General features: G+C 60.1%; 111 protein-coding genes, 2 tRNA genes and 3 pseudogenes (2 of these 116 cut by a window edge). 59 read left to right on the top strand and 57 right to left on the bottom strand.

The features are described 5' to 3' along the window. Positions 1–241: the 5' portion of an exodeoxyribonuclease VII small subunit gene (locus tag FHT78_RS15050; RefSeq protein WP_003545921.1), read on the bottom strand. It extends 11 nt beyond the left edge of the window; 241 of the gene's 252 nt are visible here — the first part of the coding sequence; the start codon lies at positions 239–241; its stop codon lies off the left edge, out of view. Positions 242–243: 2 nt separating this feature from the next. Further along, on the bottom strand, positions 244–1,179 hold the full coding sequence (locus FHT78_RS15045; protein WP_183745230.1) for a histone deacetylase family protein: 936 nt from the start codon (positions 1,177–1,179) through the stop codon (positions 244–246). Between the two features lie 187 nt (positions 1,180–1,366). Here FHT78_RS15045 and FHT78_RS15040 point away from each other — a divergent pair, with 187 nt between their 5' ends. Next, on the top strand, positions 1,367–1,768 hold the full coding sequence (locus FHT78_RS15040) for an acyl-CoA thioesterase (protein ID WP_183745227.1): 402 nt from the start codon (positions 1,367–1,369) through the stop codon (positions 1,766–1,768). Here the strand turns inward: FHT78_RS15040 and FHT78_RS15035 are convergent. From FHT78_RS15035 to FHT78_RS15025, 3 genes are read right to left on the bottom strand one after another with little or no spacing between them, the layout of a single operon-like run. Beyond that, positions 1,765–2,328, bottom strand: coding sequence for a biotin transporter BioY (locus FHT78_RS15035; RefSeq protein ID WP_183745225.1), 564 nt, complete (start codon positions 2,326–2,328; stop codon positions 1,765–1,767). The two genes, FHT78_RS15040 and FHT78_RS15035, sit on opposite strands and share 4 nt — an antisense overlap. Positions 2,329–2,351: 23 nt before the next feature. Then, entirely contained in the window at positions 2,352–2,960 is a 609-nt protein-coding gene (locus FHT78_RS15030) for an energy-coupling factor transporter transmembrane protein EcfT (protein WP_183745222.1), read from the bottom strand. Further along, positions 2,960–3,634 carry an ABC transporter ATP-binding protein gene (locus FHT78_RS15025; protein ID WP_183745219.1) on the bottom strand — a complete coding sequence of 225 codons (675 nt, stop codon included), beginning with the start codon at positions 3,632–3,634 and terminating at the stop codon, positions 2,960–2,962. Before FHT78_RS15025 ends, FHT78_RS15030 begins: the two co-directional genes overlap by 1 nt. Positions 3,635–3,760: 126 nt before the next feature. On the opposite strand from FHT78_RS15025, the gene FHT78_RS15020 reads away from it, so the two are divergent. Further along, positions 3,761–4,951, top strand: a complete 1,191-nt coding sequence (locus tag FHT78_RS15020; protein WP_183745216.1) for a winged helix-turn-helix domain-containing protein — start codon at positions 3,761–3,763, stop codon at positions 4,949–4,951. Between the two features lie 29 nt (positions 4,952–4,980). Here the strand turns inward: FHT78_RS15020 and ribB are convergent, their stop codons facing one another. The 3 genes from ribB to FHT78_RS15005 all read right to left on the bottom strand — a co-directional run bounded on the left by ribB (position 4,981) and on the right by FHT78_RS15005 (position 10,532). Further along, the gene (ribB, locus tag FHT78_RS15015) at positions 4,981–6,081 is read right to left on the bottom strand and encodes a 3,4-dihydroxy-2-butanone-4-phosphate synthase (RefSeq protein ID WP_183745213.1); all 1,101 of its coding nucleotides are present in this window, start codon (positions 6,079–6,081) and stop codon (positions 4,981–4,983) included. A 10-nt stretch (positions 6,082–6,091) separates the two neighbouring features. Then, positions 6,092–7,189 carry a chorismate synthase gene (gene aroC / locus FHT78_RS15010; RefSeq protein WP_183745210.1) on the bottom strand — a complete coding sequence of 366 codons (1,098 nt, stop codon included), beginning with the start codon at positions 7,187–7,189 and terminating at the stop codon, positions 6,092–6,094. A gap of 169 nt (positions 7,190–7,358) precedes the next feature. Further along, the gene (locus FHT78_RS15005) at positions 7,359–10,532 is read right to left on the bottom strand and encodes an EAL domain-containing protein (RefSeq protein WP_183745207.1); all 3,174 of its coding nucleotides are present in this window, start codon (positions 10,530–10,532) and stop codon (positions 7,359–7,361) included. 246 nt (positions 10,533–10,778) lie between these two features. On the opposite strand from FHT78_RS15005, the gene FHT78_RS15000 reads away from it, so the two are divergent. Then, positions 10,779–11,039 carry a DUF1344 domain-containing protein gene (locus tag FHT78_RS15000; protein WP_112542941.1) on the top strand — a complete coding sequence of 87 codons (261 nt, stop codon included), beginning with the start codon at positions 10,779–10,781 and terminating at the stop codon, positions 11,037–11,039. A 23-nt stretch (positions 11,040–11,062) separates the two neighbouring features. Here FHT78_RS15000 and FHT78_RS14995 read toward each other — a convergent pair whose 3' ends face one another. The 4 genes from FHT78_RS14995 to FHT78_RS14980 all read right to left on the bottom strand — a co-directional run bounded on the left by FHT78_RS14995 (position 11,063) and on the right by FHT78_RS14980 (position 14,581). Further along, the gene (locus FHT78_RS14995) at positions 11,063–11,653 is read right to left on the bottom strand and encodes a histidine phosphatase family protein (RefSeq protein ID WP_183745204.1); all 591 of its coding nucleotides are present in this window, start codon (positions 11,651–11,653) and stop codon (positions 11,063–11,065) included. Positions 11,654–11,683: 30 nt separating this feature from the next. Then, on the bottom strand, positions 11,684–12,502 hold the full coding sequence (fabI, locus tag FHT78_RS14990; protein WP_112573377.1) for an enoyl-ACP reductase FabI: 819 nt from the start codon (positions 12,500–12,502) through the stop codon (positions 11,684–11,686). 122 nt (positions 12,503–12,624) lie between these two features. Further along, complete coding sequence (locus tag FHT78_RS14985) at positions 12,625–13,833, bottom strand: DnaJ C-terminal domain-containing protein (RefSeq protein WP_183745201.1); 1,209 nt, start codon at positions 13,831–13,833, stop codon at positions 12,625–12,627. Between the two features lie 289 nt (positions 13,834–14,122). Beyond that, on the bottom strand, positions 14,123–14,581 hold the full coding sequence (locus FHT78_RS14980) for an RT0821/Lpp0805 family surface protein (RefSeq protein WP_183745198.1): 459 nt from the start codon (positions 14,579–14,581) through the stop codon (positions 14,123–14,125). Between the two features lie 64 nt (positions 14,582–14,645). Here FHT78_RS14980 and pdxH point away from each other — a divergent pair, with 64 nt between their 5' ends. Further along, complete coding sequence (gene pdxH, locus FHT78_RS14975; RefSeq protein ID WP_183745195.1) at positions 14,646–15,266, top strand: pyridoxamine 5'-phosphate oxidase; 621 nt, start codon at positions 14,646–14,648, stop codon at positions 15,264–15,266. A gap of 5 nt (positions 15,267–15,271) precedes the next feature. On the opposite strand, the gene FHT78_RS14970 is transcribed toward pdxH, so the two are convergent. Beyond that, positions 15,272–16,306, bottom strand: a complete 1,035-nt coding sequence (locus tag FHT78_RS14970; protein WP_183745191.1) for a polysaccharide deacetylase family protein — start codon at positions 16,304–16,306, stop codon at positions 15,272–15,274. 234 nt (positions 16,307–16,540) lie between these two features. Here FHT78_RS14970 and FHT78_RS14965 point away from each other — a divergent pair, with 234 nt between their 5' ends. Together FHT78_RS14965 and FHT78_RS14960 are read left to right on the top strand one after the other, a co-directional pair. Next, complete coding sequence (locus FHT78_RS14965) at positions 16,541–17,842, top strand: D-alanyl-D-alanine carboxypeptidase family protein (protein ID WP_183745188.1); 1,302 nt, start codon at positions 16,541–16,543, stop codon at positions 17,840–17,842. Positions 17,843–17,904: 62 nt separating this feature from the next. Further along, the gene (locus FHT78_RS14960) at positions 17,905–18,249 is read left to right on the top strand and encodes a MazG nucleotide pyrophosphohydrolase domain-containing protein (RefSeq protein WP_183745185.1); all 345 of its coding nucleotides are present in this window, start codon (positions 17,905–17,907) and stop codon (positions 18,247–18,249) included. Here FHT78_RS14960 and FHT78_RS14955 read toward each other — a convergent pair. The 3 genes from FHT78_RS14955 to FHT78_RS14945 form a co-directional block, all read right to left on the bottom strand. Next, positions 18,222–18,719: a GNAT family N-acetyltransferase gene (locus FHT78_RS14955; protein ID WP_183745183.1), complete on the bottom strand. Its 498-nt coding sequence runs from the start codon at positions 18,717–18,719 to the stop codon at positions 18,222–18,224. The two genes, FHT78_RS14960 and FHT78_RS14955, sit on opposite strands and share 28 nt — an antisense overlap. Before the next feature lie 12 nt (positions 18,720–18,731). Further along, positions 18,732–20,147 (bottom strand): metalloprotease TldD, encoded by a 1,416-nt coding sequence (gene tldD / locus FHT78_RS14950; RefSeq protein ID WP_183745180.1) that lies wholly within the window; start codon positions 20,145–20,147, stop codon positions 18,732–18,734. 81 nt (positions 20,148–20,228) lie between these two features. Then, a complete protein-coding gene (locus tag FHT78_RS14945) occupies positions 20,229–20,891 on the bottom strand; it encodes an invasion associated locus B family protein (protein WP_183745178.1) in 663 nt (220 codons plus the stop codon). A gap of 314 nt (positions 20,892–21,205) precedes the next feature. Here FHT78_RS14945 and coxB point away from each other — a divergent pair, with 314 nt between their 5' ends. The 6 genes from coxB to FHT78_RS14915 all read left to right on the top strand — a co-directional run bounded on the left by coxB (position 21,206) and on the right by FHT78_RS14915 (position 26,525). After that, a complete protein-coding gene (gene coxB, locus FHT78_RS14940) occupies positions 21,206–22,099 on the top strand; it encodes a cytochrome c oxidase subunit II (protein ID WP_183745175.1) in 894 nt (297 codons plus the stop codon). A 17-nt stretch (positions 22,100–22,116) separates the two neighbouring features. After that, complete coding sequence (ctaD, locus tag FHT78_RS14935; RefSeq protein ID WP_183745172.1) at positions 22,117–23,820, top strand: cytochrome c oxidase subunit I; 1,704 nt, start codon at positions 22,117–22,119, stop codon at positions 23,818–23,820. A gap of 65 nt (positions 23,821–23,885) precedes the next feature. Beyond that, complete coding sequence (locus tag FHT78_RS14930; protein WP_183745388.1) at positions 23,886–24,842, top strand: heme o synthase; 957 nt, start codon at positions 23,886–23,888, stop codon at positions 24,840–24,842. Beyond that, the gene (locus tag FHT78_RS14925; RefSeq protein ID WP_183745169.1) at positions 24,842–24,979 is read left to right on the top strand and encodes a hypothetical protein; all 138 of its coding nucleotides are present in this window, start codon (positions 24,842–24,844) and stop codon (positions 24,977–24,979) included. The genes FHT78_RS14930 and FHT78_RS14925 overlap by 1 nt, the downstream gene beginning before the upstream one ends. 4 nt (positions 24,980–24,983) lie before the next feature. Next, entirely contained in the window at positions 24,984–25,589 is a 606-nt protein-coding gene (locus FHT78_RS14920) for a cytochrome c oxidase assembly protein (protein WP_183745166.1), read from the top strand. A gap of 57 nt (positions 25,590–25,646) precedes the next feature. Continuing rightward, positions 25,647–26,525 (top strand): cytochrome c oxidase subunit 3, encoded by an 879-nt coding sequence (locus FHT78_RS14915; RefSeq protein WP_183745163.1) that lies wholly within the window; start codon positions 25,647–25,649, stop codon positions 26,523–26,525. 74 nt (positions 26,526–26,599) lie between these two features. Here the strand turns inward: FHT78_RS14915 and FHT78_RS14910 are convergent, their stop codons facing one another. Next, on the bottom strand, positions 26,600–27,241 hold the full coding sequence (locus FHT78_RS14910; protein ID WP_183745160.1) for a chloramphenicol phosphotransferase: 642 nt from the start codon (positions 27,239–27,241) through the stop codon (positions 26,600–26,602). Between the two features lie 222 nt (positions 27,242–27,463). Between FHT78_RS14910 and FHT78_RS14905 the strand changes: the two genes are divergently transcribed. The 5 genes from FHT78_RS14905 (at position 27,464) to rnhA (ending at position 31,135) form a co-directional block, all read left to right on the top strand. After that, complete coding sequence (locus tag FHT78_RS14905; RefSeq protein ID WP_183745157.1) at positions 27,464–27,844, top strand: DUF983 domain-containing protein; 381 nt, start codon at positions 27,464–27,466, stop codon at positions 27,842–27,844. After that, on the top strand, positions 27,837–28,589 hold the full coding sequence (locus tag FHT78_RS14900; RefSeq protein WP_183745154.1) for an SURF1 family protein: 753 nt from the start codon (positions 27,837–27,839) through the stop codon (positions 28,587–28,589). The genes FHT78_RS14905 and FHT78_RS14900 overlap by 8 nt, the downstream gene beginning before the upstream one ends. Before the next feature lie 61 nt (positions 28,590–28,650). After that, positions 28,651–29,655: a 4-hydroxy-3-methylbut-2-enyl diphosphate reductase gene (gene ispH, locus FHT78_RS14895; protein ID WP_183745151.1), complete on the top strand. Its 1,005-nt coding sequence runs from the start codon at positions 28,651–28,653 to the stop codon at positions 29,653–29,655. Positions 29,656–29,720: 65 nt separating this feature from the next. After that, entirely contained in the window at positions 29,721–30,686 is a 966-nt protein-coding gene (locus tag FHT78_RS14890; protein WP_183745148.1) for a homoserine kinase, read from the top strand. Further along, on the top strand, positions 30,683–31,135 hold the full coding sequence (gene rnhA, locus FHT78_RS14885; protein WP_183745146.1) for a ribonuclease HI: 453 nt from the start codon (positions 30,683–30,685) through the stop codon (positions 31,133–31,135). Before FHT78_RS14890 ends, rnhA begins: the two co-directional genes overlap by 4 nt. Here the strand turns inward: rnhA and FHT78_RS14880 are convergent, their stop codons facing one another. The 3 genes from FHT78_RS14880 to FHT78_RS14870 form a co-directional block, all read right to left on the bottom strand. Continuing rightward, positions 31,136–32,212, bottom strand: coding sequence for a putative zinc-binding metallopeptidase (locus FHT78_RS14880; RefSeq protein ID WP_183745144.1), 1,077 nt, complete (start codon positions 32,210–32,212; stop codon positions 31,136–31,138). An 87-nt stretch (positions 32,213–32,299) separates the two neighbouring features. Beyond that, the gene (locus FHT78_RS14875) at positions 32,300–32,491 is read right to left on the bottom strand and encodes a CsbD family protein (protein ID WP_183745143.1); all 192 of its coding nucleotides are present in this window, start codon (positions 32,489–32,491) and stop codon (positions 32,300–32,302) included. Positions 32,492–32,584: 93 nt separating this feature from the next. Further along, positions 32,585–33,190 (bottom strand): YqgE/AlgH family protein, encoded by a 606-nt coding sequence (locus tag FHT78_RS14870; RefSeq protein WP_183745141.1) that lies wholly within the window; start codon positions 33,188–33,190, stop codon positions 32,585–32,587. A 141-nt stretch (positions 33,191–33,331) separates the two neighbouring features. On the opposite strand from FHT78_RS14870, the gene FHT78_RS14865 reads away from it, so the two are divergent. The 6 genes from FHT78_RS14865 (at position 33,332) to FHT78_RS14845 (ending at position 37,534) form a co-directional block, all read left to right on the top strand. Further along, positions 33,332–34,171: a protein-disulfide reductase DsbD domain-containing protein gene (locus tag FHT78_RS14865; protein WP_183745139.1), complete on the top strand. Its 840-nt coding sequence runs from the start codon at positions 33,332–33,334 to the stop codon at positions 34,169–34,171. Between the two features lie 70 nt (positions 34,172–34,241). Next, entirely contained in the window at positions 34,242–34,727 is a 486-nt protein-coding gene (locus FHT78_RS14860) for a peroxiredoxin (RefSeq protein ID WP_183745137.1), read from the top strand. A 157-nt stretch (positions 34,728–34,884) separates the two neighbouring features. Next, positions 34,885–35,013 carry a hypothetical protein gene (locus FHT78_RS29665; RefSeq protein ID WP_281412852.1) on the top strand — a complete coding sequence of 43 codons (129 nt, stop codon included), beginning with the start codon at positions 34,885–34,887 and terminating at the stop codon, positions 35,011–35,013. Then, positions 35,010–35,750, top strand: a complete 741-nt coding sequence (locus FHT78_RS14855; protein WP_183745135.1) for an ABC transporter ATP-binding protein — start codon at positions 35,010–35,012, stop codon at positions 35,748–35,750. The genes FHT78_RS29665 and FHT78_RS14855 overlap by 4 nt, the downstream gene beginning before the upstream one ends. Further along, a complete protein-coding gene (locus FHT78_RS14850; RefSeq protein WP_183745132.1) occupies positions 35,747–36,619 on the top strand; it encodes a metal ABC transporter permease in 873 nt (290 codons plus the stop codon). Before FHT78_RS14855 ends, FHT78_RS14850 begins: the two co-directional genes overlap by 4 nt. Before the next feature lie 15 nt (positions 36,620–36,634). Then, complete coding sequence (locus FHT78_RS14845; protein WP_183745129.1) at positions 36,635–37,534, top strand: zinc ABC transporter substrate-binding protein; 900 nt, start codon at positions 36,635–36,637, stop codon at positions 37,532–37,534. Between the two features lie 12 nt (positions 37,535–37,546). Here the strand turns inward: FHT78_RS14845 and FHT78_RS14840 are convergent, their stop codons facing one another. The 5 genes from FHT78_RS14840 to thrC all read right to left on the bottom strand — a co-directional run bounded on the left by FHT78_RS14840 (position 37,547) and on the right by thrC (position 44,210). Beyond that, positions 37,547–37,855: a Dabb family protein gene (locus tag FHT78_RS14840; RefSeq protein WP_183745126.1), complete on the bottom strand. Its 309-nt coding sequence runs from the start codon at positions 37,853–37,855 to the stop codon at positions 37,547–37,549. Positions 37,856–37,933: 78 nt separating this feature from the next. Beyond that, positions 37,934–40,846, bottom strand: a complete 2,913-nt coding sequence (locus FHT78_RS14835; protein WP_183745123.1) for a sensor domain-containing phosphodiesterase — start codon at positions 40,844–40,846, stop codon at positions 37,934–37,936. Beyond that, a complete protein-coding gene (locus tag FHT78_RS14830; RefSeq protein ID WP_183745120.1) occupies positions 40,843–41,457 on the bottom strand; it encodes a GNAT family protein in 615 nt (204 codons plus the stop codon). Before FHT78_RS14830 ends, FHT78_RS14835 begins: the two co-directional genes overlap by 4 nt. Before the next feature lie 30 nt (positions 41,458–41,487). Next, the gene (locus FHT78_RS14825) at positions 41,488–42,786 is read right to left on the bottom strand and encodes a pitrilysin family protein (protein ID WP_183745117.1); all 1,299 of its coding nucleotides are present in this window, start codon (positions 42,784–42,786) and stop codon (positions 41,488–41,490) included. Between the two features lie 23 nt (positions 42,787–42,809). Continuing rightward, the gene (thrC, locus tag FHT78_RS14820; RefSeq protein WP_183745114.1) at positions 42,810–44,210 is read right to left on the bottom strand and encodes a threonine synthase; all 1,401 of its coding nucleotides are present in this window, start codon (positions 44,208–44,210) and stop codon (positions 42,810–42,812) included. Positions 44,211–44,484: 274 nt separating this feature from the next. Here thrC and FHT78_RS14815 point away from each other — a divergent pair, with 274 nt between their 5' ends. Next, positions 44,485–45,171 (top strand): hypothetical protein, encoded by a 687-nt coding sequence (locus tag FHT78_RS14815; protein WP_183745385.1) that lies wholly within the window; start codon positions 44,485–44,487, stop codon positions 45,169–45,171. Positions 45,172–45,321: 150 nt separating this feature from the next. Here the strand turns inward: FHT78_RS14815 and FHT78_RS14810 are convergent, their stop codons facing one another. Beyond that, positions 45,322–46,011 (bottom strand): HAD family hydrolase, encoded by a 690-nt coding sequence (locus tag FHT78_RS14810; RefSeq protein ID WP_183745111.1) that lies wholly within the window; start codon positions 46,009–46,011, stop codon positions 45,322–45,324. A 154-nt stretch (positions 46,012–46,165) separates the two neighbouring features. On the opposite strand from FHT78_RS14810, the gene FHT78_RS14805 reads away from it, so the two are divergent. From FHT78_RS14805 to FHT78_RS14795, 3 genes are all read left to right on the top strand, one after another. Further along, positions 46,166–46,843: a GntR family transcriptional regulator gene (locus FHT78_RS14805; RefSeq protein ID WP_183745108.1), complete on the top strand. Its 678-nt coding sequence runs from the start codon at positions 46,166–46,168 to the stop codon at positions 46,841–46,843. A gap of 188 nt (positions 46,844–47,031) precedes the next feature. Then, positions 47,032–47,622, top strand: a complete 591-nt coding sequence (locus FHT78_RS14800; protein WP_183745105.1) for a biotin transporter BioY — start codon at positions 47,032–47,034, stop codon at positions 47,620–47,622. Continuing rightward, positions 47,619–48,044 carry a DUF1284 domain-containing protein gene (locus tag FHT78_RS14795; RefSeq protein ID WP_183745102.1) on the top strand — a complete coding sequence of 142 codons (426 nt, stop codon included), beginning with the start codon at positions 47,619–47,621 and terminating at the stop codon, positions 48,042–48,044. Before FHT78_RS14800 ends, FHT78_RS14795 begins: the two co-directional genes overlap by 4 nt. On the opposite strand, the gene FHT78_RS14790 is transcribed toward FHT78_RS14795, so the two are convergent. Further along, complete coding sequence (locus FHT78_RS14790; RefSeq protein WP_183745099.1) at positions 48,041–48,727, bottom strand: metalloregulator ArsR/SmtB family transcription factor; 687 nt, start codon at positions 48,725–48,727, stop codon at positions 48,041–48,043. The two genes, FHT78_RS14795 and FHT78_RS14790, sit on opposite strands and share 4 nt — an antisense overlap. A gap of 71 nt (positions 48,728–48,798) precedes the next feature. Here FHT78_RS14790 and FHT78_RS14785 point away from each other — a divergent pair, with 71 nt between their 5' ends. The 3 genes from FHT78_RS14785 (at position 48,799) to FHT78_RS14775 (ending at position 50,766) form a co-directional block, all read left to right on the top strand. After that, positions 48,799–49,128 (top strand): NIPSNAP family protein, encoded by a 330-nt coding sequence (locus FHT78_RS14785; RefSeq protein ID WP_183745096.1) that lies wholly within the window; start codon positions 48,799–48,801, stop codon positions 49,126–49,128. Beyond that, positions 49,125–49,484: an antibiotic biosynthesis monooxygenase gene (locus tag FHT78_RS14780; protein WP_183745093.1), complete on the top strand. Its 360-nt coding sequence runs from the start codon at positions 49,125–49,127 to the stop codon at positions 49,482–49,484. Before FHT78_RS14785 ends, FHT78_RS14780 begins: the two co-directional genes overlap by 4 nt. A 151-nt stretch (positions 49,485–49,635) precedes the next feature. Continuing rightward, positions 49,636–50,766: a site-specific DNA-methyltransferase gene (locus FHT78_RS14775; RefSeq protein ID WP_183745090.1), complete on the top strand. Its 1,131-nt coding sequence runs from the start codon at positions 49,636–49,638 to the stop codon at positions 50,764–50,766. 122 nt (positions 50,767–50,888) lie between these two features. Here the strand turns inward: FHT78_RS14775 and FHT78_RS14770 are convergent, their stop codons facing one another. Genes FHT78_RS14770 through mutY form a run of 3 tightly spaced genes read right to left on the bottom strand, consistent with a single transcriptional unit; the run spans position 50,889 to position 52,966 of the window. Beyond that, entirely contained in the window at positions 50,889–51,254 is a 366-nt protein-coding gene (locus tag FHT78_RS14770; protein WP_183745087.1) for a nuclear transport factor 2 family protein, read from the bottom strand. A gap of 3 nt (positions 51,255–51,257) precedes the next feature. After that, positions 51,258–51,872, bottom strand: a complete 615-nt coding sequence (locus FHT78_RS14765; RefSeq protein WP_183745085.1) for an HAD family phosphatase — start codon at positions 51,870–51,872, stop codon at positions 51,258–51,260. A 2-nt stretch (positions 51,873–51,874) separates the two neighbouring features. Then, positions 51,875–52,966 (bottom strand): A/G-specific adenine glycosylase, encoded by a 1,092-nt coding sequence (mutY, locus tag FHT78_RS14760; protein ID WP_183745082.1) that lies wholly within the window; start codon positions 52,964–52,966, stop codon positions 51,875–51,877. Between the two features lie 97 nt (positions 52,967–53,063). On the opposite strand from mutY, the gene FHT78_RS14755 reads away from it, so the two are divergent. From FHT78_RS14755 to ppdK, 4 genes are all read left to right on the top strand, one after another. Next, positions 53,064–53,549, top strand: coding sequence for a DUF721 domain-containing protein (locus FHT78_RS14755; protein WP_183745079.1), 486 nt, complete (start codon positions 53,064–53,066; stop codon positions 53,547–53,549). Positions 53,550–53,761: 212 nt separating this feature from the next. Continuing rightward, entirely contained in the window at positions 53,762–54,454 is a 693-nt protein-coding gene (locus FHT78_RS14750; protein ID WP_183745076.1) for a DsbA family protein, read from the top strand. 72 nt (positions 54,455–54,526) lie between these two features. Continuing rightward, positions 54,527–57,985, top strand: a complete 3,459-nt coding sequence (locus tag FHT78_RS14745) for a chromosome segregation SMC family protein (protein ID WP_183745073.1) — start codon at positions 54,527–54,529, stop codon at positions 57,983–57,985. 438 nt (positions 57,986–58,423) lie between these two features. Continuing rightward, complete coding sequence (ppdK, locus tag FHT78_RS14740) at positions 58,424–61,090, top strand: pyruvate, phosphate dikinase (RefSeq protein WP_183745070.1); 2,667 nt, start codon at positions 58,424–58,426, stop codon at positions 61,088–61,090. Here ppdK and FHT78_RS14735 read toward each other — a convergent pair. Then, the gene (locus FHT78_RS14735) at positions 61,084–61,359 is read right to left on the bottom strand and encodes a hypothetical protein (protein WP_037105558.1); all 276 of its coding nucleotides are present in this window, start codon (positions 61,357–61,359) and stop codon (positions 61,084–61,086) included. The two genes, ppdK and FHT78_RS14735, sit on opposite strands and share 7 nt — an antisense overlap. Positions 61,360–61,429: 70 nt before the next feature. Further along, positions 61,430–61,627, bottom strand: coding sequence for a hypothetical protein (locus FHT78_RS14730; RefSeq protein ID WP_183745067.1), 198 nt, complete (start codon positions 61,625–61,627; stop codon positions 61,430–61,432). 108 nt (positions 61,628–61,735) lie between these two features. Between FHT78_RS14730 and FHT78_RS14725 the strand changes: the two genes are divergently transcribed. After that, on the top strand, positions 61,736–61,981 hold the full coding sequence (locus FHT78_RS14725; RefSeq protein ID WP_183745064.1) for a hypothetical protein: 246 nt from the start codon (positions 61,736–61,738) through the stop codon (positions 61,979–61,981). 210 nt (positions 61,982–62,191) lie between these two features. Here the strand turns inward: FHT78_RS14725 and FHT78_RS14720 are convergent, their stop codons facing one another. After that, positions 62,192–62,581 carry a hypothetical protein gene (locus FHT78_RS14720; protein WP_183745061.1) on the bottom strand — a complete coding sequence of 130 codons (390 nt, stop codon included), beginning with the start codon at positions 62,579–62,581 and terminating at the stop codon, positions 62,192–62,194. Between the two features lie 331 nt (positions 62,582–62,912). On the opposite strand from FHT78_RS14720, the gene FHT78_RS14715 reads away from it, so the two are divergent. Then, on the top strand, positions 62,913–63,818 hold the full coding sequence (locus FHT78_RS14715; protein WP_183745058.1) for a DUF1499 domain-containing protein: 906 nt from the start codon (positions 62,913–62,915) through the stop codon (positions 63,816–63,818). A 164-nt stretch (positions 63,819–63,982) separates the two neighbouring features. Here FHT78_RS14715 and FHT78_RS14710 read toward each other — a convergent pair whose 3' ends face one another. The 3 genes from FHT78_RS14710 to FHT78_RS14700 are packed head-to-tail and all read right to left on the bottom strand — an operon-like array spanning position 63,983 to position 65,654. Continuing rightward, positions 63,983–64,438 carry a DCC1-like thiol-disulfide oxidoreductase family protein gene (locus FHT78_RS14710; protein ID WP_183745056.1) on the bottom strand — a complete coding sequence of 152 codons (456 nt, stop codon included), beginning with the start codon at positions 64,436–64,438 and terminating at the stop codon, positions 63,983–63,985. Between the two features lie 2 nt (positions 64,439–64,440). After that, positions 64,441–65,355 carry an MBL fold metallo-hydrolase gene (locus FHT78_RS14705; protein WP_183745053.1) on the bottom strand — a complete coding sequence of 305 codons (915 nt, stop codon included), beginning with the start codon at positions 65,353–65,355 and terminating at the stop codon, positions 64,441–64,443. A gap of 2 nt (positions 65,356–65,357) precedes the next feature. Further along, positions 65,358–65,654 carry a cupin domain-containing protein gene (locus FHT78_RS14700; protein WP_183745051.1) on the bottom strand — a complete coding sequence of 99 codons (297 nt, stop codon included), beginning with the start codon at positions 65,652–65,654 and terminating at the stop codon, positions 65,358–65,360. 158 nt (positions 65,655–65,812) lie between these two features. Between FHT78_RS14700 and FHT78_RS14695 the strand changes: the two genes are divergently transcribed. Together FHT78_RS14695 and FHT78_RS14690 are read left to right on the top strand one after the other, a co-directional pair. Then, positions 65,813–65,887 (top strand) — tRNA-Gln (locus FHT78_RS14695). A 239-nt stretch (positions 65,888–66,126) separates the two neighbouring features. Then, positions 66,127–66,702 (top strand): hypothetical protein, encoded by a 576-nt coding sequence (locus tag FHT78_RS14690; RefSeq protein ID WP_183745048.1) that lies wholly within the window; start codon positions 66,127–66,129, stop codon positions 66,700–66,702. A gap of 1,488 nt (positions 66,703–68,190) precedes the next feature. On the opposite strand, the gene FHT78_RS14685 is transcribed toward FHT78_RS14690, so the two are convergent. The 4 genes from FHT78_RS14685 to FHT78_RS14670 all read right to left on the bottom strand — a co-directional run bounded on the left by FHT78_RS14685 (position 68,191) and on the right by FHT78_RS14670 (position 70,641). Further along, positions 68,191–68,475: a DUF2293 domain-containing protein gene (locus FHT78_RS14685; RefSeq protein WP_246715289.1), complete on the bottom strand. Its 285-nt coding sequence runs from the start codon at positions 68,473–68,475 to the stop codon at positions 68,191–68,193. A gap of 41 nt (positions 68,476–68,516) precedes the next feature. Then, complete coding sequence (locus FHT78_RS14680; RefSeq protein ID WP_183745042.1) at positions 68,517–68,726, bottom strand: hypothetical protein; 210 nt, start codon at positions 68,724–68,726, stop codon at positions 68,517–68,519. Positions 68,727–68,773: 47 nt separating this feature from the next. Next, complete coding sequence (locus tag FHT78_RS14675; protein ID WP_183745039.1) at positions 68,774–68,956, bottom strand: hypothetical protein; 183 nt, start codon at positions 68,954–68,956, stop codon at positions 68,774–68,776. A gap of 1,274 nt (positions 68,957–70,230) precedes the next feature. Next, positions 70,231–70,641: a hypothetical protein gene (locus tag FHT78_RS14670; protein ID WP_183745036.1), complete on the bottom strand. Its 411-nt coding sequence runs from the start codon at positions 70,639–70,641 to the stop codon at positions 70,231–70,233. A gap of 261 nt (positions 70,642–70,902) precedes the next feature. On the opposite strand from FHT78_RS14670, the gene FHT78_RS14665 reads away from it, so the two are divergent. Continuing rightward, a tRNA-Pro gene (locus FHT78_RS14665) sits at positions 70,903–70,979 on the top strand. Between the two features lie 210 nt (positions 70,980–71,189). Further along, on the top strand, positions 71,190–71,375 hold the full coding sequence (locus FHT78_RS14660) for a hypothetical protein (RefSeq protein ID WP_183745033.1): 186 nt from the start codon (positions 71,190–71,192) through the stop codon (positions 71,373–71,375). A 334-nt stretch (positions 71,376–71,709) separates the two neighbouring features. Here the strand turns inward: FHT78_RS14660 and yghU are convergent, their stop codons facing one another. Both yghU and FHT78_RS14650 read right to left on the bottom strand, forming a co-directional pair. Next, complete coding sequence (gene yghU / locus FHT78_RS14655) at positions 71,710–72,588, bottom strand: glutathione-dependent disulfide-bond oxidoreductase (RefSeq protein WP_183745030.1); 879 nt, start codon at positions 72,586–72,588, stop codon at positions 71,710–71,712. A 163-nt stretch (positions 72,589–72,751) separates the two neighbouring features. Then, on the bottom strand, positions 72,752–73,417 hold the full coding sequence (locus tag FHT78_RS14650; RefSeq protein WP_183745028.1) for a GNAT family protein: 666 nt from the start codon (positions 73,415–73,417) through the stop codon (positions 72,752–72,754). A 106-nt stretch (positions 73,418–73,523) separates the two neighbouring features. Here FHT78_RS14650 and FHT78_RS14645 point away from each other — a divergent pair, with 106 nt between their 5' ends. Next, complete coding sequence (locus tag FHT78_RS14645; protein WP_183745026.1) at positions 73,524–74,942, top strand: PLP-dependent aminotransferase family protein; 1,419 nt, start codon at positions 73,524–73,526, stop codon at positions 74,940–74,942. A 51-nt stretch (positions 74,943–74,993) separates the two neighbouring features. On the opposite strand, the gene FHT78_RS14640 is transcribed toward FHT78_RS14645, so the two are convergent. The 4 genes from FHT78_RS14640 to FHT78_RS14625 form a co-directional block, all read right to left on the bottom strand. Further along, on the bottom strand, positions 74,994–76,496 hold the full coding sequence (locus FHT78_RS14640; protein WP_183745023.1) for a DegQ family serine endoprotease: 1,503 nt from the start codon (positions 76,494–76,496) through the stop codon (positions 74,994–74,996). Between the two features lie 463 nt (positions 76,497–76,959). Then, the gene (gene cysN, locus FHT78_RS14635) at positions 76,960–78,444 is read right to left on the bottom strand and encodes a sulfate adenylyltransferase subunit CysN (RefSeq protein WP_183745020.1); all 1,485 of its coding nucleotides are present in this window, start codon (positions 78,442–78,444) and stop codon (positions 76,960–76,962) included. Position 78,445: 1 nt separating this feature from the next. Further along, on the bottom strand, positions 78,446–79,399 hold the full coding sequence (cysD, locus tag FHT78_RS14630; protein ID WP_183745017.1) for a sulfate adenylyltransferase subunit CysD: 954 nt from the start codon (positions 79,397–79,399) through the stop codon (positions 78,446–78,448). Positions 79,400–79,416: 17 nt separating this feature from the next. Continuing rightward, positions 79,417–80,160, bottom strand: a complete 744-nt coding sequence (locus tag FHT78_RS14625) for a phosphoadenylyl-sulfate reductase (RefSeq protein WP_183745015.1) — start codon at positions 80,158–80,160, stop codon at positions 79,417–79,419. 418 nt (positions 80,161–80,578) lie between these two features. Between FHT78_RS14625 and FHT78_RS14620 the strand changes: the two genes are divergently transcribed. The 4 genes from FHT78_RS14620 (at position 80,579) to FHT78_RS14605 (ending at position 84,506) form a co-directional block, all read left to right on the top strand. Continuing rightward, positions 80,579–81,025: an Rrf2 family transcriptional regulator gene (locus tag FHT78_RS14620; RefSeq protein ID WP_183745013.1), complete on the top strand. Its 447-nt coding sequence runs from the start codon at positions 80,579–80,581 to the stop codon at positions 81,023–81,025. Between the two features lie 102 nt (positions 81,026–81,127). Next, a complete protein-coding gene (locus FHT78_RS14615) occupies positions 81,128–81,514 on the top strand; it encodes a DUF6152 family protein (protein WP_183745010.1) in 387 nt (128 codons plus the stop codon). Between the two features lie 9 nt (positions 81,515–81,523). After that, the gene (locus tag FHT78_RS14610; RefSeq protein ID WP_183745007.1) at positions 81,524–81,994 is read left to right on the top strand and encodes a DUF6644 family protein; all 471 of its coding nucleotides are present in this window, start codon (positions 81,524–81,526) and stop codon (positions 81,992–81,994) included. A gap of 355 nt (positions 81,995–82,349) precedes the next feature. Beyond that, positions 82,350–84,506, top strand: coding sequence for a methyl-accepting chemotaxis protein (locus FHT78_RS14605; RefSeq protein WP_246715287.1), 2,157 nt, complete (start codon positions 82,350–82,352; stop codon positions 84,504–84,506). A 198-nt stretch (positions 84,507–84,704) separates the two neighbouring features. On the opposite strand, the gene betA is transcribed toward FHT78_RS14605, so the two are convergent. From betA to betI, 3 genes are read right to left on the bottom strand one after another with little or no spacing between them, the layout of a single operon-like run. Next, positions 84,705–86,357, bottom strand: coding sequence for a choline dehydrogenase (gene betA, locus FHT78_RS14600; RefSeq protein WP_183745002.1), 1,653 nt, complete (start codon positions 86,355–86,357; stop codon positions 84,705–84,707). A 52-nt stretch (positions 86,358–86,409) separates the two neighbouring features. Beyond that, entirely contained in the window at positions 86,410–87,873 is a 1,464-nt protein-coding gene (betB, locus tag FHT78_RS14595; RefSeq protein ID WP_183744999.1) for a betaine-aldehyde dehydrogenase, read from the bottom strand. 34 nt (positions 87,874–87,907) lie between these two features. Further along, positions 87,908–88,495, bottom strand: a complete 588-nt coding sequence (betI, locus tag FHT78_RS14590) for a transcriptional regulator BetI (RefSeq protein ID WP_183744996.1) — start codon at positions 88,493–88,495, stop codon at positions 87,908–87,910. A gap of 141 nt (positions 88,496–88,636) precedes the next feature. On the opposite strand from betI, the pseudogene FHT78_RS14585 reads away from it, so the two are divergent. The 4 genes and pseudogenes from FHT78_RS14585 to FHT78_RS14570 all read left to right on the top strand — a co-directional run bounded on the left by FHT78_RS14585 (position 88,637) and on the right by FHT78_RS14570 (position 92,675). Then, positions 88,637–89,184: pseudogene (locus FHT78_RS14585) on the top strand (HdeD family acid-resistance protein). 212 nt (positions 89,185–89,396) lie between these two features. Next, positions 89,397–89,639 (top strand): type II toxin-antitoxin system ParD family antitoxin, encoded by a 243-nt coding sequence (locus FHT78_RS14580; RefSeq protein ID WP_183744993.1) that lies wholly within the window; start codon positions 89,397–89,399, stop codon positions 89,637–89,639. A 153-nt stretch (positions 89,640–89,792) separates the two neighbouring features. Next, on the top strand, positions 89,793–91,598 hold the full coding sequence (locus FHT78_RS14575) for an EAL domain-containing protein (protein ID WP_210278342.1): 1,806 nt from the start codon (positions 89,793–89,795) through the stop codon (positions 91,596–91,598). 78 nt (positions 91,599–91,676) lie between these two features. Continuing rightward, positions 91,677–92,675 (top strand): NAD(P)H-quinone oxidoreductase, encoded by a 999-nt coding sequence (locus tag FHT78_RS14570; protein ID WP_183744990.1) that lies wholly within the window; start codon positions 91,677–91,679, stop codon positions 92,673–92,675. Here FHT78_RS14570 and FHT78_RS14565 read toward each other — a convergent pair. Further along, entirely contained in the window at positions 92,656–94,080 is a 1,425-nt protein-coding gene (locus FHT78_RS14565) for an MFS transporter (protein WP_183745379.1), read from the bottom strand. The two genes, FHT78_RS14570 and FHT78_RS14565, sit on opposite strands and share 20 nt — an antisense overlap. A gap of 102 nt (positions 94,081–94,182) precedes the next feature. Between FHT78_RS14565 and FHT78_RS14560 the strand changes: the two genes are divergently transcribed. Continuing rightward, the gene (locus FHT78_RS14560; RefSeq protein WP_183744987.1) at positions 94,183–94,806 is read left to right on the top strand and encodes a metalloregulator ArsR/SmtB family transcription factor; all 624 of its coding nucleotides are present in this window, start codon (positions 94,183–94,185) and stop codon (positions 94,804–94,806) included. A 1-nt stretch (position 94,807) separates the two neighbouring features. Here FHT78_RS14560 and FHT78_RS14555 read toward each other — a convergent pair. Further along, positions 94,808–96,019, bottom strand: a pseudogene (locus tag FHT78_RS14555) (MFS transporter). Positions 96,020–96,216: 197 nt separating this feature from the next. On the opposite strand from FHT78_RS14555, the gene FHT78_RS14550 reads away from it, so the two are divergent. Then, the gene (locus FHT78_RS14550; protein ID WP_183744984.1) at positions 96,217–97,221 is read left to right on the top strand and encodes an asparaginase; all 1,005 of its coding nucleotides are present in this window, start codon (positions 96,217–96,219) and stop codon (positions 97,219–97,221) included. 60 nt (positions 97,222–97,281) lie between these two features. Here the strand turns inward: FHT78_RS14550 and FHT78_RS14545 are convergent, their stop codons facing one another. Continuing rightward, a complete protein-coding gene (locus FHT78_RS14545; RefSeq protein ID WP_183744981.1) occupies positions 97,282–98,037 on the bottom strand; it encodes a DeoR/GlpR family DNA-binding transcription regulator in 756 nt (251 codons plus the stop codon). 123 nt (positions 98,038–98,160) lie between these two features. Here FHT78_RS14545 and FHT78_RS14540 point away from each other — a divergent pair, with 123 nt between their 5' ends. Together FHT78_RS14540 and FHT78_RS14535 are read left to right on the top strand one after the other, a co-directional pair. Then, on the top strand, positions 98,161–98,517 hold the full coding sequence (locus tag FHT78_RS14540; protein WP_183744979.1) for a DUF4406 domain-containing protein: 357 nt from the start codon (positions 98,161–98,163) through the stop codon (positions 98,515–98,517). Between the two features lie 104 nt (positions 98,518–98,621). Next, positions 98,622–99,242 carry a glutathione S-transferase family protein gene (locus tag FHT78_RS14535; protein ID WP_183744976.1) on the top strand — a complete coding sequence of 207 codons (621 nt, stop codon included), beginning with the start codon at positions 98,622–98,624 and terminating at the stop codon, positions 99,240–99,242. Here the strand turns inward: FHT78_RS14535 and FHT78_RS14530 are convergent. Then, positions 99,239–99,592 (bottom strand): MmcQ/YjbR family DNA-binding protein, encoded by a 354-nt coding sequence (locus FHT78_RS14530; protein ID WP_183744974.1) that lies wholly within the window; start codon positions 99,590–99,592, stop codon positions 99,239–99,241. The two genes, FHT78_RS14535 and FHT78_RS14530, sit on opposite strands and share 4 nt — an antisense overlap. 208 nt (positions 99,593–99,800) lie before the next feature. On the opposite strand from FHT78_RS14530, the gene FHT78_RS14525 reads away from it, so the two are divergent. The 3 genes from FHT78_RS14525 to FHT78_RS14515 all read left to right on the top strand — a co-directional run bounded on the left by FHT78_RS14525 (position 99,801) and on the right by FHT78_RS14515 (position 103,086). Then, positions 99,801–101,189, top strand: a complete 1,389-nt coding sequence (locus FHT78_RS14525; RefSeq protein WP_183745377.1) for a cytochrome B6 — start codon at positions 99,801–99,803, stop codon at positions 101,187–101,189. Between the two features lie 9 nt (positions 101,190–101,198). Further along, positions 101,199–101,819: a DUF4142 domain-containing protein gene (locus tag FHT78_RS14520; RefSeq protein WP_183744972.1), complete on the top strand. Its 621-nt coding sequence runs from the start codon at positions 101,199–101,201 to the stop codon at positions 101,817–101,819. Positions 101,820–102,189: 370 nt separating this feature from the next. Further along, positions 102,190–103,086, top strand: a complete 897-nt coding sequence (locus tag FHT78_RS14515; RefSeq protein WP_183744969.1) for a LysR substrate-binding domain-containing protein — start codon at positions 102,190–102,192, stop codon at positions 103,084–103,086. Between the two features lie 3 nt (positions 103,087–103,089). Here the strand turns inward: FHT78_RS14515 and FHT78_RS14510 are convergent, their stop codons facing one another. Together FHT78_RS14510 and FHT78_RS14505 are read right to left on the bottom strand one after the other, a co-directional pair. Then, a complete protein-coding gene (locus tag FHT78_RS14510) occupies positions 103,090–103,755 on the bottom strand; it encodes a glutathione S-transferase family protein (RefSeq protein WP_183744966.1) in 666 nt (221 codons plus the stop codon). Between the two features lie 95 nt (positions 103,756–103,850). Then, positions 103,851–105,233 carry a TIGR03808 family TAT-translocated repetitive protein gene (locus FHT78_RS14505; RefSeq protein WP_183744963.1) on the bottom strand — a complete coding sequence of 461 codons (1,383 nt, stop codon included), beginning with the start codon at positions 105,231–105,233 and terminating at the stop codon, positions 103,851–103,853. A 221-nt stretch (positions 105,234–105,454) separates the two neighbouring features. Here FHT78_RS14505 and FHT78_RS14500 point away from each other — a divergent pair, with 221 nt between their 5' ends. Further along, a complete protein-coding gene (locus tag FHT78_RS14500) occupies positions 105,455–107,752 on the top strand; it encodes an EAL domain-containing protein (protein WP_183744960.1) in 2,298 nt (765 codons plus the stop codon). A 17-nt stretch (positions 107,753–107,769) separates the two neighbouring features. Here the strand turns inward: FHT78_RS14500 and FHT78_RS14495 are convergent. After that, a pseudogene (locus FHT78_RS14495) lies at positions 107,770–108,723 on the bottom strand (glycerophosphodiester phosphodiesterase family protein); the annotation flags it as partial. Between the two features lie 109 nt (positions 108,724–108,832). Here FHT78_RS14495 and FHT78_RS14490 point away from each other — a divergent pair. Continuing rightward, positions 108,833–109,429, top strand: coding sequence for a dienelactone hydrolase family protein (locus FHT78_RS14490; RefSeq protein WP_183744957.1), 597 nt, complete (start codon positions 108,833–108,835; stop codon positions 109,427–109,429). 5 nt (positions 109,430–109,434) lie between these two features. On the opposite strand, the gene FHT78_RS14485 is transcribed toward FHT78_RS14490, so the two are convergent. Beyond that, positions 109,435–110,031: a DUF922 domain-containing protein gene (locus FHT78_RS14485; protein ID WP_183744954.1), complete on the bottom strand. Its 597-nt coding sequence runs from the start codon at positions 110,029–110,031 to the stop codon at positions 109,435–109,437. 128 nt (positions 110,032–110,159) lie between these two features. Between FHT78_RS14485 and FHT78_RS14480 the strand changes: the two genes are divergently transcribed. Next, positions 110,160–111,150, top strand: partial view of a ligase-associated DNA damage response exonuclease gene (locus FHT78_RS14480; protein WP_183744951.1) — the 5' portion only. 20 nt of this gene lie beyond the right edge of the window; the window shows 991 of its 1,011 coding nt (coding positions 1–991); its start codon is at positions 110,160–110,162; its stop codon lies beyond the right edge, outside the window.

The following is a 111,150-nucleotide window of genomic DNA, read 5'->3' as shown; positions in this document are numbered from 1 at the left end:
CGAGCGGTTCCACGCCCTGCGGTTTGCCGGCGCGGTCGAGGCGGATCTTCTCGATGCGGTTTTCGGCGGCCGAAAGCAGTGTCTCGCAATGCTTCTTTAGCGCTTCGCCGCGCTCATAGATCTCGATGGATTCATCCAGCGCCACGTCGCCGCGTTCGAGGCGTGCAACGATGCTTTCGAGTTCGGCAACCGCCTTTTCGAAGGAAAGGCCGGAAACCTCCGGCTTGGCGCTGTCAGTCATTCTCAACCCTTCATCATTCTGAGGATATGCATGCCCGCCGACTCGGCGAGTCCTTCCAAATCATACCCGCCTTCGAGCAGGCTGACGACCCGGTTATTGGCACTGCGGTCGGCAACTTCGAGAAGCCGGCCCGTCGCCCAGTCGAAATCCTCGCCCGTCAGGTTGATCTGTGCCAGCGGATCGCGGTGATGGGCGTCGAAGCCGGCGGAGATAATGATGAGATCCGGCCGGAAATCGTTAAGCGCAGGCAGCACGCGGGATTTGAAGGCTTCACGGAAATGGTCGCTGCCGACATTGGGCGAAAGCGGCGCGTTGACGATCGTCCCATGCGCCCCGCTCTCGTCCTTGGCCCCGCTCCCGGGATAAAGCGGCATCTGATGGGTGGAACAGAAGAGCACGGAAGGATCGTCCCAGAAAATATCCTGCGTGCCGTTGCCGTGATGCACGTCCCAGTCGACGATCGCGACACGTTCGGCGCCATGGACCTTCTGCGCGTGGCGGGCGGCGATCGCCGCATTGTTGAAGAAGCAGAAGCCCATCGCCGTCATTTTCTCGGCATGGTGACCCGGCGGACGCGCGGCGACGAAGACATTGTCAGCCTTACCTCTGAAGACGTCGTCAACGGCGGCCATCGCCCCGCCGATGCCGGTCAGCGCCGCCTGCAAGCTCTTCTGGCTGGCATAGGTGTCGGCCTCGAGCTGGTTGATCTGCTCTTCCTCTTCCGGGATCTGCCGCATGACGGCGATCAGATGTTCTTCCGGATGGGCGAGCAGCACGGCGTCTTCATTCGCCTGTGGCGCCTGCTTGCGGTCCAGGCGCTCGAAATTCGGATGTTCCAGCGCCACATTGAGCGCGCGGATACGGTCGGAACGTTCGGGATGCCCTGACGGCGTCACGTGTTCGAGGAAAACAGGATGTTCGTAAAGACGGGTGCTCATGCAGGCACTCTATCGATCGTAAATGTCATGATCCACAGCAGATGGGGCACTGCCAGTCGATTTCAACAAGCCGCATCATCGCGGTTAACGCTCTGCTTGCCGTCGTTTACGCTATTTTAATTGTTTCATTTACTTCGTCGGACCCCGTGTTAGGGTCTAAGTGATAACCTGCAAGGCAGACCTGTAAATGAGTAAGACGAACCGCCCGGACATGGTGGAATTGCGTGTGCCGTTTCGCGATGTAGATATGAACGGCCAGATGTTTCTGGCCTCCTATATTTCTTATGCGGAATCCGTACTTGCAGGTTTCTGGTCATTGAGACCCGGCGTGGAGGACGAGCCTGTTTACACTCCCGCCAAGGTATCCTGCATTCTTCACCGGCCACTGCACTATCACGAGACGGTAACCTTCACAGCCGGCGTCGATAAGATCGGCGTCCGTTCCATAGGCTTCCTTATCGCTGCCGAGATCGAAGAAGAGCGTGCAGCCGAGGTTGAGATCACCTGGCAGGCACGCAGCCGTGAGGACGGCTCGCCGGCCGCGCTTCCCGAAGAGACGCGCGACTGGCTCTACGGCTTTCTGGATTAAGCGCGAACCGGCAGCAACGGATAGCCGACCATAACAGCCCGGCCAACAAGGGCCGCTACGAAGGCCTTGATGACGTCTCCAGGGATGTAGAAAAGGCTGCCGAGGAAGGCCTTCTGTAAGGTGACATCGGCCACGATAGCCGCAAAGACAATGCCAAATGGATAGAGCACGAAGATGCCGCCGATGACGGCAGCAAGGAAAAAGCTCACCGTCTGCACGAGGCCTGACTGTCCAGCGTTGACCAGCCGCTCGCTGAGGAAGCCTGTAACAAAAGCAGCGACCACCCACCCATACAGGAAGCCTGACGTAGGAGCGACAAGGGCCGTCATTCCACCGCGGCCGCCCGAAAGCACTGGCAGGTTCATCGCGACAAGTGCAATCACGATGAGCACCGCGATCGAGCCGCGTTTCGCGCCAAGGACGACACCTGCCATCATCACGCCGAGCGATTGCGCCGTGATCGGAACTGCAACAATGCCGACATAGATTGGCGGCAGCAAGCCAAGGGCCACGATGATCGCGGCGAAAAGAGCGGTAAGAACGAGGTCTCGGGTGCTCATTGTGATCTCCAGTTCACAAGACGTTAACTGACATGCCGCCGAATGCCGCGCGCGTCAATCGCCGCAGCAACGTTATCCGCATCCCTGAGCGTCAGAATGATGAGCGGGGTAAGGATCGTGGTCGGTCGTAGTTTCAACCCCCGCGCTGCATGCGCCTCGCTGATTGCATGGTAGCGGGCAATGATCTCGGGCACGAAACGCAGCACGAGGCCGACCGCCAGGCCAACATCGTCAGCGCTCACCCAGCCGGTGCGTTCCAGTGGCCGCACAAGCGTCGTGATCTCGTCCATGAACTGGGCGATCGTCGTTGTGGCCGTCACGGCAGCGGCAAACAGCATTAGCGCGGTCAGCCGTAGCAACGTTGCCAAAGCTTGATGCCACGGATTAACAATAAGGGTGATAAGCGCTACGAACGCGATTGTCAGGAAGATCGGTTTCAGCCGAGCAGCTGATTCCTTCATCGGCATGCCGACGGTGCGATAGGCGAGCACGGTCAGCAGCATGACGACTGCAAGCAACGGAATATTGTTGCTGATGAACAGCACCAAGCCGAGTAGGAAGAGCGAAAAGATTTTTGCCCGCGGCGAAAGCCGGTGCAGGACACTATCGCCTTCGACATAGAGCGACTGCATCAGGCGGCGAGCTCCCTGTAGCGGGCGATCGCCTGCGCCGCCGGTGCATCGGCGGCCAGCCGGCCTTCATGGAAGAGCAGCACCCGCTCGAAACCTGAAATCAATTCGAGATCATGGGTGATGACGACGACATTTTCTTCGAGCCCGTGGATGATCTTCTGCACCAGCGCGCGGTTGCGCAGGTCAAGCTGATTGGTCGGCTCGTCGAGGATAAGGATATCGGGACCGGTCGCCAGCACGGAGCAGAGCGCCGCGATCTGGAGCTCGCCACCCGAAAGCTCATGCGCACGGCGATTGGCGAGTTCCCCGGCATTGAAGCGGGCGAGCACCATCTCGACCTTTCGATCGATTTCCGCCTTGGTAAAGCCACGGCCCTTCAGCCCGAAAGCGATGTCGTCCTTGACGATCGGCAGGATGATCTGGTTCTGCGGCGACTGGAAGATGAAGCCGACATCGGCAAGCGCCGTCTTTTCGTCGCGTGTGTCCCGCCCGTTGACGGTGACCTTGCCGGTGGTGGGTTTGGTCAGCCCATTGATCATCCGTGCGAAGGTCGTCTTGCCCGAACCGTTGAGGCCGATGACGCCGAGGCGGTTTTCGGTGAGAGACAATGTGAGCGGCTCGACCGCGACCCTTGCTCCGAAACTGGCGCCTGCGCTGTCGAAACGAATATCCAAGTACGGGTCCCCTTGTTTGAGTTCCTGCTTCTATAAGGCTGCGGCTGTGCGATAAAGGATCAAAATCAGATCGGTTGGAATATGGTATCGGGTGGCTAGGAAGATTTTCCGCGCTATGATGGCGACATGACGAATCTGCTCTCCAATTCCGATGCCCGCCGTATCTTTCTCGCCAAGCAGGGCCTGAGCGCCCCGCCGAACCGCGCGCTGACCAAAGCCGGCCTGCTGGACCTCATCCACGATCTCGGCTTCGTACAGGTAGACAGCATCCAGACGGTGGAGCGCGCCCATCATCAGATCCTCTTTTCCCGCAACCAAACATACCGGCGCGAACACCTGACCGCACTTTTGGAAAAGGAAGGTACGCTCTTCGAACATTGGACGCATGATGCCTCCATCCTGCCGAGCGCCTTCTTCAAATACTGGAAGCACAAGTTCCTCGACGAGGAGAAGGCAATCGTCGAGCGCTGGCGCAAATGGCGCGGCGAGGGTTTCGAAGCCTCCTTCGAGGAGACCTATGATCGCGTGGTCAAGGACGGCGCGATCCTGGCGCGCGACATGAAGGCGGATGGCCACGTTTCCGGCGGCTGGTGGAACTGGCACCCGAACAAAACGGCGCTCGAATATTTCTGGCGCACCGGCAAGTTCGCCATCGCAGGCCGCTCCAACTTCCAGAAGATCTACGATCTCGTCGAGCGCGTCATTCCGACCGAATTCCGCGAGCCGGAGGTGAGCCGCGAGGAATTCGTCGACTGGGCCTGCCGCAGCGCGCTCACTCGTCTGGGTTTTGCGACACATGGCGAAATTGCCGCCTTCTGGGATCTGCTGTCGCCGGACGAAGCCAAGACCTGGGTTGCCGAAAACAGAGATGAACTAATCGAAGTGATGATCGAATCCGCGCTTGGCGGCAAGCCGCGTGCCTCATGGGCTTTCGCCGATTTTTTTGGCGTGATGGATAATTTTCCCCAAGCGCCGCCGCGAATCCGGGTGCTCAGCCCGTTTGATCCGATGATTCGCGACAGAAACAGGACAGAACGTCTTTTCGGTTTCTTCTATCGCATCGAAGTCTTCGTGCCGGAGCCGAAGCGCGAATATGGTTATTATGTCTTCCCGCTCCTGGAAGGCGACAGGCTCATAGGCCGCATCGACATGAAGGCCGACCGCAAAAAGGGTACGCTGGATGTCAAAAGGCTATGGCTGGAGCCGCGCGTCAAGGCATCTGCTGGGCGGCTCGAAAAGCTCGAAGCCGAGCTCGAACGCTTGGCGCGTTTCGTCGGTGTGGAAAAAGTCGTCTATTTGGACGGTTGGAAAGGATAATCCTTTTCCGGCGGGAGACGGCTAGCTGGTCAGCAGATCTCGGTTCTGGAAATCTTGATCCCGAAGCCTTCCAGGCCGACATAATGCCGCTCGCGACTGGTCAGGAGCTTGATCGAGCCGACGCCGAGATCCCTAAGGATCTGCGCACCGAGGCCGATCTCCAGCCACTCACTGTCGCGCGTTTGTGCTTCGGCATGGGCCTCACGGCCCTGCCCGCGCGCCTTGCGGCCATTGTCGTAATGGCCGACTCCGACAGAGCCTTCGCGCAGATAGACGATGATGCCGCGGCCCTCTTCGGCGATCTTCTTCATATAAAAGTCGACCGGCTTGCGCTTGCCGAAGAGGTCGTCGGCTACGTTTTCCGGATGCAGGCGCACCGGAATATCGACACCGTCCCTGATATCGCCAAAGACGACGGCGAGATGCTGCATCGGATCCCAGGGCAGGGAGTAGGTATGGGCCTTGGCCTTGCCGAACGGTGTCTCGATATCGAAGCTCGAGCCGAGCTCGATCAGCGTTTCCTTGCGCTGGCGATAGGCGATGAGGTCGGCGACCGAAAGAAGCTTCAGCCCGTGCTGTTCGGCAAAGTCCACGACCTGCGGGCCGCGCGTCACCGTGCCGTCGTCATTGACGAGTTCGGAGATGACGCCGATCGGCGGGAGGCCGGCAAGCTTGAGATCGACCGCCGCTTCCGTATGGCCGGAACGCATCAGCACGCCGCCTTCGCGGGAGACCAGCGGGAAGATATGGCCGGGGCGAACGAAATCCGACGCGCCGACATTCGGATTGGCAAGATTGCGCACCGTCAACGTGCGGTCGTCGGCGGAAATGCCCGTGGTCGTGCCGTGCTTGAAGTCGACGGAAACGGTGAAGGCGGTCGTATGGGCGGAATCGTTTTCCGCCACCATGGCGTTGAGGTTCAGGCGCTTCGCCTCTTCCCTCGGCATCGGCGCGCAGACGATGCCTGAGGTGTGGCGCACGATGAAGGCCATCTTTTCGGGGGTCGCATGCACGGCGGCGACGATCAGGTCGCCCTCGTTTTCACGATCGTTGTCATCCATGACGACAACGATCTCGCCGGCTTCGAAAGCCCTGATAGCATCGACAACGCGCTTTTGATCATACGACATGAGACAATTCCTATTTCAGCCGGCCGGTCTGGCCGCGGTCGCGAAGATAGTGGTCGGCAATGGCGCAGGCGATCATCGCCTCGCCGATCGGCACGGCGCGGATGCCGACGCAAGGGTCATGACGGCCTTTGGTGCGGATATCGACATTCTTGCCGTCGGCATCGATCGACTGCCGTTCGGTGAGAATGGAAGAGGTCGGCTTGACGGCGAAGCGGGCGACCACCGGCTGGCCGGTAGAAATGCCACCAAGGATGCCGCCGGCATTGTTGGACAGGAAGATGGGCTCGCCGTCATTGCCCATGCGCATCTCGTCGGCATTGTCTTCGCCGCTCGTCTCGGCGGCCGCAAAGCCGTTGCCGATCTCGACGCCCTTGACTGCGTTGATCGACATCAGCAGCGAAGCGATATCCTGGTCGAGCTTGCTGTAGATCGGCGCGCCGAGGCCCGCCGGGACACCATCGGCAATCACCTCGATGACGGCGCCGATGGACGAGCCGGCCTTGCGGATGCCGTCGAGATATTCTTCCCAGACCGGCACGATCTCGGCATCGGGAGAGAAGAACGGGTTTTGCCCGACCTGATCCCAATCCCAGTTGGCGCGATTGATCTTGTACTTTCCGATCTGCACCAGCGCGCCGCGGATGGTGACACCGGGCACGACGAGCCGGGCGATGCCCCCGGCCGCAACCCGCGCCGCCGTCTCGCGCGCCGAGGAACGGCCGCCGCCGCGATAGTCGCGGATGCCGTATTTCACGTCATAGCTATAGTCGGCATGGCCGGGGCGATATTGCCGGGCGATCTCGCCATAATCCTTGGAGCGCTGGTCGGTATTTTCGATCAGCATAGAGATCGGCGTTCCCGTCGTGACCATCGTCTCGCCGTCGGCGTCCATCATTACGCCGGAGAGAATTTTCACTAGGTCGTCTTCGCGCCGCTGGGTGACGAAACGGCTCTGGCCGGGTTTGCGCTTGTCGAGCCAGACCTGCAGGTCCTCAAGCTTGAAGCGCAGCCCGGGAGGACAGCCGTCGACGACGGCGCCGAGTGCTGGCCCGTGGCTTTCGCCCCAGGTGGTTACACGGAAGAGATGACCGAATGTATTATGCGACATGTGTTCCCGCCGGATGCGCGCACCGGTGTCGTCGGCCGCGCCATTACTCAAAAGGCGCGACACTCATAGGCCAAAAAACAGTTCAGGCAAAAGCCTTTCTTTGCGCCGGATGGTGCGATCGGGGAAATGGTATTTCCGTATTCACGAACGACGATAGGCTCGCCTTTAGCTACGATGCCAGCAGCCATGCGGTTCCGCGCGCCTCGATGGCGAAATCGTCGAAGGAGAGGGGGCGTGCAAAGGCATAGCCTTGCAGGAGATCGCAGCCGAGATCGCGCAGCAGTTCGGCATGATCAAGCGTCTCGACGCCCTCGGCCACCGTCTCCACGCCGAGCGAACGGGCGATTTCGATGATCGAGCTGACGAGCGCGCGCTCCTGTGAGGAGGTGACGATCGGCTGGACAAGCTGCCGGTCGATCTTGAGCCTTTTCGGCTTGAGCTTCAGCAACGACACGATCGAGGTGTGGCCGGTGCCGAAATCGTCGATTTCGATATCGATACCAAGCGCCTTGATCCGTTCGAGGTTCTGCGAGACCCCGTCCTCGCTTTCGTCGAGAAAGATCGATTCCACCAGTTCGAAGGAAATTTCGCCGGGGCGGATATGCAGGTCGGTCAACGATTCCACGAGGCTGCCATCATGCAGGCGCCGCGCCGAAACGTTGACGGAGACTTTCGGTACGAAGACACCCTGTGCCGCCCAGCGCATCTTGTCGCGCAGCGCGGTCTCCAGGACGATACGGTCGAGCGTCTGCACGACATTGATTTCATCGGCAATGCGCAGGAATTTGTCCGGCGTGAGCAAACCCCTGGAGGGGTGGCGCCAGCGCACCAGAGCCTCGACCCCCGTCAGCTTCATCGAGCGTGCACAAAACTGCGGCTGGTACCAGGCCGTGAACTCGCCATTGTCAATGCCGGCAAGGATCTCATCGGCCGTGCGTTTGTTGTTGATGATGTCGGCCTGGAGATTATGGTTGAAGAATTCGAAGCGGTTGCGGCCGAGGCTCTTGGCGCGATAGAGCGCGATGTCGGCATTGATCAGCACTTTGCGCGCATCGACGTGAATGCCGCTCGCCAGCGCAATCCCGATCGATACGCCGCAGCGGCAGGAGAAGCCCTGGAAATCGATCGGTTGGCGCATTTCCTCGACGACGCGGCCGGCGAGCTCCGCCATTTCCTTGTCGCCTACGTCGAAGGAGAGGATGACGAACTCGTCGCCGCCGATACGCGCAACGACATCGCTGTCGCGTAGGTTTCTGGAAAGCACGCGTGAAGCATGCACCAGCATCGCATCGCCGGCGGCATGTCCCAGCGTATCGTTGATTTCCTTGAACCGGTCGAGATCGATATGCAGGATCGCGAACGTCTGCGGCTCACCGCGGCCGGCATCGGTAAGGTTTTCCAGCGCGATATCGAGCTTGCGGCGGTTGGCGAGCGAGGTGAGCGGGTCGTGCAGGGAGTTGTGCTCGATCCTGCTCTTGGCGAGCTCGAGCTCGATATTCTTGGTAATCGCCTCATCCTTCGCGGCCTTGAGGCGCAGCGTCATCAACGCATCCTCGGTCGAATCGAAGGCGATGCCAATGATCTTCATCTCGCCGGTCGGCGTGCGGTGCACCTTGCCGACGGAGCGCACGTAGCGCAGACCGCCATTTTCGTTCGGCACGCGGCAGACCAGCGTATGCGTGTCTCCGAGCTGCTTGAAATGCCGGGCGCTTTCGAGCGCCAGTTTGCGATCATCGGGATGAATGCGCGAGAGCCAGGCCTCTTCGGTCACGAAGGCATTGCTCTGCTTCAATCCGTAGAGCTCGTGCATGCGCTCGTCCCAGATCGAACCGCGCTTGCCGAGAATTGCCTCCCAGATGCCGCATTGATAGGAATCGAGCGCCAGGTCGAGCTTGCCAGAGAGTTCGGCAAGCTCCGCCTCGCGGCTCGAAAGTTCTGCCAGCGCGAGTTCCAGCTCGGCATTCTTGAGCTCGCTCGTTTCCTTGGCGAGACGAAGCGTATTGGTGAGTTCCACGTCGGCCGTGACATCCCAGACGATGCCGATCGTCTTTCCCGTGCCGCCGGCATCCGTATAGAAGGCGCCGATGGAGCGCAGATGGCGGATGCGACCATCTTCCCGCATGACCCTGTATTGCGTGGTGCAGGCTTCTCCGGCGATGCTGCAACCGAAGAAGTGAACCTCGGCGATTTCTCGGTCTTCGGGCACGATCGTCGAAAGCAACACATCCAGTGGCTGGCTGCCTTCGATCGCTTTGAGGCCGTGAAGGGTGGATGCGCGTGAATCCCAGACAAGGCTGGTGGCGTTTTCCTGGAGCTCCCATATCCCGATCCGGGAGGATTCGAGTGCCAGGTTGAGGCGCTGCGACAGTTCCAGGAGCTTGCCCCCGCGGGTCTCGAGCTGCGCGATGTTGCGGTTGCGTTCACCGAGCAGCCATGTGGCGAAGAAAATCGGTATGATGATCACGCAACCCGCAGCAACGATGATCAGCCGCAGTTCCGGCTGATTGTCAGGAATGGCGTTCCAGCCGCTGTTCGGCACGGCCGCCAGTTCCCACCGGCCGCCCGCGAAACTGATTTTGCGGCGGAGCGGATCCTTCTCGTAGATATTGGAAGGGCCGAAAAAGGGCGCCGCGGTTTCGTCCGGAATGCCGATGTCGCGCACCGCGATCGAGAGATGGTCGAGATGCGGATAGCGCTCCTGGTTTTCGCTGTTGCGTGCGGGCTTCAGGCCCGTCGCCTCGTAGAACATGTTCTGGTCGATGACCACCTCGACCGCGCCCCAGATGCGGCGCTGGCCGTTCTGTTTGACGAAAACCGGAAAGAAGATCGCGAAGGCGTTTTCTGCATCCGTCGTCTTGAAGGGGCCGTAGAAGCGTGCCGACTGGTCGCCGGCATTGCGGCTGATCGACATGCGCTCCATCAGCCGCTCGCGCACATCCTTGCCGATTCGGTCCTTGTCGGATTGTGCCGGATAGACCGATTTGACGATGAAATCAGGCGCGAGCGCAATATTGATGAAATGCGGGTTCTGAATCAGCAGCCAGTTGATCTGCCGCTCCATCTCCGCCTCGTTCGTCTGCGTGCTGAGCGAGATCAGGTTGGAAAGGTCGCGGACAGCGGTAATATCCATATTGATCTGCGCCATCACGCGGGCACGGATCAGGTTGGTCTCGTTTTCAGTACGGATGTGCAGCTCGCGCAGATAGGCAGCAGTATTCGCACTGTCGAGTGCAAAGCCGACGGCAATAACGACGATGGCCACGAGGGCGGAAACCAGCAGCGAGACACGCGTATTCTTCAAAACTCGCCGCAGCTGTTTGCTGTTGCTCAGCCGGAATTGCAAATCACACACCCCTACCTTCACGCTGACTTTAGGGGGCAGGGGTTAATTTACGATTGCGCGCATTCGCGCCTGCTAAATCGCGTAAACAGAGAAAAAAATACGGTTAATCGAGCCTCTTGATTATCCGTAAAATCCTATTCATCAATTGGGCGCCGAAAGCCATTCTTCCGGGCAATTTTCGCCATATTCAGGAGTTTATCTGTGGCCACTCGATATCAACGGCAGCGTTTCAAAGGAATTGCCGATATGCGTTTCGTTATTGCTACGCTTCTGGCCACGGCAAATTTTCTTTCGCCGATGAGCAGTTTTGCCGAGAGCGCCGATGTCGAAGCGACGATCAAGAAGGTCGACACGACCAATCTCGTCCTGACGCTCGATGACGGCAAGACCTATCAGGCGCCCGAGGAATTCGATTTCGAAGGCCTCAAAGCCGGGGTCAAGGTTGTGATCTTCTACACGGAAGTCGACGGCAAGCGCGTCATCAACGATCTGGATATCGTTAAGTAGGATCGTCAAGCAAGCCGATTTGCCTAGATCCAGCCGATCAGGTTCTGCGACGTCTCGATCTTCAAAATCCGATCCTGCGGGATTTCGCCTTCGGAGGCGACGTCCTTCGGCAGGTTGGAGATGATCTTGAACAAGCTTCTGATGACGCCGCCGTGCGTGACGCAGACGGTCGGCCGGTCGACCGAATTCAGCCATGCGCCGGTTCGCCACGACATGATCTCGTAGCTTTCCGCATCCTCGCCCGGCGGAATGAAATCCCACTTGTTGATGTTGCGTTCCGTTACCCGGTCGGCCTGCGATGCCCTGAGCTGTTTCAGCGTATGGCCTTCCCAGTCGCCGAAGGAGACTTCGACCAGACGTTCGTCGGTTCGGTAATCGTTGGGCGCAAGCCCCATGGCTGACCGCATGATCTCCATGGTCTCCCGCGTGCGCCCGAGCGGGCTTGCGACGAAATCGAATTCCATGACTTGAGATTCCAGGATCGCCGCAAGGGCGATCCCGTTCTGTCTTGCCTGTTCGCGTCCGATCGCGTTGATCGGAATATCCTTCTGCCCCTGCAGGCGGCGCTCCGCATTCCAGTCGGTCTGGCCGTGTCTGATCACATAGATGAGCACGGGTATCGGCTCCGCTTCGGGGAGGACGGATCAGTCCTTGATGACGGAAATATCAGGCGCGTCCACAGCCTTCATGCCGATGACATGATAGCCGCTGTCGGCGTGATGCACTTCGCCGGTCACCGAACGAGACAGGTCCGAAAGAAGGTAGAGGCCGACATCGCCCACTTCCTCGATGGTGACGGTGCGGCGCAGCGGTGCATTGTACTCGTTCCACTTGAGGATGTAGCGGAAGTCGCCGATGCCGGAGGCGGCAAGCGTCTTGATCGGGCCCGCCGAAACGGCGTTGACGCGAATGTTCTTCGGCCCGAGGTCGACGGCGAGATACTTGACGCTGGCTTCGAGCGCAGCCTTGGCGACGCCCATGACGTTGTAGTTCGGCATCACTTTTTCTGCACCGTAATAGGTGAGGGTGAGCATCGAGCCGCCTTCCGTCATCAGCTTCTCGGCGCGGCGAGCGACCGAGGTGAAGGAGTAGACGGAGATCTGCATGGTCTTCGCGAAATTGTCAGGCGTCGTATCGACGTAACGGCCGGTCAACTCGTCCTTGTCGGAAAAGCCGATGGCGTGCACGATGAAATCGATCTTGCCCCACAGCTTCTCGACATTCTCGAAAACGGCGTCGATCGTGGATTCGTCGCTCACGTCACAATGGCCGACCATGACGGCGCCGATTTCGGCGGCCAGCGGCTCCACGCGCTTCTTCAGGGCATCGCCCTGGTAGGTGAATGCAACTTCTCCGCCCTGCGCATGAATGGCCTTGGCAATACCCCACGCAATCGAACGATTGTTGGCCACACCCATGATGACGCCGCGTTTGCCTGCCATGAGGCCGGATGCTTGAGCCATATTTCGCTTCCCTAGGAATTCTGATGATCCTGCCTATGGCATAGGCCGTTAATCGGTTCAAGCAGGCCCAAGATCATCAACTGTTAGGGATCGTAACAAAGGGTGCGATTGTCACTAAAATTTCATAAAAACAGCCCTTCACGCATGCTGCGCATGAGATCAGTGACTTTGGCGTCGGGTTTTTCCCACAACATAATACGCAACTCAACGACGAGATCGCCTTTTCCGCCGCTGTCGTTGGGCAGACCCTGGTCGGGAATGCGGATCGTCTTGTCGGAGCCTGACCAGGCCGGAACCGTTACATTGAGTGGTCCCTGCGGACCGTCAACACGCGCCTCGGTGCCGAGCACCGCGTTTTCGATGTTGAGCGGCAGCACAGTATGCACGTCGAAACCATCGACGGCGAAGCGCGGATCGGGTGCGATGTGGATATTGATGACGGCATCGCCGCGCTGCATGCCCGGCAGCTTGAATCCCTGGCCCTTGAGCCGGATCTGATGGCCTTCAGTCGTGCCGGCCGGAAGGGCAAAGCCGACTTCGCGGCCCTCCGGCAGGGAAACCGTCGTCCAGCTTCCCTTCATGATATCTTCGATCGTCACGGTCGCGGTTGCCACTTCATCCGGGGCCTTCTCAAGACCAGGCTGGCCTGCGCCGGTGAAGCGGCGCACGAGCGAGGTCAGTAGGCTGAGCGGCAGCGACATGTTGGCGCCAGCGCCGGCAGTGGCCTCCGTCTGCTCGTCCTCCGCCTTGGCGGCCTCTGATTCAGCTGTTTCCTGTTCCGGTTGCCTGGCCGCTTCGGCTGCATGTGGCTTGGCTTGCGCCTGCTGGGAATGTGCTTGTTGAGAATGCGCCTGCGGGGCGTGTGGTTGCTGTGGGCCGGCGGCGCGGGTTGCCTGCGCGCCAAAAATGCGCTCGACCATCTCTTCTGCAGCTTCGGTTGCGCCTGGCTGCTGCTGTTTGGCACCTGCTGCCGCAGCGGCCTTCTGCGCATTGGCATTGGCGCGTGCAAGCTCTTCCATCACGCGCTCGGCATTGGCCTGTGCGGCCTTGGCCCGAGCGGCGGCCTCACGGGCAGCCTGGCGCTGCTGCATGATCGTCTGTTCCCGCTTCTTGGCTTCCGCCATGCGCGCGGCGCTGTCGAAGAGATTACGCTTCTTCGGATCTTTCAGCGTTTCATAGGCGCGGCCGATCTCGGCAAAACGTGCGGTCGCCGTCGGGTCACCCTGATTGTGATCGGGATGCACGGCCTTGGCCATGTTGCGCCAGGCCGCTTTGATTTCGTCCGCATCCGCGTCGCGCTTGACGCCCAGGATCTTGTATGGATCACGCATTAGTTCGCACCGCCGCTGCCGCAATCCGGGAGGCATGTTCCTCGTGGCCGTTCCCGAAAACCGAATCTCAATTCACGGCGCGCCGTCCGGTCCGCTCTCGCGACAGGAAAGCCCGCTCGTTGGGCGATCGTGCGGGAGAGTTGCTAATCACTTCTTATTTCCGAAGCTGGATATGGGATGTTTTACCGTGAATGGTTAGCCTTTCGCTAAACATTGAGGCGAATCGGCAAGGCGCATTAACCCTGACGTGTCAGGGACGCATCGTGCCGAAACAGGTGGACGGCTGGGATCAGCTTTCCGGCTGGAAGCTCAGAAGCTGCCAGTTGCCGCCGCCGACAAGGCAGGTCTTACCGTAGAATTTGGCGATGCCGACATAGGAATGCCGCGTGGTGCGGAACTGGCGGCAAACCTGGCCGGCATCATTATTTTCGACGATCGTATCGATGATGCCGGCGCTGCCGGTAGACGCATTGGCCCAGGGAAGCGGCTGTCCCTCGAGCTTCTGGATATCGGCAGAGGTCACGGCGTTGCGCACCGTCATTTCGTCGGACAGCGTATCGGTGCTGGGTGCTGGCTGCGGAACGGTTCCTGTCGCCACCGAACGATCCACTTTTGCTGAGCTCAGGAAATCGAACCCTCCCGACACGCAGCCGGAGAGTGACAGGATCGCCATACCGACGATGGAGAGTCTGCAACTGCGGCGCAGCGAACCCTTTGTATGGAGATGTGTCTTTGCTATGACTTCCACCCTGTGTCCTTCCCCAGTCCTGGAGGCCGGGTCAGTTTTCATAAACCGCGGGATTTGAATTAATATGTCGGCAAACGGGTTAACAGGTCGTGACTTTACCGAAAGTGAAGAGCCCTTCAAGCTCTTCGGGGAATGGCTGAAGGAGGCGGAGGCTTCCGAAGTCAACGACCCCAATGCTGTCGCACTCGCGACGGTCGATGAAGATGGGCTGCCCAATGTCCGCATGGTTCTCCTGAAAGGTTTCGATACCGACGGATTCGTCTTCTACACGAATTTCGAGAGCCGGAAAGGTCGCGAAATCTTGGGACAGAAGAAAGCCGCCATGTGTTTCCACTGGAAAACGCTGCGCCGTCAAGTGCGCGTTCGCGGTCCTGTCGAAATTGTAACCGATGCCGAGGCCGACGCGTATTTTGCGACCCGTCCCCGCGGCAGCCGTATCGGTGCCTGGGCTTCCAAGCAGTCGCGGCCGCTCGAAAGCCGCTTCGCACTGGAAAAAGCCGTTGCCGAATATACGGCGCGCTATGCTGTCGGCGAGATTCCACGCCCATCTTACTGGTCCGGTTTCCGGATCCGCCCGACCTCGATCGAGTTCTGGAAAGACCAGAAATTCAGGCTGCACGACCGGATCGAGTTTCACCGGCCGACGCCAGAGGGGGCCTGGGGCAAGGTGCGGATGTACCCGTAAAGGGCTTATTTCCCGAGTAGTTTCAAGGGAATGCCGGAAGCCAGCGCCGAGACATAGCGCGGCTTCTGGTAAAAGCCATTGAGCGAAATGCGCGGCATATAAGTGGGCTGTCCTGCCGCCGGCAAACCCGGCTGCGTCGTCACGGCGACGGCAAAGCCGAGATTGGCTGCAATGCCCGCTTCGCGGGCGGTCGCGGTCGCCGGCAAGCCATAGGGATAGGCGATTGTCCGGGGACGAGTTCCTGTAATCGATTCGATATAATCAGCCGAAATTTCCATCTCGATCCTGGCCTCGGCCCAGGGCAGGCGGGCAAGCGCCCGGTGGCTGATCGTGTGGGCGCCGAGGGTGGCAAGCGGACTTGCCGCAAGCGCCCGCAAGTCCTTCGGCCCCATCACCAGATCGCGGGTAATATCCGTCGGTTCGATGCCATAATGTCGCGCCATCGCGTCCACGTTGGAAACGGCGCGGGCTTCATCGTGGCTGTGGACGAATGCGGCGAACCGGTCGAAGGCTTCCCATTGGCGGACGGGCGTATCAAGCGGCAGTCTCTCTCTGCCGCGGCCGAAGTTGAACTCGATGCTGTTTTCTCTGCGCAGCAGCAGTGCCAGCGTTTCCCACCAGATGCTGTGCGAGCCCTCGGCAAAGCCCTGCGTTATGAAAACGGTAAAGGGTGCGCCATGCCGTTCGAAAACGGGCAGGGCGTGGACCAGATTGTTGCGGTATCCGTCATCCAGCGTGAAAGCGGCGAACAGGCGATCGTCCCGCGGGTCTGACAAGAGGAAAGGCACCGCATCGAGCGGTACGAAACGATAGCCGATCCGCTTCAGCCGCCGGAGCGCGGCGTCCAGAAATTCAGGAGTGATTTCGAGATGGCGGTTGGGCTCGAACGTCTGGGCGATATGCGGGCGCACATGGTGGAGGGTGAAGATGACACCGCGTCCGCGGGCTTCTTTCATGAGCCCGGCGGCGTTCGCCAGCCACGCCCCTTCCAGACCGCCGCCGATCGCGATGCGCTTCAGACGCCGCTTCCACTGCCCCATTTTTTCCGTGACCCCGCTCGGTATTCGTGTCACAGAGGTTATCAATACCGCCGTTAAACCTTGCTGAATCCTGCTCGGAAAAAGGATGCTTTTACCGCCCGTTAACCGAGCGGCACAAAAGCTTGGAAAACTCTTGGCCGTTGCCTCAAAGTCGCGCCAGATTATGGGCATGTGTCACAATACGGGACAAAATGCCGGTCGTGTTGAACTGCCGGAACATTCGAGGGGACGTGCATGAAGACGCTTTTGGTTGCCATTCTGACTGCGACGCTGGCTCTTTCCACACCCGTTGCGGCCTTCGCCGGCAGTGCGTCCCTCGTGCTCGATGCCCGCACCGGTAAGGTCCTGGCGTCCGAAAACGGCGATACGCTGAACCATCCGGCTTCGCTCACGAAGATGATGACCCTTTATCTCACCTTCGAGGCATTGAACCGTGGAAAGCTCACCTGGGATACGCCGATCACGATGTCGAAATATGCGGCCTCCCGTCCGCCGACGAAGCTCGGCGTAAAGGCGGGCGGTACCATCACCGTGCGTGAGGCGGTCTATGGCATGATCGTCAAATCGGCCAATGATGCTGCTGCCGCCATCGGTGAAAAGCTCGGCGGCTCGGAAAGTAATTTCGCAAGGCTCATGACTCAGAAGGCTCGCCAGCTCGGCATGAGCCGCACGGTATTCGTCAATGCTTCCGGCCTGCCGGACAATCGCCAGGTTACCACGGCGCGTGACATGTCCACACTCGCCGTGGCGCTGATGAAGAACTATCCTAGCGAATATCGGCTCTTCTCCACTGCGAGCTTCAATTTCCGCGGCCGGACCATCCGCGGCCACAACAATCTCATGTATCGCTACCAGGGCATGGATGGCATTAAGACCGGTTACACCAATGCCTCCGGCTTCAACATCGTCAGCGCCGTGAAAGACGGCAACCGCCGCGTGGTCGGCGTAGTGCTCGGCGGCCGCACCGCCCGCAGCCGTGATGCCAAGATGGCCGGATTGTTCGACCGCTATATGGAACGTGCCGCCTCCGGCGCCGCCAAGCTGACCGCCAGCATCAATGCGAAGCAGCAGGTCGAGGTCGCATCGGCCGCGGATGACGCCGATGTTCCCGTGCCGGCAGGCGCGCCGCGCGTTGTGGATGAGGCAGCAGCACCGGCACCGAAGACGCTCGGTTATGCCGACGATGGCGTTATCCCGCTGGAGCGCCCGGCGGCAATGGACGAGATCATGAATGCCGGCAAGGCGCCGAAAGCGCCAGTCGGCAAGGCACCAGCCGACAAGGCAGGTGGCTGGCAGATCCAGATCTCGGCCGCCCCGAGCGCCGATGCTGCCCGCGCACTTCTTGCGCAGGCCCAGTCCGAGGCCGGCGCGCCGCTCGTTTCCGCCTCGCCTTACACGGAAGCTGTCGGCAAGGGCGCCAATGCGGTTTATCGCGCCCGTTTCGTCGGCTTCAGGAGCAAGGAAGATGCGACGTCTGCCTGCGATGCCCTGAAGAAGCGCTCCTATGACTGCATGCTCCTGCCGAACCAGGGTTGATTTCCACACTCTGGACAATTTCCGGGAATCGGCGCTCTCCTCATAAACAAAAGGAGAACGTCATGCTGCAACGGCTCGCCGATCAGTTCGAGACCTCATCGTCCACCTACGCCGCCGCCAACGACATCGAGCGTGATGCCGACTGGTTCCTGCTGAAATTGCAGGAGGAGATGGGTGAGCTAACCCAGGCCTGGAACCGTCTGACCGGCCGCGGCCGGGCCAAGGGACGGTCACCCGAGGAGATGGAGCGCGACCTCGCAGACGAGGCTGCCGATATCCTCGGTCACGTGCTGCTCTTCGCTCGGCGTCATGACATTGATTTGGTGGCCGCTATTGAACGGAAATGGAAGTTCAGGCCGGCGCCTGAGCCATTTGATGGTCAGAGGGCAGAGACTTTGCGCCGGTAGAATTTGCTATCGACGGCCATGCGCGGGAAGGTTCGTGGTAGGTCCTCAGTGGGGATCTCGGAAAAGCCGTTCTTTTCATAGAACCGGTGTGCGGCAAAAAACTTCTCGGTCGTGCCGAGGAAGATATCGGTCACGCCGACTTCGCCGGCATGGGCAAGGAGCGCCTCGAGCAGCCGGGTGGCTACACCATGTTCGCGGCCCCGCACCTCAGCGGCGACGAACATCTTCCGAAGGGCTGCCTGATTGTTGCGGATATCTTTGAGGCCGACCGTGCCGACAATCACGCCATCTTTCACTGCGACCCAGAACTGGCCCTTGCCCGACTGATAGAAGTCGGGAATGACGCGCAGGTCGGGCTGGGTATCGGCGGTGATGTCGATGCCGAATTCTTCGCGCTGGATCGGCAGGATGACCGAGATCACGCCATCGGCATCGTCAGGGGCGAAGGTTCTGATCTCGATCTCGGCCATGGTCGCACCGCCTCAGGTCTGTGTGCCGCCGACGGTCACCTGATCCATGCGCAGATGCGGCTGGCCGACCCCGACTGGCACCCACTGGCCTGCCTTGCCGCAATTGCCGATGCCGGTGTCGAGCTTCATATCGTTGCCGATCATCGATACGCGCTTCATCGCATCCGGGCCGTTGCCGATCAGCATGGCGCCTTTGATCGGCGCGCCGATCTTGCCGTTTTCGATGAGATAGGCCTCGGTGCAGCCGAACACGAACTTGCCTGAGGTGATATCCACCTGACCGCCGCCGAAGGAGACAGCGTAGACGCCCTTCTTGACCGAAGCGATGATCTCTTCCGGCGACTTGTCGCCGCCGAGCATATAGGTGTTGGTCATGCGCGGCATCGGCACATGCGCATAGCCTTGGCGGCGGCCGTTGCCAGTCGCCGCCATGCCCATCAGCCGGGCGTTCTGCCGGTCCTGCATGTAACCGACGAGCTTGCCGTTTTCGATCAACACGTTGTAGGCGGAGGGTGTGCCTTCGTCGTCTATGGTGATCGAGCCGCGGCGGCTGTCGATCGTGCCGTCGTCAACGACGGTCACGCCCGGTGCCGCTACCATCTGGCCCAGGAGGCCCGCAAATGCGGACGTCTTCTTGCGGTTGAAGTCACCTTCGAGGCCATGGCCCACGGCTTCGTGCAGCATGACGCCCGGCCAGCCGGAGCCGAGCACCACATCCATCGTGCCCGCCGGCGCATCGATCGCTTCGAGATTGACAAGTGCCTGCCGCAGCGCCTCATCGGCCCCGTGCTGCCAGTTTCCGGTTGCGATGAAATCGCCGAAACCGATGCGTCCGCCCTGACCATAGGAGCCGCTCTCCTGCCGGTCGCCTTCGCCCACCATGACGGAGATGTTGATACGTGTCATCGGCCGGATGTCCTGCACGCGGTGGCCATCGGCGCGCAGGATATCGACCACCTGCCAGCTTGCCGCGACCGATGCCGTGACCTGCCGCACCTTGTCATTCTTGCCGCGCAGATAGGCGTCGATATCCGTCAGCACCTTCACCTTCTCCTCGAAGGTCGGCGAGCCGATCGGGTTCTCGTCGGTGTAGAGCTTGCGGTTAGTGCGCTGCGGCGCTGCCGCGTAAGAGCCGGAATAACCACGTGTCACGGCGCTGACCGCGTCGGCTGCCCGCTTCAGCGCCGAGATGGAAAGATCGCCCGCATGCGCGTAGCCGACAGCCTCGCCCGCGACTGCTCGCAGGCCAAAACCCTGTTCGGTGTTGAAGCTGCCGCCCTTGAGGCGACCGTTGTCAAAGGTCAGCGATTCCGCCTGCGCGTGCTCGATGAAGAGTTCGCCGTCATCGGCGCCGGAAAGCGCTTCAGCGACATGCTTGCGCATCGTCGCTTCATCGGCATCGAAAAGCGTCAGGAGATCGTTGGTCATGGTCTTTTGCTCCGCAAGGAGAGCGGGAATGCTCAATAGCCGATGTAGGTCTGTTGTGCTGCGCGAGCAAGCCCCGCCAAATCAGGGCAGGGCGTCATAGCCTTCCGCGAACCCCTTTAGGTCTACGGGGATGCCGATGCCTTCTTCCGGCGTCTGGAAAACGATGAAGGTTGCCTGGGCGCCGCTGCGGAAGGTCTTGAGCAGTTCGTCTTCGAGAACGACTTCGGCGTAGCAGCCATCGGCGAAGCAGCGCACGAAATAGGCGCGGCCGATATCCTTGCCGTCGACATTGAGGCCGAGGCCGTTCGGCAGCAGCACGCCAAGCGGCGCCAGCACACGCAGGATCTTGGACTTGCGGTCGGCCGTCTTCAGGACGACGACGGACAGGCCCACTTCCGGACGGTCTTCGGCGATGACATTCTGCATCAGCGCACACTGCTCGGTCGAAGCGCCTGCCGGCTTGTCGCAGACGACCGACCATGCGCCATGGTTGGAACGGACCGTGCCGGGAGCCGCCGGCTGGGTCTGGCCGGGCGTCACCTGCTCGACGTTCGGCGTCGTAGACGGTGCGGGCTGCTGTGCCGGGGCGGGCTTCGGAGCAGGCGCGGCAGGACGCGACTGCGCGGGCGTCGGCGTCTGTTGAGCGAAAACGGGGCTCGTCGCGGCGGCCGCGATGCCTGCGGTCAGAACAAAAGACCGCGCGAGGGAACGGAAACCCATGAAAACCTCTGGATATCGAATCATTGCCGCTATTGTTGAAGCTGCCCACGGAAAATGAAAAGCCCCAACCCGTGAAAACCGGGGGACTGCGGCAGAAATAGGACCTCGCCAAAAGAATGTGCGGCAGGCGGATTGGCCCTGAAGCGCGTTTTTCGTATGCTGATGAAAAGCTTGCAATGTTTTGCCGCCGCCGAGCAGGCAGTCTTTAAGCAAAAATGCCGCATAGACAATTGCTTCTGCCTGTTGCGGCGGATGCCAAACTGTGGTTTGAAGCGCAGAAGATGGCAAGGATTCTGCGTCCGATTTGATGTAGATCAGCGCTCGAGGGAGATTACAAGGTGATTAAGAAGGCTTTTGCAGCTCTGACCGCGCTGGTCTGTCTGCTTTTTGCTTCCGGCACATATGCCGATCAGCCGACGCCGTGGCAGGCCACCCTGCAGCCGGCAGCGACGCCGATCATGCGGGAGATCCACTGGTTCGAACAATACACGCTGTGGTTCATCGTTCCGATCACGCTGTTCGTTCTCGTTCTCATCCTGGTCGTCTGTTTCAAGTTCCGGGCTTCTGCAAACCCGGTTCCCTCCAGGACGAGCCATAACACGCTGATCGAAGTCATCTGGACTGTGGGACCGGTCCTCGTGCTTCTCTTTCTCGCCGTTCCCTCTTTCAACCTGCTCACTGCGCAGCTGACGCTGCCGGAAAACCCTGACGTGACCATCAAGGCGACCGCGACCCAGTGGCAGTGGAACTATGAATATGAAGGCTCGGGCGAAACGCCTGTCGCCTTCGACTCCTATCTTCTGAAGGAACCGGATCGCGCTGCTGCGGGCAAGGCCGATCTTGCTGTCTATCCGCGTCTTCTGGCCGTCGACAATGAGCTGGTGTTGCCGGTCAACAAGACCGTTCGTGTTCTCGTCACTGCCGCGCCGACCGACGTTATCCACGCTTTTGCCATGCCGTCCTTCGGCATCAAGATCGACGCGGTTCCGGGCCGTCTCAACGAAACCTGGTTCCGCGCCGAGCGCGAAGGCCTCTTCTACGGCCAGTGTTCCGAGCTTTGCGGCAAGGACCATGCGTTCATGCCGATCGCTATCCGCGTCGTCTCCGAGGACAAGTACAAGCAGTGGCTGACCACGGCCGCCAGCGACTTGCCCGGCGCCTACAAGACACTGATCGCCGCTGCCGATGGTCCTGCAAAGACCGTCGATGTCGCTGAAAACGTCGCAAAGTAAGATAGGGGATCGGGACAATGGCTGGACCTTCCGCTCACGACGATCATTCTCATGATCACCACGCTCATGACGCTCACGCGCATGACGACCATCACGATCACTCTCATGCGCCGAGCTTTGCCGACCGCTGGTTCTTCTCCACGAACCACAAGGATATCGGCACGCTCTACCTGATCTTCGCGATCTTCGCCGGTATCGTCGGCGGCCTTCTCTCCGTCGCCATGCGCATGGAGCTGCAGGAGCCGGGCATCCAGATCTTCCACGGCCTGGCCTCCATGGTCTATGGCTTCGAAGGTGATGCCGCCATCGATGGCGCCAAGCACATGTTCAACGTCTTCACCACCGCTCACGCACTGATCATGATCTTCTTCATGGTCATGCCGGCGATGATCGGCGGTTTCGCCAACTGGATGGTGCCGATCATGATCGGCGCACCGGATATGGCCTTTCCGCGCCTGAACAACATCTCTTTCTGGCTGATCGTTCCGGCCTTCCTGCTCCTGGTCATCTCGATGTTCGTCGAAGGCCCAGCCGGCGCATATGGCGCAGGCGGCGGCTGGACCATGTATCCGCCGCTCGCAGTCGGCGGTCACCCTGGCCCGGCGGTCGACCTTGCGATCTTCGCGCTGCACATTGCCGGCGCATCGTCGATCCTCGGTGCGATCAACTTCATCACCACGATCCTCAACATGCGCGCTCCGGGCATGACGCTGCACAAGATGCCGCTCTTTGCCTGGGCCGTGCTGATCACCGCCTTCCTGCTGCTGCTGTCGCTGCCGGTTCTGGCCGGCGCCATCACCATGCTCCTCACGGACCGTAACTTCGGCACGGCCTTCTTCGCGCCGGAAGGCGGCGGTGACCCGATCCTCTACCAGCACCTGTTCTGGTTCTTCGGCCACCCGGAAGTCTACATCCTGATCCTGCCGGGCTTCGGCATCATCAGCCACATCGTGTCGACCTTCTCGAAGAAGCCGGTCTTCGGTTACCTCGGCATGGCCTACGCCATGGTCGCCATCGGTGCCGTCGGCTTCGTGGTCTGGGCTCACCACATGTACACGGTTGGACTGTCGCTCGACGCCCAGCGCTACTTCGTCTTCGCGACGATGGTCATCGCTGTCCCGACGGGTGTGAAGATCTTCTCCTGGATCGCAACGATGTGGGGTGGCTCTATCACCTTCCGCACGCCGATGATCTGGGCGATCGGCTTCATCTTCCTCTTCACCGTCGGTGGTGTGACGGGTGTCCAACTCGCCAACGCCGGCCTTGACCGCTCGCTGCATGACACCTATTACGTCGTGGCTCACTTCCACTACGTTCTGTCGCTCGGCGCCGTCTTCGCCATCTTCGCTGCCTGGTACTACTGGTTCCCGAAGATGACCGGCTATATGTACAACGAGTTCCTTGGCAAGCTGCACTTCTGGGTCATGTTCATCGGTGTGAACCTCGTGTTCTTCCCGCAGCACTTCCTCGGCCTCGCCGGCATGCCGCGCCGCTACATCGACTATCCGGATGCATTCGCCGGCTGGAACTACGTTTCCTCGATCGGCTCCTACATATCATTCGTCGGCGTAATCATTTTCCTCATCGGCGTCTGGGAAGCCTTCGCCAGGAAGCGCATTGCCGGCGATAATCCGTGGGGTGAGGGCGCAACGACGCTGGAATGGCAGCTGCCTTCGCCGCCGCCCTACCATCAGTGGGAACAGCTCCCGCGGATCAAGTAAAATGCCGGATCCAGACGCTGCAGGCTTCTGCGGCGTCTGGCGATTGAGGAATTCAGGACTGAATGATGACGGTTTTCGACAATCACGAGGCTCTTGCAAACGACGGGGATTTTCGCTTGTCGGAAGCTAGCGCGCGCGATTATTTCGAGCTTCTGAAACCGCGAGTCATGTCGCTCGTGGTCTTCACGGCCTTTGCCGGCCTGGTGCTGGCGCCGGGTCACATCAATCCGATCCTCGGCCTGACCGCCATCCTCTGCATTGCCGTTGGCGCAGGGGCGTCCGGTGCTTTGAACATGTGGTATGACGCCGACATCGACGCCGTCATGAGCCGCACCGCCAAGCGCCCGATCCCGGCCGGACGCATCCTGCCCAAGGAAGCGCTGGCCTTCGGCCTCGTTCTCTCCTGTTTCTCGGTGGCGATCCTCGGCCTTGCGGTCAACTGGCTGTCGGCCTTTATCCTCGCGTTCACGATCTTCTTCTATGTCGTCATCTACACGATGTGGCTGAAGCGCTCGACGCCGCAGAACATCGTCATCGGTGGCGCGGCCGGCGCTTTCCCGCCGATGATCGGCTGGGCCTGTGTAACCAATTCCATCACGATCGAAAGCACGGTCCTCTTCCTCATCATCTTCCTGTGGACGCCGGCCCATTTCTGGGCGCTCGCGCTCTTCAAGATGCGGGATTACGAAGCCGTCGGTGTGCCGATGCTTCCGAACGTATCGGGTGAGCGCACCACCAAGCATCAGATCGTCGCCTATGCCATGCTAACTGCTGTCTGCGCGGTGCTGCCGACCTTCCTCGGCTTTGCCAGCGTCGGCTATGGGGTCGTCGCCGCAGCACTCGGTGTGGTCTTCATATACTGTTCCATCGCCGTCTGGCGTATGCCCGACGGCGATCTGAAGATGATCCCGGCGAAGAAGCTGTTCGGATTCTCGATCTTCTACCTCTTCGCCGTGTTCTCCGCGCTGTTGCTCGACCGGCTGGTGGCCATGCTGGTTTCGTATGCAGGAGGCTCATTCTGATGGAGCTGGTCAAGCTTACCGAAGCGCAGCGCAAGTCGCGCCGCAATCGCAACATCGCACTGGGTGTCGCGCTCGCCGGTCTGGTGATTCTTTTCTACACCATCACCATCGTCAAGTTCCTGGGACATGCGGGGTGACGGAATGAGCGACGCCGTCAACGCACCGAAGAAGCCGCGCAACAATGCTGCCGTCGTCTTCATGTGCCTGAGCTTCGTCGTCGGTATGGGCGCCATGAGCTATGCTGCCGTGCCGCTCTACCGGCTCTTCTGTCAGGTGACCGGCTATAACGGCACGACGCAGCGTGTGGATCAGGTCTCGAGCGTCATTCTTGACCGGACGATGCGCGTCACCTTCGACGCCAACGTCGCTCCCGGCCTGCAATGGGAATTCAAGCCGGTGGAGCGCGAGGTCAATCCGAAGATCGGCGAGACCATCCAGGTCAATTTCATCGCCGAAAACCGTTCCAACGAAACCCAGCGCGGCCAGGCGGTCTTCAACGTGACGCCGGGCGAGGCGGGCGCCTATTTCAACAAGGTGCAATGTTTCTGCTTTAATGAGACAGACCTGAAGCCGGGCGAAAAGCTTGAAATGCCGGTCGTATTCTACATCGATCCGGAAATTACCAAGGCCGCTGAATCGAAAAGCATTCGCACGGTCACGCTTTCGTATACGTTCTACCCCAAAGACGGTCCGAAGCCGGTGGCTTCGAATGAAGGTGGAACGGAAAAGACTGAAAAGAAACTTTGATTGAGGAGTGTTTCCGGCATTGCCGGAAGCGGAGAAGGAAGACACCGGGGATCTGACATGGCCGATGCTCATCAGAAGAATCACGACTATCACATCATAGCTCCGAGCCCATGGCCGATACTGGCCTCGCTCGGCGCATTCCTGATGGCCTTTGGCGGCGTCGGCTACATGCGCTACCTGAACGGCGGCTCGCTGCATGTTTTCGGTATCGAATGGGCTCAGCCGTGGGTCTTCTTCATCGGCCTGGCTGTCGTTTTCTACGTCATGTACGGCTGGTGGTCCGACACCGTGAAGGAAGCTCATGAGGGTGCTCATACGCGCGTCGTATCGCTGCACCTGCGTTACGGCATGATCATGTTCATCGCTTCGGAAGTGATGTTCTTCGTAGCCTGGTTCTGGGCCTATTTCGACGCCAGCCTCTATCCGCATGAAGCCATCCAGGCTTCGCGCCTAGCCTATACCGGTGGTGTCTGGCCGCCGAAGGGCATCGAAGTTCTCGATCCATGGCACCTGCCGATCTATAACACCGTCATCCTGCTGCTGTCGGGCACGACCGTGACCTGGGCTCACCACGCTCTCCTGCACAACGACCGCAAGGGCCTTATTCAGGGCCTGACGTTGACGGTCCTGCTCGGCGTTCTCTTCTCCTCCGTCCAGGCCTATGAATATGCTCACGCTCCGTTCGAGTTCCGCAACTCGATCTACGGCGCGACCTTCTTCATGGCGACCGGTTTCCACGGCTTCCACGTTCTGGTCGGCACCATCTTCCTGCTGGTCTGCCTCATCAGGGCGTTGCGCGGCGACTTTACGCCAAAGCAGCACTTCGGCTTCGAAGCGGCTGCCTGGTACTGGCACTTCGTCGACGTCGTCTGGCTGTTCCTGTTCTTCTGCATCTATGTCTGGGGCGGCTGGGGTGCTCCGGTCGCTGCGGGCTGATCGAGGCCGGATAGAAATCAGAAAAGGCGGGCGCCATCGGCCCCGCCTTTTTCTTTACTTAAATGGTTCTCGGCTTATCGCTGGGCGACCAGGCTCTCGAAGGCCGAAGGCTCGGGAACGCCGAGATCGAGCTGGTGGCGGATGGCCTCGGCGCATTCGAGCGCCGTCAGCACTGATGTATCGACCTCCATGTCGTAGAGGCCGGGGCGGTGCACCTCGTCCTGCCAGCGCTGCACCGGTTCCGGCACAGGTGTCTCCTCGGTAGCACGCAGGTAGAGGGCCTCGCGCCCTTCCTGGTTGATCTCGCGCCGCTGCATGATCGTTTCGATCGGGCATCTGACGCCGACGAACAGCACGGAAAAGCCTTCCAGGCGGCGGGCGCAGTCGCCGAGAATGCCGAGTGGCTGCGAATAGCTGTCGTGATGGCCAAGATCGGCGACCACGTTGAGCCCGAAACCGGCATGGATGGCGATCGATTCATAAAGCGCTGCATAGAAGAACGGCACCAGTTCTTCGAGATCCGGCCGCTCTCCGCCGGGCCTCAATCCGATGCCGGGCAGGTAGCGCTTCGGTGTCATGGCATTATAGGTATCAACGCCGAGGTTGATCCACGGCCCCTCGAATTCTTCCTGGATTGCGCGCGCAATGCTGGATTTGCCGCTTCGCGGCGCGCCGTTCAGGATAATGATCTGTCCGGCATGGCTATCGTTGGTCATCAGTCTCCTTCTTCTGTTTGGCGCGAATCATTACAGCGCCGCTCGTCTTTCCAGACGAGCAAAGGACGCTGTAACACTTTGAATTGCTACATAATTCCCTGAATCGATTTCGATCTGAGGAATTATGCGGCGGCGAAACCGCGCAGGCATTTCCATTCGGGATGCGAATACTTTATGGGAGAGTTAAGGCAGACGGCAAAAGCGTCGGCATGGGAGACGGGCATGAGTGAAGACAACGTGCAATTTCCACCGCTCGATCCGGTCAAGACCGGCATCAGGGGATGCTGTCCGCGCTGCGGTCATGGGCAGCTTTTCGATGGCGTGCTGAGCCTCAAGCCGCACTGCTCAGCCTGCGGGCTCGACTATTCCTTCGCCGATGCAGGCGATGGCCCCGCCGTCTTCGTCATCCTCATCGTCGGCTTCATCATTATCGGTTCGGTGCTCTGGCTGCAGGTCAATTATGCTCCGCCGATCTGGGTTCACATTCTGCTCTTTGCCCCGCTCACAATCATACTTTCCCTGCTGGCGCTGCGCTGGTGCAAAGGCATTCTCATCGCCATGCAATATCGCCATAATGCTCGGGAGGGACGCCTGAGTGACTGACATCGAGAGTCCGGTCCCGCGTCGCAAGTTGCCGGTGTTTACCGGCGCTGCCGTTCTCATCGCATTCGCTATCCTGATCTCGCTCGGTACCTGGCAGGTAGAGCGTCTTCATTGGAAGGAGGGGCTGCTCGCAGATATTGCCGAGCGCCGAGCCTCAGCTCCGGTTCCGCTTGCCGATATCGAGACGATGGCCGCTCAGGGCGGCGATATCGAATACCGCGCGGTCACTGCCACTGGCCGCTACATCAATAACAAGGAACGCCATTTCTTCGCCACCTGGCACGGCCAGACCGGCTATTACATCTATACACCGCTGCAGCTTGCGAACGGGCGGTACCTCTTCGTCAACAGAGGCTTCGTTCCCTATGAGAACAAGGAGCCGGAAATGCGTATGCAGGGCCAGTTGACCGGCCAGCAGACGGTTACCGGCCTCGCGCGTGCCAAACTCCCCGGCAAACCCTCCTCGCTCGTGCCTGACAATGACGTGGCGAAGAACATCTTCTATTGGAAAGATCTCGATGTAATGGCATCGAGCGTGGATCTCAACAAGGCTGATGTCGTGCCCTTCTTCGTCGATGCCGATTCCACGCCCAACCCGGCGGGCTTTCCGATCGGCGGCGTGACGCAGGTCGATCTGCCGAACGACCATCTGCAATATGCCTTCACCTGGTACGGGCTGGCTGCGGTGCTGGTCGTTGTCGTTGCCATCTCCTGGTTTCGTCCCCGCAAAGGTGCGGCGCAATAGTATCGCTTCAATTCCGACCCATATTGGGTTAGAGGTCCCTGAAGCTTAACCTGGATATGTTATGAACACTGCGGCAAAACCTCCGTTGACGATCAGGCTCTGCGGTCCGCGCGGCTTCTGTGCCGGCGTTGATCGGGCCATCCAGATCGTCGTGCTGGCGCTGAAGGCCTATGGCGCGCCTGTCTATGTCCGCCACGAGATCGTCCATAACCGTTATGTCGTGGAAGGGTTGGAAGCCAAGGGAGCCGTCTTCGTCGAGGAGCTTGACGAGATCCCGGCAGAACATCGTGCCCAGCCGGTCGTCTTTTCCGCCCATGGCGTGCCGAAATCCGTGCCCGCGGATGCAAATGCCCGCAACCTCTTTTATCTCGACGCAACCTGTCCGCTGGTCTCCAAGGTCCACAAGCAGGCGATGCGCCATAATCGCCTCGGTCGCCATGTCGTCCTGATCGGCCACGCCGGTCATCCCGAAGTGATCGGCACCATGGGGCAGTTGCCCGAAGGCGCTGTTTCGCTCATCGAAACTGTCGAGGATGCAGACGTTTATCAGCCCGATGATCCCGATAATCTCGGCTATGTCACGCAGACGACGCTCTCGGTCGACGATACCGCCGGGGTCATCAAACGGCTGGAAGAGCGCTTCCCCAAGCTGCAGGCGCCGGCTGCTGATTCCATCTGCTATGCCACGACCAACCGCCAGGAGGTGGTGAAGGAAGCAGCCCCCGGCTGCGATCTGTTCATCATTGTCGGCGCGCCGAATTCCTCCAATTCCAAGCGGCTCGTCGAAGTGGCGCTCCGGGCCGGCGCGACGAAGTCGATCCTCGTGCAGCGCGCTTCCGAGCTCGACTGGGATGAGATCGGCCCGATTGCCACGCTCGGTCTGTCCGCCGGTGCTTCCGCCCCTGAAGTGATCGTCAACGAGATCATCGAGGCCTTCCGCACCCGCTTCGATGCCCGCGTCGAGCTTGCCGAAACCGTGCAGGAAAACGAGCATTTCCTCGTTAATCGCGAACTGCGCAGCCTTGAATTGACGACGGCGGACATGGCATTCGTGAACGGGGAATGAGGTGAGGGGCTGCCCTCTCTGCCCTGCCTACCCGATAACACCGCTACTACAGTGAGATACCCACCTTGGCAGTTTATACCGATATCGCCGAAGACGAGCTGAAATGGTTTCTCACTGAATATGATGCCGGCCAGCTGCTCTCCTATAAGGGCATCGCGGAAGGCGTGGAGAATTCCAATTTCCTGCTGCACACATCCAAGGCGCCGCTCATCCTGACGCTTTACGAAAAGCGGGTGGAAAAGAGCGATCTGCCCTTCTTCCTCGGCCTGATGCAGCATTTGTCGGCCGGCGGCCTGTCCTGCCCGCTGCCGTTGCCGCGCAAGGATGGCGCGCTGCTTGGCACGCTGTCGGGCCGGCCGGCCGCGCTTATATCCTTTCTAGAAGGCATGTGGCTCAGAAAGCCGGAAGCCAAACATTGCCGTGAAGTCGGCAAGGCGCTGGCGCAGATGCATGTCGCTGGCGAAGGTTTTGCACTGACGCGGCCGAATGCCCTGTCGCTGGAAGGCTGGCAGACACTATGGGATAAGTCGGCATCACGCGCCGACGAAGTTGAGCCCGGGCTGCAGAACGAGATCCGCAGCGAGCTCAATTTCCTGCGGGCCTATTGGCCGAAGGATTTGCCTGATGGCATCATCCACGCCGATCTTTTCCCGGACAACGTCTTCTTCCTCGGTGACGAACTGTCGGGTCTCATCGATTTCTATTTCGCCTGCAACGATCTTCTCGCCTATGACGTCTCGATTTGCCTCAATGCCTGGTGCTTCGAGAAGGACGGTGCCTACAACATCACCAAGGGCATGCAGATGCTGGAAGGGTATCAGAGCGTACGGCCGTTGAGTGATGAGGAAATCGCTGCCCTGCCGATTCTCTCCCGCGGCTCGGCCTTGCGTTTCTTCCTGACCCGTCTTTACGACTGGCTGACGACGCCTCAGGGGGCGATGGTGACAAAAAAGGATCCGCTGGAATATCTGCGCAAGCTGCGCTTCCACCGCCGGATTACCTCGCCGGCAGAATATGGACTGAGTTTATGAAGCACATCGATATCTTCACCGATGGCGCGTGCTCCGGCAACCCCGGTCCCGGTGGCTGGGGGGCGGTGCTTCGTTTTGGCGAGGTGGAAAAGGAACTCTCCGGCGGCGAGGCGGACACCACCAACAACCGCATGGAACTCCTGGCTGCCATCTCCGCGCTCAGCGCCCTGAAGGAGCCCTGCGAGGTCGATCTCTACACCGACAGCGCCTATGTGAAAGATGGCATTTCCAAATGGATCTTCGGCTGGAAGAAGAACGGCTGGAGAACATCGGACAATAAGCCGGTGAAGAATGCCGAACTCTGGCAGGCGCTCGAGGAGGCCCGCAACAGGCATAAGGTGACGCTCCATTGGGTCAAGGGTCACGCCGGCCATCCCGAGAACGAACGTGCCGATGAGCTTGCCCGCAAGGGCATGGAGCCTTTCAAAAGAAGCAAGAAGGTCGGCTGATCATGCCGCCTGCTGTTTCTCGTTGGCGGCATTCTGTATCAGTCGGTGCAGGTATTCCAGCTTAGCCACGACCGGCGGGGACAGCACGAAGGGATAGGAATCCGGCTGGCCCATGCTGCGCTGGATAGCATTGATCGCAAGGCTGAGCGGCACCCAGGCGCTGATGAGCTGTTCCGCACTCTGCGCACGGTAGGGATTGAAATCTACTTCCGCTGCAATCTCTTCATGCCCGCGCGGATCGATCGCCATGCCGAAGCTGCGTGCCGTCTCCAGCGTATCGACGATATGCAGATAATGCGCGAAACATTCTGCAAAATCCTCCCAGGGATGGACGGAGGCATAGGCGCTGATGAAACTCTCCTGCCAGCCCGGAGCGGGTCCATTCGCATAGCGCTCCTGCAGTGCCGTTCCGTAATCCTGCCGCTCGTCGCCGAAGACGGCGCGGAATTCGTCGAAGCCATTGCGGTCGCGTACCAGTTTATTCCAGATGAAATGCCCGGTTTCGTGACGGAAATGGCCGAGCAGGGTGCGATAGGGCTCATCCATCGCCGCGCGTGCCCGCTCGCGCGTGACATCGTCAGCCTCTGCCGCACGGATAGCGATCAGCCCTTCCTCATGACCCGTCATGGCCGGCAAGACATTGCCGTCATTCTGCACGGTGTCCTCAAGAAAGTCGAAGACTAGGCCGCCTTGCGGATCTTCCCGCCGGTCGGGATGCGGCAGGTTCCAGCGCAGCAGCGAATAGAAGAGGTGGCGCTGTGCCTGACTGATGCGCCGCCAGCGCGCGATACCGTCAGGCGTATCGGTATTCGGCACCAATCGATTGTGCCGGCAGGCAATGCAGAAATCATTGCCGTCATCCACCAGCCAATTGCAGATATCGAGGCCCGCATTGGCACAAAACCGCACAAGCCGGTTCGGATCGGAGACAAATTGCCAGTTCGCCTCGTCGCGCGATTCCAGTGCGTGCATGGAAAGATCGCCAGCAAAAAAACCGAGGCGATGGTTGCAGCGCACGCACTGCCTGTTGTCGAAGTGGATGCCCTGATCGCAATTGTCGCAGGTAAATAGCCTCATGGCAGTCTCACAGGCAGCATATGACGGAAAATGCCCGGCGCACGCGGATGCGACAGGCATTGCATATGTATTGAAACGGGGAGGGCGTCAGAGCCGATCGGCAGCACCTTTCAGCTTGTCCTTGGCCTTGCCGGTCGCAACCTGCACCTTGCCCTTGGCTTCCTGGATATTGCCCTTGGCCTGCATTTCGCGGTCGCCGGTGGCCTTGCCGGCAGTCTTTTTCGCCTTGCCGGCCATCTCGTTGACCTTGCCGGAAATCTTGTCGCCGGTGCTACCCATATTCGTGTCTCCTCTCGGACGGCGGACGGAACGTCCGCGTTTGCCGACAGGAAACGCTGATGAACGCGTTTCGTTCCGGACCCAATGCGGTCGTCAGGCGTGGCCGGCTTCGGCGGAAAGCATGGCCGGCGTGACACCCATGCTGGCAAGCGCCCGCTCGTACTTGTCGTCGAGGTAGCGGTCGAAAATCAGCTCCTCATTGGCCGCGCAATTGAGCCAGCCATTGGCGGCCACTTCGTTTTCGAGCTGCCCCGCACCCCATGAGGAATAGCCGAGCAGCATGGTGGCCCGCTTCGGCCCACCGCCCTTGGAGATGGCGCGGACGATGTCGAGCGTCGCCGTCAAGCAGATATCGTCGCTGACGGGGATGGAGGAGTCGCTGACATAATCGTCGGAATGCAGCACGAAACCACGACCGCTCTCGACCGGCCCACCTGTCTGGATCGGAAACTCCCGCGCATCTTTCGGCAGCACGATGGAATCTTCCTGCTTGATCATATCGAGATGCAGCAGGACATCGGTGAAGGTGAGGCTCTGCGGGCGATTGATGACGAAGCCCATGGCCCCAGCATCGGAGTGGGCGCAAATGTAGATCACTGTGCGTGCGAAGTTAAGATCCTCCATGCCGGGCATGGCGATCAAGAACTGACCATCGAAAAATCCGCGTTCCCGTCTGTTCTTCAGCGTTGCTAGGGACATGGTTCCTCCTGCCGCCAGACCGCACAAAGGCTCCGACAAGAGAAACATGGGGCAATGTCACAAATCAATCAACCGAAAATGAAGATTTAAATGGCCAGGACTTCTGGCGGCGATTGGCAAGTTTCGGTAAACCCTTGTTCCATGAGAATTATTTCATCGCTTGCGCGGCCCCTGTTGTTTGCAGCCATTTCGGCTGCGTCCATACTCGTATTGTTGCGTCAGGGGCATGCGGAAATGAGCGGCTGGGCGGAGAACGAGGGCGGCCGCATGCGTCTCGTGGTGCTGCCGCCGGACGCTGCCGGTCATATAAGGGCTGGCTTGCAGATCGAGCCGAAACCTGGCTGGATTACCTATTGGCGTGAACCGGGCAATAACGGCATCCCGCCGCAGATCACCATCGCACCGCAAAGTGGTGTGACGCTTGACGCCATTTCCTATCCCGTCCCGAAACGTATCTTCAGCGGTAAGGTGGAGGATATCGGCTATGCGGCGGCGGTGACCCTCCCATTATCGCTTACTTCTTGGAAGGCAGGGCCGGTCGTAATAGATGCCACGGCGTTCATCGGCATTTGCAAGGATATCTGCATCCCTTTCCAGGCTCATTTTTCGCTGAGTCTCGGTGCTGCCGCTCAGTCGCGCCCGCAGGAGCAGACGATCCTTCAGAGTGCGGCTGCCCGCCTTCCAGAAGCGCCGTCTGCCGATTTCGGGGTCGTGGCGCACGCGATGTCAGCCGACCTGAAGCAACTTTCGCTGAAAGTTACTCTGCCGGAAGCGGGGAATGGAACGCCCGAAATCATCGTTACTGGCCCGAGCGGCTATGCCTTCACCAAGCAGATGAATGTGGGGCGCAGCGGCAGGGCCTATTCCGCCGATATTGCCATCGGAAAGCTCCCGAACAATTACGATATCAAGGGCAAGCAATGGGGAGTGCTCGTCGTTGACGGCGCCCGTGCCATGGAAACCACGCTTGCCTTTGATTGACCGCATCTTATAGTCCCTCTCAATCCCCACGCGGTCTTGCCGCAACCAGCCAGAACCGAGGAGAAAATCCATGACCATCGCGATTGGCGACAAGCTTCCTGCCGCCACCTTCAAGGAAAAGACAGCCGACGGCCCGGTCGAAACCACCACCGAGCAGCTGTTTGCCGGCAAGCGCGTCGTGCTCTTCGCCGTACCCGGCGCCTTTACACCCACCTGTTCGCTGAACCACCTGCCTGGCTATCTGGAAAACCGCGATGCCATCCTCGCCAAGGGCGTTGACGACATCGCCGTTCTCGCCGTCAACGACTGGCATGTCATGGGCGCCTGGGCGCAGTCTTCGGGCGGCCTTGGCAAGATCCATTTCCTTGCTGACTGGGATGCCGGCTTCACCAAGGCAGTCGGCCTCGATGCTGATCTCTCGGCTGGTGGCCTTGGCGTGCGTTCCAAGCGCTATTCGATGCTGATTGAGGACGGTGTGGTAAAGTCGCTCAACGTCGAAGAAACGCCCGGCCAGGCAACGGTTTCTGGCGCGGCGGCGATGCTTGAGCAACTCTGAGTCGGACCCATTGACGCTTACGTGAAAGGCGCCTTCGGGCGCCTTTTTTATTCGTCGTTGAGACAGATGGAATATGGCGCCGGCGGTCGTCTTTGCCTCATTCTTGCCATAATTGTTATAACATAACGGTTATGTTATTACATAAAAGGAATGAACAATGCCGACTGCCCCCCAACGTTTCGCCATCAGCCTGCTTGGACAATCGGCGCTTCAGCGTGCCGGCGGCGCAATCGTTGTCGTTGCGCTCCTGTGGCTTGCGATCCATTGGGCGATCCTGCTGCCATGAGCGCGCCGGTCATCCGCCTCGACAACCTGACAGTCTCCTATAATCGCCACCCGGCGGTCCATCATCTCTCCGGCGCATTCCAGCCCGGCAGCCTGACGGCAATCGCCGGGCCGAACGGGGCGGGGAAATCCACGCTGCTAAAGGCGATCATGGGGGAACTGCGCCCGGCCGAGGGGCGAGTGGAGCACCGGCTGCAACGTGCCGATTTCGGCTATCTTCCACAGGCAGCTGACATCAACAGGCGCTTTCCGATCTCCGTTCTGGATACGGTACTGCTCGGAAGCTGGCGGTCGGCCGGCGCTTTCGGCAGCGTTGCGAAACAGGACGGTATGCGCGCTCGCGCCGCACTCCGCATCGTCGGACTGGAAGGTTTCGAGGCGCGTCACATCGGCTCGCTCTCGGCTGGCCAGTTCCAGCGCGTTCTCTTCGCCCGCCTGCTGTTGCAGGATGCTCGCGTCATTCTGCTCGATGAACCCTTCACTGCCATCGACGCCCGCACGACCAGGGATCTACTCGATATCATCGCCCGCTGGCACGGCGATGGCCGGACGGTGATTGCCGTGCTCCATGATTTCGAACAGGTGCGGGCGCATTTCCCGGAATCCCTACTGCTCGCCCGCCGGCTGATCGGCTGGGGGCCGACGCAGGAGGTCATGTCGTCTGCCAATCTTCTGCAGGCCCGCGCCATGACCGGACGCTGGGATGAGGATGCCGAAGCTTGCGAGCCGGCGGCATGACGGCCTACGATATCTTCTTCGCACCCTTTGCCGATTATGGCTTCATGCGCCGCGCGCTCGTCGCCTGCCTATGTCTCGGCCTCGGCTCCGGTCCCATCGGCGTCTTCCTCATGCTTCGCCGCATGAGCCTGATGGGAGACGCAATGAGCCATGCCGTGCTGCCGGGAGCGGCAATTGGCTATCTCATTGCCGGTTCTCTGTCGCTGACGGCAATGGGTATCGGTGGTCTCGTTGCCGGCCTCTCTGTCGCACTACTCTCGGGTGTCGTCAGCCGCATGACCGTGCTGCAGGAGGATGTGAGTTTCGCAAGCTTCTATCTGGCGTCACTGGCCTTGGGTGTCCTCATCGTCTCGTTGCACGGTTCGAACATCGATCTGCTGCATGTACTTTTCGGCACCATCCTCGCCATCGACGCGCCGGCGCTGACGCAGATCGGCGCCATCACGTCGGTTACGTTGCTGGCGCTCGCGATCGTCTATCGCCCGCTGGTCGCGGAATGTTTTGATCCGGGCTTCCTGCGCGCCGTCGGCGGGCGCGGGCCGGTCTATCATTTTCTCTTCCTGCTTTTGGTGGTGCTGAACCTTGTCGCGAGCTTCCAGGCGCTTGGCACACTGATGGCCGTCGGCCTGATGATGCTGCCGGCTGCGATCGCCCAGCTCTGGTCCCGGAACCTCCCGGCCATGATGACGACAGCGGCGGCAAGTGCAGCGGCCTCCGGCTATCTCGGCCTCATCGCCTCCTATCACCTCGAGCTTGCCTCCGGCCCGACGATCATCATGACGGCGGCGCTGCTCTACGGCCTCTCCATCTTCTTCGCACCGTCGGGCCTTGCCCGGCGCGTCTTCCCCCGCCCGCATCTGAAGGGCTGATTACAGGAGCCATCAATGATATCCCGCAGACTGCTTCTCTCCGCCGCCTTGCCCGTCCTGATGACGCTTTCGGCGGTGCCGGCTTCGGCCGAAACGCTGAAGGTCGTGGCCTCCTTCACAGTGCTTGCCGATGTCGTCCGACAGGTCGGCGGCGACCACGTCAAGGTCACGAGCCTTGTCGGCCCGAACGGCGATCCCCACGAATTCGAGCCGTCACCGGCTGATGCCAAGGCTCTGAATGCGGCCGAGGTCGTCTTCGTGAGCGGCGAGGGGCTGGAAGGCTGGATGGACCGCCTTATCACTGCCTCCGGCTACAAGGGCAGGCCGATCACGGTGTCAGAGGGCATCAACACCCGCACGATGGAAGAGGACGGTAAAACGGTCACCGATCCGCATGTCTGGAACAGCCCTGTCAACGTAAAGGTCTGGGTCGCCAATATCGAGAAAGCGCTTTCTGCAGCCGATGCGGACGATGCGGCAGCGTATAAGGCAAATGCCGAGAATTACACCAGGAAGCTTGACGAACTGGATGCCTATGCACATTCCAAGTTCGACAAGATCGCCGATAACAGACGCAAGGTACTAACCAGCCACGATGCCTTCGGCTATTTCGGCCGGGAATACAATGTTAGGCTCTTGGCACCACTCGGCCTTTCGACCGAAAGCGAAGCATCGGCGGCCGACGTTTCCAAGCTGATCGAGCAGATCAAGCAGGAACACGTGAAGAGCTATTTCTTCGAGAACTCCAACGATCCGCGCCTCGTCAAGCAGGTTGCCACCGCAACCGGTGCCGAGCCTGGCGGTGAGCTCTACGTCGAATCTCTCTCGGACTCGAAAGGCCCGGCCCCGACCTACGAAAAGATGTTCCGTTATAATGTCGACCAGCTCTCCGCAGCTATGGCGAAATCGAGCTGAGCTGACCGGATTTTAGATAACCAGATCGAAAACCAGGAGGCCGGCCAGGCCTCCATCTGTCGACGAGACGATGCGCTCGCCGACGGCCACATGCTCGGGATGCACGAGATAGGTATCGCGAGCCTCCGGGCTCTCAAAGGTCACGGCAAAACCGTCGACGAAACCGCCATGCAGCCCCTCGGGCGAAACATTCGGCCCGTATTTGATGTCGAGAATTCCCGGGATCACCTGCTTCAGCGCCACGATGGCGTCGAACAGCGCCTGCTTATCGTCAGGTGTCATAGCGCTCTTCAGCCGCATGAATACGCAGTGCAGGATCATAAGGTACCTCCCGATTATGTTTTCGCGCAGAATAACGAGGAAAACGGCAAGGGCAACGATGTTTCGTTTCCGCCGTCGCTAGGCTCGCTTTGTCAGCGGAAACCGTTCCTTCAGCAGCCGAAGCACTGATTCTGAGGGCATCGGCGGACCGAAGAGGTAACTCTGGCCGTAGCTGCAGCCCATTTTGGCGAGCTCGATCGCGTCCTCGTTGGATTCGATGCCTTCGGCGACCACCTTCATCTCCAGCTCGCGGGCCATTGATATGACCGATCTCAGCACGGTTGTCTTCTTGTCGCTGTTGTCGCGCACCATCGCCCTGTCGAGCTTGATCGTGTCGAAGGGGAAGCGGGTGAGGTATGCGAGCGAAGAATAGCCCGTGCCGAAGTCGTCGAGGGCCAGGCCAAGCCCAGCTTCCTTCAGTTTCTGCAGCACGAGACGGGCCTGTTCAGGATTTTCCATCACCATGGATTCTGTCAGTTCCAGCTTCAGCCGTGACGGATCGCAATGGGTTTTCGCCAGCACAGAGCGAACGTCGTCGTAAAGCTCGTTGTTCAGAAGCTGCACGCTGGACAGATTGACGGAGACGAAGATCGGCAGTTCGCCGGTCTGGTTCTGCCACGCCATGAGATCGTTGGTCGCCTGTTCCAGCGCGAAGATGCCGAGCGCGCCGATGATGTCGGAGGCCTCGGCGATCGGGATGAACTCGGACGGTGGGATATTGCCGCGCTTGGGATGTTCCCAGCGCATCAGCGCCTCGAAACCGGCAATCTCGACATCCTCCAATCGCGCGATCGGCTGGTAGACCATCGAAAGCTCCTTGCGCTCGATGGCGCGGCGCAAGTCCGATTCGAGCTGCAGGCGATCGGTGCCGAAATCGCGGAAGGCCGGCTGGAACGGTTCCACGCGATTGCCGCCGGCGCGCTTGGCCCGATACATGGCAAGTTCGGCGTCGCTGAGCAGGCCCGATGCGCTCTCCTGCTGATCTACCCAGGAGGTGAGGCCGATGGAGGCGGTCAGGATGATCTCGCGGTTGGAGAAGTTGATCGGCACCATGATCGCCTTGCTCATCGCATCGGCGAAATCGGCAACCTTGGCCGGGTCGTGCTCGGACACAAGGATGAGGCCGAACTGGTCGCCGGATAGGCGCGCCAGCGTATCCTGCGGCTTCAGAAGACGGCGCAGGCGGCGGGTGAGCGCGATCAGGATATTATCACCGGCGGCGACACCGAGCGAATCGTTGACCAGCTTGTAGCGGTCGATGTCGATCACCATCACGGTCGGGCGCAGCGTCTCGCCGCCCGGTGCCAGCGTCAGCACCGACTGCAGGCGGTCGATGAACACCTGCCGGTTCGGCAGGCCGGTCAGGTTGTCGTGCAGCGGATCGTGCAGCAGCCGCTCGACGGAATTCTTCTGCTCGGTCACATCGACGATCGTGCCGACGCAGCGGATGATCTCGCCGTTGGAGCCGAGAACCGGGCGCGCGCGGATGAGGAGCCAGTGAAAATGCCCGTCTTCGGCGCGGATGCGGAACTCATGGTTCAGCCGCCCGCGGCGATGCTCGAGCAGCACGTCCAGCGTCGCGCGGAAACGGTCGCGATCGTCAGGATGCAGCCTCGGCAGCCAGTTGCGCGCCGCGCCATGCATCGTGCCAGGGGAAAGACCGAGTTTTACGGAAACATCGGGAATGGTGACGACGCGGTCGCGTGCCACGTCCCAATCCCAGACCATATCGCCCGAGCCCGTTAGCGCCAGCGACTGGCGCTCGAGATCGGAAAACAGTCCCTGCTGGAAGGCGCCGCCGGCAAAAGCATGCTGCATGACCGTGAAGCCGATCAAGAGGACGATGAGGACGAGGCCACCGCCGAGTGCCGGCTGGATGATATCGTTGTCGAGCCGGCCGGTGATCGTCATCCACGCACCGAACAGCCAGACGAGCGTCAGCGCCCAGGCAGGCACGAGCAGGATGGCGCGGTCATAACGGTTGAAGCCGAGATAGATGATGAGCAGCAGCCCGGTCGCCGCCGTCAGCGCGAAGGATAGCCGCGCAATGCCCGCCGCAATCGACGGGTCGTAGATCGCAACGCCGAACAGCAGAGCAAGGCCCAGAACCCAGGCGAGCGTGGCATAGCCGAGATGCACATGCCATCGGTTGAGATTGAGATAGGTGAACAGGAAGATGACGAAACTGGAGGCGAGCGCCACCTCCGCACAGGCGCGCCATATTCGTTGATCCGCCGAAGCGACGCTGATCAGCTTTCCGAGAAAGCCGAAGTCGACGCAGATATAGCCGAGCACCGCCCAGGCGAGTGCCGCCGTCGCCGGCAGCATCGAGGTTCCCTTGACGACGAAGAGGATCGTCAGGAAGACGGCGAGCAGGCCGGCAATGCCGAGCACGATGCCGCGATAGAGCGTGAAGGCGTTGATCGTATCCTTGTAGGCGTCCGGCTCCCATAGATAGATCTGCGGCAGATCGGGTGTGGCAAGCTCGGCAACGAAAGTGATGACGGCGCCCGGGTTCAGCGTGATGCGGAAAACGTCCGCCTCATCGCTCGGCTGGCGATCGAGCGCAAAACCCTCGCTCGGCGTGATCGCAATAATGCGTTGCGAGCCGAGATCGGGCCAGAACAGCTTGGAATTGACGAGACGGAAGTGCGGCGCGACGATGACGCGCTCAAGCTGCTCTTCCGAGACATTGGCAAGCGCAAAGACTGCCCAGTCGCCCTGATGGTTTTCCGAACTTGCGCGCACCTCGATACGCCGGCGGATACCATCGGCGCCGGCCGCGGTGGAAACCTGGAAGGCTTCGCCCTGGTTGGCGTAGATTTCGGTCGTGGCAGTCAGGTCCAGCGCAGTATCGTCGCGGGAAATCTTTACCGGTTCGGCCGCCTGCACGGTTCCCGCCGCAAGGGCGAATACCGACAGGAGAAGGGCTGCGATCACCGTGATCACTCGTCCGGACGGTGACGTCAGCAGCATGCGGTCTTTGTTCATCGGCTGTTGGGTTTCCTGCCTGTATCCGCGTCACTGGCCAGACGTGAAAACATCACGTGATCATGCCACTGACCGTTGATCTTCAAATATCCGCGCAGGTAGCCTTCCCGCTGGAACCCGGCTTTCTCAAGCAGGCGAATGCTCCGTGCATTGTCTGGAATACAGGCTGCTTCAATACGGTGCAACTCAAGCCCGGCGAAGATATAAGGAATAACCAGTTGAAGTGCGGCAAACATATGGCCCTGGCCGGCAAAACGCTCGCCCATCCAATAGCCGATCATGCAGCTTTGGGCCGCACCCCGGCGGATATAGCCGATGGTGACGCCGCCAACGAGCGTCATGTCCTTCCTTAGAAAAATGAAGAGCGGGACCGCCTGTCCCGAAGCATATTCCTGTTTGCCGCGGATCACCCGGGCGCGAAACGATCCCTCGGTCAGCTCGTCGCGCCGCCATGTCGGCTCCCAGGGCTCCAGAAAACGGCGGCTGTCGGCACGAAGCCGGTGCCATTGGTTGAAATCCTGGTAGCGCGGCAGGCGCAGGAGATATTTGTCATTTTCGAGTTCGACCGCTTCAGGCTGTCGCGACAGGAACCGAAAAACCGATTTTGGCATCGATACCCTCCGGCGCAACGTATGTGTCGGTCAGCGGCTTGCCTGCATCGTCTTCGGTGCCGGAACCGAAAGCGAGGCGGTGATGTCTTCCATCGGGGCAAGCTGATCGAGAGGGCCGATCGCCGAAAGCGTCGGGACGGTATCATAGAAGAGGCGGCCGGCAAGATCGGTCAGGCGCTCGATGGTGATACCCTCCAGCCGTTCCATCATCTCCGGATTGGAGATCGGACGGCCATAGAGCATCATCTGCCGGGCAATCTGGCCGGCGCGGGCGGCGGGGCTTTCCTGGCCCATGAGCAACTGGGCGCGGATCTGCGCGCGGGCGCGCTCGATTTCCTTCTGGTGGATACTGTCTGCCGACTTGTGCAGCTCGTCGATGATGACAGGCACCAATTCCGGCAGGTTCTCGCCGCCGGTCGCGGCATGGATGCCGAAAATACCGGTATCGGAAAAGCCCCAGTGGAAGGCGTAGACAGAGTAACAGAGGCCGCGAAACTCGCGCACTTCCTGGAAGAGGCGGGAGGACATGCCGCCGCCGAGGATATTGGCGAGGATCTGCGAGCAGTAGAAATCGCGGGCGTGGTAGGCCTTGCCCTCGAAGCCGAGCAGGATCTGCGCGTCCATGAGGTCGCGCGGTTCGCGCACATTACCGCCGATATAGCGCGCCGGCTCCATGACCGGCGGCGCATTGGGCTCGCTCGGCAGGCTCGCAAAGCGGTCTTCGACCATGCGCACGAATTCGTCATGCTCGACGGCGCCGGTCGCCACGACGAACATCCGGTCGGTCGTATAGTTGCGGCCGAGATAGGTGCGGATCTGCTGCGGAGTGAAGGAAAGGACGGTTTCCGGCGTGCCCAGGATCGGTCGCCCAAGCGTCTGGCCACGATAGGCGACCTCGGAGAAGCGGTCGAAGACGACGTCGTCGGGCGTGTCGTTGGCCGCGTTGATCTCCTGCAGGATGACCTGCTTCTCGCGCTCCAGCTCTTCTTCCTCGAACGCGGATTCCGTCAGGATATCGGCGAGGATATCGATGGCGAGCGGCACGTGATCCTTCAGAACGCGGGCATAATACGAGGTCGTCTCGGTGGAGGTCGCAGCATTCACTTCGCCGCCGACATCCTCGATCTCCTCGGCGATCTCACGGGCGGAACGGCGTGCCGTTCCCTTGAAGGCCATGTGTTCGAGCAGGTGGGCGATGCCATGCTCGTCTTCTGTTTCGTTGCGCGAACCTGATTTGATCCAGACTCCGAGCGCAGCGCTTTCAAGGTGCGGCATGGTCTGTGTGACTACTGTCAGCCCGGATTTGAGCCGGGTGCACTCAACTGTCATGTGCTATCTTTCTGCGCCTTGATCTAGCTGCGGGCATGCTTGCCGATAAAGGTTTCAACCGCTTTGAGCTCGGGCTCGATTATCTGGAAGCGCTCCTCCCTGTGCATCACATCAGCAAGCCACGTCGGAAGCGCCGGGTCAATACCGGAGGCGGATTTTACGGCAGCCGGGAATTTCGCCGGATGGGCGGTCGCAAGCGTCACCATCGGCGTATTAGGTTTTTCGCGCTTGGCGGCAACGAAGACGCCGATCGCTGAATGCGGATCGAGCAGATAGCCGGTTTCAGCATAGGTCTTGCGGATCGTTTCCGCCACTTGGCGTTCGCTCGCGCGGCCGGCCCGGAAATCCTTCCTGATGAATTTCAGTGCTTCGGGCGAAATTTCGAAACCATTGGATTGCTTGAGGCTTTCCATTGCGGCGCGAACCTTGGAGGCGTCGCGGTCATAGGCTTCGAACAGCAGCCGCTCGAAGTTGGAGGATATCTGGATATCCATGGAAGGCGAGGTGGTGGCCTTTACCGCCTTCATGTCATAACGGCCGGTCTTCAGCGTCCGCGCCAGGATATCGTTCTCATTGGTGGCGATGACGAGCTTGTCGATCGGCAGGCCCATGCGCTTGGCGCAGTAGCCGGCGAAGATGTCGCCGAAATTGCCTGTTGGCACTGTGAAGGAGATCTTCCGGTCCGGTCCCCCGAGCGCCACCGCCGTCGTGAAATAATAGACGATCTGGGCCATGATGCGCGCCCAGTTGATCGAGTTGACGCCCGAAAGCTTCACCCTGTCGCGGAAGGCCGCGTCATTGAACATGGCTTTGACGAGGGTCTGGCAATCGTCGAAATTCCCCTCGACGGCAAGCGCATGCACGTTGCCTGATGTCGACGTCGTCATCTGCCGCTGCTGCACCGGCGAGACCTTGCCGTGCGGGAAGAGGATGAAGATATCGGTGCGTTCGCGGCCAGCGAAGGCATCGATCGCAGCGCCGCCCGTATCGCCTGAAGTGGCGCCGACGATGGTTGCCCGCTCGCCGCGCTTTTCCAGCGCATAATCCATCAGGCGGGCGAGAAGCTGCATCGCCACGTCCTTGAAGGCGAGCGTCGTGCCGTGGAACAGTTCCATGACGAAGCTGTTCGGGCCAGTCTGCACCAATGGCGCGATCGCCGGATGGCGGAAGGTGCCGTAGGCATCATCGATCATCGACCGGAAGGTTTCGTCCGGAATTTCGCCATTGGTGAAGGGCGAAAGGATGGTGAAGGCGATCTCCTGGTAGCTCTTGCCGCGCAGCGCCCGGATTTCCTTTTTGGAAAAGCTCGGCCATTTGCGGGGAACGTAGAGCCCGCCGTCGCGCGCCAGACCCGTCAGAAGGGCGTCGCAAAAGCCGAGGGAAGGGGCCTCGCCACGGGTCGAGATATAGTCCACGGTCGTCATCCTTGATCTATGGCTGGAGAAATTCGGCGCGCAAACGGGACGCTGCCGTTCCGCCGAAAAGTGGAGGCTTAACGGCCTGTCGGGGCAGTGTCGCAGGTATCCTATTGAAGTTGCCCGCATCCGGCGCCGAAAAGTGCATCAAAACGGTGCTTACCCAATCGATTTTTCTTTGCGCCGCTGATATAGACCATCGCCAACTGTCATGAAAGGCCTTGCGCGAAAGTCGCAAGAACCTGCAGGAACCTAGAAGAAAAGCGTTTGCAAGGGGTGGAATATCGTGCTCGGCAAGGTCTCTCGTCTCATCGTTTCCGCATCGCTTCTTGCGGCTCTTGCCGGCTGCAATTCGCTCGGCCTCGGCGGCGACAGCAAGCCTGAAGCTGCAACTGCGAGCAGCGGCCCCGCTCCGCTTCAACCGAACGGCAATGCCCAGATCATGCCGGTCGCGCCGACCAACCCTTCGTCGAATCAGGCACCGATCGGCACCGGCGTCACCGCACGAGGCAACGTCGCCCCCGTCGTGCAAGGCGCCTGCCCGCAGATATTCATGCGTGACCAGGACGCGATCTATCGCACCTATGCCAAGGGCGCAAAGACCGGCGATCCGCAGCAGGTCGTCTTCCAGGCGTCCTTTAGCGACTACACCCGCCAGTGCACCCTGAACGATACAGCGCTTTCGATGACTGTCGTGGCCAAGCTTCGCCTCGTCGCCGGTCCGGGCGGTACTCCGGGTCCGGTTACCCTGCCGATCCGCATCTCCGTGCTGGACGGCCAGGACGTGCTGTCGTCGGAAGTCATCAATTTCCCGACCGAAATTCCGCCGGGCGCGCCGGCAGCTCAGGTCATCTTCCGCCACGAAGGCGTCAAGATGCCGGTCGGCTCCGGCGCGCTGGTTCGCGTCAACGTTGGCTTCGATACCCAGCCAGCCAAGAACGCCAAAAATTCCAAAAAGAAGAGCAGCTAAGCAATCGGTTGCTCGCGACCTAATGCAGTTGGAGACACCGTGGCGACGCGGGATGTGCGGCTGCGTGACTAGCGATCATTCGGATGTGAAAGAGCCCCGTAGGTCTACGAGCTCGACGTTCAGCTTGTGTAAAGACTAGAAGGCTGTGCCCTAAAGCACGCCTTCCCATTCCGCCAGCGCGGCGACCACGCCCGGCAGATCGTTCATCCGCGAGATGACCGTCTCCGCACCCGCATCCGTCAGCTTGTCGGCATGCGAGAGGTAAGTATGCGAGCCGCCGGTGAACCCGATCACTCGCATGCCCGCAGCGCGCGCGGCATGGACGCCATGGGTGGAATCTTCGACGACGACCGTTTTGGAGGGTGGAACGCCCATCTGGCTGGCGCCGTGGAGATAGATATCCGGCTTCGGCTTGGCGCGGTCGGGGCCGAGATCCTTTGCTGAGAAGATATTGGGCGCGAAGAGCTTCTTCAGGCCGACCTTGCTCAGCATCATGTCGAGCCGCCGGCTCGAGGAGTTCGAGCAGATGCAGCGCTTCATCGACAGGCGGCTGACAGCAAATTCGACGCCGGGAATGGCCTGGACCTCCTGTTCGAGCCGGATGTCCAGAAGCTTCTGCGACTGATCGATGAGCGATGCAGAGAGTGGGATGCTGGCTTCCCGTTCGATCTGGAAGAGGATGTCTTGCCAGGTGAGGCCAGCAAAACGTTCGTTCATCTCCTCGACGCTGATCGGATAGCCCGCCTCCGTCAGCAGCTTGGATTCGACATCCGCTGCGATGATTTCGGAATCGACCAGAACGCCGTCGCAGTCGAAGATGATGAGGTCGAAGCCGTCCATGTACTCGTGCCTTATTCGGGGATGATGCGGCTTTACACGATGGTAGCCGAAAGCTCAACCGGCGACGGGGCATGGCTGGATTGCGCGGCGCGGGCAGCTTTGCGGGGAGCAGCTTTCATGCCACCTCGACAAGCCTTGCAGGGCTCGCTACTGGATGACAATGAGCAGCGAACCCGAAGACAACACCATCGCCGCGCGTATTGCCCGCGTGCTTGCAGATCGTATCGTGCATGGTGAACTCGCTCCCGGCGCCCGTCTCCGGCAGGACCACATCGCCGAGGAATTCGAGACCAGCCATGTGCCGGTGCGCGAGGCCTTTCGCCGGCTCGAAGCGCAGGGCCTGGCGATCAGCGAGCCGCGCCGAGGTGTGCGCGTCGCCTCCTTCGATCTCGCCGAAGTGCGCGAAGTGGCGGAAATGCGCGCCGCCCTCGAAGTTCTTGCCCTGAAGCACGCCGGCCGCCACCTGACGCCCGCTATCCTCGATGCCGCAGAGGAGGCGACACGCGAGGGGGATGCCGCTGCCGATGTCCATGCCTGGGAAGACGCAAACCGCCGCTTCCACCGCCTGATCCTCACCCCTTGCGCCATGCCGCGCCTGCTGGCTTCGATCGACGACCTGCATGCGGCAAGCGCCCGCTTCCTGTTTTCAGCCTGGCGTTCGGGTTGGGAAAAGCGGACCGATCACGACCATCGTGCTATCCTTGCCGCACTTCGCCAGGGCAAAGCCGATGAGGCTGCCGTCATCCTGCAGAAGCATGTGCAATGGATCGGACGCGCTCCGCAGCCCGCCCAGAGGGGCGGCGAGCGGGAAGCCTTTGCTATCGTCGGCTGAATTCCAAAATTATAGATAATTTCACAACGGTCGAGATGTGCTCATTTTACGGCCGTTTCGGCGCTGCTGCGCTCGTCTATGCGTCGGCCGCATTCGAATCCGCACGCCTGCTCTTGCGCCGCGTAAGAATCTCCGTCATCAAATAGATGGGAATCAAAAATTATCTATAATTTTGAAAAGGAGAATTCATGTCCCTCTCTGACCAGTCCCGTACAATCGCTTTCGATCCGTTGCGCCTGTCCGCACGGTCGATTGTCGTCAAATATCTCTTCGTTCTCGCCGGCACGCTGGTGCTGGCCCTTGCCTCGCAGATCTCGGTGCCGATGGTGCCGGTGCCGATCACCATGCAGACCTTTGCCGTCACCATGATCGGTGCGCTCTATGGCTGGCGTCTCGGTGCGCTCACCGTCCTCGCCTGGCTCGGCGAAGCCATGCTCGGCGCACCGGTACTGGCAAACGGCTCCAGCGGTCTTGCGCCCTTTGCCGGCCCGACCGCCGGTTATCTCGCCGCCTTTCCGCTGATGGCGCTGACGGTCGGCTGGCTCGCCGAGCGCGGCTGGACCGGTGACAACGTCGTGCGCAGCTTCACCGCGCATCTTGCCGCAAACATCTTCTGCCTCGCCCTCGGCGGCCTCTATCTCGCCTCTCTGATCGGCGCGGAAAAAGGCTGGCTGCTCGGCGTTGCGCCCTTCATCCTCGGCGGCGTGCTGAAGTCCGCACTCGCTGCGGCGGTGCTCAAAGGCATCCGCATGTACGGCGGCCGGACAGAACTGCATTGACCGTCAGGCTGCGCGCCCATCATCTGCTCTGCATGCTGACGTTCGTCGGCGAAGGCTACACTCCGGCCTTCACCGCCAACTACCGCCGCATCGCAGAGCGCCTCTCGGCCGGAGAGGAGATCGAAATCCTCTCCGGCCCAGACGATATCTGCGCGCCCCTGCTGTCCGAGGCTTCTGCGCATTGCCTCCTGCCTGGTCCGAAGGCCAGGGATGAAGCTGCCGCCGAGGCCGTAGGCAAACTTCTAGGCGTCCGGATAGAGCAGGGAAGTCGCCTTATTCCGGATGAAGCGCTGCTGAAAAGATTACGCCGCGCCTTCGCTGCCGATACTATCCGTAATGCTTGCGAAGATTGCGAATGGAGCGAGCTCTGCGGCACCGTCGCGCGCAATCACTTCAGGAACACGTTGGTTGCGCCCTGCTAGTTTTCCAGCGGAAACAACTTCAGAAACTGACGCTCGCCTTCCGGTGAAAAGACTACCGAGCGGCTTTCCGGCATTCGCCGCGCCCAACCCTTTTCCATGAAATTCGAAAGCAACGCCTTGCCGAGACTGCCGGCGAGGTGGGCGCGGCGTTCGCTCCAGTCGAGGCAGGAGCGGCAGAGCGGCCGGCGCGAGGATTTGAGGCTGCCGACATCGATGCCGATGCACTGCAGATCGCTCTCGCCCTTGGCCGTCACCGCGAGCCCGTCGCCGATGGCATCGATCGATCCCGACGCAACCAGGCTGTCCAGCATGCGCACGCCAAAGTCGCCGGCGAGATGGTCATAGCAGATGCGCGCCTTGCGCAGCGCCGGATCCTTAGGGCCGGGCTGGTGGCGCAGATGCCCCCGGCTAGCCGCAAATCCCATCATGCTTTCGATCAGCCGCGCTACGGCCTCATCGGCAAGCGTGAAGTAGCGGTGCCGCCCCTGTTTACGCTGAGTCAGCAGCCCGCCGGTTTCGAGCTTCGAAAGATGAGTGCTTGCAGTCTGCAGCGTTATGCCGCCGGCTGCCGCAAGCTCGGTTGCCGTCAGCGCACGACCACCGGTCAGCGCCGCGAGCATATTGGCGCGTGCCGGATCGCCGATGAGCGCGCCGATCTGCGCTATGTCGGGTCCTTCTTTCATACTTCGATCGTAACCGAAGCATTCTCGTACGGCAATATGCGAAACTCCTCTCATACGAAAGGAGAAAACTGATGATCACCTGCTTCATCCGCTACGAGATCGACCCCTTCCGCAAGGATGCCTTTGCCGAATATGCCCGCAACTGGGGGCAGGCGATTCCGAAAAACGGCGCCGATCTGATCGGCTACTACGGCCCGCATGAGGGCTCGGCAACAACGGCTTACGGTGTCTACAACATCGAAAACCTCGCCGCCTACGAGGCCTATCGCGCACGGCTTACAGCCGATCCGCTCGGCAAGGAGAACTATGAATTCGCCCGCCGCGAACGCTTCATCCTGAAGGAGGACCGTATCTTTCTGAAGAACGTCTCGGCCCCGCATGCGATGCTGGTGCTGCCATGATCGCCGTCATCTTCGAAGTCATCCCCTATCTCGGCGAGCGCCACAAATATCTTGATCTCGCCGGCGAGCTCAGATCCGAACTCGAAAAGATCGACGGCTTCATCTCGATCGAGCGCTTCGAGAGCCTGACCATGCGCGGCAAGATCCTCTCGCTTTCCTTCTTCCGGGATGAAGAGGCGGTGCAGAAGTGGCGCAACCGCGAAGCCCATCGGGCGGCGCAAAAAGCCGGCCGCAACGGCATTTTCGCCGACTATCGCTTGCGCATCGCCCATGTCGTCAGGGACTACGGCATGAGCGATCGCACGGAGGCCCCTGACGATAGCAGCCAGTTTCACATGCAGCAGGCGGCGGAATGAATTCGAAGCGGGCCGATCCGTCAGTCCGCCTCTCACTTTTAGCCAAGTGGAATAGTTTTTTCCCGAAACGGGGCGGTGCTTCAGGCTTTGGTAACCAACTTGCGTAACCATAACGGACAGTTAAGCGTAAAGCGTATGAGTGAGTATCCACATGGCGTCTGTATTTCCGCTTGCCGACCTCAAGACTTCCGTCAAACCGGGCTCTTGGATCGACACGATCATCAAGGGTGATTGCGTTGCAGCCCTTGAGGCTCTTCCAAGCCAGTCCGTCGACGTCATCTTCGCCGATCCGCCATACAACCTCCAGCTCGGCGGCACGCTGCACCGGCCGGACCAGTCGTTGGTCGATGCCGTCGATGACGACTGGGATCAGTTCGCCTCCTTCGAGGCCTACGACGCCTTTACCCGTGCTTGGCTGCTCGCCTGCCGCCGCGTGCTGAAGCCGACGGGCACGATCTGGGTCATCGGATCCTATCACAACATCTTCCGCGTCGGTGCCACGCTGCAGGATCTGAACTTCTGGATCCTCAACGACATCGTCTGGCGCAAGACCAACCCGATGCCGAATTTCAAGGGCCGCCGCTTCCAGAATGCCCATGAGACGATGATATGGGCAAGCCCGAACGCCAAGGCCAAGGGCTACACCTTCAATTACGATGCCATGAAGGCTGCCAATGACGACGTGCAGATGCGTTCCGACTGGCTCTTTCCGATCTGCAGCGGCAACGAGCGCCTGAAGGGCGACAACGGTAAGAAAGTCCACCCGACACAGAAGCCGGAAGCCTTGCTCGCCCGCGTCATCATGGCTTCATCCAAGCCTGGTGATATCATCCTCGATCCCTTCTTCGGTTCGGGAACGACGGGCGCCGTCGCCAAGCGTCTCGGGCGCCACTTCGTCGGAATCGAGCGCGAGCAGGATTATATCGACGCGGCCTCCGCCCGCATCGCCGCCGTCGAGCCGCTCGGCAAGGCAGAACTGACTGTGATGACCGGCAAGAAGGCCGAGGCGCGCGTCGCCTTTAACGTGCTGGTCGAAAGCGGCCTCATCAAGCCCGGCCAGGTGCTGACGGATGCCAAGCGGCGCTATAGCGCCGTGGTGCGCGCCGATGGCACGGTCGCCGCCGGCGGCGAGGCAGGCTCAATTCATCGCCTTGGCGCGAAAGTGCAAGGCCTTGACGCATGCAACGGATGGACTTTCTGGCACTTCGACGACGGGCAATCGCTGCGCCCGATCGATGATCTCAGGTCCGTCATCCGCAGTGACATAGCAAAGGTGGGTTGAGCGGCATCCTTGCAAGGCCGAACGACCTCTTCTTCCGGTTTGTACCTCCAGTTACGGAAGAGGCAATAAGAGGCCCGGGGCAGTAAAAACCCCGGGCCTCCTGTTTCCAGGCTCTTGCCGCTTCAAAACTCCTGGTAATCAGTCACGTCGACGCGCGTGACCTTACCGTCCTCGTTGAAGGTGATCGTCTCCTCGCCTTCGCGGATCAACGGCTTTCCGGTTTTGCTGTGCGTTGCCCGAACGGACCACACGGCCCGGCCCGAAAGCGGCGTCAACGTCTCAACCAGCGAATTCTCCGCGGTCTGATCAGGATAATCATCGAAGTAGCGGCGGAAGGCGGCCATGATCTCGGCCCGGCCGGCAAGGCTGCCGACACCGTTGGAGACGTAGGTCGCGTCTTCGGCAAACCAGTTCTCAATCTCGGGAAAATCGAGATCGTTGATCGCCGCGTGGAAACGGTCGATGGCCTTAGCGGGATCGAAAGACATGGCTCAGGCCTTCAGTCCATAGGTGGCGAGATCGGCGCGCAGTTTGTCGGCGCCGGTAAAAAGCACTGCGTTCCAGCCGGCAGCCTTGGCACCCTCGACATTGGCAGGTGCGTCATCGATGAAGATCGTCGCGGCCGGATCGAGATCGAAGCTCTTCACATGCGTCTCATAGATCGCGATATCGGGCTTGATGAGGCCGACATCGCCGGAAACGGTCACGCCGCGCGGCTTCTTGAGGAAGGGGAAGCGTTCCTGCGCCTCGCGGAACGTGTCGGAGGCAAAGTTCGTCAGCATCGTCACGTCCCGGCCCTCGTTGATAAAACCTTCCATGATCGAAACGCTGTCTTCATAGGCATGCGGCACCATCTCGTGCCACTTCTTGCGGAAGGCGCGGATATGCTCTTCGCGGGCCGGATGCTGTTCGATCAGCAATGCCTCGGCGTCGGCCCAGGTGCGGCCGCGGTCCTGCTCGATGTTCCAGTCATGCGTGCAGACATTGGCAAAAAACCAGTTGCGCTCGGCCTCATCGGGAATAAGGCGGCTGAAGGGAATATGCGGATCGTAATGAATGAGAACTTTGCCAATATCGAAAACGATATGCTTGATGTCGTTTGCCATAGTCATCCCTTGGCTGTTTTGAACGCGAGAGGAATAGCCGCTGCGATCGCTTTTTTCATGATGGTTGGCAGCGCCTGAGCTTCAAGATTTATAACCGGCTCCCACCATCCGTTATTGGTCTGCACGGGCGCAAGGACTGTTACGCGGAAGATCGAAAGCCTGAGCTCGAAATGCGTGAAGACGTGGGTGACGCTGCCGGCGCTCTCCCAATCGGCCTTGAAGGGCGCCGCTTCGGCTGAGGTCTCGCCGTCCTGCCGCGCAGTCCATGCCGTCGTCGGAATTTCCGTCATGCCGCCCAGCAAGCCGCTTTCGATCCGCCGCCGAAGCAGGATATCGCCATCGGAGGTGACCGCCACGAAGGCCGCACCCCGCCGGATCGGCTTTTCCCTCTTGGCAGCCTTGACCGGAAACTGCTCAGGATCATGCAGCCTGAGCGCCTCGCACGATCCGTTGAAGGGACAGAGCGAACAGGCCGGTCGCTTCGGCGTGCAGATCGTGGCGCCGAGATCCATCATCGCCTGGGCGAAATCGCCGGGCCGGTCGGCTGGCGTCAACAGAGCCACTTTCTGGCGCATCAGCGGCTTGGCGGCTGGAAGCGGCGTGGCGATGGCATAGAGCCGCGAGATCACCCGCTCCACATTGCCGTCCATCACGGCCGCCTGCCGGTTGAAGGCAATCGCCGCCACTGCCGCCGCCGTATAATCGCCGATGCCGGGCAAGGCTTTCAGGCCCTCTTCGGTATCGGGAAAGACGCCACTATGCTGGCTCGCAACGGCTTCGGCGCATTTCTTCAAGTTGCGCGCACGCGCATAATAGCCAAGCCCCGCCCAGGCGGCCATCACCGCTTCAACAGGCGCATCGGCGAGATCCGTCACCGACGGCCATTTCGCCAGGAAATTGGCGAAGTAGGGTTTTACCGCCTGCACCGTCGTCTGCTGTAGCATCACCTCGGACAGCCACACGTGATAGGGATCGGCCTTGACGCCGCGCTTGGCCATCGGCGGCGAAACCCGCCAGGGCAGGTCGCGATGATGGCGGTCGTACCATTCGAGAAGAGGGGAGGCGGTCGGCGCGTCCGGTGTGCGTATCGTCATTATTTGCCGCGATCGGGGGAAGTGCTCTATACTTGGCGAAGCAACGCGATGGGATCAAGCCGGCCACCGCGACTGGATGCCGTTTACCAAGGTTTCAATGAGTAATCCACGCAAAGATGGGAAGCAGATTTCCGAGCTGACGAACGGCATCATCGATCCCGTTCTCGCCCGTCGTGCCGGCATCAACAGCGCGCTCCTCGGTTCCTGGGACGAAATCGCCGGCGAGGATTTCGCCGATTGCACCCGACCCGAAAAAATCGCCTGGGCGCGCGGCGGCGATGACGGCAGCTTCCGCCCCGGCGTGCTGACCGTCGCCTGCGAAGGCGCACGCGCCCTTTTTCTGACCCATGCGCAGGGCGAGCTCATTCAGCGCATCAACAGCTTCTTCGGCTTCGCCGCCGTCCACCAGCTCCGCATCGTCCAGAAGCCGGTCTATCAGCCGGTTAAGCGCTCCCGAACACCGCCGCCACTGAGGGGTGAGGCTGCCCGGAAGCTGGAGAATATGATGCAGGGCTTGGAGGACGAAAAAATCAGACAGGCGATTGCTCGCCTCGGGACGGCGGTTCTCGGTAAAAAGCCGTAGCAAGCCCATGACGGTCACCTCGGGCTACCAGCAGAAAAGCGTCGAGGCGGGGCGAAATATGCCTTCCGGGAATGATTGAGTTGTCCACTGATCTGCGGTTTCGTCTTGCGCAGGTCACAATTCTTTGAAGAAAGTTGGCGAAGCGTGCCTTGTTCGTGGCTTCTGGCCGTTATATCGCACAACTAGCTGCCACACTTGTTTATGGGGAACCCATGCGCATCTCTGAAATGCAACTGACGAAACGCCAGCTTCTGGGCGGTGTCGCCGCCGCAACCGCGTCCATGGCGGTATACGGTACGGCGCAGGCAGCCGCCGAAATCCCGAAGCCGGATGGCGATGTCGACATGGCCAAGGTCATGACCCCTGGCGCGCTACCGGAAATGGCGCTGGGCAAGACCGATGCTCCGGTCAAGATCGTCGAATATATGTCGATGACCTGCCCGCACTGCGCCCACTTCCACAACACCACCTTCGATACGATCAAGCAGAAATACGTCGACACCGGCAAGGTCGAGTTCGTCCTGCGCGAATTCCCCTTCGATCCGCGCGCTGCCGCCGCCTTCATGCTCGCCCGCTGCAATCCGCAGAAGCCTGAAGAGCTCGCAACGCCGGAACAGTATTTCCCGATGGTCGCAATGCTCTTCAAGCAGCAGCAGGTCTGGGCTGCCGCCGATGATGGCCGCGCCGCGCTGCTGCAGATGTCGAAGCTTGCCGGATTTACTGAGGATAGCTTCACGAAGTGCTTGACGAACCAGAAGCTGCTGGATGAAGTGAATGCCACGCGGGAACGGGGTTCCAAGGATTTTGGCGTCAACGCCACGCCGACGTTCCTCATCAATGGCAAGCGCTATTCTGGAGACATGCCGGTTGACACCATGTCGGCCCTCATCGACAGCCTCCTCTGATCCGTGCCGTTTTGCGAAGGCGGGCGACGGCGAAAGCCGTGCGCCCGCTTTTTCGTTTGGTGAGGCCGTAGCATGAAGTTCAACAAGCTCCGCCTTGTCGGCTTCAAATCCTTCGTCGAACCGACTGAATTCATCATCGAGCGCGGCCTGACGGGCGTCGTTGGCCCGAACGGTTGCGGCAAATCCAATCTCGTCGAGGCCCTGCGCTGGGTCATGGGCGAGAATTCCTACAAGAACATGCGCGCGTCAGGCATGGACGACGTGATCTTCTCCGGCTCGGGAAACCGGCCGGCGCGCAACACCGCTGAAGTCGGCCTCTATCTCGACAATGGCGAGCGCACCGCGCCTGCGGCCTTCAACGACAGCGATGAAATTCAGGTCACCCGCCGTATTGAGCGCGAGCAGGGGTCGATCTACCGCATCAATGGCAAGGAAAGCCGCGCCAAGGATGTGCAGCTGCTCTTTGCCGATGCCTCCACCGGCGCCCGCTCTCCTTCCATGGTTGGACAGGGGCGCATCGGCGAGTTGATCGCTGCAAAGCCACAGGCTCGTCGCCAGCTCCTGGAAGAAGCGGCGGGCATCTCCGGCCTGCATTCCCGCCGTCACGAGGCCGAGCTTCGTCTGCGTGCCGCCGAAAGCAATCTCGAGCGTCTCGACGATGTCACCTCGCAGCTCGAAAGCCAGATCGAGAGCCTGAAGCGGCAGGCCCGCCAGGCAAACCGCTTCAAGACGCTCTCTGCCGATATCCGCGCCCGCGAGGCAATGCTATTGCATATCCGCTGGATGCAGGCGAAGGAGGCTGAAGCCGAGGCCGATAGCGCGCTCAGTCAGGCAACCGTGGCCGTCGCCGAAAAGGCGCAGATCCAGATGGATGCGGCAAAGAATCAGGGCATCGCCGCCCTGAAGCTGCCCGAATTGCGCGAAGGCGAGGCGAGGGCGGCTGCCGCACTCCAGCGCCTGCAGATCGCCCGCAGTCAGCTCGAAGAGGATGCCAACCGCATCCTGCGCCGTCGCGACGAGCTTACGCGCCGTCTCGCGCAGCTTTCCGAAGACATCAGGCGCGAGGAACGGCTCGTTGTCGACAATGCCGCCATCCTGGCAAGACTCGATGCCGAAGAGGCCGATATCGTCGAAATCCTCGCCGATTCCGGCCGTTATGCCGAAGAGACGCGGCAGGCTTTCGAAGAGGCGGCCGCAAAGCTCGCCGACAGCGAACGCCTCTTCACCAGCCTGACGGCAGAACGTGCTGAAGCCGCTGCCGGCCGCAATCAGCTGGAGCGCGCCATCCGTGATCTCGCCGATCGCAAGTTGCGACTTGAGCGCCAGATGGACGAAGCAAACCGCGAACTTGCCGGCATCGAGCAGAAGATCGCAGTTCTGCCGGACCCGGACGAGAAGCGAGCGATGGTCGAGGCGGGCGAAGTGGCCCTAGCCGAGGCCGAGACGACAATCCACTCCGTCGAGCAGGCACTTGCCATGGCACGCGAGACGGAAGCGCTCTCCCGCGCTCCGGTCGAGCAGGCGCGCGGCAAGCTCAACGCGCTGGAAACGGAGGCCCGCACCATCCAGCGCATGCTGGCCGGCGCTGCAGCAGGCGAGTTTCCGCCCGTCGCCGAGGAGCTGAAGGTCGATCGCGGATTCGAGACGGCACTTGGTGCCGCTCTCGGAGACGATCTCGAATCCCCGCTTGATCCGAATGCGCCTGCCCACTGGTCGGAGAACGGCGATGGCTCTGGCGATCCAGCGCTTCCCACTGGCGCCGAGCCGCTGCTGAACCATGTCCGCGCGCCCGCCGCGCTGATCCGCCGCCTGCGCCAGATCGGTCTGGTGGCTGATGCCGACGCGCCGCGTCTGGTGAAGGAACTCAAGGCCGGCCAGCGCCTGGTGACCAAGGACGGCGCCGTCTATCGCTGGGATGGTCACGTCGCCGGCGCGGACGCGCCGAGCGCTGCAGCCTTGCGCCTTGCCCAGAAGAATCGTCTTGCCGAGTTGGAAGGCGAGGTGGAGGTTGCCCGCGACGTTCTGACGGAGGCTGAGGAGCGTCTTGCCGCTGCCGCCGATACCATTCGCGAGCAGGAGCGCAGGCTTACCGAAGCCCGCGATATGAGCCGCTTGTCCGCCCGCCATCTGGCCGAGGCGCGAGAGGCGCTGGCTGTTGCCGAGCGTGCCTCTGGCGATCTCATTCGCCGCCGCGATGTCATCGCCGAAGCCGTCAGCCAGTTGCAGGCGCAGCTTGAGGATGTCGCCGTTCGGGAGGAAAATGCCCGCATCGAGCTGGAAGATGCACCTGATCTGACCGCGCTCGACGACCGGCTGCGCTTCCAGCAAGCCGAGGTCGCAACGGATCGCGGCGCGCTCGCTGAAGCCCGCGCCCGCCACGAGAGCCTGAACCGTGAAAACGAGGCCCGCCAGCGCCGCATCGCCGCCATTGGCCAGGAGCGTGAGACGTGGCGCCAGCGTGCAGCCAGCGCCGAGGACCACATCGCCACGCTGCGTGAGCGCGAGGAGGAGGCCCGAGAGGAGGCTGCCGAACTCGAAATGGCGCCTGATGAATTTGACGACAAGCGCCGCGCCTTGCTGACAGAGCTGCAGAAGGCCGACGAAGCCCGCCGCCATGCTGCCGATCTCCTTGCGCAAGCCGAACTGCTGCAGCGCGATGCCGACCACCAGGCGGCAACCGCGCTCTCTGAACTTGCCGAAAGCCGCGAGCGCCGCGGCCGGGCCGAGGAGCGCCTCGTCTCCGCACGCGAGAAACGGCAGGAGAGCGAGCAGCGCATTCGTGAGACACTGAACGTCCAGCCCCATGAGGCGATGCGCCTTGCCGACCGGCCGGGACTGCAGACGTTGCCGGATCCGCGCGAGGTCGAACGCGAGGTTGAGCGGCTGCGGATCGAGCGGGAGCGCTTGGGCGCCGTCAACCTTCGCGCCGACGAGGAGCAGAAGGAACTCAGCGAGAAGCTGGAAGCGCTCATCAGGGAACGTGATGACGTCATCGACGCCATCAGAAAGCTGCGCGGTGCGATCCAGAGCCTGAACCGCGAAGGCCGTGAACGCCTGATCGCCGCCTTTGATGTCGTCAATGCTCAGTTCCAGCGCCTCTTCACCCACCTCTTCGGCGGTGGCACGGCAGAACTGCAACTGATCGAATCCGACGATCCGCTTGAAGCCGGTCTCGAAATTCTCGCCCGTCCGCCGGGCAAGAAGCCGCAAACCATGACGCTGCTGTCAGGCGGCGAACAGGCGCTGACGGCCATGGCGCTGATCTTTGCCGTCTTCCTCACTAATCCCGCGCCGATCTGCGTGCTGGACGAGGTCGACGCGCCGCTCGACGATCACAACGTCGAGCGCTATTGCAATCTGATGGACGAGATGGCGGCCTCGACCGAGACGCGATTCGTCATCATCACCCACAACCCCATCACCATGGCCCGCATGAATCGCCTCTTTGGCGTCACGATGGCTGAGCAGGGTGTTTCTCAGCTCGTCTCGGTCGACTTGCAGACTGCAGAGCGTCTCCGCGAAACGGCTTGACGCGGCATTTTAATTAAAGACCAAAAAAGGTCACCCTGACATAGGGTACGTACCCCATTTGGGTGATGCTCTTTTGTGCGCATTGCATTAGAAGTTGTTTTATCGCAACCGGGCCGTTGCGGAGAAGTAGCAATCGGTCGTTGCGTACTGTGGAATTTGCAACGCTGTCTTCGGGCTGGGGTGGGGACCGAAGTCACAAATCCATATTGGACCCCCCGTCCGGTTTTCCTGGCCGGACGGAAACAAGGCTTTGCGGGACCGTTGTTGCAGTCCCGCAAAGCTTTTTTTGTGCGCATTCGCTGCGCCTCATGAGTTTCAATCGTTTGATTTCATAGCCTGCCAGGATTTATTGTGCAGCGCAACATTTCGCCGCATTTGTCGATTTTCATTTCAGCACCAGGGGATTAAGCTGGTTCCCGAAATGGTGTTGGGGGGAAGATGACCAAGTGGGTCTATACGTTCGGCAACGGGCAGGCTGAAGGCCGGGCGCGAGATAAGGAGATACTTGGCGGCAAGGGCGCCAATCTCGCCGAAATGTGCAGCCTCGGCCTCCCCGTTCCTCCCGGCCTCACCATCGTCAGCGAAGCCTGCACCACCTATTACAAGAACGGCCGCAAGATCGACCCTGATCTGAAAAAGCAGGTGCTCGCAGGCATTGCCGGTATCGAGGAGATAACCGACCGACGTTTCGGCGCGGGCAACCGACCTCTTTTGCTCTCCGTTCGCTCAGGCGCGCGCGTCTCCATGCCGGGCATGATGGATACGGTGCTTAACCTCGGCCTAAATGACGAGACGGTGCAGGCGCTCGGTCATGATGCCGGCGACGCACGCTTTGCCTGGGACAGCTATCGCCGCTTCATCCAGATGTATGCCGATGTCGTCATGGGACTCGGCAACGATCTCTTCGAAGAAATTCTCGAAGACGAGAAGGCGCGCCTTGGCCACGAATTCGATACTGAGCTCAGCGCGACGGAATGGCAGCATGTCGTTTCGCTCTACAAGGCGCTGATCGAGGAAGAACTCGGCGAGGCCTTCCCGCAGGACCCTGCGGTGCAGCTCTGGGGCGCAGTCGGCGCGGTGTTTGCAAGCTGGATGAGCGCACGTGCCGTCACCTATCGCCAGCTTCACAATATTCCGGAAGCTTGGGGCACGGCCGTCAATATCCAGGCCATGGTCTTCGGCAATCTCGGCAATGCCTCTGCGACTGGTGTTGCCTTCACCCGCAATCCTTCGACAGGCGAGAAGATCCTCTACGGTGAATTCCTGGTGAATGCGCAGGGCGAAGACGTGGTCGCCGGCATCCGCACCCCCCAAAGCATCACAGAGGAGGGGCGGATCGCCTCAGGTTCCGAGAAGCCCTCGATGGAAAAGCTGATGCCTGAGGCCTTTGCCGAATTCGGCCGTATCTGCGCCGAACTCGAATCCCATTACCGCGACATGCAGGACATCGAGTTTACCATCGAGCGCGGCAAGCTCTGGATGCTGCAGACGCGTTCGGGAAAGCGCTCGACACGGGCTGCCATGAAGATCGCCGTCGACATGGTGGATGAAGGTGTCATTACCGAGGACGAGGCCGTCCTGAGAATCGAGCCGTCGACGCTCGATCAACTCCTGCATCCGACTATCGATCCGCGCGTCAGCCGCCAAGTGATCGGCTCGGGCCTGCCGGCCTCGCCGGGGGCGGCCACCGGCGAGATCGTCTTCACGGCGGAGGAGGCCGTCGAGGCAGAGGCGGAAGGTCGCAAAGTGATCCTGCTGCGCGTCGAGACCAGCCCCGAAGACATCCACGGCATGCATGCGGCTGAAGGCATTCTGACGACGCGCGGTGGCATGACCAGCCATGCAGCCGTCGTTGCGCGCGGAATGGGCATCCCTTGCGTCGTTGGCGCCGGCACCATGCGTATCGATGCCCGCAACGAGCGGCTGATCGGCATTGGCGTGACGCTGAAGAAAGGTGATATCATCACCATCGACGGCTCCGCCGGCCAGGTGCTGAAGGGCGAAGTGCCGATGATCCAGCCGGAACTGTCAGGCGATTTCGGCCGCATCATGGCCTGGGCGGATGGCGCGCGGCGCATGACCGTGCGCACCAACGCCGACACGCCGGCAGATGCCCGCGCTGCCCGCTCCTTCGGCGCCGAAGGCATCGGCCTTTGCCGCACCGAACATATGTTTTTCGAGGGCGAGCGCATCCATGTCATGCGTGAGATGATCCTGGCCGACAATGAGCAGGGCAGGCGGGTAGCGCTCGACAAGCTCCTGCCCATGCAGCGGAGCGATTTCACCGGCCTGTTCAACGTCATGCACGGCCTGCCGGTGACGATTCGCCTGCTCGATCCGCCATTGCACGAATTCTTGCCGAAGACGGATGAGGAGGTGGCCGAAGTCGCCTATGCCATGGGGATGGAACCTGCAGCACTCCGCCAGCGTGTCGATGCGCTGCACGAGTTCAATCCCATGCTCGGCCATCGCGGCTGCCGCCTCGCCATCTCCTATCCTGAAATCGTCGAGATGCAGGCCCGCGCCATCTTCGAGGCGGCGGTTGCCGCAGCACAGGAAACTGGGGCCGCCGTCGTTCCCGAAATCATGGTCCCGCTCGTCGGCCTACGCTCCGAGCTCGATTACGTGAAGGCGAAGATCGATGCCGTGGCAGGGGACGTCATGTCGGAAGCCGGCATGCGCATCGATTATCTGGTCGGCACGATGATCGAGCTGCCGCGTGCCGCATTGCGTGCCCACGTTATCGCCGAGGCCGCCGAATTCTTCTCCTTCGGCACTAACGACCTGACGCAGACCACTTTCGGCATTTCACGCGATGATGCCTCCGCCTTCATCCCCACGTACCAGCGTAAGGGCATCATCGAGCACGATCCCTTCATATCTCTGGATTTCGATGGAGTAGGAGAGCTGATCCGCATCGCAGCCGAGCGCGGCCGCCGCACGCGCAACGATATGAAGCTCGGCATCTGCGGCGAACATGGGGGCGATCCCGCTTCGATCCGTTTCTGTGAGACGATCGGCCTGGACTATGTCTCCTGCTCACCCTTCCGCGTGCCGATTGCGCGGCTTGCAGCAGCCCAGGCCGTGATCTCGGGCGCTCAGTGACGGTAGCGATAATAGCGCGGATAAACGTAGGGACCGTTCAGATTATAAGCCATGTCCGCCATAACCCAGTCGCTATCGTAACGGGCCTGGGCGCGGCGGTCGAGATCGATGCGCTGCAGGCAGTTGGCAAAGCCGTCCGTTCCGCGCTTGAAGCCATAGCCGAGGCAGGTCTGTTCATCACGTGCCCGGCGCTCCTCGGGCGTCAGGGTCTGGCAGGCGGCAAGCCCGGCGGCCAGGACGGCAAGAAGCGGCAGAACATAGGGTCGCATCGGTCTATTCCTTGAGCATGAACCTCTCGCCAAGAAAATCCATCTGCCTGCTGTCGTCAACCGACCTATATCAGGCCGCTCCCGCCGGGTCGCCAATCGGCAGCAGCGCCGGATCAAGCGGCCGGCCTTCCGGGTTCTTCGGCTCTCTCGGGTGCTGCGCCGGATCCACCGGCGGCTTTTTCTGAATTCGATAGGGAATATCAGGGGTCGGCTGCGGACCAACCGGCGGTTCGGCGCTTGGTGTGGGAACTGGATCTCTGTTCGGCATGATTGCCTCCTTCGTTAGGAAAGGAACGGCAGGATGCAGGCTTGGTTCCACTTTCGCCGCCTTGCGTTCCTATGTAAGAGCAAAGATAGCAGCACTGGAAAGAGCACCATGGCGATCCGCGACCGATTCTCGAAGAAACTCACCTGTCCGCAATGCGGCAATAGCGGCTTTGCCGAAGCTTCCGAGATCGACGACGCCAAACGCAGAAATCCGGACTTCAAGGTGGATCAGCTGCCGCGCGGCTTCTTCGTGCAGCGCCCCTCGGTCCATCAGGAAACGTTCATGTTGAAATGCGAATGCGGACGCAAGTTTCCCTTCCGCTCGCTGGCGGAAGCCGCAGCCGGGCGCAACTAAAGCATGTCGCGCAAAAGTGTGCAGCGGTTTTGCGACAACGACATGCGTAAAAACAAAGACCTAAAGCGGAGCGAGCGGATCTGAAAGATCGCGACGCGCTTTAGGATGTCGCGCAAAAGTGTGCAGCGGTTTTTGAGGTAACGACATGCGTAAAACAAAGATCTGAAGCGTGGGCAAGCGAACCTGTAAGATCGCGTCACGCTTTAGAATTCAGATCCGTTCGAGGACCTCGACAAAGGCATCGGCGAAACGCACCAGATGTTCGCTGTTTTCATCGGGCGCCTGCATGCGGATCTCCGTGCCGTTCTGGTCGAGCAGGGCCAGAACCACCCGCATCTTCTTGTCCGAAGTCGGGATGCGCAGGACCGCGATTCGCCGGCAATCCTCCACAAGGCCCGCCGCCGGCAGGTCGAAGAGAAATTCGCCGCCGGTTTCGATCGCCGCTTTGCGCACAACTTCACAAAAGCCGGCCTCGCCGCCCGCATAGCCTTCCAGCGAGAGTTCGAGTTCGAGAAGCTCTAGCGGTAAGAGGGGTTCGCCGCGCTCAATTCCGCCAAGCGAGGATGTCTGCTGCCTTTCCATCGTCTCGGACGAGATCATTTGTCTCTCCTGTTTCGTGGGACATGCATGAAACCCCGGCAGAATGGCCTTTTTACGGCGTATGAGCAACAGCTTATGGAAGTGGCCCAGCGTTTGGCATGGACCTTTAACGTGAATTGCGTCGGCAATGCTCAGACAAGAGTTTCAATTTAGACAAATTTTGCACTACAGCGCCGCGCGTCTTTTCAGATGCGTAAAGGACACTGTAGCACTTTGAATTACCGCATGATTTCATCCTTAAATCGATTCCGATTTAAGGAATTATGCGGTAGGAAAGTCATTGGCAGCAGGCGCCATTCGATGCGTCGTCGCCGACCAACCGGTAGTTTTGATGGCCATCCGTTTCGATCGTCCCGTTTCCAGCGCTGCCCGCTTTTCGCGACACTTCGGGGCGTTTGCGCTTGTGCTTTCGGTGGCGGTGCTGATTGCCCATCGCTTCGGCGGATTGGCGACACCCTATCTCGTCCTGGTGCTGCTCGTTTCCATCGGCTGTGCGATTCTCGCCGTCCTGCTTGCTGCTATCGGCCTGCGCAGCCTCTGGATGACGGGTGCCGAAGGCGGGCTGAACGCACTGGCGGCCCTCATCTATGCCGCCTTTCCGCTCGGTATCGGCGTTTTTGCGGCGGAGCGTTATGTCACCCTGCCGGCAATCTATGACGTGACTACGGATACGGCCTCCATACCCGACTGGCTGTCGCAGCCGCAGGCCGACCAGATCTGGCTGCCGCGTGATCCCGTCGTGACATCAGGCGATCGCGAGCGGCAGCTTGCCGCCTATCCGGAGCTTACCGGCCGCCGCTACGATGGCGCGCTCGACCGTGTTCTCGAAGCAGTCAAGAAGGTCGCCAAGCAGAACGGCATCACCATCACCAGGAGTGAAGGCGACACGACGCCCGGCCGCGAACTGGAAGACAAGCCCGTTCCGAACCAGCCGGAAAGCGGTGTCGCCGATTCGCCCGATGTCATCCCCGTGCCGACACCGCGCCCTTATGTGGATGATGTGGCAAAGCTGATCCGCGGCGCCAATGGCGTGGTTCTGCAGGGCACGACCCGCACCTTCATCCTTGGCCTGCGTTTCGACTTCGTCATCCGCCTGCGCGAAGAGGCCGAAACCACCTTTGTCGACGTGCGCGTCGCCTCCCGTTACGGCCAGCACGACCTCGGCTTCAGCGCCGAAGTGGCCGAGCAGTATCTTGGTGCCCTCGACTCCGAACTACTGGGGATCGCGGGTGGGTGAGCCCCGGTGCCGCAAAGCGGCAGTAATCGATCCAGTGGATCGATTACAGGGGCGAACGCCCTGAGCCATGCGAAGGGCCGGGATACGGTGAGACATATCAAAACGCCTTACCACAAACCTTTACTGGTATACGACGAGCCAGAAACCCCCGTGCGGCGCAAGCCTCACCCCAAAAACCTCTCCCGCACCTCAACCGTCGGCACCGTACAGCTCTCCCGCCGCCCGGCAATCCTGAACCTGTTGCGCGCAACCAACCTATAAGCCGCATCCGCAATCCGCCGCGGCACGATCCGCAGCACACCGGCCAGAGCCCACGGCATGCCGAGCCCCTCCAGCATCCGGATCGTCGCGTCCGATTTGTAATAGGCGTGACCCTTGTCGAGCAGCAGATTGGTTTCATAGTCCCGCGTCTCCAGCCCGTAATGCCGGTAGAGCGCTTCGCCGAGCGGCGTCTGGGCGACGATGAACCGGTAGCGTTTTTCCCTATCCCGCTTCAGCAGGAACTGTACCCAGCCGGAGCAGAAGACACATTCGCCATCGAAGAGGATCAGCGGCTTGTCATCCGCAAAAGCCGGCACTGAAGGGTCGTCGCGATAGCTGTAATCCGAATGCGCCGCCATCCTCAGCCCCGTGCCAATCGATAATGCGCAACAAGGGAAGGCGGCCTGTCGGCTGTTACCTCGCCGCGCTCCATTAGTTCCTCGATATGCGCCAGCACCGAAAGGGCTGCCGCACCATGCAGCCGTTTATCGGTATCGCGGTAGATCACCTCGACCATCTTGGGGATGGTGCCGTCTCCCGCCCGGATACGCTCGATGATAGAGCGCCCCCGCAGGCGCCGGTGTGTCTTCAACCCGCGCAGGAAAGGCGCAGGCGACGTCACCGGCCCTCCATGGCCGGGCAGCAGCAGGTTGTCCTCACGGGCAATCAGCTTGTCGAGCGATGCCATATAGTCCGCCATGGAGCCATCCGGCGGCGCCACGATCGTCGTTGCCCAGGCCATCACGTGGTCGGCCGAAAACAGGATGCCGCTGCCCTCAAGCGCGAAGGCCGCATGATTGGCGGTGTGGCCAGGCGTCAGCACGCCCGTCAGTGCCCAGCCGTCGCCGGAAATCGTCTGCCCGTCACGAATAGCGATATCGGGCACGAAATCCGTATCCGAGCTTTCGGCAAAGGGATTGATCTCGCCTTCGCGCAGCGGCCGCGAGGGGCGGTGCGGTCCTTCGCCAACCGTCAGTGCTCCCGTTTTTTCCTTCAGCCGTTTTGCAAGCGACGAGTGGTCCCGATGGGTGTGGCTGACGAAAATATGTGTCACCTGCCGGCCGGAAAGCGCTGCCATCAGCGCTTCGAAATGCGCCTGGTCCTCCGGCCCCGGATCGATGACGGCGACCGATGCACCGCCGACGATATAACTGTTGGTGCCGCGGAAGGTGAAAGGGCTCGGATTATTCGCCGTCAGGCGCTGGATGCCAGCTGTAACCGGAACCGCCCGCCCGTAAGCCGGATCGAAGAAAAGATCGAAGTTCGCGCCGGACATGTCTATTTATATTCGATCTCGATGAAGGACATGGGCTGGTCGCCTGCATTGACGACATTATGTTCGGTGCCGGCCTCGCGGCGATAGGCAGCGCCCTTGGCAACATCCACCCGCCGGCTTCCCTCGGCATCCTCGATCAGGAACTGGCAGTCGGTCATCGGCACGACCACATAGCCAAACTCATGCGTATGAACGCCGGTATCGGCACCCGGCTCGAAATCCCACTGGGTGATGCGCACGACGGCATCATCGAGGATCAGCGTCGCAAGCGCTGGCGGACGGGCGCGATATTGGCTCAACGGTGTCTCCATTGGCTGTGTCGATGCTTGAAGTCCTACCATGCCGGCATGGCGGCGCATACAAATATGACGTCGCAGTGAACTTAGTGATTGTGGCGCAGACAGACCTTTGCTAATCAGGCCACGTTTTGGCGAAGCGGCATTCGCTTCAGCTCTGGTGGGGCGTAGCCAAGCGGTAAGGCAGCGGTTTTTGGTACCGCCATTCCCTGGTTCGAATCCAGGCGCCCCAGCCATCTATATTTTTTTCTGTTATATTTCAATCACTTAGATTGCATTAGAGAAGGCTGGCCGTAACAGTTTTCCGCCACATTTAGCCGTAGCACGAGTGCGCTCTTCCCTGACAATGCGGACTATGCTCAATTCGTGAGTGGCATAGGGGGAAATCAGATGAAGGCAAGTAGATTTTCTATCGCCGTGACGGCGTTGCTAGTGTTTAGTTCTGAGAACGCATGGCCTTTGGTGAGTCGCAGACATGGAAAAGCTCATACCGTCCATCATCGGTATTATTATTGCCGCGATCGTCTATGGTTACTGGGATGCGAATTCAGAGAAGCGAGTAAACAACGCCGATCTTCGCGCGCGCGTCATCAACCCATGGGGACTCTACTTTGACTCTCAGGCCGACTATCAGCCAATGGAGAATGGACAACTGTTCATTCAGGTGAGTTGGTCTCAGCCGAGTAACGACAAGCGCGTGTCTACAATCCGCGTCAAAGGCAATGTGATGGATGGCACTCAACTTGTCGCCACCGTCAATGCGCCATGTCAGCGCGCCGGGAGTACATGGTTAGCTACCGGGAAGTGGTCTTTCAATGGGCAGACGAGCACTGATCTTGTCTGCTTTATTAGGATCGACAAGATTCTCAAGTCGAAGCTGGGTAATGATCCGATCCGCTGGGATGAGGCTAACGCCGATATCGCGAACATGAATATAAGTTATTCGGCTGATGTCGGGGCCGTGAACAAGCCGATGCGCTATGTCACATGGCTGAACGAACAGGCCGCTACGATCTACGAAACACTGAATGCGCCGTTTAAACGGGAATAGTATGCCTCAACAGGTCGGAATAGGATGCGTCCGGCAGTCGACCTTGCCGCCCCTCGGACCCATCTTGATAATACGCCTTATTCAAGCGGACAATCATGTAGGAGTGCGCCTTATTATAGCAGACGCGCTGAATTAGGCTGCTGCGGTCGATGTCATGGCAAGTGAATTGACCTGACGGCACGCATGCTCCGTATTTTGGACAAAGATCTTCAGCGCCCGCTGAGGAATATAATACGAACATAATTGCAGTAAGTATTGCGCGTTTCAAATGCCACTTCCTGATGGGTTTTTATCGTACGTTCGTTATTGGCATAAAAGCGCGGGAGTGCACAAGTAAACATAGACAGAATAAATATTCTAACTTAAAGTGTATTTCTGTCGCTATCGAGGTGGGGTGATGCCGATATCTCTATACACAGTCGCTGGGTTTTTCTACGATAACGGGTCTCTTCGTGGCAGCGACGCTCACTCGTCCAACTCGCAACCTCCCGTTGATCCTTACGATGGAGCCGGCGATACAAGTTCGCGACCCGACGTATGGAGCACGGAAAACTCCGACGGAAGTAACTGGATGGGGCCTGGCGATAATCAACCGGCTACGCAGAGCGGACCCCACGGAATGTATATGAATTTTGACCAAGCCCTTGACGACAACACTGAGTTAGTTGACGTCGACGACGGAGGCTCCGACCAAAGCGCTTCATACGACGATGGGTCGTCATCGTCCGTGGATCAGGGTGCGGACAATTCGCCTCAACCGCCCACCGATCCAGGGCAAGATTCATCGTCGTCGGATAATGGCTCGAGTTCGTCGTCTCAAGACAATTCGGGATCTAGTTTTTCGTTGGGATCTTCGGACAATTTTTCCGACTTTTCTGGTGGGTTTGGGTTTGACTAATGCTGAGTAGGCGTTCGTTTATCCTTGCTAGTGCTGCTTCTAGCACATTCGCTTCGCAAGCGTTTTCTCAGCTCGCGCCATTCTATCTGACGATCAAGCGAGAAACCAATTTTGCTACAGTCACGTCGCTGAACGACTGTGTGAAGGGGCGGCTATTTATTGGCGAAAATTACTATAGTTCGCCGAATGTCGCAGTTCCTGGATTGGAACTGTGTAACACACTCGAACTTCCTTGGCGTAGCAATCTAAATGAGATCAGTTGCTGCAAACCCGGCGCCTACGATGGCAGAATCCGGAAAGATGGTCATTTACGCTGGCGTATTGAACTCGCGGGCGCTCTTGCCCGAGATAATATTCAAATCCACATTGGAAATAGTCCACGTGATACAGTTGGATGTATTATGCTAGGACGATGGTCAAATACTCAGAGCTGCTTCGTTACTAATTCCGGGTCCGCGATAGGTTCTCTGCGCATGATGTTGCAATCAGAACAGCGACCCATTCGGATCAAAATTGTCAGCTAAACATCAGCCCAAGGTCGCCTCTGTGCCCTCTTCGCCGACCGACAATTAGGAAATTACGGCCGACGATCAAATCTTCTGGTTTGCCGAAATTCCCCGGTATTTTGCCTCTGGAACGCTCCTCCAAGTAGCGATCATCGTGTCAATCTTCGGTTGCACTCGCCGTCGGGCTTCGTTACGATCCACGCCAACCAGAAGTATCTGGTCGTAATCGGTCATCGTGTGGCGAAGCGACTTGTAGATGGTGAGTTCGACGGCCCTAGCTATCGAAATATTGGTCCAATCCCTCTGCATGATCTCGCTGACGAAATGCGCCACGGCGAAATCCGGGCAGCCGGGATAATTCCAGCGCAAATGTGCTCGAACTTTTTTTCGTTGAAACTGGGCATCGCGAACTATCGTGGTGCATCTCGAAGCCGGTTCTGCACGATGTAGAAGATGGCGCTGGCGAAATAGTGCGGCAGAAAGGCTGCATCGCGCACATCCCATTCTTCTTCCGTCATGGCCCTGGCTTCGTCCATCGCGTCGGCAACGAGCAGACCGATGATGCCAACCATAAGGTCGTTAGCATCCTTCGCGGACATTCCTTCGTATCGGCTGGACATTGTTTCTCCTGAAAAGCAAAGGCCCGCCGTAGCTGGCGGGCCTGATTTCAATCTTTCAGTTCCTCGGCAACTATTTGCTTGAGAACGTCGCGAGCAACAAATTCGTTGACGCTATCATCGGCGCTTGCTGTTGCGCGCCTTTCGTGGTGCCCGTAGCGGATGACAATCATCCGGCCCTTACGTTCCCGTGTCGCTTCAAGCTTGCCGTAGGTTGCGTGATTGATCGACATTAGGCTACTTCCTTCAATTCTGGACAAAAACAATAAGCTGGCCACACCCCAAAATCCCCGAGGGCCTCAATGATTTGCGTGCGGAGATCGTCGGGTGCTGCCGGATCGAAGTTTCGGGCGACGGTCTCAAGGCGGCTCACGGCGAGAAAATAGAGAGCATCGTTGATGTATTGTCGGGCACGGTTGATTTCCTTTTGCTTGCTGACAGCAAAAGGAATGATTCAACGTTGGCGATTTGGCAAGCGTGAATAATTTTAAGTTGTTGAATTCACATTATAATAAGTAAATACTTACTTACTACTTTGCGATCAATAGGCACCCCTCGCGATGCTTACGAGGGGTGCCCCACAGGGCGAAAGTGTCAGCAAGCGCCCTGTGGCCGGTCTCAATAGATGGTAGCCCTTGCGACCGGCGTTCTTGTTTCCCAATCCGCCAACCGGAAAATATGACCGGCTGATAATTGACTTATAGCGGGATCGTGATCCGAGCGCATAAGATGATGAGCGAACAGCTCTGGGATGACTATGACGCTTTATGACTGCGTGATTGAAGACGAGACCGGACTACAGACGCATGGAATCATGTCGTCGTGTGAGCTAGCGGAATGCATCGCTTTTCGAATACCCGTGTGGATAAAGGAGCACCGAAGGCGAGCGCTACACCTTGAAGGAAGAACAATCCTAGACAGCCACCGTTCATGGGCGTGGGCTGTTATTGATCAATCGCCGGTCAGGGGGAGTTGGGAAGTAAGCGAATGGTCCATAAGCTGGAATTCGAGATAGTCAGCCACTCGGTCGCTTCGCTCCCTCCCTGCGCGGCCTTCGGCCTTGCCCTGCTCGCTATCGCTCGCTGGACTGTTTCAACATCTACTTAATCGTCATGACATCATAATCACCGCCCCAACTACACATTTCAATATTCTTTTGCTGATAATTGAAGCCTTGTCCGAGGGATATCAAGGCTCGGTGCTTCGAAGGCATTTTAGGATCCGTCCCAAGCCATAATTTACAGTTGACTGCTATGGACTGTCCGAAAGCAACTGATGGGGCATACATTGCGAATAGTTCAATCAAATAAAGCTGGATATTACGTGGTCGTGGATGAGGATGATAACGTCCTATTTGGACCGGACACTTATGACGAGTGCGAATACTTTATCAATCCAGCGCTCCGGCCAAGGCCTTTCGAAAATAGTTTTACCGCGAATGGCTTCAAATAAAAGCCTGCCGATTTTCACCGGCAGGCCGCAACTCATAAAATTCAGACAGCCGGACTTACTTCTGTTCCGGCGCCAGGAATTCGGCGCAGTAGGAAGGACCATTCACACCCGGGATATCGGTCACGGTTCGGATATCACGGATCGTGTAGTCGGAATTGGTGGTGATTTCGGCCTGGCAGCGCAGGTAGAGGGTGCGGGCGCTCGCAATCTGCTTGCCGCGCTTACCGTCAGCACCTTCGGCATATTTTGCAGGTACGCGCACCGTCTTGTAACCGCCCTTCCAGGTGTAGATCGTCGATGAACCTTCGTCGCGGTCGCTGAGCGGCGGGCCATAGGCGGCAAAGAACTTGCCGGCCGATTGGCCGACCCAGCGTGCCTCGATCGGGTTGCCGGCAGAAGGTATGGTGGTGCATCCGGCAAGCGCAATCGCAAGCGCGGCGGCCCCGGTCATGGTGCGGAGTTTCATCGTGTCGTTCCTGATATCTAGCCAGTGGCTGCGAAGCCGCCTTCGCGACGGTTTCGCCTGTCCCGCCAAGCCCTTTAGCCTGTAACCCGGCAAAAGAAAATTGCCTGTTTGGCGCTTGTGAAGAATTTGCCGGAGGTGTGGCTTTTTGCTGCATGGCCGGCTGGAAGGCGCTGTCACGAGCCTGTCAAAAAATCAGACGACTTTTTGAATTTTGGCGCTTGCGCAACATGATAGGCCGGTCTATAGAGGCGCCGCTGGTCACGGAGTGTAGCGCAGTCTGGTAGCGCACCACGTTCGGGACGTGGGGGTCGAGTGTTCGAATCACTCCACTCCGACCAGCCGAAAAGCCCGCGGAAGCGGACTTTTTTCTTTTGTGGCTTTCTCCGTTCTTTACACGTCAGTTTATCCCTCTGGTGGCAATCGCTAGCCGCCGCTCGGGGACTGTGTTCCATCAACACATCGGTTGAAACACTCAAACATCTAAATTTTAGAATTTTCTAACGAACAAACAGACGCTACGATGGTTTTCTTCGGAGGAGGAAACGTCAATGAAGAAGATGGACAATCGACAGGTTCGAATTCCCGGCCCGAAAGATCAGGATATCACCGAGCATTGCCGAAAATTCGGGATTGGCCCCGCCGAGGAGAAAAAGCTGAAGAAGCTCCTTGGCCATCGGGCGCCGCTCCATGAGATCCAGGCGAATGCTCCGACGCCTCAGCCGAAGTGGCGCTAACTGGAAGCTGTTCTCACCAAAGCTTTGCCATGATCGTCGGCGCCGGTCCGCTCTGGTGCAGCTGAGAGCTTTATGATTCCCCATATGCCTGAGATAAAAAAGCCCCGCCGGTGGCATTCGGCGGGGTAGATGGGGAAAGCTCTCCGAAAGGTGGCAGGAGAGCTTTTGCATTTCAGCAAGACTGAAAGGATGAGGCGAGGGCACTTTTGCTGGATTCGGTACAGTTCGCTTAAAAACCCATAATTTTTAGTGGGAAAATTTGCGATTCCCGCCCGGCACCGTTTTTCTTGGAGCTGAGGCACACCGTCGGAACGGCGCGCCTGCCTTTCCGATGTCAGCCGACGGCCTGCAGCTTGTCCTGCGTCTTCGTCTCGAAGTCGCTGGCGTCATGGCGTTCGTGGAGCTGGCTGGAGGGCTCGCCGCTGACGCGGTTGACCATGCGGCCGCGCTGGACGGCGGGGCGGTTGCCGATCAGGTCGGCCCAGCGCTTCATGTTCCTGTATTCCTGCACCTGCAGGAATTCGGCGGAATCGCCATACATCCAGCCCTTCACAAGGCCGCCATACCAGGGCCAGATCGCCATGTCGGCGATGGTGAACTCGCCACCGGCGATATATTCGCTCTCGGCCAGACGCCGGTCGAGCACGTCGAGCTGGCGCTTGGTTTCCATGGCGAAGCGGTTGATCGCATATTCGATCTTCGTCGGCGCATAGGCATAGAAATGGCCGAAGCCGCCGCCGAGATAGGGCGCGCTGCCCACCTGCCAGAACAGCCAGGAGAAACATTCGGCGCGCTTTGCCGGATCGGTCGGCAGGAAGGCGCCGAATTTTTCGGCGAGATAGGTGAGAATCGCGCCGGATTCGAAAATGCGCACCGGCTTCTCACCGCTGCGGTCCATCAGGGCCGGGATCTTGGAGTTCGGATTGACTTCGACAAAGCCGCTGCCGAATTGGTCGCCATCGCCGATCCTGATCAGCCAGGCATCGTATTCCGCGCCGCTATGGCCAAGCGCCAGCAACTCTTCGAGCATGATGGTGATTTTCACGCCATTCGGTGTTCCCAGCGAATAAAGCTGCAGCGGATGGCGGCCGACCGGCAGTTCCTTGTCATGGGTCGGCCCGGCGATCGGTCGATTGATGTTGGCGAATTGGCCGCCGTTTTCCTTGTCCCAGGTCCAGATCTTTGGGGGCGTATATTCGGACGAACTGGTCATGTGAGCTCCTGACAGAATAACTTCGTGCTTTGAATGAAGGCCCCAATCCTTAACCTCAATTGGGATCCATGAACATATTGGTAGCAATGAAGTTCTTGTCATCGGGGCAGCGGCTTTTTAATCGCTGCCGCTTTCAGCGTGCCGCGCAAAAGTGCGCCGCGATTCAGAAGCTGAGCTTGCTCTTCTGCTGGCCGTCGGCATCGAAGTTCTCAGGCGAAAGCCATCCCTCATATCCGGCCTTCAGCTTCGGCCAGTCGCTGTCGATCATGGCAAACCAGGCGGTGTCCCGGTTGCGGCCCTTCTGCACCATATGCTGACGGAAAACGCCCTCGAAGGCGAAGCCGAAGCGCTGTGCGGCGCGCTTTGACGGTTCGTTGAGATTGTTGCACTTCCATTCGAAGCGCCGGTAGCCGAGCGTGTCGAAGACATAAGCCGCGCAGAGATAGAGCGCTTCGGTCGCAACACGCTTGCGGGCGATCTCCGGTCCCCAGAGGATATTGCCGATCTCGATGACGCCGTTGGCGGTATCGATGCGCATCAGCCCCTGCCGGCCTTCAGCGCGTCCCGTTGCCTTGTCGATGACGGCAAAGAACAGTGGGTCTTCGCTTGCGACGGACCTTTCCAGCCAGGGCGTGAAGGCTGCCATGTCGGCGGGCGCCACTTCGAAGAGATAGCGGAAGCGGTCTTCCGCGCCCGGCTGCTGCGCCGAGCGGAGCAGATCGGCGCCGTGTTTTGCGGCGTCCAGCGGTTCCAGGCGGGTATATCGGCCTTCGATCGGGGCGCGGTCGGGGCGGGCAACGCCCTTCCAGTCGGCAAGATCCTTTGTCATATCCGTCATTCCATTGAACTTATGCATTGAACTCCGACTGCTCTTGCCTTGTGAATGGACTGGAGTAAAAGTCCAGTTTTGAACTTTATGGCAGACCAGTTGACGCATGACATCGGCACCTACGTGGCTGAGCCTCGATCGAAACGGTGGTGACCTGACCGGGCAGATCTACCGAAGCCTGCGTGACCGTATCCTGCTCGGCCAGCTTCCAGCCGGCCACAAGCTGCCATCGACCCGTGCCTTTGCGGCTTCGCTAGGTGTTGCACGCTCCACGGCAGTAGAGGCTTATGACCGCCTGAGATCCGAAGGTTATATCGAGGCGTCTGCCGGTGCCGCGACGCGGGTTGCCGCGCTCGAGCGAATGCGGCCCGAGCACCAAAGGAACGGCCGTGCTCCCGTGGAGGAAAAGAGATCGGATCAGCCTTCCTACCGCGGCCTGTTCCGGCCCGGTGTGCCCGATGTATCGGATTTCCCGCATGCCGCCTGGAGCCGTCATCTTGCCGCACGCAGCCGCTCGCTACGCATCCATCACCTCGGCTATGAGAACCCGACCGGTATCCGCGAGCTGCGCGAAGCCATCCTTGAGCATATTTCTGTGACGCGCGGCGTCATCGCCGAGCCGGAGCAGGTCATGATCATGCCCTCCACACGCGCGGCGATCGACATGCTGGCGAGAACCATGTTGAGAAGAAACGGGCGCAAGACGGCATGGATGGAAGACCCCGGCTATCCCGCCGCGCGCTTGCTGCTCGGCGATGCAGGCGCCGAGGTCGTGCCGGTCCCTTGCGATGATCAGGGTATCGATGTTTCCAGGGTGGACGGCGGGGAGCCGGCGCTGATTCCAGCATTGATCTACGTGACGCCATCCCATCAATATCCGACCGGCGCCACGCTGAGCCTGCCGCGGCGGTTGGCGCTGCTGGAGGCAGCGCGCGGTCATGAAAGCCTTATCGTCGAGGACGACTATGACAGCGATTTTCAATACGGGTCGCGGCCGATTGCCGCCTTGCAGGGCATCGACAGGGCGGAGGTTGTGGCCTATGTAGGGACCTTCTCGAAGGTACTGGCACCCGGCCTGCGTGTCGCCTATGCCATCGTGCCGCGCTGGCTGGTATCGGAGGCTTCGGAGGCGCTGCATCGCAGGGGCGTCGCCGTCTCCACCCATATCCAGGCAGCACTTGCCGATTTCATTAACGAGGGCCGTCTGCGTGCCTATTTGAGGCGCATGAACCAGCAATATGCCGAGCGTATGGGCCGTACGATCGAAATGCTACAGAGCCATTTTGGCGGAAGGCTTGTCATTTCCGGCGGCAATGGCGGTCTGCAGCTTGCGGCCTGGTTTTGCGATGAGACGGCGGATGACCGGGCGGTCGTCGCGAAGGTAAATGCATCAGGATATGGCCTGATGCCGATGTCGGATTTCTTTATCGGAAGGTCCGCTCCGGGCATCCTCTTCGGTATCTCCCGGGCGGAAACCGTGGCCGTCGAAAGACTGGCCGCCGATCTCAGACTGGTGCTGGGTTAGAAACGCATGCGCCGGGAGCGGGTCCGGGCGCAGCGCTCACGTGGGTGCGCTTCAAGCGGCGGCGAAGGGCACGGCCACGAAGGTCTTGTTACCGCCGCGTTCGATCAGGAGCAGCACCGACTTGCGGCCTGACTTGCCGGCGTCGGCAACGGCAGTCTTGACATCGCGGGCGTCATGCACCGGCTTGTCGTTGACCGAGACGATGACGTCGCCGGGCTGGATGCCGGCAGCAGCGGCAGACTTGTCGGGCTTGACGTTGGCAACGAGGGCGCCGGCGACGCCGTGGGGCAGGTTGAGCTGCTGGCGGATATCAGGCGTCAGGTCGGCAAGGCCGATGCCGAGGCTCGGCTGGCCGGCGGCCTGGCCCAGGTCGCCGCTGCTTTCGACGGCGGCCTGCTTCTGGGTGTCTTCATTGCCGCCGACGGTGACGTTGACATCGACCGTCTTGCCGCCGCGCCAAACGGTTACCGTTTCCTTCGCACCTGGGGACAGGTCGGCAACGAGGCGCGAGAGATCCTTCGGCGTTTTGACGTTTTCGCTGCCGACGGCAGTCACGATATCCCCGATCTTTACGCCGGCATGAGCGGCAGGCGTTCCGTCGGAGACGGCGGCTACCAGCGCGCCTTCAGGCTTGGAGAGGCCGACAGCATCGGCGACATCCTGCGTAACCGGCTGGATCTGCACGCCGAGATAGCCGTGATCGATCGAACCGTCCTTCTGCAGCTTGGCGACGATCGTCTTGGCTTCATCCGAGGGAATGGCAAAGCCCACGCCGACGCTGCCGCCGTTCGGCGAGTAGATGGCGGTATTGATGCCGACGACATTGCCGTCACGATCGACGAGCGGGCCGCCGGAATTGCCGTGGTTGATCGGTGCATCGATCTGGATGAAGTCGTCATAGGGACCGCTATGCAGGTCGCGGCCGCGGGCCGAGACGATGCCGGCCGTCACCGTCGTGCCGATGCCGAACGGGTTGCCGATGGCAAGGATCTGGTCGCCGAGCTTCAGCTTGTCTGAATCGCCCCAGGCGATGGTCGAAAGCGGATGCGGAGCCTGAACCTTCAGAACGGCCAGGTCCGACTTGGCATCGGCGCCAAGCAGCTTGGCGGGCAGCTCGGTACCATCATCGAGCGTGACCTTGATGTCGATGGCATTGTCGATAACGTGGTTGTTGGTGACGATCACGCCGTCGGGGCTGATGACGAAGCCGGAGCCGAGCGCCATGGCATGCTGCGACCCGTGCTGCTGCGGTGCCTGGTGCGGCAGAGGAATGCCCTGCTGTTCGAAAAACTGGCGGAACTGCTCGTCCATCGGCGAGTTGTCGGCGCTGGCATTGGTCGCCTTCATCGTGGTGGTGATGGTCACCACGGCCGGCTTGTCGGCATCGACGACGGAAGCAAACGAGCCGCTGGAGGCGAGAATGCCGCCAGTCTCAGCCGGTGCAGCAAGAGCCGTCGAGGAAGAGGAGAGGGCGAAGGGCATGGAAGCCGCGCCGAGAACGATGGCCGCTCCGACAAGTGCTGCGGCCCGATGCTTGCGAAGAATGTTTGACATGTGGAAGTCCCTTGCGAGAGCGTTGGCATTGAATGGCGTCTTGGTTCCATGCCGTGGACCTTGGCGTCAGCGAGTATTGCCGCCAATTATAGCTGACTATTGCCTGTATCCCGCCATATATGGTGTGGAAAATACTACGCAATAGAAGAAATGGCGCTTAATATCTATATGGCACGTTCCGCGGGGTTTACAAATTAAACATTGATCATGTTTATATTACGGTATCGTAAGACATTACTATAATTTAATCTTGCGTGGCCAAGCATCGCCGTAATTCTTCCGGCGCCCGCTGTTGCCGCACCGCGGGCGTCCCCGAATGCTAAAATATGTTTAATTTTCCCGTGATGATCTGCCGGCCTGCCGCTGCATAAACGCAAGAACGACTCGGGACGTTTCCCGAGTGGGCGTGATTCGAGGCGCTCAAAGCCAACGCAACAAAAAGGGGCTATTCGGCCCCTTTTCCTTAGATATCGCTTGCCGCGCTTGACCAGAGCTCGGCCGCTTCTGACGCCGTCATGCGTCGCACCTCCGCTTCGTGGCGTCGGTTGGCGAAAATCTCGCTCGCCATGATCTGCTCTGCGAGATCGGCCGGGAGCGAAAGAATGACGCGAGCATCATTGCCATGGAGACCGCTGACATCCGCACGCTTGCCGGTCACCATGCCGCCGGCGATGGTGTTGTTCGTTTCCGGGTCGATCAGGATGAAGGAGCCGGTGGCGCGGTTCTGCTCGTAGGGGTCGAAGATCGCCGCTTCGTCGAATATGAGACGCACCTTGCCGATGGCGTTCATGTAAAGCCGCTGGGCGGAATTCCAGCTGCCGGTCTTCAATTCGAGCTGGCTGACAGGCTCAACCTGAACACGCTGGCGGCGCGAGCCGCTCTTCAGCCAGTAGCGCTTGCCGGCTTCAATGCCTTCAGGCTGCAGGGCAACGACCTGCGCATCAAAGGAAAGGCCGGTCTGCGGCTGGCTGTCGATCGACACGATCATGTCGCCGCGCGCCACATCTACCTGGCGGTCGAGAACGAGCGTGATCGCGTCACCGGCAACAGCCGCATTGCGCACCAGGTCGAAGGTGACGATCTTGCTGACATTGGCAACCATGCCGGACGGCAGGATCATGACGCTGTCGCCAGGCTTCACCGAACCGCCGGCAACCGTGCCCTGGTAGCCGCGAAAGCTTTCGCCGGGGCGCGAGACGCGCTGGACAGAGAGGCGAAAGCCGGTCGACTGACCGGAACGGACGGTTGCGTGCTCCAGCGTCTCGACCAGCGTCGGGCCGTTATACCACGGCATGGCTGCCTGGCCGGAATAGACGACGTTCTCGCCCTTCAATGCCGACATCGGGATCGCGGTGATCTGCTTGACGCCGAGCGACAGCGCAAATTCCTTGAACTCGTGGGTGATCTTGTCGAAGCCGGCACGGTCATAGTTCGTCAGGTCGATCTTGTTGACGGCGAGCACGAACTGCTTGATGCCGAGCAACGAGGCGATCGTAGCATGACGGCGCGTCTGCTCGAGAATGCCGGCGCGGGCATCGACCAGCAGCACGGCAAGATCGGCGGTCGAAGCGCCGGTCGCCATGTTACGGGTATACTGCTCGTGGCCGGGCGTGTCGGCCACGATGAAGGAGCGCTTGTCGGTCGAGAAATAGCGATAGGCGACATCGATGGTGATGCCCTGTTCGCGCTCGGCCTGCAACCCGTCGAGCAGCAGCGCGAAATCGGGCAGGCCGAGATCGTTCTGCTTGCCGGTGGAATCGCGGCGAAGCGTTGCAGCCTGGTCTTCCTTGACTGCCTTGGTGTCCCACAGCAGGCGGCCGATCAGGGTGGACTTGCCGTCATCGACGCTGCCGCAGGTGATGAGGCGCAACGGGCGCGAGTCGCGCACGGCCTTCAGGGGCTCGGCGGCGGGCACGGCGACGGCGTTTGCGGGAACTGCTGCAGTCATCTCAGAAATATCCTTCACGCTTCTTCTTTTCCATGGAGCCGGACTGGTCACGGTCGATGGCGCGGCCCTGGCGCTCGGAAACCGTGGCGATTTCGAGCTCCGCGATGATGTCTTCAAGGGTGGTGGCGGTCGAGCGGATCGCGCCGGTCAGCGGGAAGCAGCCGAGCGTGCGGAAACGGATGAAATCTTCCTGCTTCCTTTCGCCGGACAGCAGTTCCAGACGCGGATCGGATGCGGCGATCATCATGCCGTCACGCTCGACATAGGGGCGCTTGGCCGCGAAATAGAGCGGCACAATCGGGATTTCCTCGGCCTGGATATAGCGCCAGATATCGACCTCGGTCCAGTTCGACAGCGGGAACACGCGAACGCTCTCTCCCTTGCGGATCTGGCCGTTATAGACGTTCCAGAGTTCCGGGCGCTGGTTGCGCGGGTCCCAGCGATGGTCGGGTGTGCGGAAGGAATAGATGCGCTCCTTGGCGCGCGAGGCCTCCTCGTCGCGCCGTGCGCCGCCGAAGGCCGCGTCGAACTGGCCGGCATCAAGTGCATTGCGCAGCGCCTCCGTCTTCATGATGTCGGTGTAGCGGGCAGAGCCGTAGGTAAACGGCGTGATGTTTTCAGCCGCGCCGCGTGGATTGATGTACTCGATCAGGTCGAGATCGCACTTCTTCACGATCTCGTCGCGAAAGGTAATCATCTCCGCGAACTTCCAACCGGTATTCACATGCAGCAGCGGGAAGGGCACGCGGCCGGGGTAGAAGGCCTTGCGTGCCAAGTGCAGCAGCACCGAAGAATCCTTACCGATTGAATAGAGCATCACCGGACGCTCGAATTCGGCGGCGACTTCGCGGAAGATGTGGATCGCTTCGTTTTCCAGGGCTTTCAGATGCGGGTCGAGCGGCGGTTTGGCGCTCTGCGGATTGGTCAGTTCCGTATCCTGACGGGTATCGGGCATTTCGTACTCCAGACTTCTTATTGCTGCACGGCGATCGCAGCCGCCTCTTCGGCGACATGCAGGCCGCATTCGCGCTTCTCATCCTGTTCCCACCACCAACGGCCGGCACGTTCCGATTCGCCGGGCTTGATGGCGCGGGTGCAAGGCTCGCAGCCGATCGAGGGGTAGCCGCGGGCGTGCAGCGGATTGATTGGCACACCGTTGTCGGCGACGAAGGCCTTAATCTTGTCGATGTCCCAGTCTGCGAGCGGATTGACCTTCAGCAGGTGCCGCTCGGCATCATATTCGGCGAACGGCGTCTCGGCGCGGTTGGCCGACTGCCCGCGGCGCAGGCCGGTGATCCAGATCGTGGCGCCTGCCAGCGCTCGCGCAAGCGGCTTCAGCTTGCGCACGCCACAACAGGCATGCCTAGCTTCGACGCTCTCATAGAAACCGTTCATGCCATATCTAGCTGCATAGGCGTCGATATCGGCCTGTTCCGGTTCGTAGCGGGTGATGTGAATGTCGTACTGGGTCTCGGTCTCGCCGATCAGATCAAGCGTTTCCTTGAAAAGCCGGCCTGTCTGCAGCGTCACGACATCGATCGGGAGGCGATGCGTTCCGATTTCTGCCGTGATGACCTGGTCTTCGATGCCGAGTGAAGTAGTGAAGACCACACGTCCGCCAAGGCCTGCGACGAACGAAAGCCGGCCGGCGAGGTCGAGGCCCGAGAGCTTGTCAGCCAAAGCCTCGGCTTCTTCGATCGGATTGATAACAGTCATGGGGGATCCTGTCCTTGATATTGGCCGGAGTATTACAGCTGAAGGACGGATCGGACAGAAAAAGGGATTTCGAAAGGGCTGCTTAGCGGAGCAAATATCTCTCTCATCCTGCCGCAATGCAGAAAAGCAGCCGCCGGCGCAGAAATGACGCCTCGATTTAATGTCTATAGAAATAGTAGTGTTACACGGCGCCTGTCAATTGGAAATCTGAATTGATGGCAGGGAGGATGAAAATTGCCGTCTTATGACGTAAATTATCAAGCGTTGGCCGAGGGTAAAAAACAGGGCCAAAACACTTGTCTCTCAAGGCTTTTTCCGGCGCGTTCAAATTCCGTTCATGCTGGCTGTGCAATAGAGGCGAATAGCTTTCGTGCGATGTCCGGATTCGGGATCGCTTTGTGTGTGTCGACGGTCCAAGATGATTACGCAAAAGGCAAAATATGCGCTGCGGGCGCTGACGGTTCTGGCGGAAGCTACGGCCGACGAACCCGTCATGATTTCCGACATTGCCGTACAGCAGAAGATCCCGAAGAAGTTTCTGGAACAGATACTGCTCGACCTCAAACATCATGGCATCGTCGTCAGTCGTCGCGGCAAGCAGGGCGGCTACCTGCTGCTGAAGCCGGCCCACAGCATCACCTTCGGCGAGGTTCTGCGCATCATTGACGGTCCCATCGCGCCGCTGCCGTGCCTGTCGATCACCGCTTACCGCAAGTGCGACGATTGCGACGGCGAACAGACCTGCGAAATCCGCCACGTCTTCGCCAAGGTAGCCGACGCCACCCGCAAGGTGCTCTTCTCCACGACCATCGCCGATGCTGTGGGAACCAAGCAGGGTGCCGAGGTCACGCGCCTGCTCGCCTGATCCGTTTTCCTCCCACTCACCGGTCTTCAAGATTCGGTGAGTGCTCTTTTCTCTATGTCGTCCATACTCCACTTGCCCGTGCATTCGGGTAGGGAGAAGATCATGTTTGCACTTTCAGGCAAGCGAGTGCTGGCGGCTGCCATGCTCTCGGCCGCATTCGCAACGGGTGCAGCGGCGCATCATGGCTGGTCATGGGCGGAAGCCCACCAGATCGAGCTCCGCGGTGTCATCCAGCAGATATCCATGGGCGGGCCGCATCCGACGCTCGATGTCGCAACCGTTGATGACGGCATGTGGCGCGTCGAGCTCGGCAATCCGCGCCAGACGGAGCGCTCCGGCTTCGTGGAGGGCGTCGCAAAGCCCGGCGATCAGGTCACAGCACTCGGAAACCGCTCGCAGGACCGCAATGAGAAACGGTTGAAGGCCGTGCGCATCACGATCGGTGAAAAGCGTTACGACATTTATCCGGAACGCATCCAGACGAACTGACGCCCCGTTATGGAGTTTCTCGAATGGCTGTCGGCCACCACGCTTGCGGTCGGGCTCAGGCGCTCCGCGACGCTCTACATGTTCGTCAACGCCGCCCACATCCTGGCGATCGGCCTTCTGATAGGTGCCATTCTGCCGCTCGATCTCAGGCTTGCAGGTTTGTTCGGCAAGGTGCCGGTGGAGGTCGCTGCGCCATTCCTGTCCCGTTTGGCCGGCATCGGTCTCGCCCTGGCTTTGCTCACCGGCTTTTGCCTGTTCAGTGTCCGCCCGACTGAATATGCCGTAAATCCTGCCTTTCTCGCCAAGCTTGGGCTGATCGGCCTCGGTGTGCTCAATGTGCTCCTGATTCATACCGGTAAGGGGTGGCGAGCGGCGATGACGATCGGCATCGTCCGTCCCGCCATGCGGTTCTCCGCGACTCTTTCGGCGATGATATGGATCGCTGCCGTCGTCGCCGGCAGGTGGATCGGTTTTCTCTGACGCGGCGGTCCGCCTGATGTCGCTCAGCTGCGCCGTCTTGGGGAAAAGTTGCGTCGGTCCCTGCGTATGGCATCTGGCGAAAAAACTCAGAGCTGCCAGCCAGTCATATTGTAGCCTGCAAGCGTTTAATTCAATTTTTATCGTTTTCGCGCAGGCTCATAATATCTTTGAACGCAACGGGTTGCGGGTAGGCAATTCGGTTGCTGCAGGAAGCATTTGTTGGGCTTCGACGAAGCATAATTCAGGCCGTAATTGCTATCTTTTTGGGGTAATTAAAGTGAAAATTTCGATCAAGCACACTTTGGTTCTAACTTTGGTGGGATTAAGTCTTGCAGTCATTGGGCTTGTCGGCAGCATGTTGCAGCGGGAAGTTCACGTCTATCAGAATTCCGCACGGCTTTCGGAGCTCGCTGAGCTCGACGCGAGGCTGTTCGATGCACTGCTTGGGTTGCGCGGCGAGCGCGGCGCTATTTCATCGGCCATCAAACTCGAGCCCTCTGAAACGCAATCCAGCCTGGTCAACCTCGAAGCGGGGCGAAAGAGTGTCGATCCCGCGTTTGCAGCGATCAAAGACCTGAATGACGATAGCGAGCCGACCGCGCTGCGGACCTCGCTTTCCCCTGTCCTTCAGGGGTACAGTCAATGGATGTCCTTCCGTCAACAGATCGACGCGGCTCTGAAAATGCCGGTCGCTAATCGTGACCCCGCCCTGGCCGCACAGGTTCTGCCACTCGCGGATAAGATGCTGGGCGACCTCGAAAAGGCCGCCAACGACGTCGAGGCTGCCATCAATGCGCGCGAGCCTGGAATGATGATGTTCACGCAGCTTCGCTCGCTTGCATGGTCGGCCCGCACCAACGCCGGATCGGCAAACTCGACATTTGTGGGTGCGATTATCGCCAAAGAAGCTTTGCCCGCCGGCAAGCTTGCGGAAGTCGCTCTCCTGGATGCGAAGGTCAATTTTGCATGGAGTGTCATTACGCAGATAGTACGCAGCCCGGCAACGCCTGCGCGGCTCGTGAAATTGTACGACACCGCGCAGACGACCTACTTTGCCGGACCCTTTGCGGATCAGCGGATAGCAGCGATCAAATCTTTCCAGGCCGGTCAGCCGATGAATATCGCTGTCGACGAATGGCGCAAACCTGCTGCCCCTGCGCAGGCTTCGCTCGCAGACATCGCAGCAGCGGCGCTGACGGAGATGACGAACGCAACGTCTGAAAATGTTTCCGCCGCAACGCAATCGATCATTATTTACGGTGTCGCCACACTCCTGACATTTGCTCTATCGATCGCCGGAATCATGACGGTAGTTTTTCGTGTCGCCAATCCGATCAGCATGCTGACGGCGGTCATGCGCAAGCTCGCAAGCGGAGACCTTTCGGTTGTCGTCTCCGGCGCCAACAGAACGGACGAGATCGGCGAGATGGCCCGCGCGGTCGAAGTGTTCAAGCAGGCCGCGCTTCACAACAAGAACCTGGAAGCAGAAGCGGAGCGTTCGCGCCAAGAGTCAGAGATCGAGCGGATTGCCATCCAGCAAAAGGTGGAACGCGAGGCGGAAGAGCGTTTGACGCAGGCGACATCGGGACTTGCCGACGGTCTCAAGCGTCTCGCCTCCGGCGATATGTTGTGCGAAATCGACGAGGTCTTCAGCGAACAATTCGAGACGCTTCGCCACGACTTCAACGATTCCGTGCGCCAGTTGCGTACTACGCTTGAAAGTGTCAGCCATACCGCGCGCAGCGTTCGCAGCGGCAGCGGCGAAATTTCGACCGCCTCGGACCAGCTTTCCAAGCGCACCGAACAGCAGGCTGCGTCGCTGGAAGAAACGGCCGCCGCGCTGGAGCAAGTCACGACCAACGTCAAGCAGACATCGGAACGCGCCAGCGAAGCACGCGAGATGGTCCGTCATGCGAGCGCTCGTGCGGAAACCTCCAGGGAAGTGGTATCGAACGCTGTCGATGCCATGCAGAAGATCGAAACCGCATCCAACCAGATCAGCAACATCATCGGTGTCATCGATGAAATCGCATTCCAGACCAACCTTCTTGCGCTGAACGCAGGTGTCGAGGCAGCCCGGGCGGGCGAAGCCGGTAAGGGCTTTGCGGTTGTGGCTCAGGAGGTTCGTGAGCTTGCCCAGCGTTCGGCCCAGGCGGCCAAGGAAATCAAGACGCTGATCGGCAACTCCGAGGCTGCGGTCAATCAGGGTGTTACTCTGGTCAACAATACCGGCGACGGTTTGAAGGAAATCGCGCAACTGGTTGTGGCGATAAACCAGCATATGGAAGCGATCGCAGTTGCCGCCAAGGAACAGGCATCCGGTCTTTCCGAAATCAATACATCCGTGAACCATATGGATCAGGTTACGCAGCAGAACGCCGCGATGGTCGAAGAGATGAACGCCGCAGGAGCAGGTCTCGCGGAAGAAAGCGGTCGTCTTTCCGAACTGCTGGCCCAGTTCCAGATGCGAACGCAGAGAGAGCAAGGCCGAAAGGTATCCCGCGCGGCCTGATGACTTAAAGTCGAATAGACCTGAAATCTGAACCTGTCTCTCAATAAAGATAAGAGCGGGATGCCGAAAACCGCGCACACTTTCTGGCATCCCGCTCTAGTTTTTTACCATTCGGCTCGGCCGGGTATGTCATCGCTCTTTCAAAGCGACCGTCATCGTGCTCGCCGTCCGTACCACCGCGAAGACGACCACCACTGACTACCGGTCGCTCACCGCCGCGCGCGGATTGATCCACGGCTCCTGATTGGATCGTGCCATCAGCTGTTTGCCAAGAATATGGTCTGCGGCTTTCTCGCCCGTCATGATCGACGGACCATTCAGATTGCCGTAGGTGACATGCGGGAAGATCGAGCTGTCGGCAACGCGCAGGCCATCGACGCCGATCACCCGTGTATCGGGATCGACCACAGCCATCGGATCGTCCTTCGCGCCCATGCGGCAGGTGCCGCAAGGGTGATAGGCACTCTCCAGATGCTCGCGCAGGAAAGCGTCGATCTCATCATCCGTCTGAACCTTCTCGCCCGGCTGGATCTCCGGGCCGCGGTAATGGTCGAAGGCCTTCTGGCGGAAGATTTCGCGCGTCAGGCGCACGCAATGGCGGAATTTCTTCCAGTCTTCGGCATGGCTCATATAGTTGAAGCGCAGCACGGGATCGGCCTTCGGATCGGCGGAGCGCAGCGTGACATTGCCCCGTGATTTCGACAGATTGTAGCCGACATGCACCTGGAAGCCGTGTGTATTGGCCGCCGCCTTGCCGTCATAGCTGATGGCGACCGGCAGGAAATGATATTGGATATCGGGTTGTTTCAGGCCGGGTGCCGAACGCAGGAAGGCGCAGGCCTCGAACTGGTTGGAAGCGCCGAGCCCCCCCTTGGAAAGCAGCCATTGCGCGCCGGCCACGCCCTGCCAGAACCACGGCAGCCAGGAATAGAGCGACACCGGCTTGGTCGAGATCTGCTGGAAATAGAATTCCATATGGTCCTGCAGATTGCCGCCGACGCCCGGCCGGTCGACTTTTACCTCGATGCCCATGTCCTGCAGATGCCCGCCCGGGCCGATGCCTGACAGCATCAAGAGCTTCGGAGAGTTGAAGGCGGAGGCCGAGACGATCACTTCGCGACTGGCTCTGACGATCTCGGTTGCGCCGCCGCGCTCGATTTCCACGCCGGTCGCGCGGCCGTTCTCGATGATGATCCTGCGCGCAAAGCCCTTAACGAGATCAACGTTCGGCCGCTTCAGCGCCGGCTTCAGATAGGCGCTTGCAGCCGACCAGCGCCGGCCGCGATGGATGGTCTGTTCCATCAGCCCAAAGCCTTCCTGTTTCGAGCCGTTATAATCCTCGGTCGTCTCGAAGCCGGCCTGTTTTCCGGCATCGATGAAGGCGTGAAACAGCGGGTTCTTCAGTACGCCGCGCTGCACATGCAGCGGCCCGTCCGTGCCCCGCCAGCCTTCCTCGCCGCCGTGCGAATGCTCCATGCGCTTGAAATAGGGCAGCACGTCCGCATAGGCCCAGCCGTTGGCGCCGAGCTCTTCCCATCGGTTGTAGTCTTCCGCGTGGCCACGCACATATACCATGCCGTTGATGGAGGAAGAGCCGCCGATCACCTTGCCGCGCGGGGCTGTAATGCGCCGGTTGTTGAGGTGGGGCTCAGGCTCCGACAGATAGCCCCAGTTATAGCGCTTCATGCTCATGGGCCAAGCAAGGGCCGCCGGCATCTGGATGAACGGCCCGAAATCCGAACCACCCGCCTCGATGACGATGACGGTATTCTTGCCGTCTTCCGAAAGCCGGTAAGCCAGTGCCGAGCCTGCCGAGCCGGAGCCGACGATGACGAAATCTGCCTGTTGCATGCTGTTCCCTTTGGATTGTCGTGTGCAACTGCCGTGTCGACTTCTGATGAGGTCAGTAAGGCGAGGAGACCGGCCCCATGCCGACATAAACCGTCTTCAGCTCGCTATAGTGCTCAAGCGCTGCCAGCGAATTCTCCCGCCCGAAGCCTGATTGCTTCGAGCCCCCGAACGGAATTTCCACCGGGCAGAGATTGTAGGTATTGATCCAGAGCGTGCCGGCTTCCAGTTGGTCGACGACGCGGTGTGCGCGCGTCAGGTCGGCGGTGAAGACGCCGCCGGAAAGGCCGAATTCCGTCGTATTGGCGCGCTTAATGACTTCGGCTTCATCGTCGAAATCGAGTACACACATGACCGGGCCGAAGATCTCTTCGCGCGCGATCGTCATGCCGTCATTGACATCGGCAAAGACAGTCGGCTGCACATAATAGCCTTCGCCCGTCACATGGTTCGGAATGCCGCCGCCGGTTACCAGTGTCGCACCCTCGGCCTTGCCCTTCTCGATATAGGACAACACCTTTTCGCGCTGCGCCCAGGAAACCATGGGGCCGAGCTGCGTGGTCTCATCCATCGGGTCGCCAATGAGGATCGCCTCAGTCCGCGTCTTCAATCGCTTCAGGAATTCGCTCTTGATCTTCCTCTGCACGAAGACGCGCGTGCCGTTGGAGCAGACCTGACCCGTGGAATAGAAGTTGCCTAGCATCGCGCCACCGACGGCGCTGTCGAGATCGGCGTCGTCAAAGACGATCAGCGGCGACTTGCCGCCAAGCTCCATCGTCACGTGCTTAAGCTGGCCTGCAGCCGCCGCAGCCACCTTGCGCCCGGTCGGGACCGAGCCGGTCAGCGACACTTTGGCGACATCTCGGTGGTTGACGAGCAGCGGCCCGGTGTCCCGGTCGCCCTGGATGACGTTGTAAAGCCCCTTCGGCAGGCCGGCCTCATGCAGGATCTCGGCAATGGCAAGCGCACCGAGCGGCGTGGTTTCCGAGGGCTTGAAGACCATGGCATTGCCGGCGACCAGGGCCGGCGCGCCTTTCCAGCAGGCGATCTGCTGCGGGTAGTTCCAGGCGCCGATGCCGACGCAGACGCCAAGCGGCACGCGTTTCGTATAGGCAAAATCCTGGCCGAGCGGGATATGCGAGCCATTCAGTCCCGCGGGTGCCACGCCGCCGAAGAATTCGAAGGCATCGGCGCCCGAGGTCGGGTCGGCTACAATGGTTTCCTGGATCGGCTTGCCGGTATCGAGCGTTTCCAGCTCCGAAAGCTCGCGGTTGCGCTCGCGCATGATCTCGGCCGCGCGCTTCAGGATGCGCCCGCGTGCCATCGGGCTCAGTGCCGCCCATTCCGGCTGCGCGCGTTTGGCAGCCGCGATCGCCTTCTCGATGATAGCAGGCGTTGCGGCATGGAGCCGGGCGATCACTTCGCCGGTTGCCGGATAGATGCTTTCGATGAGGGTGCCGCTGTCATCCTCGACATATTCCCCGTCGATGAAGTGCGATGCTTTCGGCTGGGCTTTCATGTCGCTGGTCCCTAGCTGGTTGTTTTGGTGTTGTTCATTTGACGATGCGGGCAAGCTGCATCGTCACATAATCCTCCGTCAGCGCGATCGAGGCTTTAATGCCGATCGGTGCCGATTTTAGACTTTGCCGGAGATAGAGCCCGTCGATCATCGCGGCCGCGCCCTCGGCGATGCGTTCTGCGGCATCGTCAGGGCAAAGCGCCTTGAGCGCCCCAAGCAGGTTGGAGCGCAGGCGTCGCGCGTAGATCACGAGGAAACGCCGTGTCTCCTCCGATCGCTGTGCGTCGGCATAGAAGGCAAGCCAGGCGGCAATCGTCTGCGGCGCGAATTGGTCGGCGTTAAAGCTGACGCGGATGATAGCGGAGACCCGCTCCCGCGGTGTCGCCGCTTGCCCCAGTGCCGCCACAGCGTCGTCGCGCAACTGGCGTAAAAGGAAACGAACCGACTCGATCAGCAACTGTTCCTTGCTGCCGAAGTAGTGGTGCGCAAGGGCGGGCGAGACCCCGGCCCGGCGGGCGATGTCGGACATGGTGACGGTCAGCGAGCCGTGATCACCGATCACCCGCAGTGCTGCATCCACAAGCGCCTTGCGGCGCACCGGTTCCATTCCGACCTTCGGCAAGCTCAGTTCTCCCGAGAATGGATTGAAGCGTATTTTTGATTGACTGATCAATCAACAAAAATCTTTCGCCGGATTGATCCGGATCACCTCTTTTCACGAGAAATTGCTGCAGCATATCTCCAGCAATCAGGAGGTGCGCCAATGGCCAATATTTACGACGGAATGCCCGAATCCCCATTGCGGTCGAAATGGGTATGGTTCGTCGGTCTCGGCGTGTTGCTTCTCATCTGCGGCCTCATCGCCCTCAGCAATCTGCTGATGGCAACCGTCGCTTCGGTCTTTTATGTCGGCATGCTGATGCTGGCAGGCGGTGTCATCTATCTGATCCACGCCTTCCAGGTGCGCGGCTGGATCATGTGCTCTTCTGGGCGTTGAGCGGTGTGCTGTATGTGCTCGCTGGCATCTGCGCCTTCATTAATCCCATCCTCACCTCGGCTGCCTTGACCCTGTTTCTGGCCATCGCGTTGCTCGTTGCCGGTGTCTTCCGCGTCTTCGTCGGCAGGCGCATGCGACCGCTCAAAGGTTGGGGCTGGATCGTCGCAAGCGGTGTCATCACCGCCCTTGCAGGCTTCGTGATCGCCCTCGGCTGGCCGGTCAACAGCCTCTGGATTCTCGGCCTCTTTCTGGCGGTCGATCTCATTGTTCAGGGCTGGACAATGCTCGCTTTCGGCCTAGGTATCCGTTCTTGAAACTGTGGAGAGAGGCTGCCGGATGGTCCGTTTCGGCCGTTCTTTTTTGACAAGAACATGACTGGGTACTAAAATTCCGCGATTGAAGGCCGGCTCCGGAGAAGGGCCGCCTCCTGTGCTCAGGCACTTCGGCATTGGCGCATGTCGCCTTGAGAAGCCGAAAATGGACCCCCGAGGCAGTCTCTGCCGAAATAGAATGGGAGGAGAATTCCATGCCGATGGTCACCGTTTCCATCTCACCGCTTCAGGCAGCCGGCATCCGCGATGCTGTCGATCAAGGCGGATATGCATCGAGCAGCGAAGTCGTGCGCGAGGCACTGCGCCTGTGGGATGCGGCCCGCAAACTGGGCGAATATCGCAGCGAAGTCCCGGCCGATGAAAGCGCACCGAGCGGTGGCAGATGCGTCGCCGATATGTTCGCCGATCATGAAGCCGAGCATCGCCGGTCGGCCTGAATAAGCTGTTGATTGAAAAATCGAAAATCTAATAAGCGCTCGGCGTGCATGAGCGCTTGCGCGTTCATAAAAGTTTCACATTGACGAAAGGGTTCGTTGACCCTTCTGTTCCATTGTCCGGCCGAAAAAGAAAAGGTCACAGTGGAGATTGGCATGTCTTTGGCTGCCAGCGTCGAACCGGGTGTCGTGCGTCGTTACGCCAGCGATCAGATCGTTACCCTCGCCAAACTCGTCATCGAAAATGCGTTTCAGCCGATCGTCGAAGCCGGCACCGGCACGGTCTTTGGTTATGAATCCCTCATGCGTGGACAGGAGCGCATCGGTTTTGAAACGCCGATCGAAATCCTCGACGAAGCTCATGAGCACGGCCAGCTCCTGCAACTCGAGCAGATGGTCGCCAACCGCGCGCTCGCCAAATTCGCCACGCTGTCGAACTTCGCAACCGCAACGCTGTTTCTCAATCTCGACGTCCGCCTCATCCCACATGGCAATCGTCTGGTCGAGAGCCTGCTGCTGCAGCTGAAAACGGCGAATATCCCGCCATCCTCCGTCTGCTTCGAATTTTCCGAACGCTTCGACAATACCAGCGTGCCCGAATTCGCCGAACTCGTTTCGCGTTTGCGCCGGGCGGGTTTCAAGCTGGCGATCGACGATTTCGGGGTCGGCCACGGCGAAATGAAACTGCTCTGCGATTATTCCGTCGATTACCTGAAGATCGACCGCCATTTCGTTGAGGATATCGATCGCAGTCCGCGCAAGCGCCACCTGCTGAAGAGCATCGTCAACATGGCTCATGTGCTCGGCACCCGCGTGATCGCCGAGGGCATCGAGACGGAAGCCGAATTCATCGTGTGCCGCGATTATGGCGTGGACCTCGTACAGGGTTGGTTCATCTCGCGTCCGTCCACACATCTCTCCGAACTCGTGCCTGCCTTCCCGCACCTGCAGGAACTCGGCAAGAACAAAGGCAACAGCCAGTCGCTCGACGAAATCCTCATCCGCAAGCAGATCGAAATGCTGCCGACCGTCTATGAGAGCGATGGGATCGATACGGTCTTCGAACTCTTCCGCCGCAATCCGCGTCAGGCTTATTTCCCTGTTCTCAATGCCAATGGCGAGCCGCGCGGCATCATCCACGAGCATCACCTCAAGGAATACATCTATCAGCCCTTCGGCCGCGACCTTCTGAAGAACAAGGACTACGAGCGCACCATTTCGCATTTCGTCGAGCGTGCGCCGATTGTCGGCCTCGACAGCGATGCCGATCAGCTCATGGTGATCTTCGCCAATATGGAAGGCAGCAACTGCCTGATCCTCACCGACAACATGCGCTACGCCGGCGTCGTCTCCGCTGCCTCGCTGATCAAGGTCATAAACGAGAAGCAATTGAAGACGGCGCAGGACCAGAATCCGCTGACCGGCTTGCCGGGCAATCGCGCCATCCGCGATTTCATGCGCCATTCCGGCCGCGACGGCGATGACGTGCGCCATTTCTGCTATTGCGACTTCGATAACTTCAAGCCCTTCAACGATGCTTACGGCTTCCATCTCGGCGACCATGCGATCTCGCTCTTTGCCGCGCTGATGCGCCGTTACTTCTTCGCCGAGCGCCACTTTCTCGGCCATGTCGGCGGTGACGACTTCTTCATTGGTGTCGTCGGCTGGACGAAGGAGGAACTGACGGAAATCCTCGATCGTCTCATCAGCGATTTCCACGACGACGTGCTCGACCTCTATTCGGATGAGGACCGCGCCGCCGGCCGGATCCGTGGGCACGATCGCACCGGCGCGGAAACCTTCTTCCCGCTGATGCGCTGCTCGATCGGCGTTCTCGAACTGCCGGAAGGTCTCGTTATCGACGACATCAATCGCGTCAGCGCCGAGATCGCTCAGGTGAAGTCGAGCGCCAAGGAAAGCGACGAAGGCCTCGTATTCCATACGCTAGGCGAGGCGAATTGACGCCTCTGGCACTTCCGGCCTTCCCAAGCTCGGGACCCTGATTTATCTCCTTTGCTTCGGAATAGGGAGAGCCGAGCCATGTCTTTGCCGTCGCAAATGCGTTTCGTCGATCTGCCGTCTTTCGGCGGGCCGGAGGCAATGGTCATTGCAAGTGGACCGGTGCCGGTGCCCTCAGAAGGCCAGATCCTCGTCCGTACCGAAGCGGTCGGCATCAACCGTCCTGATATTTCCCAGCGCGAGGGCAGCTATCCGCCGCCAAAGGATGCAAGCCCCATTCTCGGCCTGGAACTCGCCGGTGAGGTGGTCGCGATCGGTCCCGGCGTGACCGATTATTCGCTAGGCGACAAGGTCTGCGGGCTCGCCAATGGCGGCGCCTATGCAGAATATTGCCTTCTGCCGGCCGGTCAGGCGCTGCCTTTCCCCAAGGGCTACGATGCAGTGAAGGCGGCGGCCCTTCCGGAGACTTTCTTCACCGTCTGGGCAAATCTCTTCCAGATGGCCGGCCTGACAGAAGGCGAGAAAGTGCTGATCCATGGCGGCTCCAGCGGCATCGGCACAACCGCCATTCAGCTCGCCAAAGCTTTCGGCGCCGAGGTGTATGCGACCGCCGGCTCCAAGGAGAAGTGCGAGGCCTGTCAGAAGCTCGGAGCCACGAGGGCCATCAACTACCGGGAAGAGGATTTCGCCGCCGTCATCAGGCAAGAGACCAGCCAAGGCGTCGATATCGTGCTCGACATGATCGGCGCAGCCTATTTCGAAAAGAACATCGCCTCCTTGGCGAAGGACGGCTGCCTGTCCATCATCGCCTTCCTGCAGGGTGCGGTTGCCGAAAAGGTCAATCTGGCGCCGATCATGGTCAAGCGCCTGACGGTGACCGGCTCCACCATGCGCCCGCGCACGGCAGAGGAGAAGCGGGCGATCCGCGATGATCTTCTCTCCGAGGTCTGGCCGCTTCTGGAAGCCGGCACGGTCGCGCCCGTCATCTACAGGACCTTTGCATTCGAGGACGTGGCCGCTGCCCATCGGCTGATGGAAACCAGCAACCATATCGGCAAGATCATGCTGAAGCTCGGTTGAGAGACAGCGCCGCGCCGATGGCGATCACGCCCGGCAGTGCCATGACGAGATAGAGCCAGCTCGCCGCCGATAGCGCGCCTGCAATGCCGCCCGGCTCGACCAGTCCAGCGCCATTGGCAATGACGCCGGCGAAAGCCGCGCCGAAGGCGCTGCCGAGCGAGCTTATGGTCGGGATAGCGGCTGAAGCCTTGTCCTGCTCGCTGTCGGCTACCAGCTTCAGCACCTTGGCGACGAGATGTGCCCAGCCGAGGCCTACGCCAAAACCCATCATGAACATGGCGACTGCCGCCGGCCCGAGGATAATTAGATGTGCCTCGGGATTCTCGCGGGCAAGGAAGATGGCGAGCAAGGCCGTCGCTGCGGCTTCGGTTGAGCAGCCCGCAACGATCGCGGCGTTGGCTTTCCTGCCGGAGAAGGAGCCGCTGAGGAAGGCGGCCACCGTCCAGCCGAGGGCGACGAGAGCCACCAGATAGCCTGAAATCAGCGGCGTTACCCCGTGCAGAACCTGCAGGAAATAGGGAATGAAAATATCGCTGACGAGAACGAAGTTGAGGCCGAGCATCGTCAGATAGACCCGTGATATCGGCTGGCTTAGCGTCACCGCGCCTGATGGCAGCAGCCGGTTGTTGCCTTTGCGCTCCACAACGAGCATGGCGCCGACGGCGACGACCGAAACGGCGATCAGCCCGATCTTGGCCGCCGCCATCTCGGTTGTCCCTGCTGTGCTGACCAGCAGCACCGCCGCAAGCAGCAGGCAGATCTGTACGGCGGGCATTTTCGTCTGTTCGCGGTTATCTTCGGCCTGCGGCAAGAGCCGCGGCGCCAGCACCGCCATCAGCACACTGAGAGGAACGAGCACGGCAAAGGCGTAACGCCAGGCGCTGTCATGCGCGAAGAAGCCGCCGAGCGTCGGGCCTATGACGGTCGAAACACCCCAGATCGCCGCATAGAGGGTCGAAGCCTTCGGCCAGAGCGGCTCGGGATAGACAAAGCGGATGAAGGCGTAACAGAGGGCGGCAAGCGCGCCGGTGCCGAACCCTTGCACCGTTCGTCCGATCAGCACGACCGGCATCGACGGTGCCACCGCGCAAAGTAGGCTGCCGACGCCAAAGACTACGGCCGCCAGCACATAGACGCTGCGCAGCGCTATACCTCTCGGCCGCATCGCCATGAAGATCGAACCCAGTATGGTGGCGGCGATATATAGCGTCGTTACCAGCGAAAACAGTTCCAGCCCGCCGACATCGCGCACGATGCTCGGCGCTATCGTCGCCGTAATGTAACTTTCGACGGCAGAGATCGTCATGCCGCCGCCAAGCATCAATGTCGCCGGCAGCAGCGATGGAGAAAAGAGCTGGAAGGCGGAGGTTGACGAGCGGGGTGGCTCCAATGCGGTCTCGGACATAATGAAATCCTTGCGTTTTTCCCGACCCATGATTATTTTCCAAGTTATGAACTGGAAAATTACATGGGCATCGAATTAAAACAAGAGATAACTTGGAAAAATATGCGCCAGTCTCCTGTCAACCGCATCCTAATCCTGTTGAAGACCGAGGGGCCGCAGCTCGCCGCTGCGGTCGGTGATGCACTCGGCATATCAGGCGAGGCCGCCCGCCAGCAACTTGCCAAAATGGCGGAAGAGGGGCTGGTGGAACCTGTGACGGTCGCGGCAAAGGGTAGGGGACGTCCGAAGCAGCTCTGGCACCTGACGGTCGAAGGTAACAGCCATTTCCCGGACGGTCATGCCGAACTGACGGCGAACCTGCTGACGACCGTTGCCGCGCAGCTCGGTCCCGCCGCGCTCGATACTGTCATTGCCGCTCGCGAAAACGAAACGCTGCAGCGCTATCGCGACGAACTGACTGGCAGGGCGGATCTTGCCGCCCGCGTCGAGGGGCTGGCCGCCATCCGAAGCCGTGAGGGCTATATGGCTGATAGCTGGCAGGAGGAGGATGGATCATTGATGCTTGTCGAAAACCATTGTCCGATCTGTGCGGCGGCGGCGGTCTGCGCCGGCTTCTGCCGTTCGGAAATCGAAACCTTCCGCAGTGTGCTTTCGGCGAATGTCGAGCGCAGCGAGCATATCCTGCTCGGCGCGCGCCGCTGTGCTTATCGGATTAGACCAAGGTAATTTAAGCGGGCTGGCGCACACGACTGCCGCTTTCCAGATAGAGCAGGATCACGATGGTTATGGTGCCGACAGCAGCACCCACGAAGGCCGTACCGGAATAATCCGTCACGGCTGTTCCCAGCGCAAAAAGTCCTGCTGCTACACCGATGCCGATGAAGGTGTTGAGAGAGATCAGCGAGCTGCCGAGGCCCGGTCGGTCGGCGATGAGGTCTTGCAGATAGGTGATCGGCAGGCTGAGGATGGCTGCTGCCCCGCAGGCGTTGAGACCGAGCAGCGCATAGAGCTGCCAGGGCGCGGTGGCAAGGCCGAGCAGCACCAGATAGAGGCAGTAGAGCACCGTGCCTGATGCCAGCACGTGCGCGATTTGGAAGCGCCGCTGCACCAGCCCCCACATCATCATGAAGGGCATTTCGAGGAAGGCCGTCAGGCCTGAGAGAAAGCCAACATCGACGACGCTGCCGCCGATCTTATGCACGACGATGAGCGGCGACACCATTCCGTTCAGCCGCTGCAGGCCGAGCAGCAAGGACATGACGAAGACGCGGATGAAGACATCGGGGGCAAAGACGCGTTTCAGGGAGGCGAAGAATCCCGGCTGGTTCGGGATCGTCTCGCGCACCGGGCCGTTGCCGGGCGCGAAGAAGAAATAGAGGCAGAAGCAGATAAGGCTCGCCATCGCCGCCACCCCATAGGCCGGCGTCATCGATGGCGAAGTGACGAGGGCAAGCCCGACCAGTCCCGGCGCCACCGCTCAGGAGCCGGAATAGAGCGCCCGCACCGTCGAGGTGATGGCGACCGCTTCGCTGCGGGCCAGCTGATTGGTGCGCGCCCTGACACTCGCAAAGAGCAGCGAATAGGTGGAGTTGCTCATCGGTACGAGGAAGAGCACCGAGAAGATGAAGACGGCAGGGCTATGAATGAGCGCGATCGATCCGAAGCCGATTATGCCGGCAATGGAAAGCGCCAGCACCAGTGGCCGTCTTTCCGTCAGCCTGTCCGACCATATGCCGAGCGTCAAGCTGATCGCGACATTGACGATAGCAGCAAAGAAGACCAGCGCCGAATAGGCGCCGTCACTCATACCGAGTTCGCTGATGCCGATGATCGACTGGTAGGGAACCGTGGAGGCATAGGTGAAGGCGAGCGCAACCAGCGTGACGGTTGGAATGCGGATGCGGCTGTCGCGGATGATGGAAGAAAATAAGGATGTCATGAGAATGAGTCCTGACGTCAAACCTTTAGCCGCCTCGCGCCTACACGCAAAACGATAGTTTGCCGCACCGGCAGTCACTTCATGTGATGGCTGTTTAGATGCTGTGATCGGCCGTCATTCGGCGCAAACTCCATTGGCTTTCAGAGATGGAGGGGCTATGCCTGCAGCATCCTTGCCCACAATCCGGATTCTTGCCCATGTTCAATCCTGTCCTCGTCGAAGTCACCAGGGGCTCGCTCGTCGAAAGCCGCCACAGCGGTTCGGTTGCGGTCGTGGATGGCGACGGCCGTGTCGCCTTTTCGCTCGGCGATATCGAGGCAAATGTCTTCCCGCGCTCGGCCTGCAAGGCCATGCAGGGGCTGCCATTGATTGAAAGCGGTGCGGCGGATGCCTATGGGTTCGGTGACAAGGAGCTTGCGCTCGCCTGTTCCTCGCATAGCGGCGAGGACGAACATGTGGCGCTTGCCGCTTCCATGCTGTCGCGGGCCGGCCGTAATATGGAAGCGCTGGAATGCGGCGCGCATTGGTCTTCGGACCAGAAGACGCTGATCCACCAGGCCCGCACGCTGGAGAGGCCGACGGCGCTTCACAACAATTGCTCCGGCAAACATGCCGGCTTCATCTGTGCTTGCTGTCATCAGGGTATCGATACCAAGGGTTATGTCGGCTACGACCATCCTCTGCAGCAGCAGATCCGCGACGTTATGGGAAGCCTCACGGGTGCCGTACTCGGACATGATAATTGCGGCACTGACGGCTGCTCCATTCCGACCTATGCCGTGCCGCTGAAAGCACTTGCGCATGGCTTTGCGAAAATGGCGACGGGCAACGGCCTTGGCCGCGAGCGTGCGAAAGCTTCGCGCCGGCTCGTCGAAGCCTGCATGGCAGAGCCTTTCTATGTTGCCGGCTCAGGCCGCGCCTGCACGGTGCTGATGCAGATCGCCCCCGGCCAGATCTTCTGCAAGACGGGTGCGGAAGGCGTCTTCTGCGCCGCGATACCAGAACAGGGCATTGCGATTGCGCTTAAATGTGATGACGGCACCACCCGCGCCGCCGAAGCCATGGTTGCTGCCACGCTTGCCCGCTTCTTCGAGAAGGGCGGAAAGGAAGAGGTTGCGCTGACGGCGATGGCGAATAAATCAATGCGCAACTGGAACGGCATCCATGTCGGCGATATCAGGGTAACCGAGGCCTTCGCCTGATCGCTGCCCCAATCAAGCATTTGCCACCAGGCCTCGTTCCTTCGCTGCGCCGAATGCAGGTCAAGCTGCGGTAATTGCGACATTGAGCTCGGCGTAAGGCTGAAGCCGTTCAGCCGGCGTTTCTGCAGGCACGATCAACCCCGCCACGTCGCTTACGGCAAGCACCGGGCAGGGCGACACGAGGTCGAATTTCTCTGCCGTCAGCAGCACCTGCGTCTCCGCCGAACACCGGGCGATATGCCGCTTGATCGCCGCTTCCTCGAAATCCCCGGTCGAAAATCCGTGCACGGGATGAACGGCAGTCACCCCGAGGAAGAAGATGTCCGGCCGGAGGGCCGAAATTGCCGCCATCGCGGCCGCGCCGATCGCCACCATGGAATGCTTGTAGAGCCTGCCGCCGCAGAGGATCACCTCGGCGGTTGGGTGATGCTCCAGCTCGGCGGCGATCGTCGGGCTGTGGGTGGCGATCGTGAAGGCAATGTCGCGCGGCAGGTGACGGGCAACTTCCGCCGTGGTCGTGCCGCCGTCGAGAAATACCATCTGCCCGGCCTTCACCATCTGCGCCGCCCTCGCGCCGAGCCGCGCCTTGATGTCGGAAGCGACGTCGCGGCGGGCCGTGAAGTCGGGAAGCTCAGGGGCAATGGGCAAGGCCCCGCCATGCACGCGCTTCAGCAGCCCTTCCGCGGCCATCTCCCGCAGATCGCGGCGGATCGTATCCTCCGAGAGCTCGAAATCCTCCGCCACGCGCTTGGCGATCACCTGCCCGTCGCGGCGCAGGATATCGAGGATAAGGGCCTTGCGTTGGCTGGTCAGCATGAATGCGCCTGCACGAAAATTTACGAAACATCGTGAATATGCATGAATTGACTCGACATTCAAGAAATATCGTGCATTTTCGCGAAATCCCCTGCATGACGCCGGGAGTTGATGGAGTAGATCATGTTGATTTTGATTGCCGGCCCTTACAGGTCCGGAACGGGCGATGACCCGGCAAAGATGGCTGCCAACCTCAAGCGCCTCGAGGCGCCGTCGCACGCGCTCTTCAAGGCAGGCCATGTGCCGATGATCGGCGAATGGGTGGCCTTGCCGGTCTGGCATGCAGCCGGCGGCAAGCAGGTGGGTGACGATCTCTACGAGGAGATCTTTCATCCGGTCGCTGGCCGGCTGCTGCAGCTTTGCGAAGGCGTGCTGCGCTTGCCGGGCGACTCCAAGGGTGCCGATAATGACGTGCGCATCGCCACCGAGCGTGGCATTCCCGTCTGGTACCGGCTGGACGACGTGCCGGGTTGCGCTTGAGGCTCTGCCTCTTCTTCCCGATAGGGAGAAGAGAAAGCGCCCCCGGCGTCTTTCGCCAGTCCTGAAACTCGCGTTATAAGGCTCCCCGAAAGGGGAGTCTCACCATGATCACACTCTATTTCGCACCGGGTACCTGCGCTCTTGCAAGCCTTATTGCCCTCGAGGAATCTGGCCTTTCTTTCGATACGAAGAAGGTCAATACGCGGGAGAACGAGCAGCGCTCGGAAGCCTATCTGAAGATCAATCCGAAGGGCCGCGTTCCGGCACTTGCCACCGATCGCGGCGTGCTGACGGAATCGACGGCGATCCTCGCCTACATCGCTCAGACGGCGCCAGCGGCGAAGCTTGCCCCGCTCGACGACCCGTTCGAGTTTGCCCGCCTCCAGGCGTTCAACGGATACATATCTTCGACCGTCCATGTGAACCATGCCCACCGCCCGCGCGGTTCCCGCTGGGCCGATGATGAAGCTGCTCTGGAATCCATGAAGGCCAAGGTGCCGCAGACCATGGGCGAAAGCTTCGAGCTGATCGAGGCGACCATGTTTAAGGGACCATGGGTGATGGGTGACAACTATACGGTCGCCGATCCCTATCTCTTTGTCATGACCGGCTGGCTGCCATCCGATGGCGTCGATCCCGCGCGCTTCTCCAAGGTCAGTGGGCATTACGCCCGCATGCTGGAGCGCCCGGCCGTCCAGCGAGCATTGGCACGCGAAAAAGCCTAAGCGCGGTAGGCCGAAATCAGCTTCTTCGGCGCCCGGTAAGTCCAGGCGTCGATCAGCCGCTGCTTGAGTTCGTCGTCGCCGATGACGGCGATCCGGACGGGCAGGTGTGGCCAGCCGACATAATGGTTCGTTTGAAAATAAATGTCAGGCGCCATGGTCAGCAGATGTTCCTTGTGGTCGATCGGGATCGAGATCACCACCGTTTCGTCGTTCTTGACCGCGACGAAGCTTTTGCCGCCGACCTTCAGCGCCAGGCTGCCATAGGACGTACTTTCCTCGATGCCGGGCAGGCCAGCCTCCTTTGCCAGCCGCTTCAGTCGCGCCAGAATGCATTCCACGCTTTCGGTCACGGTGTCCGCCGATTGTCCCCCGCAAAAATCTATCACGTCTTCAGCTACCTTACACGTTCAGGATTGGCTTTTGTCTCGCCGCCGCTTGCGCATGCGCCCTTCAGCCTGCGGCGCTGGATCAAGATGCCTTAACGGGAACATTTTGAATTCTTCGGAGTTGGACGTGCGCTCGACGCAGGGGGAAATCATGTCCAATTCACGAATCTTTATGACGCTCATTGCTGGATCTCTGTCAGTAGGGGTCTCTATTTTTGCGGTCGGAGCCTTTTCCGATCCGCTGCCTCCCGACACGACATACCGGCCGTTACCGACGATGCCGTTTTCCCAGGCTCGTCAAATCGACGAGGCCCAGAAGCCCGAGGTCATGAAGCGCCAGCGCGACCTGCTCGAAAGGCGCTACGATCTTTCCGACAGGCCGATGGCAGGCGTAATGATGTCCGGCGGACTGAAACCGGTTCAAGACGGCGTCCGCGTCAAACTCGCCCCTGGTACGAGCTGGACTGACCTCGCAACGATGAAGCCGCTCGAGATCAGGAACAAAAACCTCCTGCCCGAAGGCTTCCTGCCCCTGCCTCACGTCAAGCAGGCGACTGGCGGCCAGGTGTTCCCTAACCGGCAGATAGACGAGATTCATACGCAGGAGATGCGCGATCTTCGTCGTTTCGACGTCGATTTCGATCTGCCCGACAATCTCACGCCGGAATTTCCGCCGCCGATCTTCCTGACCACTCATCCAGAACTCGGCGACGTGTCCCGAGGGCAGCTCCTCACCATCAAGAACTTCTACGAGATCATGAACGGGATTGTGACGCCGGTGCAGATGGAAGGACTGCGCCTGCTGCTGACGCCGTTCCCGCAAGAGGAGTTCAACCAGACGGAAGACCGGAAGGTGGCTGATCAGAGCACCGGCGTCGCCTGTCTCGACTGTCATTCGAATTTTCACACCAACGCGGCCTTTCATCTGACGCCAGATGTAAGGCCGCAGGCAGACCGCTTCCGTCTCGATACGACAAGCATAAGAGGTCTGTTCAACCAGCAGATCCATGGATCAAAGCGCTCCTTGCGGTCCGTCGAAGATTTCAGTGAATTTGAACAGCGGACGGCCTACTTTAATGGCGACCATGTCAGCGCCACTCGCAAAGGCCCCAACCTGCCGGACCGGACGAACCAGGTCGCGATGATGGCGCAGATGCAAAACATTATCGACTTTCCCCCGGCGCCCAAGCTCGACCCGTTCAATCGGCTTGATCCTTCACTTGCCACTCCACAGGAGTTGGCAGGCGAAAAGATCTTTATGGGCAAGGGGCGTTGTTCCGAATGCCACGTGCCGCAGACGGAGTTCATGGACAACAACATGCACGATCTGAAGCTCGAGCGTTTCTATAAGGTCGGCCAAGTCTTCAACGACCTCGTCACACTCCCCGATGGCCCGATCAAGACCTTCACGCTGCGCGGCATCAAAGACTCGCCACCATACCTGCACGACGGCCGCCTGATGACGCTTGCCGACACCGTCGAGTTCTTCAACCTCGTTCTCGGCACCAAGCTGGAGGAGCAGGAAAAGCAGGACCTCGTCGCTTACATGCTGACGCTATAGGAGAACGCGATGAAAATCCGCACGACAATTCTAAGCGCCGCGCTCTGCGTCATGCCGCTCGCCGCCGCGGCGCAAATGGGCAACCCGGCCGGCATGGGCGTCGATACCCGCATGACGAAGCCGGGATTTCCCGCACCGCATCAGACCAACAACCAGGACAGGCTGTTCGCGCAGCTCGCGATAGCCGGCGGCGTCGCTGAAGTCGATTTTGGAAAACTGGCCGGTGAAAAGGCGAAGGCAGACGCCGTACAGCGCTTCGCCGAGATGATGGTCCGGGATCATTCCGATGCCAACGCCAAGCTGAAGGATTTGGCTGACGCCGCCAAAATCCCTGTCCCAGACCAGCTTGACGCGGAGCACTCAATCCTGCGCGACCGGCTTCAGAAGCTGAATGGCGACGACTTTGACGCCGCCTACGTCAAATCCCAGATTGTCGACCATCAGAAAACCGCGCAACTGCTTTCATGGGAGATCTCTATGGGCGAGGATGCGGATATGCAGCGGCTGGCGGCGGCCCTTCTTCCGAAGGTGCTGGATCACCTCCGGATGGCGCAGGAACTCAATAACGTCCTGACGGGTGCGGCGATTAGACTTCCGCCGCAAGAGATGGCAAAAAAGAGCGGGCCATAAGCCGTCAACCGATAGATCCTGAGCCTGATTGCGGTTGCGTCGAGCATTTTGGCGCAGGTATCGGCAAAGGCAGGTCCGCAAGCTCCCGCTGCGACATCGTGGCGATATCAGGATGATCGAGGAAATCTTCGTCCTCGTCATATTTGCGTTGAGCGACCCAGCTAGGGGTCGATTGGCTCCAGAAAAACTTCAGTAGCGACATCTTGCTCTCGCTTTCTGAGGGTCGTGTTCGGCTCGCGGCGTAGAGACATACTTCGCCGGCTCGTTTATAGATTCTGAACTGCTTGCACCACTCTTGTGATATCAATATTGGCGGCGGCTGGGTTGGTTTTCAATTGAGATTACCGATTTCATGCTATAGAAAAGCTATATGAGAAACCTCAGTTCCGTACATCTCAACGGCCTTCGCGCCGTGGAAGCGGTCGGTCGGCTGGGCTCGCTTCAGGCGGCCGCGGATGAGCTCGGCGTTTCCGTCGGCGCCGTCAGCCAGCAGGTCATAAAGGCTGAAGCCCAACTCGGCCGGTTGCTCTTTGAGCGCACATCGAAGGGCATGCTGGTAACGGAAGCCGGCACCCCTGTTCTTGCCGCGCTGAACGAAGGCTTCCTTCGGCTTTCTGAAGCCGTCGCGATGGCACAACGCAAGGACGAATGCATCCTGACCATTTCGGTGGCGCCTGTTCTCGCCGCCCGCTGGCTGGTCTGCCGGCTGGACCGTTTCATGGAGCGTCACCCGGAAATCAACCTGCGTCTCGATGCGACCACCAGGCTCGTCAATCTGGCCGCCTCCGACATCGATGTCGCGATCCGTGTCGGCAAAGGCCATTGGCCGGGCGTCAAGGTCGAGCATCTCCTGGAACAGGAGGTGTTTCCGGTCTGCTCTCCCGAAATGGCCGCAAAGCTGAAGGAGCCGGCCGATATCACGAAACTCCCCGCCGTCATCGATGCCCATGCCATGTTCACATGGGATGTCTGGATGAGAGCCGCCGGCCTTTCGGGCCCGCCGCCAACCGTGCGTCACGTGTTCAACGACGCCTCGCTCTGTCTCGATGCAGCAATTGCCGGACAGGGCGTGATGCTCGCCTGGCAGACGCTCGCGGGCTTTTCGCTGCAGGAAGGGCGGCTGGTCGCGCCTTTCGGCATCCGCGCCAGTACCGGCGATGGCTATTACTTCGTCACCGCCGAAGGCAGCCGCGAGCCGAAGAAGGTGCGCGACTTCAAGGCCTGGATCCGCGAGGAAATGGCCGCAACCGCCGCGATCTTCGGCTGACCACTAGACTTCGATTGGCTCCAGCGAACGCTTGCGCTGCATTTCCAGGTAGGCCGGGCGCGATTGGCAGCGCGTGATCCAGGCATTGATATTCGGATGCGCCTCAAAGAGAGCGGTTTCGCTCTGGGCGTAACGCAGCACCTCCGCGATATTGAGGTCGACGACGGTGAAGCGCCCGCCGACGATCCATTCCTTGCCGTCGAGATGCTTTTCGAGAACCAAAAGCGGACGCTTCATCGCACGGCAGGCGACATCGATTACGGCGCGTCCCGCTTCAGTGTTTTCCTTGCCGTCGTCGTAGGTCGAAACGATTTTACCTGTGTTTGAATCGAGTTCGGAAACGGCCCATGTCGTCCACATCGTCATCAAACCGTCCTCCTCGACGGTTTTTCCGCCGAGACCGCCACCGTACTTGCGCGCGAGGTAGAGATTGATCGCCAGCGACTCGTTCATGACGAGGTCGCCATCCTTAATGGCAGGGATCATCGCCATCGGATTGATGGCCAGGAATTCCGGTGAGAGCGTGTTGATGGGTGCATCCGGGGATAGCGGATTGGCAAGCCGCTTGGCCTGCAGCACCGGCACGGAACGGAATTCGATCCTCAGTTCCTCGAGCATCCAGTAAACGCGTGCGGAACGCGAGCGATAAACCCCATAGACTGTCAGCATGGCATGTCCTCTCCTCGATGCGCAGACCCTAAAGCCAGCACCGCCGCGAACAAAGCGCCTGCGGATGATATGTCGATGAAAGCTTTTGATAGCGCTCAGGAAGTCCGGTTTCGTTCGACTGTCAGCTGCTTATAGCGGGAGCTGTTGTCGGCAAGCTCGTCCGAAACCTGCTTGTCCCATTCGAACCCCATGACGGCGCCCTTGCCCATCTCCTGAAAAATATTGTCGCAGATGACGGCCGAACCCGCGCCTTCAGCAACGGAGACCGCGCAACCGACCGGCGACTTGCGCACCACATTGCCGCTGACGACGACATTGCGCAGATAAGGCCCCCAGCCGATCTGCAACCCCCAGCGCGGCGCATCCTCGATGACATTGCCTGATACGAGCGTATCAGCCTCCGCCGCAATGCCGATACCGAAGCCGACCTCGTGCTTGTAGGGGCCTTTGAGCGTCAGATTGCGGATAACATTTCCCGTCACGCTCGCCAACCGGCCTCCCTGGTCGAAATTTGCAATGGAGATGCCGTTTGCCGCCCCGTCGATCATGTTGCCTGAAACGACGGCGCCGACGAACTCGAATTCCACATAGATCGCCGTCTCGCCGGAGCGCCGGCACTGGTTGTTGCTGATGAGGATGTTGGAGCCGGAATTGGCCCGGATCGCGGTGAAGGCGCAATCGGAAATCTGGTTATCAGTCACCGTCACGCCATCGGCGCGGAAGATATTGATGCCATTGCCGTTTTCGCCGGTGCCGCCGTCATTGGCTCGGATGTTGAAAACACGGTTGCCAGAAACGATCGTACCATCCTCGGCCTTCTTCCAGCGATGGACCAGAATGCCGCCATTGCCGCAGTCCGAAACCGTATTGCCTGATATCGAAAGCCCCGAAGATTCCACGGCATAGATGCCAGACTGCCCTGCGCCGGAGATCCTACTGCGCTCGATCCGCCCGCTGCAGCGCTCGAGCTGCAGCGCATGCTTCCGGCTGCCGACGATCTCGCAATTGTCGATCAGCACCTCACTGATGCCGGTGAACTGGATGAGAGCGCCGGCATAGTCCGCGAGCCAGCGGTTCGATCCGTCGATGACCAGATTGGAAAGTTCGATACGGCCGCTATTTTCAGCGGCGAAGAGGTGTCCTTCTCCGGTATAGACGATCCGCGTCGCACCGGGCACGCCAATGATGCGCGTATTGTCCGGCAACGTCAGGTTGGAGATGCGGTAGGTGCCTGGCGGCAGGAAGACCGGCACGTTCTCGCGCGCCGCTTTCCCGATCATTTGCTGCAGGTTACGGTTCGTCTGTTCGCCGCTTTCGGGAATGGCGCGATACTGCACCGTATCGATCGCACCGCGCAGGTCAGACTGTTCCGCACCGAGCGGAGCAGCAAAAGCGCGCGGCGCCAGCATGGCTGCTGCGGTGGCTGCTGCCATGCCAAGTATATCCCGTCGGGAGAATTCGGTGAAATCCTTCTTCATAGCGGTGTCCACGCAGGATTCATGCCAGCAGAAGTGTCTCTTTTTGACGCATATCCGCAGGGGAAGAATAATCATCGGTCGAGTAGCAAACCAAACCGTTCCGATATTGTCGTCTTGTTCACCTTTCCATTTAAGCACCCCGAAGGAAATGCCCGTTATTTTAGAAAGCGGTTTCAATTATGACTATTGTGGACAGCTGCGGTTACCGGGAGAACAGCGTCATGAATGAAATGGGTGCCCGGCGTTGGGAATCTGGTGACAGCTTCAGTGCCGAGACACAGCGTATCGTGGCTGCCACCGAAGCCTTGATGGCGGCGACTGCCCATCATATTTCCGAAGGCATAGAAAACCTCCGCCTCAAGGCGATCGTCCACGAGCTTCCCGATTTTCTTTACGTCAAGGACCGCGACAGCCGCTTCGTCTTCGCCAATGCCGTCGTGGCGCGCAGCCACGGGCTGGAGAACGCTGCCGAGATCGCTGGCAAACGCGATTTCGATATGTTCGATTTTGAAACGGCCCGCCGGTATTTCGATATCGAGCAGGAAATCATGTCGAGCGGCGAGCCCCGCATCGACATGGAAGAACTCGTGCCCCTGCCAGGTGGCGGCACCGTGTGTCGCCTGACCTCGAAGATACCGTTGCGCAACGATAACGGCGAGGTGGTTGGCCTGATTGGCGTGTCCCGTGACATCACCGAGCGCAAGCGACAGGAGGAGCTCTATCGCGGTCAGGCGAACCTACTGGAAATGATCGCCCGCAATGAGCCGCTGCCGATGATACTCGAGGCGCTGGTGTTGATGATCGAACGGCAGATGACCGGCATTTCCGGCTCCGTGCTGCTGCTCGACAGCGAGGGCACACGGCTCTACCACGGCGCGGCTCCCAATTTGCCCGGCGCCTACAGCCGTATGATCGACGGCGTTGCCATCGGCCCGAAGGTGGGCTCTTGTGGCACGGCAGCCTGGCGTGGCGAAACCATCATCGTTGAGGACGTCATGGCCGATCCGCTCTGGGAAGATTTCCGGGCGATGGTCAGCCAGTTCGGCTTCCGCTCCTGCTGGTCCACGCCGATCTGCACTTCGCAGAAGAATGTGCTCGGCACCTTCGCGCTTTATTCGAAAGAGACGCGCCGCCCGACCGAACACGAAATGACGCTGGTGGCGCTCGCCACCCATATCGCCGGCATTGCTATCGAGCGCAAGCGCGTCGATGACCGCATCCATTTCATGGCCCATCATGACGATCTGACGGGTCTGCCGAACCGCGCCTTCCTGAAGGAGCGCATGGCGAAGATCCTCGATCAGGCCCGGCGCAACAACCGCAAGGTCACGGTTGCCTACATCGATCTCGACAATTTCAAGGAAATCAATGACACGAGCGGGCACACCGTCGGCGACGAGGTGCTCAAGGAGACCGCTGCCCGCATGGCAAACTGCGTGCGCGCCTCCGATATGGTCGTGCGTCTCGGCGGCGATGAATTCCTCGTCGTGCTCGTCCACCAGTCCGGCCATGATGCTGGCATCATGCGGCGCCTGCGCGAGCTGCAGAAGGCGATTTCCAAGCCGGTCCGCTCCGAGGCGGGGGAAATCGCTGTCACATCCAGCATCGGCATCGCCGCCTTCCCATGGGATGGCGCAACACCGGAAGAATTGCTCACCAATGCCGACCGCGCCATGTACCGCGCCAAGCAGCTTGGGGGGAATACGTTGCAATATCACGACGGCGTCGTGAGCAATCCCGTCGACCTGCCGCTCAGCGAGCAGGAGGAGTTGCGCCAAGCGATCGTTTCCAACCAGCTTTTCCTGCTCTATCAGCCGCAGGTCGATGTCGCGACCGGCCGCATCACCGGCCTCGAAGCTCTGGTGCGCTGGAACCATCCGGCGAAGGGTGTGATACCGCCCGTCAATTTCATTCCCCTTGCCGAAGAAACCGGTCTCATCGTGCCGCTCGGTCTCTGGGTACTGAACGAGGCCTGTCGTCAGGCTCGCGCCTGGCAGGATATGGGCCTGACGCCGCTGACTATTGCAGTCAATGTTTCGCCCAAGCAGTTTGCCGATCCGGATTTCGCCTCTCACGTCGCCGAGGCGATCGACAGCCACCGCCTGAGCGCGCACTGGCTCGAGCTGGAGGTGACCGAGAGCGTTATCATGCAGGATGCTGCGCGCGCGCTCTCCATGATGCTGTCGTTGCGTGCTCTCGGCGTGCGCCTGTCGATTGATGATTTCGGTTCCGGCTATTCCTCGCTTGCGGCGCTGAAGACCTTCCCCTTCGACCGGCTGAAGATGGACCGCTCGCTGGTCGAGGCTCTGCCTGCGGACAAGACCGCCGTCGCCATTGCCTCGGCCGTCATTTCGCTCGCCCAGACGCTCAAACTCTCGGTGCTCGCCGAAGGCGTGGAAACCGATGCGCAGCTGGAGTTCCTGCGTCATGCCGGATGCGAAGAGGCGCAGGGCTATCGCTTCTCCAGGCCTGTCGCACCGGAAGATATCGTCGTCATGCTGCTGGCGCGAGGCACCTGATCACTCATCAGATCGGCGATTGTCTCGATCTCGTTCGTCCATATGCCGCCGGAATAACTGGCAGGCAGTTGCGCGAAGCGTTCGGCATTGTCGATACCTGTCGAAAAACCGCCGCCGTGATAGGGGCCGATGACGAAGACCTGGGTATTGGCACCCTGCATCCGGTTGAGGAACCTGTCCGGCCAGCCCCACAGCCATGGCGCGTAGTTGATTGGAACCAGCATCATCGCATTCTTGCAATCGCCAGGCAGAATACCCGTCCAGCCGTAGCCGATATAGCCGGTAAGGCAGCCCATCAGGCTGGCGCGTGAGGCGGTGCGGATATCGGGCGCCAATTGCCGGAGCCGACCGATCGGCTCGTTGCCGCCATAAACGATGATCCTGGCGCGCCGCTCAGCCGGCAGGCCATTCAGCACGGCCGCGAGTTTTTCGCCCTCCAAGGGATCGCGGCTTTTGACATTGATGAGCAGATGTTTGTCCGGGAAGGTGGAAAGAACCTCGTCAAGGGCGGGCATCAGGCCGACGCCTTTGCCGCGGAACGGGAAACTCTTGCCGCCATCGGCCGTATAGCCGTAACCGATATCGAGTGTCTTCATCTCAGCCATGGAATGTTCGCGCGTGACGCCATGACCGTTCGTGCGGCAATCGAGCGTCCAGTCGTGGAAGACGGCAAATTGTCCGTCCGTCGTCGGATGCACGTCGATCTCCACAACGTCGGCGCCGGCATCGAATCCCGCCTGCATGGAGCGGATGGTATTTTCCAGATAGTCATGTTTCGGCGGCAGCATGCGCGCGGCAGTGCAGGTGTCGTTCTTGAGGTCCGTTTCGTCGAAACGCTGGGCGATGCCGCGATGCGCCAGAAGCAATGGCTTACCCTCGCGATGTTCGGCTAAAAAGCTGGTATTGTTGACATAAACTGCGGCGGCAAAGATAAGAACCGCCATGCCGGTATATTTGAGCTTGCGTCTCATCATCCCCTCCGCTCCTGCTCGGCAAATGGCTAAAAAGTGATTCCGGTGGTTCTTGGGCTCATTCAGGGCTTTTGTGGGTAAAGGCTCGCCTTCACGTTGCAGAAACCCTATGTTTAGCCCGCAAAACAGGGAGGTAGCGATGGCGGCGATTGTCCTTTTTCATTCGGTCTACGGGTTTCGGTCGCTTGAGCGGGACGCGGCTGAGCGCCTGCGCGCGGCGGGCCATCAGGTGATCGCGCCCGATCTCTATGAGGGCAGGGTAGGGCGCACCCTCGAAGAAGGCTTCGCCTTCAAGAAAGAGATTGGCTGGCCCGAACTTTGCAAGCGTGCTGAAAAAGCGGTCACCGACTTGCCGTCCTCGGCCGTCCTCGGCGGCTTCTCCATGGGAGCAGGCGTAGCGGCAAGCCTCTGGCCAGGCCGACCGCAAGCGGCCGGCATTCTCTTGCTGCACGGTATCGCAGAAATTCCTGCCAATGCGCGCGAAGGCATTCCGCTTCAGGTCCACCTGGCAGAGCCCGACGAGTTCGCGCCGGCGGACGAGGTGGCTCCGTGGCGCGCGCATGCCGCAAGAGCCAATATCGCCCTTGAGGTCTTCCTCTATCCCGGCGTCGGTCATCTCTATACCGATCCGTCGCTGCCTGACTATGACGCAAAGGCGGCGGAAGCTACATGGAGCCGCGTCGACGCTTTCCTCGCCGCGCTCTGAACCGGTCAGGGACCGTTCACCAGCTTCAGGATGAGCTGCTGGATATTGCCGCCCTCGCTCATTTCCACGCGGTCGAAATCCCGGCCGCGCTGCCGCTGCCTGTTGGAGAGCTCTCCGAGCCGCACCGTCAGCTCCGGCCTGATCTTCTTGCAGCCGGGATCGTCGGGCACGGAGAAGCCGTTGCTCAGCGTCTCGATCTCCTTGACCATTTCGATGATCGTCTCGCCATGCCAGCGCTCATGGGTGCGCACACCGGAGATGAAGCTCTCCCAGCTTGCCTTGGTTGCGGCCGGGAGGTCGCTTGGCGCTTTCGGCAATGTGTAGATGATGATGAGCTTCGGCTTCGCATAGGTAAGAGTGCAGGCGCTGCCCTGCTGTTCGTATTTGCGCGTCCAGGTCAGTTTGAAAGTCGTATGCGCGATCACCCGTCCTGGCCCAGCCTGCGGCCCGTGTTCGCCGATGGACCGGTAAAGTTCCATGCCGGTGCGGCCGGTGATCGCATAGGCCTTCACTTCTTCGCTCGGCTGCCAGTCGGTTGCCGAGGCCACGGCAGGCAGCATCAGCCCGAGCGCCAGTAGTCCAAATCCGAAAACAGTCCGCATGCGCCTCGATCGCTTCCTTGTTGCAGCGCGGGCGAAGCTAGCGAGACTGATGGGTTGATGCAACGAAGGAAAAGGCGACACGCGCCATCCCTCTGGCGCAAAACACATTTCCCACTATCTTTGCTGTCATGAGACCAGACGCGCTGCTCTATCCCGCCCCCGAAGGGCTCTATTGCCCGGAAGGCGGCTTCTATGTCGATCCGGTGCGGCCGGTGGAGCGGGCGCTCATTACCCATGGCCATTCCGACCATGCCCGTCCGGGCCACGTGAACGTGCTCGCCACCGCCCAGACGCTTGATATCATGCGCATCCGCTACGGCGACGGTTTTTCAGCCAGCGAACAGCCTGTCGCTTTCGGGGAGGAACTCGTCGTCAACGGCGTGAACGTAAGTTTCCATCCTGCCGGCCATGTACTCGGCTCGGCGCAGATCGCCATCGAGAAGAACGGCACACGCATCGTCGTATCGGGCGATTACAAGCGCCGCCCCGACCCGACCTGCGAAGCCTATGTGCCGGTGCCCTGCGATGTCTTCATCACCGAGGCGACCTTCGGCCTGCCGGTCTTCCACCATCCCGATCCGATCGACGAGACCGGCAAGCTTCTCGCATCGCTGCGCCAGTTCCCGGAACGCACGCACCTCGTGGGCGCCTACGCGCTCGGCAAAGCGCAGCGCGTCATCCGCCTGCTGCGCGATGCCGGTTATCGCGAGCCGATCTATATCCACGGCGCCATGGAACGGCTCTGCGATTATTACGTGAGCCAAGGTATCGATCTCGGCGAACTATTGCCGGCAACCATCGAAAGTCGTGACAAGTCTATCTTCAAGGGTGCCGTTGTCATCGGGCCGTCCTCGGCCTTTGCTGACCGCTGGGCGCGCCGCTTCAACGATCCGCTGCCGTCCTTCGCCTCCGGCTGGATGATGGTGCGCCAGCGCGCCAAGCAGCTCGGCGTTGAACTGCCGCTCGTCATTTCGGACCATTGCGATTGGCCGGAACTGATCGAGACGATCACCGAACTTGCCCCGCAGGAGGTCTGGGTCACCCACGGCCGTGAGGAGGCTCTGGTGCGCTGGTGCGAGCTGCAGGGCATCAAGGCCAAGCCGCTGCATCTGGTCGGCT

The organism is Rhizobium sp. BK196 (assembly GCF_014193255.1).
Lineage (GTDB): Bacteria > Pseudomonadota > Alphaproteobacteria > Rhizobiales > Rhizobiaceae > Rhizobium.
The sequence above is the reverse complement of the archived record's forward strand: the minus strand, read 5'-3'. Positions and strand labels throughout refer to the sequence as shown.

Bases quoted from the DNA above. Each gene is read 5' to 3' on its own strand.
- FHT78_RS15045 (WP_183745230.1), bottom strand. From the start codon at position 1,179: ATGAGCACCCGTCTTTACGAACATCCTGTTTTCCTCGAACACGTGACG.
- FHT78_RS15040 (WP_183745227.1), top strand. From the start codon at position 1,367: ATGAGTAAGACGAACCGCCCGGACATGGTGGAATTGCGTGTGCCGTTT.
- FHT78_RS15035 (WP_183745225.1), bottom strand. From the start codon at position 2,328: ATGAGCACCCGAGACCTCGTTCTTACCGCTCTTTTCGCCGCGATCATC.
- FHT78_RS15030 (WP_183745222.1), bottom strand. From the start codon at position 2,960: ATGCAGTCGCTCTATGTCGAAGGCGATAGTGTCCTGCACCGGCTTTCG.
- FHT78_RS15020 (WP_183745216.1), top strand. From the start codon at position 3,761: ATGACGAATCTGCTCTCCAATTCCGATGCCCGCCGTATCTTTCTCGCC.
- ribB (WP_183745213.1), bottom strand. From the start codon at position 6,081: ATGTCGTATGATCAAAAGCGCGTTGTCGATGCTATCAGGGCTTTCGAA.
- aroC (WP_183745210.1), bottom strand. From the start codon at position 7,189: ATGTCGCATAATACATTCGGTCATCTCTTCCGTGTAACCACCTGGGGC.
- FHT78_RS15000 (WP_112542941.1), top strand. From the start codon at position 10,779: ATGCGTTTCGTTATTGCTACGCTTCTGGCCACGGCAAATTTTCTTTCG.
- fabI (WP_112573377.1), bottom strand. From the start codon at position 12,502: ATGGCTCAAGCATCCGGCCTCATGGCAGGCAAACGCGGCGTCATCATG.
- FHT78_RS14985 (WP_183745201.1), bottom strand. From the start codon at position 13,833: ATGCGTGATCCATACAAGATCCTGGGCGTCAAGCGCGACGCGGATGCG.
- pdxH (WP_183745195.1), top strand. From the start codon at position 14,646: ATGTCGGCAAACGGGTTAACAGGTCGTGACTTTACCGAAAGTGAAGAG.
- FHT78_RS14970 (WP_183745191.1), bottom strand. From the start codon at position 16,306: ATGGGGCAGTGGAAGCGGCGTCTGAAGCGCATCGCGATCGGCGGCGGT.
- FHT78_RS14965 (WP_183745188.1), top strand. From the start codon at position 16,541: ATGAAGACGCTTTTGGTTGCCATTCTGACTGCGACGCTGGCTCTTTCC.
- FHT78_RS14960 (WP_183745185.1), top strand. From the start codon at position 17,905: ATGCTGCAACGGCTCGCCGATCAGTTCGAGACCTCATCGTCCACCTAC.
- FHT78_RS14955 (WP_183745183.1), bottom strand. From the start codon at position 18,719: ATGGCCGAGATCGAGATCAGAACCTTCGCCCCTGACGATGCCGATGGC.
- tldD (WP_183745180.1), bottom strand. From the start codon at position 20,147: ATGACCAACGATCTCCTGACGCTTTTCGATGCCGATGAAGCGACGATG.
- FHT78_RS14945 (WP_183745178.1), bottom strand. From the start codon at position 20,891: ATGATTCGATATCCAGAGGTTTTCATGGGTTTCCGTTCCCTCGCGCGG.
- ctaD (WP_183745172.1), top strand. From the start codon at position 22,117: ATGGCTGGACCTTCCGCTCACGACGATCATTCTCATGATCACCACGCT.
- FHT78_RS14930 (WP_183745388.1), top strand. From the start codon at position 23,886: ATGACGGTTTTCGACAATCACGAGGCTCTTGCAAACGACGGGGATTTT.
- FHT78_RS14925 (WP_183745169.1), top strand. From the start codon at position 24,842: ATGGAGCTGGTCAAGCTTACCGAAGCGCAGCGCAAGTCGCGCCGCAAT.
- FHT78_RS14920 (WP_183745166.1), top strand. From the start codon at position 24,984: ATGAGCGACGCCGTCAACGCACCGAAGAAGCCGCGCAACAATGCTGCC.
- FHT78_RS14915 (WP_183745163.1), top strand. From the start codon at position 25,647: ATGGCCGATGCTCATCAGAAGAATCACGACTATCACATCATAGCTCCG.
- FHT78_RS14910 (WP_183745160.1), bottom strand. From the start codon at position 27,241: ATGACCAACGATAGCCATGCCGGACAGATCATTATCCTGAACGGCGCG.
- FHT78_RS14905 (WP_183745157.1), top strand. From the start codon at position 27,464: ATGAGTGAAGACAACGTGCAATTTCCACCGCTCGATCCGGTCAAGACC.
- ispH (WP_183745151.1), top strand. From the start codon at position 28,651: ATGAACACTGCGGCAAAACCTCCGTTGACGATCAGGCTCTGCGGTCCG.
- rnhA (WP_183745146.1), top strand. From the start codon at position 30,683: ATGAAGCACATCGATATCTTCACCGATGGCGCGTGCTCCGGCAACCCC.
- FHT78_RS14880 (WP_183745144.1), bottom strand. From the start codon at position 32,212: ATGAGGCTATTTACCTGCGACAATTGCGATCAGGGCATCCACTTCGAC.
- FHT78_RS14875 (WP_183745143.1), bottom strand. From the start codon at position 32,491: ATGGGTAGCACCGGCGACAAGATTTCCGGCAAGGTCAACGAGATGGCC.
- FHT78_RS14870 (WP_183745141.1), bottom strand. From the start codon at position 33,190: ATGTCCCTAGCAACGCTGAAGAACAGACGGGAACGCGGATTTTTCGAT.
- FHT78_RS14865 (WP_183745139.1), top strand. From the start codon at position 33,332: ATGAGAATTATTTCATCGCTTGCGCGGCCCCTGTTGTTTGCAGCCATT.
- FHT78_RS14860 (WP_183745137.1), top strand. From the start codon at position 34,242: ATGACCATCGCGATTGGCGACAAGCTTCCTGCCGCCACCTTCAAGGAA.
- FHT78_RS29665 (WP_281412852.1), top strand. From the start codon at position 34,885: ATGCCGACTGCCCCCCAACGTTTCGCCATCAGCCTGCTTGGACAATCG.
- FHT78_RS14855 (WP_183745135.1), top strand. From the start codon at position 35,010: ATGAGCGCGCCGGTCATCCGCCTCGACAACCTGACAGTCTCCTATAAT.
- FHT78_RS14850 (WP_183745132.1), top strand. From the start codon at position 35,747: ATGACGGCCTACGATATCTTCTTCGCACCCTTTGCCGATTATGGCTTC.
- FHT78_RS14845 (WP_183745129.1), top strand. From the start codon at position 36,635: ATGATATCCCGCAGACTGCTTCTCTCCGCCGCCTTGCCCGTCCTGATG.
- FHT78_RS14840 (WP_183745126.1), bottom strand. From the start codon at position 37,855: ATGATCCTGCACTGCGTATTCATGCGGCTGAAGAGCGCTATGACACCT.
- FHT78_RS14835 (WP_183745123.1), bottom strand. From the start codon at position 40,846: ATGAACAAAGACCGCATGCTGCTGACGTCACCGTCCGGACGAGTGATC.
- FHT78_RS14830 (WP_183745120.1), bottom strand. From the start codon at position 41,457: ATGCCAAAATCGGTTTTTCGGTTCCTGTCGCGACAGCCTGAAGCGGTC.
- FHT78_RS14825 (WP_183745117.1), bottom strand. From the start codon at position 42,786: ATGACAGTTGAGTGCACCCGGCTCAAATCCGGGCTGACAGTAGTCACA.
- thrC (WP_183745114.1), bottom strand. From the start codon at position 44,210: ATGACGACCGTGGACTATATCTCGACCCGTGGCGAGGCCCCTTCCCTC.
- FHT78_RS14810 (WP_183745111.1), bottom strand. From the start codon at position 46,011: ATGGACGGCTTCGACCTCATCATCTTCGACTGCGACGGCGTTCTGGTC.
- FHT78_RS14805 (WP_183745108.1), top strand. From the start codon at position 46,166: ATGACAATGAGCAGCGAACCCGAAGACAACACCATCGCCGCGCGTATT.
- FHT78_RS14800 (WP_183745105.1), top strand. From the start codon at position 47,032: ATGTCCCTCTCTGACCAGTCCCGTACAATCGCTTTCGATCCGTTGCGC.
- FHT78_RS14790 (WP_183745099.1), bottom strand. From the start codon at position 48,727: ATGAAAGAAGGACCCGACATAGCGCAGATCGGCGCGCTCATCGGCGAT.
- FHT78_RS14785 (WP_183745096.1), top strand. From the start codon at position 48,799: ATGATCACCTGCTTCATCCGCTACGAGATCGACCCCTTCCGCAAGGAT.
- FHT78_RS14780 (WP_183745093.1), top strand. From the start codon at position 49,125: ATGATCGCCGTCATCTTCGAAGTCATCCCCTATCTCGGCGAGCGCCAC.
- FHT78_RS14775 (WP_183745090.1), top strand. From the start codon at position 49,636: ATGGCGTCTGTATTTCCGCTTGCCGACCTCAAGACTTCCGTCAAACCG.
- FHT78_RS14770 (WP_183745087.1), bottom strand. From the start codon at position 51,254: ATGTCTTTCGATCCCGCTAAGGCCATCGACCGTTTCCACGCGGCGATC.
- FHT78_RS14765 (WP_183745085.1), bottom strand. From the start codon at position 51,872: ATGGCAAACGACATCAAGCATATCGTTTTCGATATTGGCAAAGTTCTC.
- mutY (WP_183745082.1), bottom strand. From the start codon at position 52,966: ATGACGATACGCACACCGGACGCGCCGACCGCCTCCCCTCTTCTCGAA.
- FHT78_RS14755 (WP_183745079.1), top strand. From the start codon at position 53,064: ATGAGTAATCCACGCAAAGATGGGAAGCAGATTTCCGAGCTGACGAAC.
- FHT78_RS14750 (WP_183745076.1), top strand. From the start codon at position 53,762: ATGCGCATCTCTGAAATGCAACTGACGAAACGCCAGCTTCTGGGCGGT.
- FHT78_RS14745 (WP_183745073.1), top strand. From the start codon at position 54,527: ATGAAGTTCAACAAGCTCCGCCTTGTCGGCTTCAAATCCTTCGTCGAA.
- ppdK (WP_183745070.1), top strand. From the start codon at position 58,424: ATGACCAAGTGGGTCTATACGTTCGGCAACGGGCAGGCTGAAGGCCGG.
- FHT78_RS14735 (WP_037105558.1), bottom strand. From the start codon at position 61,359: ATGCGACCCTATGTTCTGCCGCTTCTTGCCGTCCTGGCCGCCGGGCTT.
- FHT78_RS14730 (WP_183745067.1), bottom strand. From the start codon at position 61,627: ATGCCGAACAGAGATCCAGTTCCCACACCAAGCGCCGAACCGCCGGTT.
- FHT78_RS14725 (WP_183745064.1), top strand. From the start codon at position 61,736: ATGGCGATCCGCGACCGATTCTCGAAGAAACTCACCTGTCCGCAATGC.
- FHT78_RS14720 (WP_183745061.1), bottom strand. From the start codon at position 62,581: ATGATCTCGTCCGAGACGATGGAAAGGCAGCAGACATCCTCGCTTGGC.
- FHT78_RS14715 (WP_183745058.1), top strand. From the start codon at position 62,913: ATGGCCATCCGTTTCGATCGTCCCGTTTCCAGCGCTGCCCGCTTTTCG.
- FHT78_RS14710 (WP_183745056.1), bottom strand. From the start codon at position 64,438: ATGGCGGCGCATTCGGATTACAGCTATCGCGACGACCCTTCAGTGCCG.
- FHT78_RS14705 (WP_183745053.1), bottom strand. From the start codon at position 65,355: ATGTCCGGCGCGAACTTCGATCTTTTCTTCGATCCGGCTTACGGGCGG.
- FHT78_RS14690 (WP_183745048.1), top strand. From the start codon at position 66,127: ATGGAAAAGCTCATACCGTCCATCATCGGTATTATTATTGCCGCGATC.
- FHT78_RS14680 (WP_183745042.1), bottom strand. From the start codon at position 68,726: ATGTCCAGCCGATACGAAGGAATGTCCGCGAAGGATGCTAACGACCTT.
- FHT78_RS14675 (WP_183745039.1), bottom strand. From the start codon at position 68,956: ATGTCGATCAATCACGCAACCTACGGCAAGCTTGAAGCGACACGGGAA.
- FHT78_RS14670 (WP_183745036.1), bottom strand. From the start codon at position 70,641: ATGAAACTCCGCACCATGACCGGGGCCGCCGCGCTTGCGATTGCGCTT.
- FHT78_RS14660 (WP_183745033.1), top strand. From the start codon at position 71,190: ATGAAGAAGATGGACAATCGACAGGTTCGAATTCCCGGCCCGAAAGAT.
- yghU (WP_183745030.1), bottom strand. From the start codon at position 72,588: ATGACCAGTTCGTCCGAATATACGCCCCCAAAGATCTGGACCTGGGAC.
- FHT78_RS14650 (WP_183745028.1), bottom strand. From the start codon at position 73,417: ATGACAAAGGATCTTGCCGACTGGAAGGGCGTTGCCCGCCCCGACCGC.
- FHT78_RS14645 (WP_183745026.1), top strand. From the start codon at position 73,524: ATGACATCGGCACCTACGTGGCTGAGCCTCGATCGAAACGGTGGTGAC.
- FHT78_RS14640 (WP_183745023.1), bottom strand. From the start codon at position 76,496: ATGTCAAACATTCTTCGCAAGCATCGGGCCGCAGCACTTGTCGGAGCG.
- cysN (WP_183745020.1), bottom strand. From the start codon at position 78,444: ATGACTGCAGCAGTTCCCGCAAACGCCGTCGCCGTGCCCGCCGCCGAG.
- cysD (WP_183745017.1), bottom strand. From the start codon at position 79,399: ATGCCCGATACCCGTCAGGATACGGAACTGACCAATCCGCAGAGCGCC.
- FHT78_RS14625 (WP_183745015.1), bottom strand. From the start codon at position 80,160: ATGACTGTTATCAATCCGATCGAAGAAGCCGAGGCTTTGGCTGACAAG.
- FHT78_RS14620 (WP_183745013.1), top strand. From the start codon at position 80,579: ATGATTACGCAAAAGGCAAAATATGCGCTGCGGGCGCTGACGGTTCTG.
- FHT78_RS14615 (WP_183745010.1), top strand. From the start codon at position 81,128: ATGTTTGCACTTTCAGGCAAGCGAGTGCTGGCGGCTGCCATGCTCTCG.
- FHT78_RS14610 (WP_183745007.1), top strand. From the start codon at position 81,524: ATGGAGTTTCTCGAATGGCTGTCGGCCACCACGCTTGCGGTCGGGCTC.
- FHT78_RS14605 (WP_246715287.1), top strand. From the start codon at position 82,350: ATGTTGCAGCGGGAAGTTCACGTCTATCAGAATTCCGCACGGCTTTCG.
- betA (WP_183745002.1), bottom strand. From the start codon at position 86,357: ATGCAACAGGCAGATTTCGTCATCGTCGGCTCCGGCTCGGCAGGCTCG.
- betB (WP_183744999.1), bottom strand. From the start codon at position 87,873: ATGAAAGCCCAGCCGAAAGCATCGCACTTCATCGACGGGGAATATGTC.
- FHT78_RS14580 (WP_183744993.1), top strand. From the start codon at position 89,397: ATGCCGATGGTCACCGTTTCCATCTCACCGCTTCAGGCAGCCGGCATC.
- FHT78_RS14575 (WP_210278342.1), top strand. From the start codon at position 89,793: ATGTCTTTGGCTGCCAGCGTCGAACCGGGTGTCGTGCGTCGTTACGCC.
- FHT78_RS14570 (WP_183744990.1), top strand. From the start codon at position 91,677: ATGTCTTTGCCGTCGCAAATGCGTTTCGTCGATCTGCCGTCTTTCGGC.
- FHT78_RS14565 (WP_183745379.1), bottom strand. From the start codon at position 94,080: ATGTCCGAGACCGCATTGGAGCCACCCCGCTCGTCAACCTCCGCCTTC.
- FHT78_RS14560 (WP_183744987.1), top strand. From the start codon at position 94,183: ATGCGCCAGTCTCCTGTCAACCGCATCCTAATCCTGTTGAAGACCGAG.
- FHT78_RS14550 (WP_183744984.1), top strand. From the start codon at position 96,217: ATGTTCAATCCTGTCCTCGTCGAAGTCACCAGGGGCTCGCTCGTCGAA.
- FHT78_RS14545 (WP_183744981.1), bottom strand. From the start codon at position 98,037: ATGCTGACCAGCCAACGCAAGGCCCTTATCCTCGATATCCTGCGCCGC.
- FHT78_RS14540 (WP_183744979.1), top strand. From the start codon at position 98,161: ATGTTGATTTTGATTGCCGGCCCTTACAGGTCCGGAACGGGCGATGAC.
- FHT78_RS14535 (WP_183744976.1), top strand. From the start codon at position 98,622: ATGATCACACTCTATTTCGCACCGGGTACCTGCGCTCTTGCAAGCCTT.
- FHT78_RS14525 (WP_183745377.1), top strand. From the start codon at position 99,801: ATGACGCTCATTGCTGGATCTCTGTCAGTAGGGGTCTCTATTTTTGCG.
- FHT78_RS14520 (WP_183744972.1), top strand. From the start codon at position 101,199: ATGAAAATCCGCACGACAATTCTAAGCGCCGCGCTCTGCGTCATGCCG.
- FHT78_RS14515 (WP_183744969.1), top strand. From the start codon at position 102,190: ATGAGAAACCTCAGTTCCGTACATCTCAACGGCCTTCGCGCCGTGGAA.
- FHT78_RS14510 (WP_183744966.1), bottom strand. From the start codon at position 103,755: ATGCTGACAGTCTATGGGGTTTATCGCTCGCGTTCCGCACGCGTTTAC.
- FHT78_RS14505 (WP_183744963.1), bottom strand. From the start codon at position 105,233: ATGAAGAAGGATTTCACCGAATTCTCCCGACGGGATATACTTGGCATG.
- FHT78_RS14500 (WP_183744960.1), top strand. From the start codon at position 105,455: ATGAATGAAATGGGTGCCCGGCGTTGGGAATCTGGTGACAGCTTCAGT.
- FHT78_RS14490 (WP_183744957.1), top strand. From the start codon at position 108,833: ATGTTTAGCCCGCAAAACAGGGAGGTAGCGATGGCGGCGATTGTCCTT.
- FHT78_RS14485 (WP_183744954.1), bottom strand. From the start codon at position 110,031: ATGCGGACTGTTTTCGGATTTGGACTACTGGCGCTCGGGCTGATGCTG.